The sequence below is a fragment of the Burkholderia sp. Tr-20390 genome (genome assembly GCF_017104595.1).
GTDB lineage: Bacteria > Pseudomonadota > Gammaproteobacteria > Burkholderiales > Burkholderiaceae > Burkholderia.
Genome location: NZ_JAAGPC010000016.1, coordinates 1 through 87,185, shown reverse-complemented (window position 1 = coordinate 87,185; position 87,185 = coordinate 1). Strand labels below are relative to the sequence as shown.

Here is an 87,185-nt window from a genome sequence, read left to right as displayed (position 1 = left end):
CCGCAACGGCGGGCTCCTCGGCGCGGCGCTCGGCGGTGGCGGCGGCGCGGCGTTGGGGGGCAACCTCGGCCGCAACGCGCGGGAGCGCGACGACGCCCGGGATCGCGACAACATGCGCAGGATGCGTCGCAACAAGCATCGCTACGACGACGCGTACTACGACTAAAGCGCTTACCGAACCGTTCATTGACGCCTGGCGAACGCGCATGCGATGAATTGAAATGCGCGTTCCGCCTGTCACGTCAAACGGTGCAATTTCGCTGTCGGCGCGCCCGCCGAGTTCGCGCAGACCGCATCATCATTCATGTCGTGTCTTGCACGGGGGAGATGAGCATTGTGCAAGGGAACCGTCTGGTCGACGTGGCCGCACTTCGCGGTAACGGTGGGCTGTGCGGGATCTGTACTATTGCCAGATACGCATGTCCTGAAGCTTTAAGGCCGGTATCGCGCTCAATTGTCTCTACGGCGAGTGCGGTTAGTAATCGCACATTGCGGGCACCATGTTCCCGCACTGATATTGATCGGCCGAGACTCCCAGACGTGGCCGCGATGGCATTGCCAAGTCAATTTGGTCCGCCGCCCCTGATACTCCGTCGACAAACACAGTCCACCACGAGCGGTTGCAAGCGCTCGCATGTCATCTATTGTCTGACGCAATTTGAGGCCCGCACATTGCCGACACCAGTGTCCGAGCCAAATTCGGCTCGCTATCGCCATCCATTCATGGCCCACCGCGCAACGAAAAGGGTATTTTTCGGCTGAACCTACATAGGCATCTGCCAAACAAACGCCTCCCTTTTCCCGGGCGGCCGCCTGCAGACGTGCCAAGCCATTGGGATCAACCTGCCTGGAGGAGGTTAATTTTGCGCAACGACCACACCAGGTTCCCCGGAAGATATCGTTTGCCCTCGCCTCCCAACGATGCCCCTTTGCGCACTCGAATCGATATAGACGACTCTCGATCGTATAGTGAGCCGAAAGACATTTCCCGTCTCTCTCTTGTGCTTTCGCGTGAAGCCGGGCCAAACCATCCGCACAGCAGCTTCTCCGCGTCGCGTCACCATGCGCGCAGCTCGGACACCAACGCCCCTCACTGATCTTCCTTCCCTCCACGCTCCACTCGTGCCCCGCTGCGCAACGAATTTGGTAACGCGCGAATAATCCAATGAATGGGCCATTCAGAAGCGTCCCTCCTCGCTCTGCCAATTTCGCCAACCATCTATCACGAATATCTTCCTGCTGACAGGATATGCAGACCGGTGTACCGCCATTTCGATAGAGCAGGGTCAATGCCACGCGCTCGAAAACGTGCCCACGAGCGCAAGCGAACGGATGACGTGAATTGACACCCAGCCACTCGCTCGCCAAACATTGCCAACCATATTGGGCAACGCACTGTCGCAACCTCTCAAGCATGCTCCCTCACTCCGCCGTCACATTCCCGCCAAAATCGAAATCGACAATTCTCCATCGCTTCGCAATACTGATGATTATCAAGAATCCAATTCAGACATCAAAAAAAAGCGCCCGAAGGCGCTTTTTCGGAACTGACTAGCCAGCCGTCACGCTTAGAAGCGGTGACGCAGGCCAACCGTTGCGGCGGTTTGGCTGACCTTCGAGCTCGGGAACGCGTTGATGTCGCCGTTGTAGATCGATGCGCCCAAACCGGCACCCTTCGTACCACGCTGGTACACCGCCTGAGCGTAGACGTCCGTACGCTTCGACAGGAAGTAATCAGCTTGCACGCCGAACTGATTCCAGTGCGTGCTGTTGCCGTTCTGCTTCGCGTTCGTGTACGTATAGGCAGCGCCCAGGCCGAGAGCCGGCGTCAGGTTGTACTTCGCGTTGACTTCGTAGTTGTCCGCGCGCAGCGTGGCCAGGCCGTTCGTCTGGTTGTCGAGACGCGATTGCGTCCATGCCGCGCCGACTTGAGCCGGACCGAATGCATAGGCCGCGGCAATACCATACGTACGCGTGCGGCCCTGAATGCCGAACGCGTTGCCGCTCGTGTCGACGGACGGGTTCACCGCGCCCGACGTGGACAGGCCAGCGTTGTTCGCTTGCGAGTACGCCGCACCCAGCTTCAGGCCTTCAAACTGGTACGACACGCCAGCGCTGTATGCACGGTTGTTCGCAAAGTTCGTGCTGTTCGAGAACGAGTACGTGCCGCCGAATTGCAGGCCGGCATAGTTCACGCTCGTGTACTTGATCGTGTTGTTCAGCGCGACGTCGCCGTTCGTGCTCAGGCGGTCATTGTTCAGCGGGTGCGCGAAGTACGTGCCGCCCCACGAGCCCGTTGCCGTCAGCGGTGCCAGGTAGTCTTGCGTCGCGTCGTATTGCTTACCCAGCGTGACCGTGCCGTACTGGCTCGACAGGCCGACGAATGCCTGGCGGTTGAACATGCCGCCGTTGCCGTTCGCGAACTTGCCGTTACCGATATTGAAGCCGCTTTCCAACGTGAAGATCGCCTTCAGGCCACCACCGAGATCTTCCGAGCCACGCAGGCCGAAACGGCTCTGGTCAATGCCCGAACCCATCGAGAAGCGCGACTTGCCTTGGCCCGATGCGGTCTGGACGTTGCTTTGGTAGGTGATGCCTGCGTCCAGCACGCCGTACAGCGTCACGCTGCTTTGCGCATGAGCGACGGTAGCGAACGATGCCGCAGCTGCTGCAACGATCAGGGTCTTGTTCATTCGTGGTGCTCCCTTCTAAAAGAGGCAGGTCTCGCGACCTTGTTCATAAACGGTCTGCAACCGCCCGGGGACCTTGTTCTGTCGGTCATGCCCGGATAGATGCCCGTTTGGGAGTCGCGAGTGTAAGAGCGGTGAAAGCAACGAGCCCCACGAAGAAATAGAAATTGTGTATTTCTTTTTTCACAACAGCAAACTCATACAAATACGCAAGCCGATGTTTATTAAATGATTTTTTCGTGCCGCCGCGAATATTCACACGGTATCTTTGCCGCGATTTTTCTTATACGAAGGCCTTGACAGTAGCCAAAAAACTACGCCACACTATCTCAACAATTCTCGGGGGCACCGGGTCGCTTGTTCGCGCCCGGCTTGATCGGCTTCATCCCGACGCACTCACTCGGGAACGGTTGATTCATGCCTCGAGGGTCTGACGGCCTCAGTGGGATGAGGAGCGCGAGCGAGTGCCGAAAAACTCGACCCCACATGTGGGCTCTCAGAAAAGGGGTCTTTGGCCCCCTAGACAGTTCAAGGACTTGGACATCTTTTCTGAGAAGACTGCCTGTCCTTCGTCTCAGAAAAGATGTCCGTGGCCCCGGATATTCTCGGAAAAGTTGTCTTTGAGAATGTTGCCCGCCCCCGTCGGCGTATCCCGACAGGACTGGGCGTCGAATCGACGGCGCAAATAGGTTGCACATTCGCGACCGAACCGCGCCCAGACTGCACGGTTCAACACACTATCCCGCACATACCACTCAGGATGCCACTGCACACCGAAGATCGGTGCCCTGATATGCGACACCGCCTCGATGGTGCCGTCGTCGGCATATGCATCGACACTCAATCCGTTCGCCAGGGCGGCAATGCCCTGCCCATGCAACGAGTTCACATGAGCGCGCCGACAATCCGGCGACATTGTCCGAATCGCCTCGTCAAGCCAGCCGCCGCTCACCAACTCGACCGCATGAACGTCCCGATAGCGCTCCTCGAAAGCCAGAGTGCGATTCGCCCGGTGATCCCGTCTCCCTGGCTCATCGTGAAGTGTCGCGCAAAGGGTGCCGCCCAACGCGACATTGATCTCTTGCATGCCGCGGCATATCCCGAACACCGGGCGCCCCGATGCCATGGCCTCCCGGACGACACGAATCGCCATCCTGTCACGTGTCCTGTCGAGCGATCCGACGTGTGGTTGCGTGCCACCGTAAAACGCAACGTCGACGTTGCTCGCGCCGCCCGGCAGCATGATTCCGTCGAGACGATCGAGCAGCGTGTCGAGACTTCGATCGGATGCAATATCGTCCGTCGAACCGATCAGGAGCGGCAGTACCCCGCCAAACTCCGTCGCAGCCTGCAGATATCGGTCGAACACCGCCTGATGGGAAAGGCACCCCCAACCCGGTATCTCGATATCCTCCGCCGAGCACAGCACGCCGACGACGGGTTTCATTTCCTGGAGTTGTCGCATCGCGGCCGAGTTATTGCGGAAAGGACTGGATGTTTTCTTCCCAGTTCTTCCCGTCAAACGGAACCACATCGAAAGCGTTGGCCCCTGCAAGATCCAGACAGCGCAGATTGACGCTGTAATCGCGGGGATGAGAACGCGGACGATAGAATGGCTTCACGCCGCAAACTCGGCAGAACGTGTGCTCCGCAATCCCGGTATTGAAGCGGTATCGCGTCAATTTCTCGCCACCCTCGAGCAACTCAAAATCGTCGTGCTCGACCGGAACGTGTAGGAAGCCCGATGCAAAACAGATCGAGCAATTGCAATCGATCACCTTGCGCGACGCTGTCGATCGAATGCGAAAGCGTATCGCACCACAGTGGCAATTTCCGTAGATATATTGTGTTGCTTCCGTCATTGATCGCCCCTCGTTTCAGAAAATACACACGGCCTTTCATCGGTGCCCTGCACGCAGCGCAACATCCAGATCCTGTCGAATCATGTCGGGATCTTCGAGCCCGATGCTCAACCGGATACCGATACGCCTGGCATTGTCTCGAGACACCGTGGTCGGACAAGCGACGGACTCGTAACCGCCCCAGCCCCAGCCTCGCCCGATCAGCGAGAGACCGTCGATGGCATTTCTGACCGCCCCCTCGCCGCCATCCTTGAGTACGCATGCAAACACACCGCCCGCACCCGAATACTGTGTTCGCCATGCGGCGTGACCGCTATCGCCGACCAGCGGCGGGTAGTGAACGCTTTCGATCAGCGGATGATCCCGCAACCACGACGCTACATCGCACGCGGACTGAAAATGCCGATCCATCCGGACTGCCAGCGTCCGCAATCCTCGTAAAGCCAAATTCGCGTCGTCCGCACCGACGGCTTGCCCCGTCAAACGGCTTACGCTCTTCACGCGCTCGTACATGTCGAAGCTCGCAAACACCGCTGTGCCGACCATCGAATCGGCGTGCCCGCCGATGTACTTCGACATGCTGTGAATGACGATGCTCGCACCTTGATCGAGCGGATTGAAGAAATACGGCGTGCCCCAGGTGTTGTCGACAACGACCGGAACGGGTCCGGCAATCTCGACGAGGTCTCGTAACACGCACATATCGAAATGCGACGACCCCGGCAGGTCGAGGTAAACCACACACGTCCGTTCATCGAGTTTCGCCGCCAGTTCAGCCGGATCGGCCAGCGAGAATTCGTCGATCGATACACCCTGTCGATGCAGCACCTCGTCGCAGAATTTACGTGCCGCCGGATACGACGAACGCGAGATCAATACCCGCCCCTCGGGAGCCGCCAGCGTCTGCAACACCGTCGCGATAGTGGCCAGTCCCGAACACATCACGAGCGCGGCAACGCCATGTTCGATTTCCGTCATCGCGTCGCACAACGCATCCGTTGTCGGTGTCCCCCAGCGCCCGTAGTGATAAGGGGCCGCACCAGGTGCCATTTCGTCGAATGATTCAAAAAGGACTGTCGACCCTCGATATACGGGCGGATTGACGAAGCCGAAATGTGCGGCAGGCGCGCGGCTCACTGTGGTCAGGGCAGTGCCCGTCGCGCCCTTCCCCGTGACAGGCTCGCGATTCATTTATGCCATCTCCAGAATGCAAGTAGACCCATCAGGGAGATGCCCATGAACGCGATCCACCCCAGGGTATGCACGGTCCAGCTTGCCGCGGCGCTGCCGATGAAGTTGCCGAGCATCCCGCCGATCGCCCACGAGATCGCCGATGCGCCAAAATAGCTGCCGGCGTTGCCATCGGTCGTCAGATCGGCGAGCGCGATATTCGATGCAGGAAGAATCAGGCTTTCACCAAACGTGAAGACGACCGCGACGGCAATCAGAATGACCAGCGACGCACCAGCGCTCCAGCCGTGATCGAACAGCAGTGTGGCAATCGCGAAGCAGCAACACATCGCGGCGTGCCCGATGGTCATCATGGATCGCCAGGTCGTGCGCTGAAACCAGCCCATGCCAAACGAAGCTGTAGCAATGCCAACCAGCGCATTCGTTATGTAGAATGGCCTGACGCCGTTATAGCCGCTCGAGCCGTTCGAAAACGTCAGCGGGATGAAGACGTAGATCTGCGTATACACCGTCCAGAACGGAACGAGCGCCCAGCACAGTCGGCGGAACCGTCTGTCTCCAAACGCGATCATCAAACCACGCAGCGGATGTACCGCAGCTGCGTTGCTCGCTCTTCGTCCTGAGATCCAGGGCGCCACGAGCGCAAGCACGGCGAAAATCATGCCGCTTACCAGAAACGGTAACGTCCGGTCCGTGTTCGGCACGACGATCAGCACCGCCGGACCGATCAGCGCGCCGAGATTGAGCGCCAGGTTATTCAGCGCGAACACCTTTGGACGTACCGCGGCATCGAGCGAACCGAAGATCGAATACGCGGTCGTTTCGTAAAGCGCAGCGCCGAGCCCGGACAAGAATGCCCACATCAGCAGTCCGGCAAACGACGGCGTAAGCGCCAGTCCGACAAATCCCGCGGCGCGGCAGATCAGACCAAGTGTGGCCAGCACGCGGCTGCTGAAGCGATCCGTCGACGCACCCAGCACCAGCGGCAACAACCGGCTCGCCAGCAAATTCACCGTCAGTACGCTGGCAACGCTGCCCGCGTCCAGATGACGCTCCAGGTCAAGGAACGCAGCGAGCAGCGGAAGCGACCCGAACACAGACAAATTCACGAGGAACTGAAAACTCAGCAGGATCCGCGTCGAAACCGGCACACCGTCGGCCATGCCGCTGAACCATGCCGAGGGCCGTGTGAACTTGATTGCATCCATCGTTTCACCCCGGCACAGCGACTGATTCTTGAGCCATCTCGAATTCGCGCTGGAACGTGCGCTCGAGCGCAAGCGCACCTGACAAATTGCGCGCATATACCATGTATTCGATCGTGCCTGTACCCGCCATATCTTCCGTAAGGACGACGACACCGGCTTCGTCGCGCTGCTGCGTCAGTCGATGCGAGACAGTCAGCGCAGCACGCAGGTCGCGAGCGGGCACCCTGTTGCGCGTCACGACGGCGTGCGTGGACAGATAGTCCGGCCCCACCAGTTCGCACAGGATCGCGTCAAGATGGCTGCAACCGCCGATACGCCCGTTGATCTCGGTAAAGACGACTTCGCCGTCGTCGGTCACGATGGCGTCGAAATTTGCGCGCCCGACGAATCCGAGGCGCTGGGAGATCGACGCAAGCACGTCGCCTTGCGCCAGAAATGTGTCGATCACGCCCGGAGACAACTGGCTGGGGATTTGAAATCCGGTCCACATGATCATGCCATTGCCCCGCTTGTCGCCCGAAGCGTCCATCCGCAGGTCGCCATAGCTCACAAGCCGAATCGCGTCCGCACCAATCTCATATTCCGCATACAGGACATCCGAACCTTCGTGGAACCGTTCGACGACCACCTGGCAGTTGCCCGCCGTGTCGGTCTGTCTCGACCACAAGTCACGGGCGAATACGGTATCGACGTCCGACAGGTGCGTCAGCGCATACACCTTGCGGACACCGGGATAACTGGTGCGACGCTCGAGTGTGACTGCGATGTTTCCGTCACCGCCGGCATTGACATCCTGCTTGACAATCACGCTCGCATACTTCGCAAGCATGTCACGCAGCGTCAGGTAGAACTCACCGAACGACCGGCAGACTCGCCCGTCCGCACATCCGACCCGACCCGACGCGAGCGCTCGAAATACGGCCTTTCGGTTCAAAAGTTCAGCACCGGCCTGTTCCATGAAGTGCGATCCATTCGACACGGGCTGCGCGATGTCGAGCTGATCGCAAAGCAACCCGACCGATGACGTATGAAAGTACGGGTAAACCGTCCACCCTGCGCCACCGACGCGAAGGCCACGCAATGCAGCGAGCGTCGCTTCATCGAGCAGGCGGTCGGAAGTCAATACCACCGGATCGGAGATATCGGAAGACGGTGACACGATCTGCGTAGTGGAAAGACTACGCCTCATCACAGCCGATACGTACTCGATCATGGGGACCGATACCGGCGACGGCAGAATCGCCACGTCGTCGCTTGCCATCTGCCATACGAGGCGCCTTGCCGCAATCGCTGACACCTGACGAAGCGGAAGCGATGCACGCTTCGTATCCCCGATCATTGCCTCGTTATCGACGTTGCCTACAATGAGTTTAGCCATGAGTTGCCCCGTGCTCCCGACGTTGGATAAGATCCCGGCAAACGCGCCAGTGCCATTTCAGATAAGACGATTCACGATGAATGCCAACATTCGGGTGCGCCCCGATCCGGGCGAGCAGTGGTGCCGGAGCGCCCGGATAGCGATGATGCTCGGTATGAAAATTCGCGTTCCACATGAAAAACCGGACGATGCCGTTAGTCGTCATCGTTCTCGACGCCAGGTAACGCGGCTGCACCGGTTCACAGCCGTAATGCTCCGGTAGTCCGAAGAACATCAACCAGAAGTAGGCAAAAAACACCGGACCGATATAGGCCGTAACCAATGCCGACGGCCAGGCACAGGTTGCCGCCGCGATGGCGAGCAACCATGCTGCAATGAACCGCGCTTCGTTGCGCGCTCGCACTTTCCGTCGCACTGTTGCGAGATAGGACGGTGCGCCTCCGGCGATCAGATGTACGTTCAGTCGCAGATTCGAAACGAGAAAACCAACACCGGTCATCGCACCAGCATAGGCACGCAACGTGTCGAATCGGGAGGCCGACTCGGTGTCCTCTTCCGTCGCCAAACACCGGTGATGCTTCAGATGCTTGTCGGTATAGGCCGTGAAGTTTACGAACAGGACATTCGCAGCCAGATTGCCGATGATCGCGTTGACGGATTTCGCACTCACCAGGCTTCGATGCAGACATTCGTGGGCGAGATTCAGGAACCCGCTCAACACAAAACCTTCGGTAAGCATCAGGACGATCCGGCCCATTGCGCTTCCGGATCGGCACGCCAACCATGCCACCAAACTAACGACCGCGATCGCGCCAACGACCTTCGCAATCGCAGCTGCATCGCGGAGCCCGCCTCGCCGCGCGCGATATGCGTCGATCTCGAGCAACACCGGATCCGGACCGTATTCGGCGCTCATGTTCATTCAGCCAGCGAAACAAGCGCCGCACACCACGACACGTTGTCGGAAACGGCCTGCGCAACCCGTACGGCGAATTCAGGAATTTCGTCATCGCTGACAAGGAGCTGAATCATTCGTCTCGTCATTTCGACGTGGTACGCCTCGGCAGGATCATCACCGCCAACGTGACATTGAAAATAAACGAGTCCTTGTCGGTCGACACCATAACAACGACTCGTCGACGCCCAAAGTGCGTCGATCATCGCATTCGCGTGCAGTTCGAACGCCACCATGTTCGCGCACCGCTCGAGCGCCGTCTTCGCACCCAGTCCGGCAAGTAGTTTCGTCAGATAAGGCCCCGTCGGTACGCTGAAATTCGGAACCGCGACGCGTCCTGTCAGTCTCTCGATGTCATTTTTCAGGAGGCTCGAGTGAAACCATTTGCCGGTATCGAGAATGCCCTGCAGTCCCTGTTTGCCGTATCGTTCGATGACGTATGCGCCACCCGTCTCGTCCCAACAGAGAAAATTTCCCACCACGCTCGTGATTTCGACGTCTCGCGCCACCGGTCGATTCGATTGAATGGCATCCAGAACGGCGTGAACTTGCGCACCCGCCTGCAGATACGGAAACGCCTGCGACATCGCCAGGTAGTGCGGAAAGATTTTTTCCAGTGCAGCGCACGACGACACGTGCCGGAACGGATGATCATCGAGTCCGTCGCGCAGACTGACCATCAGCGAATCGATTTCCCCATCGACGACCGGGTTCAGAATTTCGTCACAAACATCAGCCATGCGTTCACCTCATCTACCATCGCGATTGTGATGGGCCGGCACAAAACGCCTGTGCCGGCCGCCGAGTATGGCGATCAGAAGTCGATCTGGTCGCTTGCGTCGGTACCACTTTGCCGATTTTCGATGCGGTCTCACACTACAAAAGCTTGTAGTCCCCGTGCCGACGTGGCGTGATTTGACGCATCGGCGCGCGCACGGTCCCGGTCCACTTCGCGTCTCGTGTCACCAACGCGTTACAGCAATCCGAATCTGGATGCCATCAGAACGGCTTGCCGGCGTGTCGGCACGTCGAACTTCTTCATGATGTTGCGGATGTGATGAAGCACGCCATGCTCGGTCAACGCGACAATGCGCGAGATATCCCAACTGGACTTTCCTTCGGCGACCCATTTCAGGATTTCGAGTTCACGCGCGCTGAGGCACGGTGCATCGGATTGCAGCGCCTCCAGCCTGCGGCACGTGTCGAGCGTCAGATTCGCGACAAGTGCGCCCCACGACGGAATGGCGAAGGGCAAATCGCCGTTGTCAGACGCCCGCGCCTGTCGAACGAAGCTCACGCACGCCACATCGCCATGCCTGTTGTGAGCCGGAAACGACACTCCGTCGCTTAACCCGTACATGCGACTTCCGTCTCGAAGTTCGCGCTGTTCGGTTGTCGCGAAGATCCGGTCGCACCAGATCAGCGGTGTCAACGACGACATCGCATGCTGCGCGACCGGGTCGATCATCAGGTAAGCCCGCTCCCGATAACGGGACAACCACGCCTCCGGGTAGTTCGACAGTGTGCGGCCGCTCTTCAGTGTCCCGCCCGTCATTCGATAGTCCTGGTAACAGACATGGTCAAATCCCGCCAGGCGTCCGATGTCGACCAGCATCCGGCCCAGTTCGTCCATGCAAGTGCAACCGCCGATCTTGAACACCATCTCAAGCATCCGCTCACCGCACCGACACGATGCGGACTCACGACATCCTTCGGCCCATAGAATGACGCGTTCTCTGGCTTCTCTCATAATTTTTAGAATTACTGACCAATTTATGTTTGAAAATCGATTCGATGAATTCTCAAGGCGCCCTCAATCCGCCTGCGATAGCAGGAAACGGCCCCGTCGTCGAATCAGAACACCCGCGTCGCTGACGGGACGCGCGCATGCTGCTTGACGTACGCGAGCGCATCGTTGATCGTCAGAACGTGCTGCTCCCCGTCCCTCATTCGTAACGACACCTCTCCGGCCAGCGCCTCCTTGCGTCCTGCAATTGCGACGATCGGCGCGGCAAGTTCCCTTGCATCGAAGATCTTGCGCGGCAGGCGCTCGGCGCGGAAATCCCTCAGCACCCGACAGCCGATGTCTTCGAAAGCGAACGCCGCGTTGTCGGCAAATTCGCGGTCATCTTTCCCAATGTTCGCAACGACGATCTGGTCCGGTGCCAGCCAGGTCGGCAACCATCCCTCGTAGTGTTCGAGAAGAATACCGATGAACCGTTCAAGGCTTCCCAGGATCGCGTGGTGCAACATGACGGGCGTTGCCTTCGCACCGTCCTCTGCGACATATGACGCACCGAGCCGTTCCGGCAATACGAAATCGAGCTGGATCGTTCCGCACTGCCACTTTCGTCCTTGGCGGTCGAGCAGATGAAATTCGAGCTTGGGACCATAGAATGCCCCTTCTCCCGCCTGGATCGCGAAATCGAGACCTGCCGCGCGCGCAGCGGATGCCAGCATCGCTTCCGAGCGATCCCAGACCGCATCGTCACCCGCACGGACCGCCGGCCTCGTCGACAAAGCCACATCGAATTCGCCAAATCCGAAGTCTGCGTAGATCGTCTTCAGCAACACACAGAATCGTGCGACTTCAACCTCGACCTGATCCTGCATGCAAAGCACGTGAGCGTCGTCCTGCGTGAACGCACGGGCACGCATAAGGCCATGCAACGCCCCGGACGGTTCGGCCCGGTGGACCGCCCCAAATTCGGAATATCGGATTGGAAGATCGCGATACGACCGACTGCCTTTTTTGAAAACCTGCACATGGCACGGACAACTCATCGGTTTGAGACAGTACGGATTGTTGTCACTCTCGAGTGAAAACATGTTTCGCCCGAATTTCTCCCAATGACCGCTCTGTTCCCAAAGATCGCGCGAGACGATCTGAGGCGTCCGCACTTCGGAAAAGCCCGCCTGACGCATCCGGACTCGGATATATTCCTCGACAACCCGATAAAGAACCATGCCGCGCGGATGCCAGAAGACAGCGCCCGGGCTTTCATCCTGCTGATGAAACAGATCGAGTTTGTTGCCGAGCACTCGGTGATCGAAATCGTCCATCATGTTCTCCGTTGACTTGATACCGGTCGACGGAGCACAAAAAAGCCCCGTCCGTTTCCGGCGGGGCTTAGGGATGGTTTGAGGCACTGACTTACGACGTGCAACCTCCCCCCGGCCCGCCGTTGGCGGTCGTGGTAGTGGTCGCGGTAGTCGTAACGAAAAGTGCGTTCATGGGGCTAATCTAGTCAACCTGCCAACGTCTGTCAACAAACATTCGAGTCCAAATTCAGCGCCAAAATTTTATGATCCGTTAAAAATCCTCAAACGGAAAATAAATGAAATTCACAGAAAGCATAATGAAATACTCTTTAAAGTAAACAAATAATGGTTTTATTCATGGAATGGAAGTTGCGGGCAATCAGAAAAGGCGATCACTAGCAGGCCGTTCCCGAAATCAAGGAAAAGCAAGCCGATGCGAGGCGAGGACGGTTATAACGAATCGTTGCACACTCTGGTGGGCAACGTGCAAGCCGGGGCAAATGGCCAAGCCGAACGCGACGTTGCCGCGGAGATGTTGCGGGACGTCGCGCGACCAGATCGCCGCATCACAAACATGTGGGCTCGCAGAAAAGGGGGCTTTTGGCCCCTATACAGATCAAGGACTTGGACATCTTTTTTGAGAACACCGCATGCTTCTTGTCTCAGAAAAGATGTCCTTGGCCACGAAAATTCTCAGAAAAGTCGTCTTTGAGAATGTCACAACCCCGCCTAGGTCCCTCGACGAGATCTAGCCACAAGCAGTGCCACAGACAGGCGTACACTCCCAGGACAAGTGTGGGCCGGGTTGCAAGCAACACAAATAGCCATGGCTCACATCGCCACGATTGGTATGACAATTGGAAGTGCGTGCCTCAGAAAGGCTGCACAGAGCCTCTAGGTCTACTTCGCCAGGTCATCACGTCAATCGACAAAGCCATCCCCGGCGATTCGATCAAGTTCTCGCTAAAGCAAGATCACGACAACCTTCGACTCGGAGCGGCCGTAGAAGCCAATCTTGGCGATGCGCTCAAGTGCCACATCGACCTGCACGGGGAGGGTTAGCCGAACGAGCCGAGTAGCTTCGGCAGATGGCTTGCGCCTTGAACTAAGCATCGATCTCCCCATTGGCTTGTGGAGACACGCCCCAGACGTGAAACGGCGATTGAGAGTCGTCAATGCGGCGACATCGATCTGACACCATCGACTAAACATTGCGTCGTGGGCCGTCACTGCCAAATATTCTCCGATCATTTTCTGCCTATCCATACGGGTTACATGCCCAACGCATGAAAGGTAGCCAATTATTCAAAGACAACATATTGAGACCGCGGACATCTTTTCTGAGAGACAACAACAAGCCCGCAAGCCCGCAACCCCATCCAACCCCATCACTCCCCGTACCGGCATTCGTCAAACCAACTGTACCGGTACTGTACAGAAAACCGTCGCTAAACTGACCTCCATCCCAGTCCAGAACCGAATGGAGAATCCGCGATGGAATTCCTCACCCTCAGCGCGTTGCCCGCCGGCATGCTGTTCGCGCTCGTCACGTCGATCACGCCCGGCCCGAACAACACGATGCTGCTCGCCTCCGGCGTCAATTTCGGTTTCCGCCGCACCATGCCGCACCTGTTCGGCATCAGCATCGGCGTCGCGATCCTGATGCTCTGCGTCGGCTTCGGCCTCGGCGAAGCGTTCAAGCGCATGCCGCTGCTGTACACGATCCTCGAAGCCGCGAGCGTCGCGTACCTGCTGTACCTCGCGTGGCGCATCGGCACGTCGGGTGAAGTGAAGGCGCACGGCGGCAAGCCGCGCCCGATGACGTTCATCGAAGCCGCCGCGTTCCAGTGGATCAACCCGAAGGCCTGGATGATGGTGCTGACCGCAGCGACGACGGTCCGCCTGTCCGCCGACTACGGGATGAACGCCGCCTGGATGGCCGTCGTGTTCATCCTGATCGGTTTCCCGTGCATCTGCCTGTGGGCCGCTTTCGGCCTCGGCCTGCGCCGCTTCCTGTCAAACCCCCGCGCGCTGCGCCTGTTCAACATGACGATGGCCGTGCTGCTGATCCTGTCGCTGTATCCGCTGGTCGCGCACCTGCTGGCGTAGTGAGCACTCACCGCGCGCCCGTTGAGATTCGCCCGATGCAGGCGTACCCTTTTGTTACGGGCGCGCGCAGCCGTTTCGCCGGTTGCGCCGCTGCTGCCGGGAGAGTGCCGATGAAGCCATTGCTGAGGGCGGGCGAACACATCGAGGGGATGCACTGGATCGCCGAGTATCACCCGCTCACGCACGAGATTCGCGTGCTGCGCGAGGACATCGAGATCGGTATCTACAGCGCGCCGCCGACGATGTTCGGTGAAGAGGAAGACATGGGCGCCGCGAACCTCGCCGATCATCGCGGCCGGGAGGCCGCGCTGCGCGCATATCTGCGCAACTTCGTGCGGGAACACGACACGGAAGAATAGCCGGCGGCCCGCCGGCCGCCGTATCACGGGGCCGGCGCATCGCACCGGCCCGCGCGTCGCTCAATGCCCGAGCGATTCGATCTTGCCTGCCGGCTGCGTCACGCCATGCGGCCGCGCCATCTGCTTGATCAGCAGCGCGACACATGCGAGCAAACCCGCGACGGCGATCGTCGCGAACACGCCCGCGAACGAGAAATGCCGGCGAGTCAGCTCGGCGACGAGGAACGATCCCGCAATCCCGCCGAAGCGGCCGACGCCGAGCATCCACGCGACACCCGTGCCGCGCCCTTCGGTCGGATAGAACGCGGCGGCGAGCGCCGGCATCGACGATTGCGCGGTATTCATCAGCACGCCGGCCACGAACACGACCAGCACGAGCAGCCCGACGTTGCCGGCCGCCTGCCCGATCGCGTAGACGCTCACCGCCGTCAGCGCGTAGCACACGGCAATCACACGGTTCGCGTTGAAGCGGTCCATTAGCACGCCGCACAGCACCGCGCCGACGCCGCCGAGCGGGAACAGCGCGGAGATCAGCGTCGCGCTCTTCGGCGTCAGGCCGGCATCCTTCAGCAGGATCGGCATCCAGTTGATCGACGCGTAGAAGATCACGAGCCCCATGAAGTACGCGAGCCACAGCATCACCGAGCCGACGATGTACGAGCGCGACAGCACGACGCCGAGGCCCTTGCTGCCGGTCTGCGGCGCGGCTTCGGTCAGCGCGAACGAGCCGGCGTTCAGCGCATCGCGCGAGATGCGCGCGAGCGTCGCGCGAACCTTGTCGACGGCGTGGTTGTTGGCGACCATGAAGCGCACCGATTCCGGCATCTTCAGCAGCAACAGCACGCCGAGCAGCAGCGGCGTCACGCCGCCGAGGATCAGCACGCTGCGCCAGCCGAAATGCGGAATCATCCATGCGGCGAGGAAACCGCCAAACGCGGCGCCGAGCGGGAAGCCGCAAAACATCAGGTTGATCACGGTCGCACGACGCTTGTCCGGGCAGAACTCGCCCATCATCGTGACCGCGTTCGGCATCGCCGCACCGAGCCCGACGCCGGTGATGAAACGCAGGATCGTCAGGTGTCCGATCGTCGTCGAGAAGGCGGACATCAGGCATGCGACGCCGAACAGGAATACCGAGCCGAGCAGCAGCGAGCGGCGCCCGAGCTTGTCGGACAGCGGGCCCGACACGAGCGCGCCGCACGCGAGGCCGAACAGCGCGGCGCTCAGCACCGGTGCGAGATCAGGTTTGGTGAGGTTCCATTCGCCGAGCAGCGACGGCGCGATGAAGCCGATCGCAGCCGTATCGAAGCCGTCGAGCAGCACGATCACGAAACACATGAGGAATACGAGCCATTGAAAACCGCCGAACGGCTGCTCGTTGATGAAGGTCTGGACATCGACCACGGGTGCGCGATTCATCGCTAGTCTCCTGTGTCGATCCAAGTTAGCGCTTTAGCGCTTACTTGGATCCCATGCAAAGCCAATATGTTTATAAGCGACGCGGCCTCGGAACCACGTCTCGCCTTTGTTCGCGCACCGGCCATCCGGTGCGCCGCGCGCCGATGCTCTGCCGGCGCGTTCATTCATCGCCGAAGCCTGCGAACCGTCCGCAGGCCTCGACTCAACATCGGACTACAGGTACTTAACCGGCCGCACCTAGGCGGCCCCATCCTGCTCCTTGAAGATCTTGTCCGCGAGATGGAACGCGGAGTTCGCCGCCGGCACGCCGCAATAGATCGCGGTCTGCAGCAGCACTTCCTTGATCTCGTCGCGCGTCACGCCGTTGTTGCGCGCGGCGCGCAGGTGCAGCGCCAGTTCCTCGCCGCGGTTCAGCGCCACCATCATCGCAATGGTCAGCAGGCTGCGCGTATGGCGCGGCAGGCCGTCGCGCGTCCAGATCTCGCCCCACGCATAGCGCGTGATCAGGTTCTGGAACTCGTCGGTCACCTCCGTGCGGTTCTCGAGCGAACGGTCGACGTGCGCGTCGCCGAGCACCGCGCGACGCACCTTCATCCCTGCTTCATAACGTTCCTGGTCATCCATCGCCGGTGCCTCACGCGGTCAGGAAATCGAGCAGCGCGCGGTTGAAGCCGTCGGTGCACTCGATGTTCGAAATATGCGCGGCGTCGAATTCGACGTGCTGCGCACCCGGAATCGCGGCGGCCAGCGCGCGGCCCTGGTCGGGCGGCGTCGACATGTCCTTCGCGCCGGTCACGACGAGCACCGGCAGCGCGATGCCCTTCACCTCTTCGCGCAGGTCGGCTGCGTTCAGCGCGTCGCAGTTCGCCGCATAGCCGTCCTTGTCGGTATGCACGAAGGTGTCGCGGATCGCATCGAACAGGCGCGGCTCGCGTTCCACGAACGCGTCGGTGAACCAGCGCGGCAGCACGGCGTCGGCGAGCGCGGCCATCCCTTCGGCACGCGCCTTCTGCGCCCGCGGCGCCCATACTTCCGGCGAACCGATCTTCGCGGCGGTGTTCGACAGCACCGCGCGAACGATGCGCGACGGGAAGCGTGCGGCGAGCGCTGCACCCGTCAGCCCGCCCATCGAGATCCCGCAGAAATGCGCGCGGGCGATGCCGACGTGGTCGAGCAGGCCGATCACGTCGCCGGCGAGCTGCTCGATCGTGTACGAACCGGCCGGCGCGTCGGAATGGCCGTGGCCGCGCGTGTCGTAGCGCAGGATGTTGAAGCGCTGCGTGAGCGGGCGGATCTGCGGCGCCCACATCTGCAGGTCGGCGCCGAGCGAGTTCGAGAAGACGAGCCACGGCGCGTCGTCGCGCGCCGCACGGTCGATCCGGTAATGCAGTTTCACGCCGTTGACAGTGGCGAAAGGCATCAATGTTCTCCTGGTGATTGCGCGCCCGCGTGCAGCGCGAGCACGGCGTCGACGTAGGCCTGCGCCTCGCCGACGTAATGAGCGGGATCGAGCAGCCGCGCGAGCGCGTCGCGCGACAGGTGGGCCGACACGGTCGCATCGGCGGCGAGCACGTCGAACAGCGTCGCGCCCGTGCGCACGGCTTCCTTCGACGCATGTTCGACGACGTGATGCGCGTCGAGCCGGCCGATCTTGTCGCCGAGCGCGAGCATCACCGCTTCGCCGAGAATCAGCCCGCGCGTCAGGTCGAGGTTCGCGGCCAGGCGTTCGGTGTTCACGTCGAGGCCCGCGACGATCTGCGCGATCTGCGCCAGCGCGCCGCCGGTCAAGCGCGCGAGATCGGGCAACGCATCCCATTCGGCCTGCCAGCCGCCGAGCGCGCGCTCGTGCTCCTGCACCATCCCCGCGAACACGGTCGCGACGAGGTTCGGCGCACGCACGGCAGCCGTCAGCACCGCTGCGCAGCCGACCGGGTTGCGCTTGTGCGGCATCGTCGACGAACCGCCCTTGCCGGCGGCGGCCGGCTCGCCGAGCTCGCCGACTTCGGTCTGCATCTGCAGCGATACGTCGCGCGCGATCTTGCCAAGCGTGCCCGTCAGCATCCCGAAGCAGGACGCGGCTTCCGCGATGCGGTCGCGCTGCGTGTGCCACGGCACGGCCGGCGCCGCGAGCTTCAGGTCCGCCGCCAACGCGGCCGTGACACCGGCCGCGTGCTCGCGCAGGCTCGCGAGCGTGCCGGCCGCGCCGCCGAACTGCAGCACGAGCGCACGCTCGCGCAATTCGGCGAAGCGTGCGCGATGGCGCAGTAGCGCATCGAGCCATTGCGCGAATTTCAGGCCGAGCGTGATCGGCAGCGCCTGCTGCAGCCACGTGCGGCCGATCATCGGCGTCGCGCGATGCGTGCGCGCGAGCGCCGCGAGCGATGCGCATGCGTCGTCGAGCATCGGTTCGAGCACGTCGAGCGTGTCGCGCAACTGCAGCACGGTGGCGGTATCGATGATGTCCTGGCTCGTCGCACCCCAGTGCACGAACTTCGCGGCCTCGGGATCGTCGGCCTTCACCTGCGCGGTGAGCTGCTTGACGAGCGGAATCGCGAGATTGCCGCCGAGCGCCGCACCGTGCGCGAGCGCGTCGGCGTCGAGCCGGCTCGCATCGCATGCGCGTTCGATCGGCGCAACCGCGGCGGCGGGAATCACCTGCTGCGCAGCGAGCGCACGCGCGAGCGCGGCCTCGACGTCGAGCATCCGCTGGATCGTCGCGCGGGGCGACCAGATCCGGTTGAGCGACTCGGTGCCGCAGATGAGGGAGGTCAGGCGGGCGCTGTCTTCGAGCATGGCATCAGATAGGGGAAACGGCGTGCGCCTATTGTCCACCCAAGCGTGCCGGCCTGCGCGCAAGCGCACGCGCCGGCACGCTCGGGGTTCAGGCGGCGGCCTTTTGCGTTGCGTCGATCAGCGGCACGCCGGTCAGCTTCTGCAGTTCGTCGAACGACAGGTCGGTGAAGATCTCGCTCACCGCGAGGCCGTCTGCCGTCACGTCGAGCACGGCGAGATCCGTATAGATGCGGCTCACGCACTGCACGCCGGTGACCGGATACGAGCACTGCGCGACGATCTTGCTCTCGCCCTGCTTCGTCAGGTGCTCCATCATCACGAACACCTGCTTTGCGCCGATCGCGAGGTCCATCGCGCCGCCGACCGCCGGAATCGCGTCGGGCGCGCCCGTGTGCCAGTTCGCGAGGTCGCCGTTCGCCGACACCTGGAACGCGCCGAGCACGCAGTAGTCGAGGTGGCCGCCGCGCATCATCGCGAACGAATCCGCGTGGTGGAAATACGCACCGCCGGTGAGCAGCGTCACGTGCTGCTTGCCGGCATTGATCAGTTCGTCGTCTTCCTCGCCGGCCGCGGGCGCGGGGCCCATGCCGAGCAGCCCGTTCTCGCTGTGCAGGAAGATTTCCTTGCTCGGGTCGAGGTGGTTCGCCACCAGCGTCGGCACGCCGATGCCGAGGTTCACGTACGCGCCTTCGGGGATGTCCTGGGCGACGCGCTTGGCCATTTCATCGCGGGTCAGTCGTTTCATGTCGGTTTCCTGTCGACCGGAGTTGGCGCTTCAGCGCTTACTCCGGTCCCATACAAAGTTCAAGGCGGTCAGGCGGCTTGCGATGCGTGTTCGGCGGCCAGCTCGGCCGCGTGCGCGGCCTGCGGCACCTCGACGATGCGCTGGACGAAAATGCCCGGCGTCACGATGTGTTCCGGGTTCAGCGCGCCGAGCGGCACGACTTCCGACACCTGCACGATCGCCACCTTCGCGGCGCTGGCCATGATCGGCCCGAAGTTGCGCGCGGTCTTGCGATAGACGAGATTGCCCCAGCGGTCGCCCTTGTACGCCTTCACGAGCGCGAAATCGGCGTGGATCGGCGTCTCGAACACATACGGCTTGCCGTCGATCACGCGCGTTTCCTTGCCTTCCGCGAGCTTGGTGCCGTAGCCGGTCGGCGTGAAGAAGCCGCCGATGCCGGCGCCCGCCGCGCGGATGCGCTCCGCGAGGTTGCCCTGCGGCACGAGCTCCAGCTCGATCTCGCCGGCGCGGTACAGCCCGTCGAATATCTGCGAGTCGCTCTGGCGCGGGAACGAACAGATGATCTTGCGCACCTGCTTCGCCTTCAGCAGCGCCGCGAGGCCCGTCTCGCCGTTACCCGCGTTGTTGTTGACGATCGTCAGGTCGCGCGCGCCCTGTTCGATCAGCGCGTCGATCAGCTCGGACGGCATGCCTGCCGTGCCGAAGCCGCCGATCATGATTGTCGCGCCGTCGTGGATGTCGGCCACCGCCGACTGAAGCGATTCGAAAATCTTGTTGACCATGTCTCTTCCTGATACGAACCCGCGGCTCGATGCGCGGCCTGTCGAGGGGACACGCGCGTGCCGCGTGCCGCGCCGGGGCCGATGTCGATCCCGGTTTTGTTCGCTATTCGAACCTAGATTCGATTAGCGAACGATGGGCCGATCATAGAGTCGCGCACAGCGCGTTGTCAAGGCGGGTTGCCTCGGGGGGCGCTGCGTCGTCGAACGGCAAGCCGACGTAGTTTTCGGCGAGCGCCTGCGCGGCAGCCCGCGAGCGCGTCACGTATTTCAGCTCGGCAAACTTCAGGCGATTGACGAACGGCGAGTCGTCCGGCGACGAATGCAGCATGTTCGTCATGAAGTACGAGAAGTGCTCGGCGCGCCACACGCGCTCGAGGCAAGTTGCGGAATACGTGTCGAGCAGTGTCGCGTCGCCGTTGCGGTAGCGCGCGCCGAGCGCGCGGGACAGCGCGCGGACGTCGGCCACCGCCAGGTTCATCCCCTTCGCGCCGGTCGGCGGCACGATGTGCGCGGCGTCACCGGCGAGGAACAGGCGCCCGTGCTGCATCGTCTCGGACACGAAGCTGCGCATCGGCGTCACGCTCTTCTGCGTGATCCGGCCCTCGGTCGGCGTCCAGCCCGTGTCGTTCGAGAAGCGCGTGTGCAATTCGTCCCAGATCCGCGTGTCCGACCATTCGGTGAGATCTTCGTCGGGCTTGCACTGCAGGTACAGGCGCGTGACCGTCGGCGACCGCATCGAGAACAGCGCGAAACCATTGTCGTGATGCGCGTAGACGAGCTCGTCGAGCGACGGCGCCGCGTCGGCGAGGATGCCGAGCCACGCGAACGGATAGACGCGCTCGAACGTGTTCAGCCGCTCGGCCGGAATCGTCTGGCGCGCGATGCCGTGGAAGCCGTCGCAGCCGGCGATATAGTCGCAGTCGATGCGGTCTTCGCGGCCGTCGGCGTGCTTGAACGTGACGAACGGGTACTCGCCCTCGACGTCGTGCAGCGCGACGTCGCTTACCTCGAAGTGCATCGCGTGGCCATGCTCGACGCCGGCCGCGATCAGGTCACGCACCACTTCGTGCTGGCTATAGACGGTGATCGCGCGCCCGCCGGTGAGCTCGGAGAGGTCGATGCGATGGCGCTGCCCCGAGAACAGCAGTTCGATGCCGTGGTGTTCGAGCCCTTCGCGGCGCATCCGGTCGCCGAGGCCGGCTTCGTTCAGCGTGTCGACCGTGCCCTGCTCCAGCACGCCGGCACGGATGCGGTTCTCGCAGTATTCGCGCGAACGCGCTTCGACGAGGATGGAATCGACGCCTTGCAGGCGCAGCAGATGGGACAGCAGAAGGCCGGACGGGCCGGCGCCGATGATCGCGACTTGGGTGCGCATTGTTCGTCTCCTGAACATTAATTCGAATCGTTGAACACATTTGAGCGCTTTCCCGACTATGCGGCAACGCGATTCAGGAGATATGTTGTATACGTTTTGACGATACTGTTCCGGCGATGGACGCGCTCGATCTGAACCTCATTCCCTACCTCGTCGCGCTCGACGACACGCGCAACGTGAGCCGCGCGGGCGACCTGCTCGGCGTCAGCCAGCCGCGCGTGAGCACGGCGCTCGGCCGCCTGCGCGAGTACTTCGGCGATCCGCTGTTCGTGCGCACGTCGCGCGGGATGGAGCCGACGCCGCGCGCGCTCGCGCTGCTGCCGGCCGCCCGCGACGCGCTCGCGCAGATCGAGCGCGGCCTCGTCGCGCCGCACGACTTCGACCCGGCCGCGAGCACACATACGTTCTCGATCGCGCTGTCGGATGTCGGCGAGATCGTGTTCCTGCCGAAGCTGCTGCAGGCGTTCGCGACGCGCGCGCCGCACGCGAACCTGCGCTCGGTCTCGCTCGCGCACGACGAAGTCGGGCGTGGGCTCGAAGCCGGTTCGATCGATCTCGCGGTGGGCTACTTCCCGGATCTCGACGGCAACAACTTCTTCCAGCAGCGCCTGTTCACGCACCGGTTCGTGTGCCTGATGCGGCGCGGCCATCCGTTCGAGCAGGCGCCGCCGTTCACGGTCGAGCAGTTCCTCACGTGCGGGCACGCGGTGGTGCGAGCCGAAGGCCGCAGCCAGGAAGTGCTCGAGAAATATCTCGCGAAGCAGCGCATGCAGCGCCGCGCGGTGCTCGAGACGCCGCACTTCATGAGCCTGCCGTTCATCCTGAGCCGCACCGACCTGATCGCGACGGTGCCGCATGCGATCGGCTATGCGTACGCGGCCGAGCATGCGTTCATCGTGCCGGTCGAGCCGCCGCTGGCGCTGCCGCGCTTCGACCTGAAGCAGCACTGGCATCGCAAGTATCACAACGATCCGCGCACCGCGTGGCTGCGCGGCGTCGTCGCGTCGCTGTTCAACGACGAGCAGGACGAATGGCCGAAGTGAGTGCTCGGGCCCCAGGCCGCACACGCGCCCCGCGAAAGCATGAAACAATGCCCGGATCCCGCGCCGCCCCGGCGGCGGCATTCGATGGAGCAAATAGATGGCTAAAAAGAAGTCCGCGCGGCCAGAGCCGGCCGCATCCCGACCGAGCCGCGAAGAAGCGGAAGACGCGGTTCGCGTGCTGTTGCGCTGGGCCGGCGACGATCCCGCGCGCGAAGGCCTGATCGACACGCCCGCACGCGTCGTGCGCGCCTATGAGCAATTCTTCGCCGGCTATGCGGTGGAGCCGCGCGACATCCTCGCGCGCACGTTCAGCGAAGTCGACGGCTACGACGAAATGATCGTGCTGAAGGACATCCGCTTCGAGAGCTACTGCGAGCACCACATGGTGCCGATCATCGGCCGCGCGCACGTCGCGTATCTGCCGAACCACCGCGTGGTCGGCATCTCGAAGCTCGCGCGCCTCGTCGACGCGTTCGCGAAGCGCCTGCAGATCCAGGAAAAGATGACCGTGCAGATCGCCGACACGCTGTTCGACGTGCTGCAGCCGAAGGGCGTCGGCGTGATCCTCGAGGCCGCGCACCAGTGCATCTCGACGCGCGGCGTGCACAAGCCGGGCGTCGAGATGGTCACGTCGCGCATGCTCGGCTCATTCCGCACCGATCCGTCGACGCGGCGCGAATTCCTGTCGATCGTCGCGAATCCTTCTTCCGTGAATCTGACGAATACGTAATGGAGCAGACGAAGCAAGCGGCGCACGCGCCCGTCGTGCTCGTGACCGGCGCCGCGCGCCGGGCCGGGCGCGCGTTCGCCGAGTATTTCGCCGCGCACGGCTATCGCACCGCGGTGCATTACGACCGTTCGGCCGATGCCGCGCAGGCGGCGGCCCGTGCGATCGCCGAGCGCGGACACGATTCGGTCGCGCTGCAGGCCGACCTGTCGGATGCCGCGCAGATCACCGCGCTGATCGACCAGGTGTATGCACGCTTCGGGCGCCTCGACGTGCTCGTCAACAACGCGTCGGTGTTCTGGCAGGACCATTTCCCGAGCTTCGACCTCGCGGCATTCGACCAGGCGTGGGCCGTCAACTGCCGCGCGCCGATCCTGCTCACGCGCGCGTTCTACGAACGGGCCCGCGCGGCCGGCGCGCAGGGTGTCGTCGTGAATGTGGTCGACCAGAAGATCAAGGAAAACTTTCACCGCGACCATTTCAGCTATACGGTCGCGAAGGCCGCGCTCGGTAACCTCACGCAGATGCTCGCGCTGTCGTCCGCGCCGGTGCTGCGCGTGAATGCGGTGTTCCCCGGGCTGATGCTGCCGAGCGACGACCAGACGCAGGCCGACTTCGAGCACGCGAGCCGCGCATCGACGCCGCTCGCGCGTATCGCGGGCCCCGACGACGTCGCGAGCGCGATCCTGATGCTGACGGGCAACGCGTACAACGGCGTGGATTTCGTCGTCGATGCGGGGCAGAACCTGATCCGCGTCGACCAGGACGTGCTGTACAAGCACCGCGCGCCCGACCGCAAGCACTGACCGGTGCGCGCGTCGACGGCCGGCAGCCGTCGGCCGCGCGCCGCGTTACGGCTTGTCGGCGCTCCCGCCTTCTCGAACCTTGCCCTGCGCGACGCTCGTGCCGGGCGGCACGCTGTGCGTGAGCCACACGTTGCCGCCGATCACCGAGCCCCGCCCGATCGTCACACGGCCGAGAATCGTCGCACCCGCGTAGATCACCACGTCGTCCTCGACGATCGGGTGCCGCGCATTGCCCTTGACCAGCGCGCCTTCGCCATCGGCGGGGAAGCTCTTCGCGCCGAGCGTGACGGCCTGGTACACGCGCACGCGCTCGCCGATGATCGCCGTCTCGCCGATCACGACGCCCGTGCCGTGGTCGATGAAGAAGCTCGGGCCGATCTGCGCGCCCGGGTGGATGTCGATGCCGGTCGCCGAGTGGGCAATTTCATTGATGAATCGCGCCAGCAGCGGCACGCCCAGCTGGTGCAGCGCATGCGCGAGCCGGTGATGCATCATCGCCAGCACGCCGGGGTAGCACAGCAGGATCTCGGTGATGTGCTGCGCGGCCGGATCGCCCGCATAGGCCGCCTGGATATCGCTGACGAGCAGCGCGCGGACCGCCGGCAACTGCCGGCCGAATTCGCGCGCAATTTCGAACGCGCGTTCGTCGAGCTCCGCGAACGGCGTATCGGCATGCTCGGGCAGGAACGGCAGCGCACGGCGGATCTGTTCGGACAGAATGCGCAGCGTGCTTTCGAGCGTGTGGCCGACGTAGAAGTCGACGCTTTCGTCGGTCAGATCCGGTGCGCCGTAGTGCGTCGGAAACATCGACGCGCGCAGGCCGGTCACAATCTTGCAGATTGCATCGCGCGACGGCAGTTCGCGAATGCCGCGCGGATGGCGCGTGCGATGGAGTTCCTCGCGCGACTCGCGCAAGCCGGCAACGATTTCTTCAAGGCCCCACTGACGGGCGGGTGATGTCGACATATGCCAATGCAGGCGGCCGCGCTCGATCGCACGGCCGCTAATAAAGTGACGGGTTCCGCAAGATTACCGCGTTTTCCGTCCGGGAGCGGCACGCCGGGGATCGGCCGGACGGCCGATGGCACTGGGTCGCGACGGCGTCAGATCGTGATGCTGCTCGCGTCGATCCATCGCACGGCCCAGTCGCGCGCGTGCGCGATCGCGTCGCCTTCGTCATTGAACTGGAGCTCGATCGGGAAAAATCGGTTCGCAACGAGTTCCCCGTCGCTCGATCGGGAGATCACGACGTAGGGTTTGAACGAACCGTCACTGGCGCGCGCGGGCGCGCAGTTCAACAGATAACCGCGGTGCGTGAAGGCAGTAGTCGCTTGCATGAATCCGCCACCTCTAGTCCCTTGCTTTGTTGTTCACTACCCGTCTTTAAGGGTGCTGCGGCCCCCCGGCGCGGGCAGAGGCGGCGCGACTGAATCCCCTGTCGCCGCTTCGCAGGAAAAGAATCATACTCTGTAGAAAACGGGTCTTCTAGCTGAAATAAATCATGACAAATCAGTGCGCGTCGCGCGACCGCGGCGATCGCCCGCGCGCCTTTTCCCGTCACGCCCGGAACGGGATTTGCTTCGATCCGGAACGCTTCGCCGCGAGGAGAGCCGCGATGGAATCATCCGGTCAAACCAATCGCTCGCGTCCGCGCAGCATCGAGCTCGACAACGACGACACGCACGACAGCACGGTCGACACCGACGGCAAGAACCGCGAGGCGGCGCGCCTTGCCGGCGGCGGGCCGATCTCGCCCGACGAAATCACGCGCAGCAACGCGTCGCTGGTCAATGCGATGCCGGAAGCCGGCGACGGCTTCGCCGGTTTCGACAGCCGCCCCGGCGGCAATCATCCGGCGTTCGCGCTGCGTGCCGGCTACATGGTGATCGAGAAGGGCTTCGACGCGCCGCCGCCCCTGAGCGACGCGCTGTTCGGCCCCGTCCACCGGATGTACGGCAGCACGTACTGGCCCGGCCACCAGCGTCGGCCGGAGCGCGTCTTCGAGCTGACGCCCGTGCCGAGATAGCCGGCGCGGCGTTTGAATCGATCGTTCGTTTGCGAACCGGTATCGGCCAACTAGCCGACGGCTGGGATCGGCGTACGCCACTGCCGTGCGCCGATCGTGCACCGGACATCGCGCGATGCACGATGCTCGAACGAATGATTCCGCGCAGCAGCGCGGGCGGCGTCATGCACACCGTGAATTGCACCGACGCACATGCGTTGATCGAGGTCATGTCGAAACGGCGCAGTTGCGATTGAATGGCGATGCGGGCGATGCATCCGCGTGATCGTCGTGCCGTGTCGATGCGATCGGCGTGCGCGGCAAGGCGTGTGCGTGCGCCACACGTGACACCGACGCGCGCGCATGTCTTCCCGCCGACCATGCAGACAACACGTGCCACCACGTCGCACGACACGTGTCGCGTGTCACAGCATACGTAGGTGCCTGGCCGTGCGCCGCGGAAACGGAAGCGGCGCCGCCGCGCGGCACGACCGGCACCTCACTGCAAAGTCCCTGCCGTTGGTTTACTCTGCCTCGCAGCATTGCGCATTGCCCAGCCCGATCGGCCATCCGGCCGACTTCGTTTCAACCCGCCACTCGGAGACACTATGTACAAGCGTATTCTGGTTGCCGTCGACGGCAGCGACACGTCCCGCCATGCGTTCGATGCCGCGCTGGCGCTCGCGAAATCGCACGGCGCCGAGCTGCAACCGTTCTACGTCGTCGAGAACGCCGCGATCTACTACAACGTGCCCGGCTACGATCCGTCCGTGCTGCGCGATCAGCTCGTCGCGCAGGGCAACGCACTCGCGAAGGATTTCACCGCGCTGATGCAGGCAGCGGGCGTAAAGGGCGAGACGAAGCTGGGCGAAGCGACGTCGCTCAACGACGTGTCGTCGCTGATCCTCGAGGGCGCGAAAGCGTTCGATGCCGATCTCATCGTACTCGGCACGCACGGCCGCCGCGGGTTCCGCCGTCTCGTGCTCGGCAGCATCGCCGAGCAGTGCGTGCGCCACGCGACGCTGCCCGTGCTGCTGATTCCGGCGGCCGCCAACGTCGACGAAACAGTTGCGTGAGCAGCGTTCGGCATGCGCGGGCAGTCGCGACGTTTTGTCACCCGACAGCGGCAAGTTGCGGTGGGACAATGATTCCGTCGATTCAACGCCGGAGTAAACGATCATGCTGACGCCCGTCGCCACACGTCCCGCCGCCACGCCCCATGCTGGTAGCTGGGCTCCTCGCCAGGCCGCGCACTGCTCGTCGTGCGCCATGCGGCACCTGTGCATGCCGCAGGGCCTGGCGCCCGAAGCGCTCAGTCGCCTCGAGTCAGTCATCTGCGCGGCGCGCCCCGTCAAGCGCGGCGAAGCGCTGTTCCGCGAAGGCGACGCATTCGACAACCTGTACGCCGTGCGCTCGGGCTCGTTGAAAACCGTCGCGACGCGCCACGACGGCCGCGAGCAGGTCACCGGCCTGCATCTCGCCGGCGAAGCGCTCGGCCTCGACGGCATCTGCGACGACACGCATCCGCGCACCGCGGTCGCGCTGGAAGACAGCTCGGTCTGCGTGATTCCGTACAGCGCGCTCAAGACGCTGTGCTCGGAAGCCGGTTCGATGCAGTTGCGCATGCACAAGCTGATGAGCGAACAGATCGTGCGCGAAACGTCGCAAACGATGCTGCTCGGTTCGCTGAATGCCGAAGAACGCGTCGCCGCTTTCCTGCTCGACGTCTCGTCGCGCTACCTGAAGCGCGGGTACTCGCCGTCGGAATTCAACCTGCGGATGACGCGCGAAGACATCGGCAGCTACCTCGGCATGACGCTCGAAACGGTCAGTCGCACGCTGTCGAAATTCCAGAAGCGCGGCCTGATCGAAATGCAGGGCCGCCACGTCCAGATCGTCGATTTCGACGGTTTGCATCACGTCTGATGTGATGCCGCACGGCGCGCACCTCTCGCGCCGCCTGCGTCACGCGATCGGTCAATCGAGAAACAGCGCGGCGCGCGCCTTCAGCGCCGCGCTGAAATCGTCGAGCCAGCCGATCGACAAACGCCAGCTCTGCCAGTAAAGGTCGATGTCGATCGTTCGCCCGCGCGACATGTCGACCAGTTCACCCGCCGCCAGTTGGCGGTCGACCATCCGGTCCGGACACATCCCCCATCCCAATCCCGTTTCGCACGCACGCAGGTAGCCCGCGACGTGCGGTATCCAGTGCTGCGGCGGATCGAGATCCGCGCGCGTCACGCGCCGGATGAAACGCGCCTGCAGCCCGTCCTTCGGATTGAACATCACGCACGGCGCGCGGCGCAGCGCATCGCGCGTGATGCCCGCGTCGAAGTAGCGCTCGTAAAACGCCGGCGAGCACACCGCACGGTAGCGGATGCGCCCGAGCCGCTCCGACCGGCACCCCTGGATCGGCTCCGCCTGCGCGGTCACCGCGCCCTGCACGCTGCCGTCGCGAATGCGCGACGCGGTGTAATCCTGGTCGTCGATCACGAGGTCGAGCAACGTTTCGCGCTCCGTGCAGAACGGCCCGACCGCGTCAATGAACCACGTCGCGACGCTGTCGTCGTTGACGGCCACGCGCAACGTCGGCCACGTGCTCGCGATCTGGCCCGGCAATGCGGGCATCCGGCCGCCCAGCTCGGCCTCGAGCAGTTGCACGCGCTCGGTATGCCGGCACAGCAGCGCACCCGACGTCGTCGCGACGCATGGCTGCCCGCGCTTGACGAGCACGCTGCCGACCCGCTCCTCCAGCAGTTTCACGCGCTGCGACACGGCCGACGCCGTGACGTTCAGCTCCTTGGCCGCCCGCTCGAACGAGCCGTGCCGGATCACGGCCGCGAGGGCATCGAGCAACGCGTAGTCGAGCATTAGATTTCCTTAATCAGCATTAGGTGATTTAGCTTCTCTTATTTTCAGGCTGACCGCAGACTAGCGCTACCCGATTCATTCGTCTACTGCTTCCACAGCTGTCACCCATCATGAACTGGCTCGCTTTTTCCCACGGCGCCGCGCTCTGCGGCTCACTTATCGTCACCATCGGCGCGCAGAACGCATTCGTGCTGCGGCAGGGCATCATGCGCTCGCACGTCGGCAAGATCGTGCTGCTGTGCGCGCTGTCCGACATGATCCTGATCGGCGCGGGCGTCGGCGGCGCGTCGGCGCTCGTCGAACGCTATCCGACCTTCGTCCACGCGGTGCTGTACGTCGGCCTCGCGTATCTCGCGTGGTTCGGCATCAATGCGCTGCGCCGCGCGTTCAAGCCCGGCCACGAAACGCTCGACGTGCGCGGCGACGCGGTCGCGCCGCCGCCGCAGAGCGGCCTCGCGATCGTGCTGATGACGCTCGCGTTCACGTGGCTCAACCCGCACGTGTATCTCGACACGTTCCTGCTGATCGGCACGGCCGGCGCACGCGAGCCGGAAGGCGCGCGGCTCGCGTTCGCGATCGGCGCGATGGCGGTCAGCGTCGTGTGGTTCCTCGGGCTCGGCTACGGTGCGCGGCTGCTGGCGCCGTGGTTCCGCAAGGCCATGGCGTGGCGCGTGCTGGATGGCGCAATCGGCAGCATGGTGCTGTTTCTCGCGGCGGTGCAGTTGCGGTAAGGAGGGAAGGGTCGCGGCAGATCCGATCCGCCGCGACGTCGGGTTGTCCGCTCGCTGTTGCGAGCGGTGTCGCGTGCGGCGTCAGGCGGTCGACGTCGCATCGGGCAGCGTATTGCCACCGGCCGTCGCGGGCTGGTTGCTGGCCAGCTGAGGCTCGTTGGCCGCCGTCGGCTCCTGCTGCTTGGCCGGATCGGTCCTGGCCAATTGCGCAGCGGCATGCTCGGCCTTGTCGCCGGCGTAGCGCCAGTACAGAAACCTGTTGCCACGCTTACCCATGAAGTACTGTCGGTTGACCGTCCAGCGGCTCATCTCGGCAGGGCCAACGTATCCGTCTTCCATCTGCTTCTTGAAACCGGCAATCGAGTCGTGCACGTAGTGATCGAAGAACTTGTCGAAGATCGCGCGCGCTGCCGGATCGATCCCCCCCAGCCAGTTGCCCGTGACCCGAACAGCCGCATCGATGGCTTTTTCCTGCTCCGAAACAGATACGGTCAGATATCCACCGTTCGCATGACGCAGGCAATCCGTATCGTAATCCCACTCGCGATCGGTAATGGCCATATGATCGTCCACGCCACCCGGCGGTTTCAGACGTCCGTCCTTCAACCGTCGGCTTCTGCTGGCCCGCCACTGGTAATAGCGGTTCATGTGCCAGATGATCTGCGCCTCGAGCCTGTCGCTGTTCGGTGCCACGCCCGCGCTTTTGACACCTCCCTGGCCCATATAGACATTCCAAGCAGCCTCAAGGTCCTTGGAAATGTCGAACAGCTGCCCGGCGTCCGCCATCACCTCCTGCGGTGACCGGAACGGGACGCCGGCTTTCCAGGCCTCGATATAGAGATTGTTCAGCGCGACGTTGGCCAGCTCGTTGGTTCGACCTTCCTGGTAATTGCGCTCGTAACCGCCGCCTACGTCCGAGTGCATGCCCGGGTAGTACACTTCGCAGCAGTTCGCCGGAATCTTCTGATCTTCCCGCACCGAGTCACTGGGGAATTTTTCCCGGACCTCCTGCGAAGCCACGTAGTGAACGCACTGTCGGACATAGCCTGGTATGCGGATATCGTTCGCCCACTCAGCGTGACCTCCCTTGTCGATGTAGGCCAGGTAACCGCCGGCGTACGGTCCGAACGGTCCGAGCAAAGGCATGACGAGGATGGGTGCCGCACTCTCGAGGCGGCTGCCGCCAAAGCCCGTCGACGACACCGTATCAAGAATTCCAAGGAAGTAGACAACCAATTCGGGGCGATTCCCCTTCATGTTCTTCTTGTTCCACCAGAGCCGCCCGCCGATATTCTCGGCGAGTTGTTCGGTCAGCATGCGAACGAAGGCGCGTGCTTCCGTCGCGCCGCGAGAGAAGCCGAATACCGCCAGGTTGATCTGACTCACCGCCGGCATGTGGTTGGTCACGTGCTTGTCGAGCTCGTCGAGCATCCATCGGATGCGCAACTCGCCTTTTCTCGCGGCAGCCATACCGAGCGCATTGTCGAGACCTTTTCCGCTATCCCCCACTTTGCTGCACGGCGTGCCGACACCTTCGACATAACGCGCGACAGTCCGGGGAAACGCGTTGTCTTTGGCGTGCGCAAACTGCCAGAGCTTCGCGATATTGCTGTATTTGGTCAGTCTGACGTCCTTCAATCCACGGCCGTCCAGGTCGAAGTTGTTGCCCGTTCCGTCGAAGAAGGCCGTGAACCACACGGGTTTCGGGCACTCCTTGCATTGCTCGATCAGCAGCGGATCGAGAATCTCGCGCTGGGCACTTCGGATAGCATCCTCGGCCGGCGTGAGATCCGAGATGCGTCTGATGATGGGGGGATTGCTCATGGCGGTTTCGCTCCTGTTCCGGCAATGCGTCCGACATCAATTCCATTGGGTCGGCTTCTTGCGCCCATAGAACGGATTGGAAATTTCCTTCAGGCAGGCACGGCCGGCCAGCTTGCGCTGCTCGTCGCGCATTGAAAGCGACACCTTCGGATCCGGGCCATCGACCTGGAAATTCATGTCGCCTTCCACATGGCCATCGGGGAAGAAGTGCAACACGATACCGCCGCTTTTGCCCTTGACGGGAGGACGCGTGATCGTGATCTCGCCTTCACACCATGCCATCCCGGGTCGGGTTTCGCGATGCGTATATTCGTCGTAATCCGGAGACGACGCTTCCAGTGCGCGCTTGTCGACTACCCGCTCCCACCACACCTTGAACTTGCGGGGGGTTGTCCAGCGAAGATCCCATGCGAGGCTCGGTCTTTGCCCGCCGCCGCCTGTCCAGCGTGTCGCGTTCCGCGGCGTGGCACTCGCCCCATCTGCGCTTGCCGCATCGTCGAGGCTGTTCTTGTCGGGCGGCAGGAGGTAGACGCCGTAAATATCGTAGTCCGTATAGTTGAACGACCCCGCCGTAATGACGTCGTAGTTCGGGTCATTCCACTTGTTCGCGTCGCCGGGTGCCAGGCTTTCCTTTTCGGCATCGCCCGTGGTCTTGCTGCATGCGGCCGTGGAAAAAACCATCACGGACAGCACGGTGATCCAGCAGCGGTTCATGTTGAACATCCTTCTTTCCCAATCGATTTCATTCCGGGGCCGATTACGTCCATCCAACCAACCCGATAAAAGCAACGCACCGCGCCTGCGCCGCTAACCCGCCGCTTCCCGCATCTGCTGCCAGCCCTCGGCCGGAACAAGCCCCAGCGCCCGCGGAAAATCCTGTCCTTGCGCCACCGCGTCGAACACGGCAGCCATCGCCGGATGCTCGTCAAAGCGCGGGCCGTACCGTAGCGCCAGTTCGCAGTAGATCAGCAGCGACACCGCGCTTTCCGCGCCATGCGCCCGGCACCGCGCAAGCTGATCGCGCACGAAACCGTAGTGCTGCGCAGCCGGCAACGCCGCCAGCAGCGCGGGCTTCTCGGCGCGCAGCCGCTCGATCATCGTGTACGGATAACAGGCAGCCAGCAAGTCGTCCTCCCGTGCCTGGGACAACTGCAGCGGAAACTCGGCAGCCTGCCTGACGTTGGCAGGAGCGGCGATTTCCGCCGTCCGGATCTGCAGTTCGGTATCCAGATGAATCCAGTGCCGCACGCCTTGCGCCAGATGCGCGCGATGCGCCGCGGGCAGAATCTCGAGCCAGAACGGGAGCACGCGCGGATCGAAGAAGCGCATCAGCATCGCGCTCTCCATCTGCTCGAGCTGAACATCCACCATCGGTGCGAGATGCGCAGCCAGTTGCGCGAGCGTCAGTGGCGAAACCAGCACGCTCGCCGCCTGCCACGGAATGTGACGCGGATCGGTCTCGCCCACCGCATCGGCCCTGTCATCGGCGGGCTGCCATTCGAACAGCAGCGGCCCGACGATCCTCGCTTCGTCGTCGGCATTGTCGAGCAGCGATGCCCCGACAAACGCCGGCCACGACGCCTTTTCTTCATCCGGCGATGCATTCAGCAATGCACCGTCGACCAGGACGTAAGCTCGCAGCCCGTCCTGCGAGGACAATGCGGCCTGAAGCACCTCGACCGCCTGCGCGGCCTTCAACTCGTTCGTCATGCGTTGCCCTGCCTCAAGCCTTGGCCGCGAATGGCGACGCCATCGACGCCGCATTGACCATGCACGGTGCGCATGCCGTTCCCGGGAACGCCTGTGCGGGCACCGGCAGGCTGTCCGGCCCGATGAACGTATGCGACGCGGCATGCGCCGTCCATTCGCCCTTGGTCCCATGGACGATGCCGCTGCCGTTCCAGCGCGTATAGCTGGTCCCGCCATTGATCAGGACTTCTTCCTTTGCGGTGATGGTGATGCGGTTCGCATCCACCTTCACGTCCAGCTTGGCCAGCACGTTGATGCTGTCCTTCAGCGCCTGGATGTCGATGTCCGCGGCGGCGGCCACGAGCCGGATGCCTTTCTCGAATGCGGCGACGCGTACTGCCTCCTGCGCACTGACCAGCATGCTCTTGCCCGCGGCGACGCTCGTATGGGCGCCGCTCGTCAGCGCGACGTGCTGGTCGCTCGCGACATGGGTCGACCCCGTCGTCGTGGCCAGGATGCCGGCCGGGCTGGCAAGCGCCAGGAACGGCTGCGCGAACTCCGGAAACTCGCCCTGCTGCGGATTCCCGCCGCTACCTCTGAGGCCGTCGTTCTGCGTCCTGAGCGCCTGGTGGACGGCATCCTGGTCGCCGGACGCCTGCGCCTTCACGTCATGCGCGGCACCCGACAGCGATTCGTGCAGATCGTGTGCCTTCTCGAGGCGCGCGGCAGTCTCGTCGAGGTCGGTCGCATGGGCCCGCGCGTCGTAACGCGCCTCGCTGGTCACCAGCAGGCCCTTGGCGGCCCGCACCGCGCCATGCGCGTCGGTCCGCAATTCGAAACCACGCGCGCGCTGATCGGTGCGCCCCTGCGTCTTGTCGATGCGGACGTTGTGCCCCAGCGTCAGTTCGCTCGCGTCGGTATCGCTGCGCAGCTTGAGCTGGAGCTGTTGCGGCGTGTCGTCGAGCAGCACGTGATTCGAACGTCCGCCCGCAGCATTGCCGCTGTCGCCCGACAACTCGCGGCTGCGCAGCCCCGTCAGCACCTGCTGGTCTGGAAGCGCCCACGGCGGCATCCGTTCCGCGTTGTATGTAGTGCCCGCCACGATCGGCCGGTCGGGATTGCCGTCGAGGCACATCACGATCACCTCGCTGCCCACGCGGGGATGCGCGATCATGCCCTTCTCGCCGCCGGCCCAGCCGGCAGCCACGCGAATCCGTGCGCTGGTCTGCGCCGCACGATCCCAGTGGTACACGATGCAGACCCGACCGTACTCGTCGACGTCGACGCTGCCGGCGCCCTTCGCGCCCGCGATGGTCGCGGTTTGCGGTGCCAGCACGCGCACGGGTTCGCTGTTGAAGCCGCGGCCCGGGCGCCACGGCGTGTGCCGCAGGCCTGCGACGAAGCGGTTGCGATACTCCGGCTTGCCGTCGGCCTGCAGGTAATTGTTCGCCGCTTCGTGCCGGGCTTCGAGAATCAGGTAGCGGTGATCCTCCGGGCTGCCCGACGCCACACTGAAGTGATCGGACAGCTGGAACCAGCGCCCGGGCAGGATGCCGTGATGATTGCCGGCCCCGTCGAAACGCGATGCCGCCGCCTCGATCTCTTCCATGCGCACACGCGCCAGCGCATCGCCGGAGCGCGCGTCCTTCACGAAACCATAGTGCCCGACGTATTCGTGGTGCTCGACCTGCGGCGCGACACCCGGCGGGTGAAGCGTCGGAATCTGCGCATGGGCGGCATGCGGCGCCTTGAAGTCGAACGCCGTCGCGCTGTAACTGCCCGCGGACAGCGACCGTACCGCTGACCATTGCGAAATGGCGTCCGCGGCCATCGGGCCGTCATGCGTCTGGAAGCGGATCTCCGGCGAGCGGCCGTCGATCGCCGGACACTGCACCGTGCTGTCGTCACCGACGATCAACTTCAGCCCCTTCTCGTCGTGCTCCCACCAGTACAGGTAGCCGACGGCTTCCAGATGACGAACGATGTAGTTCCAGTCGCTTTCCCCGAGGCCGCCACCCTGAACGTTCATCGTACGAGCCGGATCGTCGCCGCGCACGCGCCATTCCCAGGACGGCGCGAGCCCCTGGTAATCGGCGAGTAGCGCGCCGATCTGCTGCTGAAGCGACTGCCCGAGGAACAGGCGGTTGTTCACGCGCGTCCGCAGGAAGTGGCTCCACGGGCGCAGCACGGCACGATATTGCGCGACCGAATCGTCGTTGCGGACGAGCGAAAACTCCGTGCAATAGCCGGTGAAATGACGCAGGCCGCCATCGGGGCGCACCATCGACACCGCGAGCAGCTTGCCCAGCATGTCGGCAAGCGTGACGCCCGCCTCGCCGGACAACAGCGTCAGTTCGAACGTGAAGTCGATCCCGAGCCCCTCATGCGCGACGAGCCGTTCGACGACCAGCCGCGCCGGACGATGCCTGCCGTACGAGTCGGTGACCGAGGGTGCGTCGTCGTGAGGGAAAGACAGCGTGAGCAGGCGCTTGTCTTGCAGGAAAAACGGAGTTCGAATGAATGCCGCAAGGTCAGCCATGACCGCCTCAGGATGTTTTTTCGTTCGTATGGCAGCGGCCTGCTGCCTCCCATAATTTTGGGATGAAAGGATATCGTAGACACCGACCGGCGACAACGCCGACCCACCCGGCAATTTATTCTCATCACACCATAAAATCGGTAATAAATACAATATCTTGCCGCATACCGGGCGGCGCTCGAACGGATGATGCATCCACGATGACGTCGCTTGATCCGGCATCCCGACACACGGCCTTGGGACACGCCGTTTTGCGCACGGTGGGCGGAACCTCATGCTGCGCTCGGCCGTCTCAACGCGACCGGCTTCATCTCCCGCGGTCCAATCCCCTCACCTCGCAGCACCCGGAGAGAAACATGGCACTACGCACCCTCGGCACGTCCAACATCCAGGTTTCGCCGCTCGCGTTCGGCGGCAACGTCTTCGGCTGGACCGTCGACGAGAACACGTCGTTTGCGCTGCTCGACGCGCTCGCCGACACCGGCATCAACTTCATCGACACGGCCGACGTCTATTCGGCCTGGGTCCCCGGCAACCACGGCGGCGAATCGGAAACGATCATCGGCAAGTGGCTGAAGCGCTCCGGCAAGCGCGAGCAGGTCGTGATCGCGACCAAGGTCGGCCTGCTGGGCGCGCGCGCGGGGTTGTCGAAAGACAACATCCTGAAGGCGGTAGACGACTCGCTGCGTCGCCTGCAGACCGACTACATCGACCTGTATTTCTCGCATCGCGACCTCGCCGATACGGCCCCGCTCGAAGAAACGCTCGGCGCCTATCAAACGCTGATCGACGCGGGCAAGGTGCGGATCATCGGCGCATCGAACTACAGCGGCGCACGGCTGCGCGAAGCCGCCGACGTCAGCCAGCGCGACGGCCTGCCCGCGTACCAGGTCATCCAGCCCGAGTACAACCTGCTCGACCGCGCCGATTACGAACGCGATCTCGAACCGGTCGTGCGCGACCTGAAGCTCGGTGTCGTCAACTACTACGCGCTCGCGAGCGGGTTCCTGTCGGGGAAGTACCGCAGCGAGGCCGACCTGAAGAAGAGCGTGCGCGGCGATCGCGTCGCCGGGTATCTCAATGATCGCGGGCTGCGTATTCTTGCGGCACTCGACGCGGTAGCGGCAAAGCACGGCACACAGCCGGCCGCCATCGCGCTCGCCTGGCAGATCGCGCGGCCGACGATCACCGCGCCGATCGCCAGCGCGACGTCGCTGGCGCAGCTGGCATCGCTCGGCGAAGCGATCCGCGTTCAGCTCGATCAGGACGACATTCGCCGGATCGACGAAGCCAGCGCGGCCTGAAGTCAGCTGTAGCAGGCCGGTCGATCGGATCGCGCAGTCCGCGCGGTTCCGCGACCGGCCGGTGTCATGTGCGCGCGCTTGTCACGGCATTCGCGGGGGCGGGTCATTCGTGAGTGGCGGGTGAATACAACGGCGCGGGTCCGGGCGGCCCGCCGCACAATCTGCGATGCGTCGGTGATGCCGCGCATCGTGTCCGGCAACACGAACGCGCCGACGATCATGATGGCGGAGCGCTGCGCCGAATTCATGCTCGCGGAGTAACGCAACGCGGCGCGCGGACGTTTGCGTTCACGACAATAAAAAGACGGCGCGCGAGACACGCGCCGCCGCTTCATCTGCATCACCTGCTGCAATCACCCCCCGTCCGTCCGCGCCGCCTCGCGCAGCGCCATCGGCGACGCGCCATAGCGCTCACGAATCGCACGGCTGAAATGAGCCTGGCTCGAAAAGCCCCAGCGGAACGCGATTTCGCCGACACTCGTCTTGCGCAGCCGCGCATCGGTCAGCTCGCGATACGCATGCGACAGCCGCTCCGACCAGATGTGCTGCGTGATCGACTCGCCTTCGGCCGCGAAGAGCCGGCTCAGATGCCTCAGCGACAGTCCAACCGCGTCGGCGACGGCCTGCGGCCCGAGTTCCGGATCGCCGAGATGCGTCGCGATGTACTGCTTCGCGGTCAGCAGATACGACAGGGACGCACGTGACGCACCCGCACCGTTCACATCCGCATCGATGAGTTCCGCGACCAGCGTACGCGTGTGTTCGGCGAACTGCGCGGCGTCACGCTCGACCGGATCCCTCATGAAGCGCTCGACGCTCGCGCGCAACGTCGCGCCGAGCATCGCGCCCGCGCCCGGTTTCGGCGCGATCCGCAGCGGCAGCGCCGCCAGTTCCGCATCGAGCCGGTCGTCGAACGTCGTGATCGGGATATCGATCAGCAGCTGCCGCATCGGCGTCAGGAATCCGAACAGATAGGGCACGCGCGTGTCGTAGACGACGACATCGCCGGCGTCCGCGAGCAGGCAACGGTCCCGCTGGATGAAATACGCGCGCCCGCTCAGGATCTGGCACGCAAACAGCGACTCCTTCGGCAACTGGCGCACCAGCGCGGGGCTGCGCTCGATCACGTGATCCTGGCCGCTGATGTCCGCGATGCCGAGGCCCGGCAGCGCGATATCGGTCTTCTCGACCTCGAGCCCGGCCGGCGACAGCGACGAACAGCGCAGCCCGACCAGCGTCGCCGCATTGAACGCATCCCAGTACGCCATCCTGTCGCGCGCCGGCACGTCGGCCGTCGAGCCTCGCGTGCGGGAAAAAACGGTCGAATTCGTCACGTCGCCTCCTGCGGGCGCCTGTCGTGCGGAGCGGCACGGATTGGGGGATGGTTCGCCTGGATTCTGGTGCGATGCAATGTCCGGCGCGGTCAAGCAATTCGTCCAGCCCAGTCAAGAGCGGCGCGCACCGGCTGGCTAAAGTCGAGCCCACGACAACTGATACCCAAGGAGACAAACCGTGGTCGACAAAGCCGTAGCCGAATTCTGGCAAAACATCCCGCCGATTGCCAATCCGTTCAAGCCCGATGCACTGCCCGAAGCGTACATCGCGAACGCGGCCACCGACGACGAGCGCTATTACGTTCCGTTCACCGAAACGGTTTCGTCGCGGCCGCTGTGGATCTCGCCGTCGCAGAACAAATGGTGCGACATCCTGATGGCGAAGGAAGCCGGGCTCGTGAACCGGCACTATCACCCGCACGAGGTGTTCGCTTACACGCTGTCGGGAAAGTGGGGTTATCTGGAGCACGAATGGACCGCGACGCGCGGCGATTTCGTGTACGAAACGCCGGGCGAAGGCCACACGCTCGTCGCGTTCGATCACCCGGAGCCGATGCGCGCGTTCTTCATCGTGAAGGGGCCGCTGATCTGGCTCGACGAAGCAGGCAATCCAGACGGCTACTTCGACGTGCATTCGTACATCGCGATGTGCAAAGCGCACTACGAGAAGGTCGGCCTCGGCGCGCAAGCGATCGAGAAGCTGTTCCGCTGACGCGCGGCGAGGCTCACCATGACATCCCCTTCCGTCTCCCGATCCGCGTGGACGTATGAGAACCGGTTGCTGCTAATCCTGTTCATGACGTTCGGCTTCGTGTTCTTCGACCGCCTCGCGCTGTCGTTCCTGTTCCCTTTCATGTCGGCCGAGCTGCACCTGACGAACACGCAGCTCGGCATGGTGTCGTCCGCGCTCGCGCTCACGTGGGCATTGTCCGGCGCCGCGACGGGCGCGTGGTCCGACGCGCGCGGCACGCGCAAGCCGCTGCTGATCGCGGCCGTGCTCGGCTTTTCCGTGTGCTCGGCGCTGTCGGGGCTCGTCGGCGGCTTCGCGAGCCTGATCGCGTTCCGCGCGCTGATGGGCATCGCCGAAGGCCCCGTGCTGCCGCTGTCGCAATCGCTGATGGTCGAAAGCTCGACGCCGAGCCGCCGCGGGCTGAACATGGGCCTGCTGCAAGGCTCCGCCGCCGGCCTGCTCGGCGCGATGATCGGCCCGCCGGTGGTCATCGGAATCGCGACCACGTACGGCTGGCGCGAGGCGTTCTACGTGTCGTGTATTCCCGGCTTCCTGATCGCACTCTGCATCTGGCGCTGGGTGCGCGAAGCGCCGCCCGGCGGCGTGCGGCACGCGCAGGCCGAACCCGGCGGCGCACCGGCCGCGAGCGGCGCGGCAGTCAACCGATGGGCGCTGCTGAAGGAGCGCAACATCCTGCTCTGCGTGCTGATCAGCGGCTTCTTTCTCACGTGGTTCGTCGTGATCATCTCGTTCGCGCCGGTGTTCCTCGTGGAAAGTCGCCATCTGTCGCCGTCCGACATGGGCGTCGTGATGACCTGCCTCGGCGCCGCGTGGGTGTTCTGGGGCTTCGCGGTGCCGGCGATCTCCGACCGGATCGGCCGCAAGCCGACGATGATCGTGTTCGCGCTGATCGCGGCCGTATGCCCGGTCGTGATGATCCATGCCGGCTCGCTGTGGGCGCTCGGCGCGCTCGTGTTCGCCACGTACACGGGCCTCGGCTGCTTTACGCTGTTCATGGCGACGATCCCGGCCGAAACGGTGCCGCCGCGCGCGATCGCCAGCGCGCTTGGCCTGATCATGGGCGCGGGTGAGTTGATCGGCGGCTTCGTTGCACCGACCGTCGCCGGCTTCGCGGCGGACAAATACGGCCTGCAGTTCGCGATGTGGACGTCGGCTGCCGGCGCGATCCTCGCGTGCGTGCTGTCGTTTGGCCTCGTCGAGACCGCGCCCGCCGTGCTGCGCAAGCGCGCACTCGCCGGCTCGGCCGCGAACCATCTCGATCCACAAAACCTCGGAGGCCACTGACATGCGGGCACTTCAATGGCATGGCCCGCGCGACGTCCGTCTCGTGGAAATCGACACGCCGCGCGTCGGCCCCGGTGACGTGCGCATCGCGGTCGCGTACTGCGGGATCTGCGGCAGCGACCTGCACGAATATGCGGACGGCCCGCACGCGATTCCGGTCGACACGCCGCATCCGCTGTCGCGCCGCACCGCGCCGCTGACGCTCGGCCACGAGTTCTGCGGCACCGTCGTCGAAGTCGGCGACGGCGTGACGGCGCTGCGCGCGGGCGATCGCGTCGCGGTCGAGCCCGAGTATCGCTGCAGCCAGTGCGCGTATTGCCGCGCGGGGTCGTACAACCTGTGCGTGTCGATGGGCTTCGCCGGGTTGATGGGCGACGGCGGCATGGCCGACTTCGCGGTCGTGCCGGCGTACATGCTGCATCGCCTGCCTGACGGCGTGAGTCTCGAGCAGGCCGCGGTGATGGAGCCGGCGGCCGTCGCGCTGCACGCGTTGCGGCGTGGCGAACTGCGGCTCGGCGAAACCTGTGCGGTGTTCGGCCTCGGCCCGATCGGCCTGCTGCTGATCATGCTCGCGAAACTGCAGGGGGCGACCACGATCGTCGCCGTCGACGTCTCGCCCGAACGGCTCGCGGCGGCCGCGCGCTTCGGCGCGACGCATACGTTCGACGCACGCGCACTCGATGCATCCGCGCTGCAGGACGCGATCCACGCGGCCACGGGCGGGCTCGGCGTCGATGCGAGTTTCGAAGCGGCCGGGCTGCCGGCCGCGTTCGAATCGGCGATGCAGGCACTGCGCAAGGGTGGCCGTGTCGTGATGGTCGGCCTGATGCCGCATGCCGGCTTCGACGCGTTCCGCGCGGTCAACGACGAGCTGACCTTCACGGCGAGCGTCGGCTACCGGCATGCGTACGAAGACCTGCTGCGCATCGTCGCGTCGGGCGCGCTCGATCTCACGTCGATCGTCACGCGCACCGTGTCGCTCGAAGACGCCGTCGCCGACGGCTTCGACGCGCTGCTCGCCGACCGCGCGCAAATCAAGATCCTCGTTTCACCCGCGCAACGGCCCGACCGTCGCGCGCACACCATCGGGAGCGTCGAGCATGAGTCGTCAGTGGTCGTTTGAGGGGCAGTCCGTCGTCGTGACGGGCGGCACGTCGGGCATCGGTGCGCGCACGGCGATGCGGTTCGCGGAAGCCGGCGCGTCGGTTGTCGCGCTCGGGCTCAATGCGGCTGGCCCGCATGCGCCCGTGCATGCGGGCGTTCGCTGCGTGGAACTCGACGTGACCGACAGCGATGCGCTGACGCGCACGATCGCGGCGCTGCCGCGGCTCGACGTGCTCGTCAACGGCGTCGGCATCAGCCGGCACGCGGACGAATACCGGATGGACCAGTTCGAGCTCGTGCTGAACGTGAACCTGACGTCGGTGATGCGTGCCTCCGACGCCGCGCGGCCGGCGCTGTCGGCACACGGTGGCAGCATCGTCAACGTCGCGTCGATGTACACGTACTTCGGCAGCAAGGACCGGCCCGCGTACAGCGCAAGCAAGGGCGGCATCGCGCAGCTCACGCGCTCGCTCGCGCAGGCGTGGGCCGATCGCGGCATTCGCGTGAATGCGGTCGCGCCCGGCTGGATCGATACGCCGCTCAGCAGCGGCCTGATGGCCGACATGCAGGCGTCGCGGCGCATCCTCGAACGCACGCCGCTCGGGCGCTGGGGCACGGCCGACGAAGTCGCGGACGTGATCCTGTTCCTGTGCTCGCCCAGCGCGTCGTTCGTGACCGGCGCTGTCGTGCCGGTCGATGGCGGGTATTCGACGGTCTAGCACGCGGCTGAGCGGGCATCGGCACGCCCGCGATTGCTGCCGATGCCCGTCACACATCGATTTCCTTCGGTTGTCACTGAGCCGGGATCATCCGGTTCAGCTTTGTTCACATCAATCAGTAGTCCAATCAAAAATATCCGACTCGATCGGAAACATGTGAGGAGCACATTGGAGATGACGAAAAAGACCCTTCTGGCGCTCGCGGCATGCACCATTCCCGCCGTGTCGTTCGCGCAGAGCAGCGTGACGATGTTCGGGCTGATGGATGCCGGCATCAGCTACGTCAGCAATCAAGGCGGCCACGGCGCCGCGAAGTTCGACGACAACATCTTCTTCCCGAACCTGCTCGGTTTCGAAGGCAAGGAGGATCTCGGCGCGGGCACGCGCGCGATCTTCCGGCTCGTCAACCAGTATTCGCTCGGCAACGGCTCGATCATCGGCGGCGGGCTGTTCGCGCGCACCGCCTATGTCGGGCTGCAGAACGACCGGTACGGCACGCTGACGCTCGGCAACCAGTACGAGTTCATGGTCGATTCGCTGGCCGCGAGCGGCAACGAGATCGCGCAGGATCTCGTCGGCCTGTACGGCTTTCGCAACGGGCCGTTCGACAAGCTCGCGTTGCCGAACAACCCGACCGGCGCCTTCGACTGGGATCGCGTCGCGGGCAGCAATCGCGTCGCGAATTCGGTCAAGTACACGAGCCCGTCGCTGTCGGGACTGACCTTCGGCGCGCTGTACGGCTTCGGGAACGTCGCGGGGTCGGTCGGCGCGAACAACACGGTCAGCGTCGGGGCGAGCTACGACAACGGCCCGTTCGGCGCGGGCGCCGCCTATACGAACCAGAAGTACGGCGCGACGAACGGGCTGCCGCCGACCAGCGTGCGCAACTGGGGCGCGGGCGTGCACTACACGCTCGGCACGGTCACCGGGAAAGCGCTCTTCACGACGGTACGCAACGCGCAGAACGGCGCGGGCGCATGGTCGGCGGAAGCCGGTGCCGCATGGCGGCCGTCGCCGGCATGGGTGATCGGCGCGAGCTATACGTACATGAAGGGCAACGACACGCTCGACAACGCGCATGCGCACCAGTTCCTGGCTGCCGTCCAGTACTGGCTGTCGAAACGCACGATGGTGTACGTGGCGGGCGTGCATCAGCGCGCGAACCACGGCAGCAACGCGCAGATCAATGGCGTGATGGATGCGAACGGCGCGTCGAGCGGCGCGCTGCAGTCGATCGCGCGGGTCGGGTTCAGCACGCGGTTCTGACGGAAGGGGGAGCGGCTCCCCATGGTTCCGGTCGAGCGTGCATCGACCGGAACCATCGGCTCAAAACTTGTGCCGTATGCCGATCGACGCGGAAATCTGCTGGCGCGAACTCGATGGCGAGTTGTAATAGATCTGCGCGTACTGCGCGTCCCCTGCGGCCTTCTGGAAGATGCCGACCAGAAAGAGATCGGTGCGCTTCGACAGGAACCAGTCGATGCCGGCATCCACCTGGTGCCATTTCGGCGACTTGCCGGTCGGTTGATAGCGACCGGTCGTGTAGATGTAGCCCATGCCGATCAGGACGGTCGGCGACAGGAAGTCGGTCACCGTCAATTCGTAGTTGGTGAGCCTGAGCCGCGACTGGTCGACATAGTCGAACAGCACGTGAGTAAGCATCAGCGAGACCTTCGCGGGGCCGACCGCATAGGATCCGCCGATACCGGCCATCTGCTGCTTGTCGACGCCCGCGCCCGTCGCACTCGTCGCGAACGGCGACGTGAATCCGTAGTCGCCCGACACGGCCCCTGACGGGTTCGCCGCGTCGTTCGGCCGGTTGACCGCGTGATAGGCGATGCCGGCACTCAACGGCCCGTTCGCATAGGTCAATCCGGCATTGAAGTCACGGTTGACGGAAAAGCCGCCCGCCATGTTCGACAGCGCATACGCCGACAGCAACCGGAAACCCGCCACCTCGGGGCTCTTGTACTGGACCGTATTGTTCACGCGGAACGTCGGGAAAATGTTGTCGTTGTCGCCGATCGGCGGCCCATAGGTCGCAAACTGCACGGCCGCCTCGTAAGGGGCGAGCGTCTGCGCCATGGTGTCGATCTGGCGGCCGAACGTGAGCTGGCCGAGCCGCTCGTTGGCAAGGCCAACGAATGCTTGCCGCCCGAAGAGGCGCCCGCCCTGGCCCAGCGTGCCGGTCGACAGGTTGAAGCCGTTCTCCAGCGTGAAGATCGCCCGGTTGCCGCCCCCCAGATCCTCCTTGCCCGTGATCCCCCATCGCGGCGCCTGCTGGACCCCGCTGGCCAGTTGCCACTGCCGGTGCCCGCCGGCATTGCTCGTGTACATGACGCCTTCCGACAGCAGTCCGTACATCGTTACGCTGCTTTGAGAATGCACCGCTCCAGCGAGCACCAGAAACAGGCAAGGCCATGCCAGACGCATTTTCATTCGATTCCCCGCGCAAGAAGGTTGACGTCGCACATCGTTAGGATTCCGTCGAAACCTTATAATTTATAAATTTTCATGTCCATATAAAATATGGAATTCTTGCAAAACCCGTGGTTTTCCCTATAAATTGGGCGTCTGCATATACTTTTGGGACGCGTCCGGGCGCACCCGGCGACGTCAGGGACAGGACATGGTGCAAAGACCGCAAACACTGCAACGCGCGGGGGCCGACGCCCCGAAGGCGACGCTTTCGGAACAGGCCTACGAATACCTGCAGAACGACCTGCTGTCCGGTGCCTTTCCGCCGGGAGAAAAGCTCAAGCCGCAGACGCTTCAGGAACGCTATGGCGTCGGCATCAGCCCCATTCGCGAAGCGCTGATGCTGCTCAGTTGCGACGGGCTCGTGACGAACGAGGGCCAGCGCGGCTTCAGGGTTGCCGAAGCCTCACGGGACGATCTGCTCGACATCCTCGAGGCGCGCAAGAAAATCGAAGGCGAACTGCTTGTCGACGCGATCAAGCATGGCGACGAGGAATGGGGTGCGCAGATCACCGCAGCCTTCTACAAGCTGGTCCATACGCCGCTGCCCGCACCCGACGACATCCAGGCGGCAAATCGCTGGGAACTCGCCCATCGACGCTTCCACGCATCCCTGATCAGCGCCGCCCGCTCAGCGTGGCTGCGTCGCATCGACGAACAACTCGTGCGGCATTCCGAGCGCTACCGCCGCATGCGCTTCACCGCACCGCTTCCAAAGGAAGCGCTCGCTCGCGACATCGTCAGGGAACACCAGGAGTTGATGGAGGCCGTACTGGATCGCGACGCACCGCGCGCGCGCAAGCTCCTGCTCGCGCACATCGACGAAACCGCACAGGTTGTCGCGCAACTGCTGCCCTGATCCGGCATAGCGCGATCGCGACGAGCGCTCGTCTCGAGCGCCTGTCAGGCTGCCGAGTGGGGCGTCGGGTCGAGCTTGCGGCCCGGCACACCGGGAAACGGCAGGATCGCGGCAAGCACGGCCGCTGCCGCGATGCTGCCGGCCATGAAGAACAGCGCATTGGAGAAGTCGGGCGAGTGCCCACGAATCCAGCCGATCGCATAAGGCCCGATGAAGCCCGACAGGCCGCTGATGGTGTTGACCAGCGCCAGCCCGCCGGCTGCGGCCCGACCGGTCAGGAACGACGACGGGATCGACCAGAAGACGCTTAGCGAAGCGCCGATTCCGACCATCGCAACGCAGACGAACGCCAGTTCCAGTGCAGCCGAGTGAACGAGTGCGCTTGCCAGCAAGCCGAGGCTGCCGACCGCCAGCGGAATCGCCAGATGCCAGCGGCGCTCACGAGTCCTGTCCGAATGCCGGCCATTGAGCACCATCGCAATCGCGCCGAGCAGGAACGGCAACGCGCTCAGCATGCCAACCTGGATCGTCGACATCGCCGCCATCTGCTTGACGATCTGGGGCAACCACAGCGTGATGCCGAAGAAGCCCGTTCCGACCAGCAGATAAAGCATCCCCAGCAGCCAGACGATCGGTTCCCGCATCGCCACGCCCAGCTTCTCGGTTCCCAGCGATGCCGCGGCGTCACGATCGCGCTGCATCGTGTCGACGAGCCATGCGCGCTCCGGCGCCGACAGCCACTTGGCATGCTCCGGTTCGTCCGACAGGAAAAAGTACGCGCACACGCCGAGCACAACGGCCGGCACCGCCTCGAGGATGAAGATCCACTGCCACCCGGCCAGGCCGGCGACGTCGCCCATCGACAGGATCGCGGCCGATAGCGGCGCGCCAACCACGACAGCGATCATGTTGGCCGACATCACCTGCCCGATCGCGCGGGCCCGCTGCTCCGCCGGAAACCAGCGGGTCAGGTAATAGAGCACGCCCGGCAGGAAGCCGGCCTCCGCCACGCCGAGCAGGAAGCGGATCGCCACGAAGCTCGTCGCGTTGAAGACGAACGCCTGCAACGCGGAAACGATGCCCCAGGTCACGATGATGCGTGCCAGCCACAGGCGGGCGCCGAAGCGCTGCAGCGCCAGATTGCTCGGAATCTCGAACAGGATGTAGCCGATGAAGAAGATGCCCGCGCCAAAGCCGTAGAGCTCAGGCGTGAAATGAAACGTCTTCGTCATGTCGAGCGCCGCGAAGCTCACGTTGACCCGATCGAGGAAATTCACGAGCCACAGCACGAACAGCAACGGCACGATCTTGAGTGTCACCTTGCGCATGGTGCCTACGGCAACCGCCTGAACCATCGTCGTCTCCTGACTTGTTTGTCATCCCCGCGGATCGCCTGCCCGCGAAGGCGGATGCTCTGCTGCCGCGTTCCGCGACGGCGGTCATCCGATGTGGCGCATTGTTGGTCGGCCAATAACCACCGTCAACATAAATTTTGGTCTTTTTATAAATTATTGGCTGTTCTATGATGTCCGGCATGCTAACCAACCGGTGCGCGGCGGCCCGCCGTCACCGGCACGATAACCATGAGGAGACCCATTGATCCCGTCGCCTTTTCAACTGGATGCGCAGATGCCGCTGCCAACGGCCGAAGCGGAAAACTATGCCCGTACCGCACTGTCCTGGGCGCAGGACGTCCCCGCCGGCATCGCTTGCGAACGGAATGTCAGCTACGGACCGAGCCGCCTCCACCGCTACGACGTTTTCCACGCGAGTCACGCCGACAAACCGCCGGTCGTCATCTTCTGGCACGGCGGCGGCTGGACGAACGGCTACAAGGAGTGGGGGCACTTCATGGCGGAGCATGTCGTTCGCCTCGGCGCAACGCTCGTCCTGCCCGACTACCGCCTCGCGCCCGAAAGCCGGATGCCCGCCGCGTTCGACGACTGCGCACTGCTCCTGCGCGCGCTGGCCGCATCGCCGGGCTTCGCGGGCAACCTGAAGCAGGTCTACGTCGCGGGGCATTCGGCCGGCGGTCATCTGGCCGCGTTGACGGCGTTGCGCCTGGGCGGGCGCGACGACGCGATCGATGGCGGCGTGACGATACGAGGATGCGCACCGATCAGCGGAATCATGGATCTGGCACATCCGTCCCCGCCGGCAGGCAGCCTGGAAGCACGGGTGTACGACATGGTGCTCGGCGATGCGGACGACGATGGCCTCTTCAGCCCCGTCTGCTGGACCGCCGGTAATACGGTGCCGTTCGCACTGAGCTACGGGGAGCACGATTCGGAACGCGTGATCCGGTCGAATCGTCGGCTGGCGAGCCTGCTGGCCTGCCAGTCGGCCCCGGTCGTGTGCCGCGAAGCGCGCGACTTGAACCACTTTGAAACACATCTCGCGCTGCGAGATCCGGATTGCGACTGGTACGCGATGCTCGACGGCCTGATGCGGGGGAACGTGCAATGAAGGAAGTCATCGATACCGGCCTGCCATCGCTCGGCCAGCCGTTCTCATGGGCGGTACGCGCGGGCAATCTGGTGTTCACTGCGCATGGCCCCGTCCGGTCCGACGGCAGCGTCGACACGGGACCGATCGAGGATCAGGCACGACTGACCTTTTCCAATCTGGCGCAAACGATGGCCGCCGCTGGCGGCTCGCTCGACGACGTCACACAGGTGCAGATCCAGATGACCGATGTCGACAGCATGCCGATCATCGACAACGTCTACCGGGAATATTTCCGCGCCCCCTATCCCAACCGATCGAGCGTGGTCGTCAAGGCGCTCGTCGTGCCGGGCATGGGCATCGAGATCGTGGTCAATGCCGTGCTGCCGGGTTGAAGCGATCCGGGCACGATGTGCGCGTCGTCACGGTATGAAGCGGCCGATCGTGCGAATCGGTTCGCCACGCGATTCCGGCCCACGGCCAATCCAGTCGGCGATCCTGTAGCTGCCGCTGCAACCGGATCGCCCGACGACCCGGGCGCAGCGCCAGCAAGTCACGCATCCTGCCGGTGCGCAGACGACTAACCCGACGAATCCAAACCACCCCCATCCTGCATCGCCGCATCCCGACACTGCGACGGCGTGACACCGAAGCGCCGGCGAAACAGGCGCGCGAAATACGCCGGATCGGAAAACCCCGACTGCAGCGCGAGGCGCGTAATGCTCGCCCCGTCGGCGCCGGTCTGCGACAGCACTTCGTGGCACTTCTCGAGCCGCAGGCGCTGGATCATCGCCTGCGGCCGCTCGCCGATTGATTCGAACGCCTGGTAGAGCGTGCGACGGCACACCTTCAATGCCTCCGCGATACGATCAGGCGACAGTTCGCCGTCGTCCAGATGCCGATGGATGTATTGCTGCGCATCGCGCAGCAACGTCTCGCGGATCTTGCGCCGTGAAGCGGGCGCCGTGCCGTCCGTAAAATCGATGGTCTCGGCGAGCAACGTCGCCACCAGTTCCAGCACGCCGAAGCGGCTGCGCGGATTCATGCGCCGCCCCTCGGCGATCATCGCCTGCAGGCTGGCGAGCGCCACGGCCGCGCCGCCCGTCGTCGGCATCGCACGGCCGATCGCGTGCCGGGCCAACGCCGGCAGCGCGTCATGATCGGCCACTTCGCACAGCATCGTGACGAATTCGCCGTGTGTGTCGCTTTGAATCCAGTACGGGCTGCTCGCCTCGTACAGCGTGAAATGCCCGGGCGGCACGATCACTTCGCTGGCACCCTGCTCGAGTCTCGCCACGCCGCTCAGTTGCCAGATCACCTTGACGTAGCGGTGCTTCAGCGTCTTGCAGGCGTCGCGCCCGATGGAGGCGCTATGCGCGCTGGCCGCAATGCGCGCCACGCGGCAGCGCGCATGGTCGAACACGTCGACGCTTGCGTCGAATTCGCCGGACGAACCGGCGTTGAGCTCCAGCGGAAAGAACCGATGCCGGATCTGCTCCGACCAGCACGACACGCCGCCCTCCCGCGGCGGCGGATGCGCGTCCGAATCGATCATGACGTTCACCTCCAGAAATATCCGGGTTTCAAGTACGTCCATTGCCTCGCCGCCTGCGTGCGCATGCAGCGGGCGCGACGATCGACTCGCCCGGCTTCCGGCCATGCGCGGCGACACGCGCCCGGCCAGCATCGATGAGAGGGGATCGGCTCGTAGCGTACGGCGCGTCGATGCAAAAGAACATTCGCACAACTCCCATGCGCGGCCGGAACGCTACCTGACGCAGTAAAGATTTCACCTAGATGCACCGCACTCCTGATGGCTCTGCACGCAAACACATGCGATCGAGAATCTGGCGCGGCACCCTGCTGACGGGCGGAAACCGGCCTCCGGCCGGGCTTCACGTACGTGGCCGATGCCGTCCCGCACGCCGCCCGAAGACAAACGGCGGCCGCTCGCACGCCGCAGGAGGAGACAAACGATGAAACGACTTTCCATTTCCGTGACGCTGTCCACGCTCATGGTCGCGCACGGCGCTCACGCAACCGAAGGCGGCGGCTCCGTCTACCCGACCGGGGCGGAAGGCTACCTGTGCTGCGCACTGCCGCCGCCGGGACTCTATGCACTGATCTACGCGGAGCGCTACCACGCCGGTGAACTGCGCGACAACGACGGCCGCAACGTCGCGCCGCCGGACTTCAGCCTCACCGCCTACGCGGTGACGCCGCGGATCGTGTGGGTGACGCCCTATACGTTTGCCGGCGCGTCACTGGCCATGCATGCGCTGCTTCCGCTCGTCACGCTCGACGTACACGCGGGCGGGCAATCGCAACGGCGCACCGGCGTCGGCGACATGACGTTCGGGCCGGCGCTCGGCTGGCACGTCACGCCGACGCTCCACACGCTGCTCGCCGTCGATGTCTTCGCGCCGACGGGCGGGTACGACAAAAGCGACCTGGCCAACGTCAGCCGGAATTACTGGGCGATCCAGCCGATCGCCGGCGTGTCGTACGGCGGCCGCACCGGGCCGGTGTTCGATGCCAAGCTCATGTGGACCTTCAACCAGCGCAACCGCGCGACGGACTACCGGTCCGGCCAGGAATTCATCGTCGACTATTCAGCGGGCTGGGGTTTCGGCAACGGCCTGACGATCGGCGCGGGCGGCTATGTCTACCGGCAGATGACGGACGATTCCCAGGCCGGGCAAACCCTCGCCGGCCGTCGCGGCCGTTCGTTCGCGATCGGCCCGTCGATCAAGTACGACAGCGGGAAAGGCTGGTTCGTGAACGCCAAATACCAGATGGAAAGCGATGTGCGAAACCGCCCGGAAGGCGCGGCGTTCTGGCTCAAGGCCGTGTTTCCGCTCTGATGCGAACGGATCCGCGTCGGCGTTGCCCGACGCGAAGTCAGCGCAGGTCAGCCCTGCGCCGCCTCTTTCACCGACCGAGCAGCAGATCAGCGCCGCGTTCGCCGATCATGATTGCCGGCGCGTTGGTGTTGCCGCTCGGCACCTGCGGGCAGATCGAGCAATCGATCACGCGCAGATTGGCGAAGCCGTGCACGCGCAGCGTCTTCTGGTCGACCACCGACGTCCGCGGGTCCGTACCCATCCTGCAGGTGCCGGCCGGGTGATAGACGGTCTTGACGTCCTGCCGCACGAATCGCTCGATCGCCGGCAGATCGTCCGGATCGATCCGGGCAGGCGCGACGATTTCCTTCACGTGCGCCTGCAGCGCCTTCGCCGACAGGATCCTGAGCCCGGCCTGAACGGCCCGGATCTGGCCGTCGAGGTCGGCCGGGTCGCTGAGGAAGTTCGCATCGATCCTCGGAAGATCCGACGGATCCTTGCTGCGCAACGCCACCTGCCCGCGCGATTTCGGTTGCAGATGGCCGACCTTGACCGACATGCCGTGCTCGCTCGCGGGCGGCTTCTCTCCCGGCGTATTGTCGAAGTTGTCGAGCAGCGGCAGGAAATGGAACTGTACGTCCGGCCGCCCGGTGCCCAGCGTGTCGATGAATGCGCCGCCTTCGAGGATGTTACTGGTCAGCAGCCCGCTCCTGAAGCACTTCCATTGCAGGAAATGGCGCATCGCCCGGAGCCCGGTGTTCTCGCCGTAGAGGCTCGCCGGTGTGCGAATCGACGCCTGCACCGACATGTGCAGATGATCGTGGAAATTCCGGCCGACCGGCAATGCGGCAACCGTATCGATCCCGAGCGCGGCAAGATGCTCCGCCGGCCCGATGCCGGACAGCATCAGCACCTTCGGACTCCCGATCGCCCCCGCGCTCACGACGACCTCGTTGCGCACGCGTACTGACACGGGCGCATGGCCGCCTTCGCTGAATTCGACCGCGACCGCACGCCCCGCATCGGTCCGGATCCGGTGCACGAGCGCGCCGGTCACCACCTTCAGCTTCGCGTCGTCGCGCACCGACGCCAGATAGGTCTGTGCCGTGCTTGCGCGTTCGCCGTTGCGCGTCGTCGTCTGGTAATAGCCGATGCCCTGCTGCACTTCGCCGTTGAAATCGTTGACGTAGCGCAGCCCCATCTCCTGCCCGGCCCGGATGAACGCAGCCGTCAACGGATGGCGATAACGGTTCTCGCTGACGGGCAGCGGACCCGTCTGGCCGTGATACGCAGGCCCCAGGCTTTCGTTCGCTTCCGCCTTCATGAAATACGGCAGCACGTCGTCGTAGCGCCAGTCCGTGCATCCCCACTGCGTCGCCCAGTCGTCGTAGTCGTCGCGCTGCCCGCGGATGTAGATCATCCCGTTGACCGAACTGCCGCCGCCCAGCACCTTGCCCTGCGCGATGATCATGCTGCGACCGTTCGCGTTCGGCTGCGGTTCGGTCATGTACGGCCACGATTTCTTCTGGAACACCTGCATCACGCCGCCCGGAATCCGGTGAAACGGATTGTCGTCGCGCGTGCCGGCTTCCAGCAGCAGCACCGAACCGGCGTTCTGCTGGATCAGCCGCGCGGCCACGACGCAACCGGCGGAACCCGCGCCGATGACGACGTAATCGAAGGTCAGGTCTTGAGTAGTCATGTGTCTGTCGAATGGGATAGGCGGGCGAGCAATGCTCGCGATCTTGTTGTTGTGTCTCCGAGCCGGCACGTGCGCGGCTACATCGCGATCGTGACGACCTTCTCCTCCAGGTACGCATCGAGCCCGCTCTGCGACAGGTCGCGCCCGACGCCGCTCTCCTTGAAGCCGCCCCACGGCAGCCGTGCGTCGAGCGGGCTCCACGCGTTCACCGCGACCGCGCCGACCCGCAGACGGGCGGCAGTACGGTGCGCGGTCGCGAGATCGCGGGTCCACAGCGTGGCGGACAACGCGTAGACGGTGTCGTTCGCCAGCGCGACGGCCTCGTCTTCCGTATCGAACGGCATGATCGTGCCGACCGGCCCGAACACTTCGTCGCGCGCGATGCGCATCGCCGGATCGACATTCGCGAACACCGTCGGCCGCACGAAGAAGCCTTGCGACGGCACCGGCTCGTCGCCCGCGACCATTGTCGCGCCGTCGCGCAGCGCCGCTGCGATATGCGTCTTCACGCGGTCGGCATGGCGGGCGCTGATCAGCGCGCCCATCTGCGTCGCCGGGTCGAACGGCGTGCCGACCCTGACCGACCGCGCCGCATGCGCTAGCGCGCCGACGACGTCGTCGTAGTGACGGCGCTGCACCAGCACGCGCGTGCCGGCCGCGCACGTCTGCCCCTGGTTGACGAACAGCCCCATCGCGACGCCGGCGATCGCCTGCTCGAGCTTCGCGTCGTCGAAGATGATCTGCGGCGCCTTGCCGCCGAGTTCCAGCGTCAGCCGCTTGAACTGTGCGCCGGCTTCGCGCGCGATCGTGCGGCCGACCTCGGTGCTGCCGGTGAAGCTGATCTTGTCGACGCCCGGGTGATTGACCAGCGCGGCCCCGACCGACGCACCGATGCCGTGCACGAGATTCACGACACCTGGCGGAAAACCAGCCTGCGCCGCCAGGTCCACCAGCACCCCGACCGCGAGCGGCGCGTCCTCCGACGGCTTGATCACGACCGTGCAGCCGGCCGCGAGCGCGGGCGCCAGCTTCCAGCACGCGATCATCAGCGGCGCATTCCACGGCACGATCAGGCCGGCGACGCCGACTGCTTCGCGCACCGTGTAGTTGACGGTCGGGCGCCCCATGAAGCCGCCGGTCGGAATCTGGCGGCCTTCGAGCTTGTCCGCCCATCCGGCGAAGTAGCGCAGTGTGTCGATCGACATCGGCAGGTCCATCATGCGCACTTCCATCGCGGGGCGCCCCTGTTCACGCGCCAGCAACTCGACGAAGCGTTCCGCGTCATGCTCGAGCAGGTCGGCCAGCCGGTTCAGCAGCTTCGCCCGCGCCGCGCCGGGCAAGCGGCGCCAGGATCCGCCGTCGAATTCCGCGCGGGCCGCGCGCACGGCCCGGTCGACGTCGGCGCCGGTGCCGGCCGCCACGCGCGCAAGCAGGTGCCCGGTGCACGGTTCGAATTTCTCGAACCACTGGCCCTGCGCGGCGTCACACGCGTCGCCCGCGATCCGGTGTTGAAGGGTGTACTCGGCTGTCATGGGGTTGTCTCCAGATTGTCGAAAGCCGATCCGGCGCTGAAAGCCGTATCGGCCTATCTGGCCCACTGTAGGACGCGGGTGGCAGCACCGCTGGGACATCCGTGCATCGAGTGCAGGATTCAGATGCACAAGCGCGTGGCGTGTTCGTCGACGCCGTTCGCATGCGCGCCGGCTCCGTGATCGGCTTGCGCGGCCAGCGCCTCGCCGACTCGCGCATGGTTGGCGCACCGCACAGCCGGCGGCATCGACGCGTACGCCGCGTCGCGAATCAACGCATGGCGGAACGAATAGAACACGCGATCGCGCCGATGTTGCGCATACATGATCCGCTCTTCGAGCAGCAGCTGCAGGTGCGCGTCGAGCGTGACGCGATCATGCGGCGATGCCGCGGCCAGCAGTTGCGCATCCACCTCGAGCCCGATCGTCGCGGCGAGCTGCGCGGTGCCGCGCGCATCGTCGATCCGGTCGAACGCGCGACCGAGCATTCCGCCGAGACTGAGCGGAAGCGGGCACGGGTCCATCGTCCGCAGCGCCGTGAGCGAGCCGTCCGCGCCGCACATCGTCAGCTCGCGCGCAACGGCCTCGATGAACAACGGAATGCCCGCCGTACGATGGATGAGCGGGTCGAGCCAGGCCGGATCGAGCGCGCCCTGGCCCAGGTGCGCCGACATCAGGCGCCGCGCGTCGTCGCGCGGCAGGCGGCGCAGCACCAGGCGCTCGGTCACGCCGCGCCAGCGCGCGAGCCTGACGGGTCGCGACGTGAGCACGATGCAAAGCGCCGCCGCGCGCGGCGAGCGCTGCAGGTACGCCAGAAAATCCTCGGTCGAGCGGTCGATCCACTGGACATCCTCGACGACGAGCAACACCGGCGCGCCATTGCCGAGCGACACGATCAATTGCTCGAGCACATCGAACAGCGCGTCCTGTTCGCGCGCGCCCGGCCACCTCGCCGCCTTCGCATCGCAGGGCAGCCCCAGCCAGGTCGCAAGCGCGACACGGGCCGCCGCACGATCGCATTCGAGCGCCGCGAGCATCGCGTCGATCGCCGCGTGCGTGATGTCGGCCGGACTGTCGGCGTCGAGTTGCCAATGCGCGCCGATGAACCGCAGGATCGGAAACAGCGCATGATTCTCCCGCTCCGGCTGGCATCCGCAATGCGCGAACGCGTGGCCCTGTGCCCGCACGGTCTCGCACAGCCCGTGTACGAGGCGCGACTTGCCGATTCCTGCATCGCCGACGACGAGCCGCGGCGGCACACCGTGCATTGCGCGATGATGACGTGCAAGCGTCTCCTGCCACGCACGCAGCAGTGCATCGAGTTCGCGCGTACGGCCGATCATCGGTGCCCGCATGCCGCCGTCGAGCGAATCGAACGGTGTATCGGCCCGACGCTCGCCGAGCAGTTCGTGCACCGGCTGCGGCGCGAGGCCCGCCCGCGCCAGCCGCAACCCGGTCGGCCGGAAGTCGGCATGCCGTTCGAGCGCGAGCCGCGCATCGTCGCTGATCAGGATCTGCCCGGGCCCAGCCAGCCTCAACAACCGCGACGCGGCGGCCGGCGTCGACCCGCCCGCCCACTGCGCCGCATGCGCGAGAACCTGCCCGACGTGAATCGCAGCGGCCACTTCGACATGCCAGCCTTCGCCGCCGGCGGCATCGCGGGAGTCGGCCGGCACCGGCAACCGCGCGCGCCCGGCCACCCGCACCATGTCGAGTGCCGCACGTGCCGCGCGGCGCGCGGGCCGATCGATATCGCCTTGCAGGCCGAAATGGAACAGCAGCGTGTCGCCGAGCCGCTCGTCGACCTGCGCGCCATAGCCGACGGCGATATCCGCGCACTTCGTCAGCCACTGCGCCTCGTAGCGGTCGAGCAGGGCGCCGTGATCGGTTCCCGCATGGCGTTGCCGGCCGTCTCCGGCGATCGTCACGCAACAGCACAGCGTGGTGACCTGCCGGTATTCGCCCGCCGGTGCGACCGCGTCGCTGCGCGGCGCGAACGGATGCGGCCGTGTGCGGCGGCTTGCGCGGCCGGCATCGAACGGGCCGACGAGCGCGGCGAAATTGAGCGTGCGAAACTGCGCCACGAGTTCGTCGGCCGAGGCGGCACGCTGCGCCGGATGCTTGCCCAACGCGTGCCGCAGCACCGAGCCGAGCGGATGCGACGCGATCGACGGGGGAAGCGCGACATCCACCGGGCTGAGTTGCTGATAAAGAATGTCGGCCACGCTTGCGCCCTGCATCACGACTTCGCCCGTCAGGCATTCGATCACGATCAGACCCCACGCATACAGGTCGCTTCCGGGCGTCGGCGGTTCGTTGCGCAATTGCTCGGGCGCGCAATATGACGGCGAGCCGATCACCTCGGCCGCGAGCGTCGCCGCCTGGGGCGCGATATCGGTCGCGCCGGGCAACAGCGCGCCGATCCCGAAATCGAGGAGCTTCGCGTGCGGCCCGTCTTCGGCCATCGCGAGCGCGATGTTTTGCGGCGTCAGATCCCGGTGCACGATGCCGCGGCGATGTGCAGCCGCGAGCGCATCGAGCACCTCCGTCATCAGCCGGCCGGTGTCGACGGCCGACAGCGGCCCCCGCATTGCAAGCCAGTCGTGCAGGGTCTGGCCCTGCACGCGTTCGAATACGGCGAACAGCCGCCCGTCGGGTGCATCCCCCTTGTCCAGCAGCGCCACGATGTTCGGGTGCCGCAGCGTCTCGCACAGGCTCGTCTCGCGCCGGAAGCGCATGCGCTGGCGGGCGCGCTCGGCTTCGGTCCGCGCGACATCGTCCCGCATCAGCTTGATCGCGACGTCTTGCCCCGTCTCGCCGCAGGTCGCATGAAACACCACGCCACTGCCGCCTTCGCCGAGCAACGCACCGAGCCGGTAATGCCGCTTGCCTGCCAACGTCGCGAAAGGCGCGGCGGGCCGCTGCGATTCTCGCGCGTGAGGCACGACACGTGCGCGTGTCGCGGTCGGCAACCCGGATGGTCGTTCCGCGTTCACGAGCAATGGACGACCGGGTCCGGCGCCGGACGATGCATGCCGATGCGCGGCTCGCCGCCCGGCACCGACTGGCAATCGAGGCGCTCGCCGCGCATGACGCGGAACGGGAAATCGCCGAAGCGGACGCTGCCGCGCCGCCGCTCGACCAGCTGACTCGCGTCCAGCCCCGGCAGCGCCGCGAACTGGCTCCGGGCGCGATGAATCTGCACGTTGAGATGGGACGTATCGATACCGAGCATGCGCGCCAGCCGGTCGAGTTCGATCCAGCCTTGCGTGGCGGCGTCGTAGCCGGCCTGCATGTCGGCCGAACGTGCGCGGGCGAGCGTGACGAGGCTGTAGTGATGCGCGCGCTCGCCGAGGTCGACCACGCCGCCGCGAACATGCAGCAGCGCACGCGCATGCTCTTCGTCCCGGCTGACGAAGAATTCGAGCAATCGGGCCGGCACGGCCGGATCGGCCGGCGCGCGCAGCGTCATCGTCGAGCCATGGCGCACGAGCGCCACGCGCCACGTGACGTCGCCCGTCGACACTTCATCGCCGTCATGGAGCGCGCGTGGCGGCAACGTGTCGTCGCACAGCCAATCGCCGGCCGGCGACCGGACGATCGTGACCGGCTGCGCGGCGTGGGCAACCAGGATCTGGCGCGGCGTGAGCACGATCGGGTGCACGGCGCCCCGTACCGGCCATAGCGTATCGGCCGGATCGTCGAGCGACGCGACGCGCCAGGGCGCGACACCCGCCCTGCCGAACCGGATCACGTCGCCGCGCTGCAGCACCGCGTGCTCGCCGTCGCGCAACGGCACGCCCGATACCGACGTGCCGTTGCTGCTGTGATCGTGGAGCTCCCATCGCCCGCCGACCCAGCGGATATGGGCGTGGACCCGGGACACCGACGCGTCGCGGATGACCGTATCGCAGCGCGCGGCGTCGCGGCCGAACACGTGATACGCGCGGAGCAGGCACGCTTGCCCGGAAGAATCGTTCTTGAGTATCGCCATGGCTGCCCCGTATCGGATTCGCCCGGATCGCTCGAGTGACGCGTCGACGCCCGGGATAGCGATTGATTCAGTGATCGCGAACGGTGTCGACCGTTCGCCGCCTCGTTACCAGTTTCTTCGTCAGCTTCCTTCCGAATCGTTGCTCATCCGGCGTGTGTTATTTCGACTGATTGAATTATCGGCTTTTTTGTTGTTTTAAAATCGAGCAACTTGATGAAAATCCTGCCAAATAAAATCATTGGTCGCAATCGAAATGCTCAACTCCTGCCTTGATATTGCAATGCTTTACATTCTCGACGAAGATTCGACTCAAATATAAAGGGTCGAAATTCTTCATAACCTCGCAAGCCAATACAGATCGGCCTCAACAAGGCACACCACATTGAATTACGGGGCTGTTTTAAATACCTTTGCCAGCGCGGAAATTTTGTTTGATTAAAAGAAAATTAATTAAAAAATTTCGACGATTTGAATAATTTAACCCGGCATTTTGGCGGATCGAATTACATGATTTGCTTTGGAAGTTCCGGTGCGTCACGGCCAATGTCTCGCGGTGTCGTCGGCAAGCGGACACGTGCCGGCGCGCCGCTGCGTCACGATCCATTCCTTGCAACGTCCAGGGAATCCGGCAAGCCACCGACCGATCGATCGTCGTGACCGGCTTGTCGACGAGCTCGATGGAACGCATCGACGGCAGTCTCCGTGTGCTGGCTTGAGGTTCACGGTCCAATGGCTGGCCGGCGTCTGCCATAAATGTGCTCATAGTGTGCAAATAGTGAGCAGCTATGGGATCTGACATCACCGGCAATGCGGCAGCGCCCAGCAATTTCGCGCAATTCATGGCGTCTTTGCGTGAACCAGACAGCCCCGATCCGATCATCTCGGCCAGACGTTTCGCGGCCGCACTGCATATCGATATGCAGACGCTCGCGCGGCTCGCCCATGTACATCGCAGCACGATAGGTCGCCTGTCAGGATCTGAGAGTGTGCAGAAGTTCCTTCGGGACGCACTTCGGATCATCCGTGCCGCAACCGACGTCTCCGGTGACGTGCCGAGCTCTCTCTTCTGGTATCGCAATGAGCCGTTGCCAACCTTTGACTACAAGACTGCCGAACAGCTTATTTCGGAGGGACGTACAGACGACTTGCTCCGCTATATCACATCGCTTGAGGCAGGCGCCGCCGGATAAGGCAGTGGGCGCCTGTTGTGAGTCTGCAAAATCGCGGCTGCCCTTATGCTTCAGCCGGTCTAGGGCAGGCGACAAGAAACAGGGGGCGGGGCTTACTGGCTTGGACGTTGTTCCGCAGTAAGTTTCCTGCCCCAACTCTTCAAACGCCCGCGCGCAGAGCGGGCGTTTTCCTTTTCGTTCTCGTTGACATTAGAGCCGCTCGAGACTGTGCGCTTCGGACACACTTGAACATCATGAACAGAGTAGTCACGCACTCCTAGGTCGATTAGTCGGCGCCTGAATTGCGCAACTCCCAGCGATGATTGACGACGCCGCATCGCCGAGAGCTGTTTCGTTCATATATATCCTGGCGGTTTGAATCGAAGATCGTAGACGATGACGCTGCATGTGGCGCATGCCCGCAATGGGCGACGCGTGCCCCCGCCGATCCGACGCACGCCCTGACCTATCGGACGGCCTTACTCACGCGTCCATCCATTCTGATAAAGCTGTCCGGCCAGCACGCCGAGGCGCGACGCGAGAACGTAGTTCTCGCCGTCCTCGATCAGCGCCGAACGCACGTCGCGGAACAGCTTTTCGATCGGGAATTCGCGCGTGGTGCCGTTCCCGCCGAACAGTTGGAACGCCTCGTGCGTGATCTTCATCGCTTCCTCAGTCACGCTCACCTTCGCCTGCGCGGTCGCATAGGGATGACTCTGCGGCGACATCCGCGAGAACGCGAGGCTGCGGCGCGCGATCGCGCGCGCCATCTCGAGGCGGCGCAGCATCTCACCGATGCGCAGGTGCGTCATCTGGTGATCCATCAGCAGCGCGCCGCCCTGCTTGCGCTCGTGGCAATACGCGAGGGCCAGTTCGAACGCGGCCCGCGCCGCGCCGACGAACACCTGGCACATGTGCGTGCCCGCATACGACCACGTCGACGCGAGGTTGCCGAGATAGTCGTCCTTCAGCGCGACCGCGAAGCGCTTCGGCACCTTCACGTTGTCGAAATAGATCTCGCCCTGCGGCAGCGAGCGCTGGCCGATCTTGTCGAGCGGCTTGCCGCGCGACACGCCGGGCAGATCGAGCGGCAGGATCATCGCGATGCCGTTCGTGAACGCGCTACGCTCGCCTTCGCCGTAGAAGCCGTCGCCGTAATCGGCCGCCATGTACGCGAGCGCGACCTGCGCGACCGAGCCGTTCGAGATCCATGCCGAGCTTTGCCCGTTGATCACGATCTCGTCCGTACCGACCTTCGCGGTCACGTTGCCGACCGGCTGTCGGCCGCTCCCGGCGAGTTCCTGCCGATACAGGATCGCCGCGTCCGAGCCGCGATCGGGCTGCGTGTTCATCCAGCAGCCGACCTTGCCCGCGCACATCTCGATCAGTTCGGCGTTGCCGACCGTATGCGCCATCATGAGCGGCATCGTTGCCGCGCCGATGGATACGGCGAGCCCCGAATCGCCCCAGCCGAGCTCCTCGCCGATCAGCGACTCGATGCGCACGGCCGTCTCCGGCGGAAACTGCGCGATCAGTTGAGGATCGAGCCCGAGCTTCGCGCTCTCGACGATCGCGGCCCAGTACGGCGAGCCCGGCGCGATCACGTCCTCCGCCGTCATCCGGTCGAGCTCGCGGCCGATCGGCCGCAGCACGTCGCGCGCAAAACGATGAACCGTGTGCTGGATAGCGCTTTCCTCTTCGCTCAGCGGCGTCTCGAAGCCGGTCAAGCCGACCACGGGCAGCGCCGCGGACTTGTTCAGACGAATCATCTCCGTTCTCCTCCTGGACTCGAATCATGTCGGCCCGGCAGCGGTCGTGCCCGGCCACCCCATATCTAGTAATACATACCAAACATAGGTCATAGTGACAAACATTGGAAGCAAAAAAAAGACAGGGTATTCCCCTGTCTGTGTTCGTGTGGCCGCTGCAGTGGATCGCGCCGCTATTTACCCGCGGGCACTGTCAGCGTGCCGTAGGCGATCGCGCGCGATGTCGCGACGAAATACGCGTCGAGCGCTTGCGTCTGCCGCCCGGTGCCGTACTGCATCGCGAGCCCGTCGGCCAGCGCGATCAGCATCGTCGCCGCATGCCGGCTGTCGGCCGCGCTGAACGCTGGATTGACGGCGCGCAGCAGTTGCGCGAGATCGCGCGTCAGCGTCGCGTACCACTCGTCGTAGAGTTTGAAACACTCGGCATCCGTGGCCGCAAACGACAGCAAATGCCGGAACAGTGCGTTGTACTTGGCATCCTTCGCATCGGAGACCGAGCGCTGCATGATCTCTTCGAACACGTCGCGCGGCGACGCATCGCTGCTGATCGCGCGCTTCATGTCGTCGATATACGCTTGGATGACCGGCTCGATGACGGCTCGCAACACGGCGATCCGGGTCGGGAAGTAGTACTGCAGATTGCTGACGCTAATGCCCGCAGCCGCGGCAACCGCGCGCTGCGAGAATTCGAGCGGACCACCTTCCAGCAGCAGCTTGCGTGCAACGCGAATGATCGTATTGCGCGTGCGCAGGCCTTGCGCCCGCAAGCCATCGGTATTGCTCGCTGCGGCGGTGGCAGTCGAAATGCGCCGCTTTCGGGTGCTGCGCTGCTCGTTGGACACTGTCATCGTGTTCGTCGTGAAAATGGCGTTTCGGCTTCGTCGAATGGACGCTCCTTGCCTTACGGAGCGCCAACGACTATACCCGATGCGCGCTTCATTTTCCATCGAGCCGCCCTTCCGTCGGGCGGGCCAGCCGGAGGCACGTTCGCGCGTCGCGACGATCGCGGGGACCGCTACATCGGCCGCACCTTGCGGTTCACGCGTTCGTCGAGCAGGTTCGCAACGCCGAGCATCGCGGTCATCGCACACCATCGCAGCGGCTCGGGCGGCACCGACGGCGTCTTGTGCGTCAACGTGTCGAGCAACGGCGATCGTCCATCGTGAATGCGCTCGGCCAGCACATGCCCGATCAGCGATTGCGTGCCGACACCATGCCCCGAACACCCTGCCGTGTAGAAAACGTTGCCGTGCGCACCGGCCGCGCCGACCACCGGCAATGCGTCGCCCGCGAACGAGATGTAGCCGCTCCAGCATGCGCGCGCCGGCACGTTACCGAGTTGTGGAAAACGCGCGTGCAGTGTCTTCAGCAGCGCGCGATACGCGTCGTCATCCGGTACGTTCGGTGTCTGCGAGCCGTACACGTAGTGCAGCCGCTTGGTCGTCAGCAGCAGCGTGTTGCGCGCGGTCAGGCGATGGCTCTCCATCGTCAGGTGCGACGTGACGATGCCCTCGCGGTTCGGCCAGCCGAGCGCCGCGAGCTGCGCATCGGACAACGGCTCGGTTTCGAGCGCCGACACGCGCAGCGGCATCACCTTGTCGCCGAGCAAGCCGAGTTGCGGCGTGTACGCATTGGTCGCGAGCACCAGCACCGGCGCACTCGCACTGCCGCGTGCCGTGCGCACGCGTACTGTCTCGCCCGCGTCGAAGTCGAGTAGCGCGGTGCTCTCGTAAAGTTTCACGCCGGCCGCGAGCGCCGCGCGCCGCAGGCCCGTTACGTACTTGCCCGGATCGAGCGTGCCGCCGCCCGGCACGTAAGCGCCGAACAGAAACGCCGGCGGAATCCCGCGTTCGCGCATCGCCGCGCCATCGAGAAACTGCGCGGGCGAGCCGAGCTCGATGCCGGTAGCCATGCTCTCGCGCAGGCGCTTCTCCTGCGACGGATGCACGCCCGCGCGAATGATGCCCGACGCGCGGTAGTCGCAGTCGATCGCGTATTCGGTAAGCTTGCGTTCGACGTACGCGACGCCTTCGTCGTAGAAACCGACGATCCGCTTCGCCTGTTCGTGGCCGACCCGCTTGAGAAACAGCTCGTATTCCAGCCCCTGGCCGCCGGCGAGATAACCGGCATTGCGCCCGCTCGCGCCGAAGCCCGCGAACTCGCGTTCGAGCACGACGACGCTCGCGCCGCGCGCGGCCAGTTCCAGCGCGGTGGAGAGGCCGGCAAAGCCCGCTCCGACGATGATCACGTCCGCGCGGACATCACCTTCGAGCGGCGGCTGTGCATGCTCTGGCGCTTCGATCCATCCACCGACAGGACGATACTTCTGCAACGCGGCGTCGGCGCGAATTTCGTCGCCCCAGCGCGCCAGCGGCCCGGCCGCCTCGGCGCCCGCCGCCTGCATCGCCGCTGCCGCGCCGACTCCGCCCGACGCCTGTCGCGTCGTCTGCCCTGCCTGCGCTACTTGCCCGTGCGCGATTGCGCCGTGTGCGTCGCCCATGTCCGCCTCCGTCAGTCCCTGCTGAGAATGTGAATCGCCAGCGCGGCCTCTTCGACGCCCTGCAAGCCGCCGCCGTTCTCCTGGATCGCATGACGCGCGCCGACCACCTGCCGCGCGCCCGCTTCGCCGCGCAATTGCGTGACCAACTCGTACAGTTGCCCGATGCCGGTCGCGCCGAGCGGATGGCCCTTCGATTCCAGACCGCCCGACGTGTTGATCGGGATGCGCCCGCCGAGCGTGAATTCGCCGCGCTCGGCGGCCGGACCGCCTTCGCCGAGCGGCACGAAGCCCAGGTTCTCGGCCTGGATGATTTCGCCCATCGCCGACGCGTCGTGCACTTCGGCCACGTCCATATCCTCCGGCCCCACGCCGGCCTGCTCGTATGCCTGTAATGCGGCGAGCCGGCCGATGTGCTTGTGCGGCTCATCGATGCGCCGCCGCGTGAAGCTGCGGATCACGCTCGCGGCGATCCGGACGCAGCGGCTGCGGTCGGCACCGATGCGGTCCAGCCCTTCGTCCGTGCAGAGGATCGCGGCCGCCGCACCGTCCGACAGCGGCGCGCACATCGGCAGCGTGATCGGGTACGTGATCGGTGCGGCCGCCAGCACTTCGTCGATCGTGAACGGCTGGCGGAATTGCGAATACGGGTTGTGCACCGAATGCCCGTGGTTCTTCGCCGACACGGCGGCAATCTGCCGCTGCGTCGTGCCGTACGTATGCATGTGGTGCCGGCACATCGCCGCGTAGATCTTCATGAAGCGGCTGTACGGGCGCTCGGACTCCGAGCCGGGCGGCGGCTCGATCCCTTCGCCGAGCCGCGCGAGCGTCGCGAAATTCTCGTCGACGCGCGACACGTCCCAGCCGGCCTCGAACAGTGCGAACGATTTCGCCTTGTCCGCGACGTTCATCTTTTCCGCGCCGAGCGCGAGCGCGACGTCGCACGCGCCCGACTGCAACTGCCGCACAGCGAGGTGCACGGCCGTACTGCCGGACGCGCACGCATTCTCGACGTTGAACACCGGAATGCCTTCGAGGCCGATCTTGCTGAACACGACCTGGCCGGGAATCGACAACTGCCCCTGCAGCGGGCCGTTGGTGATGCCCGCGTAGAACGCGGCGCGGATCGCATCCGCGTGGCAGCCGGCGTCCCGCAATGCACGCTGCAGCGCCTCTCTCGCCAGATCGTCGAGGCTGCGGTCGAGATGCCGGCCGAACACGGTCATCGCGATGCCGGCGATGTAGATGTTGCTCATCGTATGGAATCCGTATGAAGCAGGCTCATATCCTGCGTTGCTGACCTTGCCAGTACTGTTCGCGCAGGTCCTTCTTCAGCACCTTGCCCGCCGTGCTGCGCGGCAGCGCGGCGACGAAATCCACGCTCTTGGGCGCCTTCACCGAGCCGAGCTTCTCCTTGCACAGCGCGACGAGTTCTTCCGCGCTCACCTGCTGGCCGGCATTGAGCTCGACGACAGCCTTCACGGCTTCGCCCCATTTGTCGTCGGGCACGCCGATCACCGCGCAGTCCTGCACGGCAGGGTGCGCCCAGATCACCTGCTCGACCTCGCTCGGATAGACGTTGAAGCCGCCGCTGATGATCATGTCCTTCTTGCGGTCGGTGATGTGCAGATAGCCGTCGCGATCGAGATGACCGATGTCGCCGGTGTGCAGCCAGCCGTCGACGATCATCTCGGCCGTCTTGTCCGGCGCGCGGTAGTAGCCCTTCATCACGAGATCGCCGCGCACGCAGATCTCGCCGGTTTCACCCTGTTCCAGCAGTTCGCCGCACTCGCCGACGATCTCGACGCGCACCAGCGGATTCGGGCGGCCGACCGACGCGAGCCGCGTGTCGGATGCCAGCTTGCCGTCGACGAAATGCTCGGCGGGCGTCAAGTACGAGATCGACGCGGGCGCCTCGGTCTGCCCGTAGCCGCCCGTCATCACCGGGCCGAACACGTCGATCGCGCGCTTGAGCTTCTCGACCGACATCGGCGCGGCACCGTACAGGAAGTAGCGCAGCGACGAAAAATCGACCTGCTCGATGCCGGGGATGTCGAGCAGCCGGTAGATCACGGTCGGCGGCAGGAAGAACTCGGTCACGCGATGCTTGACGATCGCGCCGAGCAACAGCGCGGGATCGGGTTTCGGCAGCACGACCACCGTGCCGCCGCGCGCGGTGCACGGCAGCGACATCATGCCGGCCGTGTGCGTCATCGGCGCCGCAGCAAGATTCACCGGACGCGCATCGCCGTACGTCATGGCGATCATGAATTGCGCGAAGTACGTCTGCAGCGAACGGTGCGTGTTCATCACGCCCTTCGGCGCGCCCGTCGTGCCGCCCGTGGCCGACAGCGCGACGACGTCGTCCATCGCGTAATCGACGACCGGCGGCGTCGCCGGCTGGCGCTCGCTCCACGAGGCCAGCGACGGCGCCCACGGCAGGTCGGCGTCGAGGCACACCCACAGCCGGACCTTCGGCAGGCTCGGCCGCAGCGCATCGATCGCGGCCGCGAACGCCTGATGGAAAAACAGCACTTCGCAGTCGAACGCATCGAGCACGTACTGGTTCTCGGCCGGCGCGTTGCGGCCGTTCACCGGGATGTACGCGAGCCCGGCGCGCCACATCCCGAGTGCGCAACTCCAGCCGATCACGTCGTTGTCGGCCCACACCGCCGCCTTCGCCTCCTTCGCGAACCCGGCGGCAAGCAAGCCGTTGGCGATGCGGCACGACAGCTCGCCGATCTCCTGGAACGTGTAGTTGCGATCGTCCTGGATGTAGGCGACGCCGTCGGGATTGAGGCGCCACCCGCGGTCGTAGAAATCGATAATGGCCATGTCACAAGTTCCGTTGGGTCTGTACCGGTGCGGCGGCGGCCGTCACAGTTGCGTGACCGTCGCGCGCGCAAGCCCGCGCTGTTCGAGGAAACCGAGCAGGTAGCGATGGCCGAATGCTTTCGAGCCCGATGCGAAGCCCGTGCGCGCGATGTCGCCGTCGAGCAGCTTGAGCACGCCGGCCGCATGAATCGCGCCCGTCGAGATGTACGGCGTGACGCCGTGCACGGTCGCGCGCACCGACGCGAGCTGGCCGCGGCCGATCGCGAAGTCGACGCTGCGCTGGATCGTCGTGCGCTCGCGCGGCGGCATCGTCGGCGTGGTCGACGCGACGACCTGCTTCAGCACTTCGTCCTGCTGCTCGCGCGGCAGGTGCTTGTATTCGGCTTCCCACTTCTGCCCGAACTGGTGCACCAGCTTCATCACGTTGTTGTCGTAGAAACCCACGCACGAGATGCAGCTGCGCACACGCGCATCGTGCTCGAAATAGACGGGCAGCGACGTGCCGCCCCACGGCAGGCAGAAGACCGGCTGCATCAGCTCCGGCGTCGCGACGGTGAACGATGCGTCCGCTGCGTGCGGCACGAGCGCCTTCTCCCACAGGTAGCAGGACTCGTGGCGCGCGCCGTCGAAGATCGTCGCGGTCGAGCCGATACTCACGCCGGCCGCGCCGCGCGGGCCGCGCGTCAGCGTGGCGGTCTCAAGCGCATCGATGCCCGGCGTTTCGAGCGCGAGCTCGGCGGCGATCTCGGCGTACGTGTACATGTACGCGTTCGACGACGACACCAGCAGGCCGGCCTGGCGGTACTGCTCGCCGAACTGGTCGCGCACGGCGCGGATATACGACTGTTCGCCGGTCGTATCGAGGTGGTGACAGCCGGCCTTCAGCGCGGCCTCGACGCCGACGAGCCCGAAGCTCGAGAACGGCCCGACCGTGTTGCACACCACCTTTGCCCCGCTGAACGCCTTCACGAGCGCATCGACGTCGTGCTCCGCTTCGATGATTTCGTATTGCGCGGATTCGAGGCGCACGACGCGCTGCGCCATCATTTCCTTCGCGCGGCCCGCATTGCGCGCGACCGCCGTGAACGGGATGTTCTGGTCGATCAGCCAGTCCATGATCAACATGCCGGTGTAACCGCTTGCGCCATAAACGACGACGGGATGCTTAGCCATGCTTGTCTCCTGAAACGTGAATTGTCGAGAACCGGTGCGGTTCAAAGTCGGGTACTGCTGCTTCGTATCCGGCGCGTTCTTTTATAGAACACATTACCAATCTTAGGTCACTATGACAAAGTAAAGCGTAAAGAAAAAGGCAGGGTATTCCCGGCCCTGACATGTTTCGCGCATCATCTGGCCGCCCCGTCCGGCGACAGGCCGGCCAGATAGTGCGCAACGGCGCGCGTGTCGTCGCCCGACAACGTCGCGGCCAATCCGTTCATCGCACCGGTCGGATCGTGCCGCTCGCCCGAGCGGAACGCCGTCAGTTGCGTCTCCAGGTAAAGCTGCCCCTGGCCCGCGAGGCGCGGGGCCGGATCCTTGCCCGTCAACGCCGCGCCGTGACACGCGCGGCAGCTTCGCGCCTCCACGAGCGCCATTCCCCGCCTGTCGAGCGCCGCGTCGGCCGGCACGGGCTCGTTACGCGCCGGCGCCTGTCGCGCGAAGTAGGTCGCCAGCGCGGCGATCTTCGCGTCGTCGAGTTCGCGAGAAAGCGGCCCCATGTACGCGTTGCGGCGCTGGTCCGCGGCGAACGCGCGCAGTTGCGCGGCGATATACGTGGCCGGCTGGCCGGATAGCGACGGATACCACGCGTTCTGCGACTGTCCGTGCACGCCGTGGCAGAAGAAGCACGTCTCCTGAGGCTGCGGCCACGCGCCGCCGCTGCCCTTGTCGGCTTCGCCGATCGCGGCCATCGCCTTCTGGTAATGCATGCCGTCGACCAGGTCCGGTCCGTACAGCACGCCTGCCGCCACGCCGCCCGCCAACGCCAGCGCCGCACCGATCATCCAGATTCGTTTCATTCAGGCCTCCCCGCCGCGGCCGGCCAGTTTGCCGAGCGCCTGCAGCGCCGCACGATGCCCGGAGCGCACCGCGCCATCCATCGCACCAGGCCACAGGTCGGCCGTCTCGGTGCCCGACCAGATCAGCCGGCCAGCTTCCGGGCGCAGGAACTTGCCCCATTTCGTCCAGAACCCGGGCGGAAGCGGGTGGATGCACTGTAGCGTCCACGGATCGACACGGCCCCAGTCGTAGTCGTGGAACTGCGTCGGATGCAGCGCCTTGTCGCCGAGTGCACGCGCAAAGATGGCCGACAGCGTCCGTTCGGCCGCCTTCGGCTCCGCCGGCAGCGCGCCCGGTGCGACGAACGCGGCGAGCACGCCGATCGAGCCGTCCGGTGGCGAGTTGTCGTACGCCATGAACACCGGGCCGCCGACTTCGAAGATCTGTCCGTTGTAGCCGTCATCGCGCCAGAACGGCCGGTCGTACACGTGCACCGTCTTGCGCATCGGCGCATTCGCCGGCCAGTTCCGCTGCAACTGCGCGCGCCCGTCCGGCAGCGGCGGATCGAACGCGATCTGCTGGCACAGCGCCGGATTGAGCGCGACGATCACGCGCCGCGCGCGCAGCACGCCGCGATCGGTCTGCACGTCGACCACGTCGCGATCCCAGCCCGAGATCTTGCGCACCGGGCAGGACAGCTGCACCTTCGCGCCGAGTTCGCTCGCCATCCGTAGGCTCAACACCTGCGAGCCGCCGACGAAGCGCGTTTCCTGTGCGCCGCCCTTGGTCGATTCGAGCTTCGCGTAGTCGCAATCGGCGCTGTTGATCATCGACAGGTAGTGCAGCAACCCGAGCTGCGCCGGTGCGCCGCCGAGCGACAGCTTTGCCGCGAGGCCGAGGAAGTAGCCGTCCTCGTAGGTCACGCCCTGCTTGAGCAGCCAGTCGCCGTAGGTGAGCTTGTCGAGCTCCGCCGCGTGCTGCGCGGTCCACGGTTCGCGCGACGGCACGCCGCGGGCGAGTGCACCGAGCTTCGCGCCGAGTGTGTCGTCGCCGCCCGAGCCGCCGTGGAAATCCTGGGCAACGCGCGCGTCGCCGGCCAGCACGACGGTCTTCCCCGCGTAATACGTCGGGAACGTATCGACGCCGAGTTCGCGGGCGAGATCAGCGATCGCCGTCTGCCCAGGCCCCATCCACTGGCCGCCAGCTTCGGACACCACACCATGGCCGAGATCGTGGTTGTAGGTCCGCCCGCCGACGCGATCGCGCGCCTCGACCACGACGAACGATTCGCATCCGGCGCGATTCAGGTCACGCGCGGCGGTCAGCCCCGCGAGCCCGGCGCCGATGACGACGACATCGATCACGCCGCGATCGGCGGATGCCGACGCCGCGCCTTCGGCGAACGACACCTCGCCGGCCGCCAGCGACGCGGCACCCGCCGCCGCGACGCGCAATATCCGCCGCCGGGCCTGCATGTCCGGCTTGTCCTTGCTCTTCATTTTGCGTACTCCGTTCTTCCTTGCCTTGTTGCTGATTCAACTCATGGCGCAGCCAGCACGCCGTCTTGCGAAAACAGCACCGGCTTGCCGCGCGTATCGATCAGCGCTGCGGTGAGCGTCGCGCGATCTGCGCGCTGTGCGACGTCGAACGGGCCGCCTGCCACGCGTTGCGCGAACGTCAGCCCGTCGAGGCCGACGCCGACCAGCCCGCCGCCGGTGGCGACGAGATCCGTGATCGAACTGCGCGTGCCGATGTTCAGCGCGGCCCACGTCGTGCCGCCGTCGCGGCTTTCGAACAGACTGCCGAGCAGCCCGCCGACCACGATCCGGCCGTCGGGCATCGCGACGCCCGACCACAACGTGCCCTTGCCGCCCGTCGGCAGATAGGTCCAGTTCGCACCGCCGTCGGCCGACTTGAGCACCATCCCCTGTTCGGACACGATGTAAAGCGCCTGCGCGGCGTCGGCGAACGCGCGATAGAGATTGCGGTCGGCCTTGCCGCCGCCCGGTGGCTTCGGCAGCGTCGTGCGCGTCCACGTCTTGCCGCCGTCGTGCGTCTGCAGCATCAGCGACCACAGGCCGACGGCAATACCGTCCCGCGCGTTCGTGAACAGCACCGAGAACAGCGGCTGGTCGACGGACGTATCGAGCCGCTGCGTGACCCAGGTGTCGCCGCCGTCGTCGGTCGCGAGAATCGCGCCCCACTGGCCGACGGCCCAGCCGTGTTTCGCGTCCGCGAACGACACGGCCGACAGCGTCGCCGCTACCGGCACGCGCCGCGCCTGCCGCCAGGTCTTGCCGTCGTCGGACAGCAACACGATGCCGTGTTCGCCGACCGCGACGATCCGCGAGCCCGCTCGGGTCGCGTCCATCAGCATCATGTGTGCCGGTGCGGCCCACGCGTGCGCAGGCTTCGCGGCCCAGGCCGCGATCGTTCCGTCCGGGGATTGCGCGAAGGCCGTCGCGGCAGCGCAGAGCGCGATACAGGCAGCTAGCGTCTTGATCATGGGAGTCTCCGTGGGAGCGGACATCAGTGGGTGAACAAGGCCGACCAGCCGGAATTCGCTACGCCGAGCGCAACGACCGGTGGCTTGTCCGCAACTTGCGCGGCCGCGGCCTGCCGTTCGGCGCTGTCGTCGGTCGACGACGGAGCGACGCCCCGTGCATCAAACGTCGCGTGGCGCACGGCGACGCGTGTTGAATCGGTCGCGAACGCATGCGTCGGCGCGTGCGCAGGCCGGACAGTGACCGCTTCATGGATTCGTTCGAAGGCAGCCGCCGAAAGGCAAAGCGCACCGCAAACAGCTAGGGTCTTGACCATGACCGGATCTCCGTCAGGATGTTGGTCAGCTTCAGTGGCTGAACAGGCCCGGTGCGCGAGCCGGCTTACGGCGCGGGAACCAGCGCTCGAGCAGCGACGCGAGCGCGGGCAGCGCGGTCATCGCCATCACGAGGTTCACGACGAACATGAACGCGAGCAGCTTGCCCATGTCGGCCTGGAACTTGAGCGCCGAGAAGCTCCACGTCGCGACGCCGATCGCCAGCGTGATGGCCGTGAAGATGGTCGCCACACCCACTTCGAGCATCGCGTGCTGCACGGCCTTCACGATGTCCTGCCCGCCCGCCAGATGCACCTGCAGCCGGTTGTAGATGTAGAACGCGTAATCGACGCCGATGCCCACCGCCAGCACCATCACCGGCAACGTCGCGACCGTCAGCCCGATTTGCAGCTCCTTCATGAACCAGTAGCCGATGAAGGTGGCGACCGATAGCGGCACGCAGCACGCGAGCATCGCGCGCCAGTCGCGGTATGCGAGAAACACGAGGATCAGGATCGCCGCATACACGTAGAGCATCATCGGCAGCTCGCTCTTCTCGACTTCGTCATTGGTCGCGGCGAGCACGCCCGCGTTGCCTGCGGCGAGCCGCACCGTGATGCCCGGGAACGGATGCGACGCGCGGTATTGCTTCACGTCGTCGATGATGCGGTTGATCGTCGTCGCCTTGTGGTCGGTCAGGAACAGGTGCACGGCCGTCATCCCGCAGTCGCGGCTCATGAAGCCCTTCAAGCGCGACACGTCGACCGATACCGCGCCGTAGTTCTCGGCGGCGATCGGCACGACGTTCATCTTCGGGAAGTCCTCGTTGTAGCCCTGGTTGTACGCGCGCAGCATCGCCGAATACGACTGCACCGACACGACGCCCGGCTCGGTCTTCATCGCCGCCGAAAAGTCGTCCTCATACAGGCCGACCGCCGGGTTGTCGCACGCCTTGCCGGTCGATTCGATCGCCACCGTCAGCCAGTCCAGGCCCATGTCGTAGTTGCCGGCAATCGACGTCGCGTCGCGGTTGAAGCGCGCGTCCGCGCGCAGCTCCGGCGCGCCCGGCTGCAGCGTGCCGATCACGCGATCGCGGCTTTGCCACGCGGCGAGCGCGAAGATCGCCACCGTCAGCGCGACGGTGACGCCCGCGTACTTCGGCTCCGCCACGCGGGCGAGCACGCGCAGCGGCTTCGCACGCTGCTGCGCGCGCTTCAGCGAGTTGTCCGCGTAGGTTTTCGTGAAGTTGAAGCACGATGCCGCGACCGGCAGCAGGATCAGGTTCGTCACGATCTTGTACGCGACGCCGAGCGACGCGGTGATCGCCAGCTCGCGCACCATCGGGATCGGGATCAGCAACAACGTGATGAACGACACGAACGCGGTAATCAGCGCGAGCACGCCAGGGATCAGCAGGCCGCTGAAGCTGTGGCGCGCCGCATCGAACGAACTCTGCCCGTGCGCGATCTCGCGGACAATGAAGTTCACCTGCTGCACGCCATGCGACACGCCGATCGCGAACACGAGGAACGGCACGAGCACCGCGAGCGGATCGAGCCCGAAGCCGAGCAGCTTCAAGGTGCCGAACTGCCACACGAGCGACGTGAGCGAGCACGCGACCAGCAGCGCCGTGAAGCGCACTGAATGGCAGTACCAGTACACCGCGAGCGTAGTCAGCAGCAGCGCGACCGCGCAGAAGCCGAGCACGGCCGTCGCGCCGTCGGCGATATCGCCGATCTGTTTCGCGAAGCCGATGATCTGGATCTCGTAGCCGACATCCTCGAACGGCTTGCGGATCTTCTCTTCGAGCAGGTGATTGAACGCCACGTAGTCGAGCACCTTGCCGGCGCTGTCGCGCTCGTTCAGCTCGGCCGTGATCATCGCGCTGTCCTCGCCGTGCGACACGAGCGTGCCGACGTAGCCGCCAAGCGTCGTCGCACGGCGAATGCTCTGCACGCGCTCCGGCGTCAACTGGTCGGGCGTGACCGTGCCCGGAATGATCGGCTCCGCGCGAAACCCTTCGTCGGTCACTTCGTTGACGAACGCGTTCGGCGTCCACAACGAGCGCACGCCGATCCGGTCGACGTTCGGGAGGTACGTGACGGCCTGCGTGACGTCGTACAGCCGCGTCAACCCCTGTTTCGACCAGATCGAGCCGTGCTTGGCGCGCACGACCACCGTGATCCGGTTCGCGCCGAGCAGGTCGTTCCGGTATTGCTGGAACGTGCGGATGTACTCGTGCCCGATCGGCATCTGCTTTTCGAAACCGGCATCCATGCGCAGTTGCACGGCGAACACGGCCATCGCAACGGTGAACAACGCGATCGCCGCGAGCACGATCGCGCGGTGACCGAAGAAAAGCCTTTCCAGGCGACTGACCAGACGATTGAGCACGACGTTACCCCTTCATGTATTCCGGTGGCGTACGCCACCTGCCACCTGCCACCCGACGCCGTCAGAAATTCCGCGTGACGAACAAGCCGACGAAATTGCGGTCCGCATAAGGCTGGCCCACCGTGTTGTGGCCGCCCCAGAACGCGGTGAAATTGATGCCAGCCTGCCAGTTCGGCGGGTTCTGGTTGAACAGCACGTAGACATTCACCGACTTCGCACCCTGCATGTAATTCGCGGTGAAGGTCGGCGTGTAGCCGTACAGGCCGGTGCTGAATGTGACGCCCGGCGTGACCTGCCAGCCGGGAATCAGCGAGCCGTCATAGGTCCAGTTGAAGTCGATCGTCGCGCCCACCGAGCTCGACGTACCCTGGCCCATTCCGATCGGATAGCCGGCCGCCGACCCGTTGTTCAGCCACGGCAGGTAGCCGGCCTGCGGTACCTGCGTGACGGTCTGCCCGCCGACCGTGCGCGTGACGCCGCTCGAGCTCAGCCCCGGGTAATAGATCCACGTCAGTTCCCAAGTCAGCGCGGCCGAATCAGCGCCGATCAGTTTCAGGAACGGGTACTCGCTGCGCGTGAGCGCGAGCAGCCCGTTGATGTCGTACTGGAACTTCTTCTTGTCGACCCATTGCGGGCAGTCCACACCGGCCACGCCGTTCGTGTTCAGGTCGAGCGGGCCGCCCGCGCCGTAGCAGCTCGACAGCGCGACCGCATCGCGCGGCCGGTACGACAACTCGGTGCCGATCGCCCACGGGCCGACGCCGAAGTTCGCGCTGACGCCGAACAACTGGCGCCGGCCGAGATACGACCATTGCTCGGTGCCGTTCGCGAGCGACGCGAGCACCGGCGACTTGTCGGTGTAGTTCAGGTAGTAGAACGCGAAGTTCGCGTCGAAGGAGCGCGGCGCGTAGTTGAACTTCACGCCGAACTGCGGCCGGTATTTCGCCGGCAGGTTCGTCGTGCTTGGCAAACCGATGTCGTTGAACGGCGGCCCGGCGTAGGTACCGTTCACGAGTCCGTTCTTGATCGCGTTGAGCGTGTCCTGGTTGCCCGCCGCGCCCGATCCGCCGATCGCGTTCGCGATCGTGCCGGCGCTCGGTCCGGTCACGTTCAGGTTGTTCGTGTTGATCGTGAACGGCTCGGCACCACGGCCGAAACCGTTCGTCACCGACCAGTACGAGCCGACCGGCGGGTAGCGGTTGCCGTTCCACTGGAACTGGTAGTAGGCCTCGGTGCTGAACCCGTGCGACAGGTCGGCAGCGAGGCTCACCATCGGCGCCGGCAGCAGCGCCTGCTTGAGCTGCGAGCCGGGGATCAGCAGCTTCTGCGTGTCGATGGAGTTCGTCGCGTTGATGCCGCTCTGCGCGAACATGCTCTCGCCCCAGTTGATGACCTGGTTGCCGAGCCGCACGTGCGCGTTGCGCCCGCCGACCGTGAAATCCTTCTGCGCCCACAGGTCGAGCAGTTGCGCGTTGTAGACGACCTGCGCGGCCGCCGTGCTCGACAACGGCGTGCGGTTCGTATTGCCGGCGAGGAAGTCGTACATGCCGGTGCCGCGCACCATAAACTTCAGCCCTTCGCTCGGCATCTTCAGCAGCAGCTCGCTGGTCGCGCTGATGTAGGTGCTGAACGGCTGGCCCTTTCGGTAGTTCAAGTCACCGTTGTCCGCGTAACCCCACTGGTTGGTGTTCGCGGCCGCGCCGCAGCCGAATGCGTTCGGGTCGCCGGTGAGCGAGCAGCTCGGGTTTTTGGTGCGAATACCGGCGCCGGCCGTCAGGTTCGTCACCCACGAGCCTTGCAGGTTTCCGCCTCCCATCGTGAAATCGTACGCATAGGCGCTCGACGTCGCAGCCCCCGCGATCGCCATCGATACCGTAGCATTCCTCAACAATCTTGCCGATTCCATGATCCACCTCCGCCCCTGTTCGATGCCGGCGCACGATCGTTGCGCGCCGGTCCTTGTATCCGTCAGCCTGTCACCGTCAACGTTCGCTGACCGAGCGCAGCGATTCCGCCGTGTAGAAATCCTGCTTGAAGCGCGGATCGTCGGCCTGACCGAACCAGCGAATGTCCTTGCCCTGGCCGATCGACGACGCATCGAACACATAGCGGCCATTGATCATGTCGTACTGCGCGAGCGGTTCGTTGTCGCAGGTGCCGCCGAGCTCCCACACCGGAATCGGGTAGCTTTCCCGCACCTTCCACAATTTGCCCTGCGCGTCGTAGTCCTCGCCGACGAGCGCGAGCCAGCTGTCTTCGTCGAGATAGAACACCTTCTTCGACGCGACGTGTCGCGCGCTCGGCTTCAGCGTCGCCTCGACGACCCATACGCGATGCGTTTCGTAGCGACGGTTCGCAGCGCCGAGGCCGTCGGGCGTCGCGACGTCGTGCAGCTTGCTCTTGAACCGGTACATGCCGAACGCGTTGTACGGGACGAGCATTTCCTTCTTGCCGACCAGCTTCCAGTTGAACCGGTCGAGCGAGCCATTGATCATGTTGGCCTCGTCGATCAGGTACTGGTTCTCGAAGCCGATCAACGGCGCGTCGTGCGTATAGGCCGGCATGCGTCGCACGCGGCGCTGGCCCGGGAAGTAGTAGTAGGTTTCCGAGTCCTTGTTGAAGTACTGCCGCTGGACGAAGGCCTGCCCGGCCAGCGCGGCCGGTGAGTTCATCTGGAAGTAGACGGCGGCGCTCAACTGGTCAACGTCCTGCGGCGATGTCTTGCCGAGCTTGGCCGACGGGAAGTAGAACGTCTGCGGACCGACCGCGTCGATCCATTCGCTGCCGCCGGGGCGCGGCGAAATGCTCGTGGCGACCTGCGCCCATTCGACGCCTTCGCCGCGATAGCGCATCTCGTAGTTCAGGATCGCTTCGATGCCGCTTTTCGGTTGCGGAAACGGCACGCCCGGCAACGCGGCCGCGGCGAGGTTTTCGCCGCTCGCATCCAGCTTCGCGGCCGTGAGGTTCGCCTTCGAGTTCTGCTCGGCGGCATCCGGCAACTGGCATTCACGGTGGGACGGGTAGACGTCCATCCGGTAGCCCTTCTTCTGCTTGATCAACGCGACCTGGCCGGGCGACAGCTTGTCCGCATACTTGTCGACGTTCGCCGCGTCGATCGAGTAGAGCGGCTTCTCGTTGCGGTGCTTCCAGAAATCGCCGCGTACCTTGCCCCACTCCCAGCCGGCGTCGGGCGACTGCTTGCCGGCATAGGCCGGCACCGCGCCGTCCTTGCTCGCCGAGCGGTCGGCGCCGGCCGGCGTCAGGTCGTCCGCCGCGACGGCGGTGCCGATCGCGACACATGCAGCGGCCGCGATCGCGGACGTGGTCCAGAAACGATGCTTCTTCATCATGGTTCTCCTTCCTGCTCCGCCTTCGCTCGTCCATCCCGGACGAAACGCGTTTGTTTCGATCGTCATCGTCATCCGACGATGGCGTCGCTCCCTGATCGAGGCTGGCCGGGGTACCGTCCAGCTGCCTGCCGCCTGATTGCTATCCCGCATATTTCGTCAGGACTACGATTCGAATGGAACGCAGATCCGACGAAAAACCCCTGTGCCTTCCGTCAACCCTTGCCGGACCCTGCCACCGCCACCGCGCGAATCTCAACGCACAGCCCCGGCAGCGCCAGTTGCGTGACGCCGACCGCCGTCCACGACGGGTAGCGGTCGGGGAAATAGACGTCCTTGACCGCCGCGAAGCCTTCGGTCTCGCGCTGCAGATCCGTATGGAAAGTCGTCAGCTCGACGACGTCGGCGAGGCTCGCGCCGGCTTCCTCGAGGATCGCCTTCAGGCACTCGAACGCGATCCGCGCCTGCGCCTGCACGCCGTCGGCCGGCTGCATCTGCGCGTCGAGGCCGACCTGGCCCGACACCCAGATCGTGTCGCCGACGCGCGTGGCCGGCGAGAAGTGGTACGCGTCGTACCACGGCTGGAACGCGGCCGGCACGATCGACTGCCGCTTTGGAGTTGCTGTCATGATGAGTTCTCCCGGTTCAGACGAGTTGACGGAAACACGGCGCGCGGAACGGATCGCCGGCCTTCAGCGCGGCGAGTTCTTCGACGAACAGCACGCCGGCCGGCGTGAATCCCGACCGACTTTCGTCAGGCAGCGGGCTGAACACCGCGTCGTCGCCGAAAAAGCGCAGCACGAGCGTGTGGCGATCGGGGAAATCCGCGTCGACCGCGCCGCCGCCATGCAGCACGCCCGGATGAAGCAGCAACACGTCGCCCGGCTTCGTTTCCCACGACAGGATGTCGTATGCATCCGGCGCCGCGCGACGCTCGGCCTCGATGTTCGGCAGGCGCGGCCACACGTCGCCGCCATGCAGCGGGTCGGTCGGATCGTCGGCGTTCTGGAACGTCGTGCCGTCATGCCGCACACCGTGATGCGAGCCGCGCACGATCTCCAGCGCATTGCGCTTCGGCACGTGCTCGAAGCTGATCCACGCATTGCCGAAGTGCATGCCATGCCATGGCAGGTACGACGTATCTTGGTGCCACGGCGAGCGTGCGCTCTTGCCGCCGGCCTTCATGAACAGTTCCTCGGCGAAGTACCACACGTGTTTCGAGCCCCACAGGTCAGCGAATAGCTGCCCGAATGGCAGCGTACCGACCAGCGCGTCGAGCCGCTCCTTCGCATACGGGTTCGCGTTGTCGTTGTGCGACTTGTATTCGGTGCCGTCGAGCAGCGTCGTCGCCATCGGGCCCGGATTCTCCATTCCCCAGTCGAACACCGCGCGGCATTGCGCGAGTTGTTCGTCGTTGAGCACCCCTTCGATGAGCACGGCTCCGTCCTCGAAGAACGCTTTTCGCTTCATTGCATCCATCGTCTATCTCCCGATTCGTTCAGCCACAACCGGCGGTTCGTCTTCATTGCCGGCCCTTCAGTAGAACATGATGACTATGTTAGGTCATCATGACAAAAATAATCAAAAGAAAAAGACGGGGTATTCCCTGTTTCGTCTACATGATCGAACGTGTGTCGCCGCCCGCCGCCGGCCCGTCATGACAATCGGCTTTCGGCCTTCATACAAGCGCGCGACAACGCGCGGCCGCCGCGTCTTCGCGCCTTCATCCGCGTACGCGATCGACCACCGTGTGTGTGATGAAACCGACCCGTACCGCATCGGCCAGCGTGTCGGCGGTACTGCGTGCTTCGGCAGCACCGTGCGACTGCATGCCGTCGCACAGCGCGATCAGGCCGAGCGCCAGCACCGGCGTGGGCAACGGCAGCGACATGCGGGCCCGCGCCGCATACGCGTCGATGGACGCAGCCACGAGCGCGTTCCGGTCGCGCAGCAACGCGCCGAACCGCGCACGGAACTGCGGATCGCGCGCTGCCTGCAGCTGCGCGTCGAGCCACATCGGGTGCGATGCAGGCTGCGTCGTACCCCTTCGCCAGTACGCAAGCATCGTGCGCCGCGCATCCTCGTCCGGCTCATGCGAACCGACGATCCGCTGCAACGCCTCGACAGCCTCGTCCTGATCGCGTCGCAATCGCTCGAACAGCACGTCGGCCTTGCCGCGGAAGTTCGAGTAGAACGCGCCACGCGTATGTCCCGCTGCCACTGCAATGTCTTCGACACTCGCGGCCGCGTATCCTTTCTCCGCGAAGATCGCGCGCGCGGCGTCGAGCAGGCGTTCGCGCGCCGCCTCGCGCCGCTCGGCGCAGGTCAGGCGAAGCCGGTCCATCCGCGCCCTCCGCGATCGCCGCGGCCAGCCCGGCAACCCGTTCGAGCCGCCTCATTTTCATCTGTACAGCGACTCATTTCGGATACGAAAACACAGCGGCATCGGCCTGACTGCGCCCCTTCTCCCGCTCCAGTGCGCAATACGCGTAATAGAGCGCGACGGTCAGGTACGACCAGGTCAGCAGCGCCAGTACATAGAAATTGAACACGACGTTGGTTTCCTCGCCGGGGATCTTGTAGAAATCGTAGATGCACGCAATCGCCTGCGAAGCGACGAGCGCGATCGTCGTCGTCAGCGCATGGAACGCGTGACCAGCGCGCGCGAGCCGCCACACGAACCCCGCGAGATAGATCGACATCAGCGTCCACATCACAACGTAGAAGTACGGCAACGCGTGCTGCAACACGCCGGCCACGAGCGCGATCGTCCCGAGCGTCGCGAGCACGAACAACGTCACGTCCTGCCGCATCGACGGCCGGTAGCCGTGCGTGACGGCCATCAGGCCGGCGACCGCGATCACCGGCATCCCGAACCCGCGCGAGAACGCGTCGAGAAAGTGCGAGATGAAGTACGACACCGGCGATTCGGTCGCGAAAAAGATCACCGCGTTGGACGCGGAGATCGTCACGATCCACCACTCGAGGCCGATCAGGAAGTTACGCTTGCGCACGAACTTGAAGCCGTAGACGCCGGTCGTCGCCGCAAGCGTTGCGCTGGAAAGACAAAGGACAAGTGATCTGTGATCCATGGTTCGAACTCCCGAGGTCGATTGCTGCCGTTGATTCACTGCCGGGCGGGGCCGAGGCTCGCGAGATAGGTCGCCACCGCCGCCCGATCGTCCGCCGACATCGCCTGCGCGACGCGCTGCATCGTGCCGGTCGCCTCGCTGCGCGAGCCCTTCGCGAACGCATCGAGCTGCGCGAGCAGATAGTCGTAGCCCTGCCCGGCCAGACGCGGGAATTGCGCCTGCCCCGTCAGCCGCGCGCCGTGGCAGGCCGCGCATGCACCGCCCGTCACCAGCTGCTCGCCTTTCGTGCGCAGTCCTGCGTCCGGCTTGAAATAGCGGTTGTCCAGCGGCGTCTGCTTCGCGTAATAGCCGGCCAGGCGGGTGATCTCGGCTTCGCTCATGGTCATCGCGAGCGGGCCCATCGTCGGGTTCGCGCGTTGCCCGCCCGCAAACGCACGGAGCTGAGCGGCCACGTATTGCGCCGGCTGGCCGGCAAGGCTCGGATACGCCTGGTTGAGCGACGTGCCCTTCACGCCGTGGCAGCTCATGCACGCGTCGGTCACGCGCGGCCACGGACCGCCGTCGGCATCATCGGCTTGTGCGGCCGTATCGATATGGCGCTGCAGGCGATAGAAGCCGAGCAGCGTCGGGCCGTAGAGCGCCAGCAACGCACCGATCGCCACCACCGCCGTGAGCAGTAAAAGCCGTTTCTTCATCTTCGTGATCCTAAGCATGACGCAGCGCATTGAGCGCCTGAAGCGCGCTTTGGTGACCGGAGCGCACGGCGCCGTCCATGTAGCCGGCCCAGATGTTCGCGGTCTCGGTGCCCGACCAGATCAGGTTGCCGCACGGCGCGCGCAGCGCGTCGCCGTGCGCGGTCCAGAAACCGGGCGGGATCGCCGACACGCACGTGATCGTCCAAGGGTCGGCGAGCCCCCAGTCGCGATCGTGGTACGACACCGGCGCGCGCGCTTCGTCGCCCCATGCCTGCGCATAAAGATCCATGTGCATCTGCTTCGCGGCCTGCGGATCTGACGGCACCAGTGCATTCCGGACGAACGCATTGATCACGCCGATCTCGCCCCCCGGCGGCGAATTGTCGTAAGCCCAGAACACCGGCCCATCGGTCTGGAAGATATGGCCGTTCAAGCCCTTGTCGCGCCAGAACGGGCGGCGGTAGACCATCGCCGTCTTGCGCGCCGGCGAATGGGCCGGCCATGCGCGCTGCAGCGCATGGCGCTTTTCAGGCAGCGGCGGGTCGAACTGCACCTGGTGGCACAGCGCGGGGTGAAGCGCCATCACGACCTTTTTCGCGCGCACCGTGCCGCGATCGGTCTGCAACGTGACGATGTCGCGATCCCAGCCGACGATCCGCCGGACCGGCGACGACAGCCGCACCTTGTCGCCCAGTTGCTGCGCCATCCGGATGCTGAGAAGCTGCGAGCCGCCGACGAAGCGGGTTTCCTGCGCGCTACGTTTGATCGAGTCGAGCTGCGCGTAGTCGCAATCGGCGGAGTTGATCATCGACAGGAAGTGCAGCAGCCCCATCTTCGCTGGCGCGACGCCGCCCGACAGCGAGATCGACGCGTTCCAGCCCATCCGGTCTTCCGCCTTGATGCCCTGCGTCGCAAGCCAGTCACCGACCGACAGCCGGTCGAGTTCGCCGGCCTTCGGCGACGTCCACGGCGCACCGGTAGGCACGTCGCGCGACAATCTACTCAATTTCGCCGCGACGGCCTCGTCGGTGCCGAATGTACCCTCCAGATCGATCTCGGCGCGACCGTCGCCGCCGAGAATCACCGTCCTGCCCGCGTAGTAGCTCGGAAACGTGCCGACTTCCAGCTCACGGGCGAGATCGGCGACCGCCGTCTGGCCCGGACCGATCCACTGGCCGCCGACTTCGGTCACATAGCCGCCACCCACGTCGTAGTTCAGCGTGCGGCCGCCCACGCGGTCGCGCGCCTCGAGCACGACGAAGGATTCGCAGCCCGCGTCGCGCAGGTCGCGCGCGGCCGTCAGGCCGGCCAGCCCGGCGCCGACAATCGCGACATCGAGTACGTCGCCGTCGTGGGCGGCGGCAGGCGGCGCATCGGCCTTCGCCCGCGCGGCACCGAGTGCGAGACCGCCCGCCGCGACCGACGCGCCCGCGACCTTGAGCCACTGCCTGCGCTGCAGGTCGGCCGACCCGCTGGTGGATGACTTCCTGGACATAATCTGCGAATGACGCCTGCAATGAGCACGAACCGCGGCCGCATGCGGCCATCGTTCGCACAGAATCTGATGACGGGAGCGATCTCGTTCCGCCTCACCCGCCCCCAAACGGGGACGCGTGAAGCCGGTTCGCATTCCTGCCTGTACACGCGCCGTACTGCCTTGTACCGATAAGGATTTTCCGGCGCCCCGAATTAGTACATGTTGCAAAAGTTAGGTCATGATACATAAATCAAGATTAAAAAAAAAAGACAGGGTATTCCCCTGTCATACAGTGCCTTGCTACGCATTTGAAAGGCGATGGAAAGCAACAATATTGCCGCTTCGACGCACAAGATGCCAATTCATGCGTGGGGCACCGTGCACGATTGAGAAGCTGTTGCCTAACGGCACCCGGCTATGGAAACGACACGAGTTTCAAGAAGAAGCCTGCTCACGATCAACCCGAGCTATAGATCGCGCCCCTCAATAACTTGATTCAAATATTGCGAAAAGGGTCACCTTTTCTGCAAACCTAAAGGAAGCGGCCAGCTCCCTCCTCACCCCCGCCATCCAGCCCCAATAAATCCCCTTGACGACCTATCTTTCGATATATATCTTTAGATATGTTTTACGACATATAGGACTCGATCATGCGACACAACCCTTCCCGCGGCCATGCCCGATGCGACGGTCATGGTGCGCATGCCCGCCCTGACGGGTTCGCCGGTCTCTGGTACGCGATCGGCCGCCATCGTCGCGGCCACGATCCGTTCGGCGGTGGCGGCCCGTTCGGTGGCCGTGGCGGGCGCGGCGGCTTTGGCGATTTCGGCGACGACGGCATGCCGCGCGGCCGCCAGTTCAGCTCCGACGATCTGCAGCTGCTGTTGCTCGCGCTGGTCGCCGAGCAACCGAGCCACGGCTACGAGCTGATCAAGGCGCTCGACACGCGTTCGAACGGTTTCTACAGCCCGAGCCCCGGCATGGTGTATCCGGCGCTCACGTATCTCGAAGAAGTCGGCTTCGTCGCGTCGCAAGCGGAAGGCAACCGCAAGCGCTATGCGCTGACCGACGCCGGCCGCGTGCATCTCGACGCGCAGCGCGAACGCGTCGACACGCTGTTCGCGCGTCTCACGCACCTCGCCCGCAAGATGGAGTTCATGCGCCGCGCGTTCGCCGGGGAATCGGCGGGCAACGAAGCGCAGGACGAGTCGCAGGCCGGCTGGCTGCCGGAGTTCGTCGAGGCGCGCCTCGCACTCAAGCGGGCGCTGCTGCACAAGAGCGCCGCCGACGCCGACGAACAGCGCCGCATCGCCGCCATCATGCGCCGCGCGACGGCTGAAATCGAAGGCGGCAGCGGTGCGTAATCCGCGCCGCCCCTTCAAACCCTAAGGAGAACGGATTGATGCAGAACACATCCGACCGCACCGTGACCCGCGTGCGCCACACCCTCAAGTTCCGCTTGCTGCAGGTCCTGCGCGTGCACACCGTCACGCCGCACCTGCTGCGCGTCACGCTCGGCGGCCCCGATCTCGCGGATTTCGAATCCGCGTCGTTCGACGATCACGTGAAGGTATTTTTCCCGCCGCCCGGTGCTGAACGGCCCGTGCTGCCGACGCTCGGTGCCAACGGTCCCGAGTTTCCGGAAGGCGAACCGAAGCCGGTCGCGCGCGACTTCACGCCGCGCCGTTTCGACCGCGCCGCCGGCGAGCTCGATCTGGAATTCGTGCTGAACCACCCGGGCCCCGCGTCGCAGTGGGCCGCCCAGGCACGTGTCGGCCAATGGCTCGGCATCGGCGGCCCGCGCGGTTCGTTCGTCGTCCCGACCGGTTTCGACTGGCACCTGCTGATCGGCGACGATACGGCGCTGCCGGCGATCGCGCGGCGTCTCGAGGAATTGCCGGCCGGCGCGCGTGTAGCCGTCGTGATGGAAGTCGCGGATCGCACCGCGCAGATCGCGTTCGACACGCGCGCCGACGTGCATGAAATCTGGCGCTTCCGCGCCGAAGCCGACGCGGCGGATGGCGACGTGCTGCTGAATGCCGTGCGCGACCTGCCGCTGCCGCCGTCCGGCGACGGCTATGTGTGGGCGGCGGGCGAAGCGCTGTCGATGCGCGCGGTACGCCAGCACCTGACCGGCGAGCGCGGCGTCGACAAGTCGCGCATCCGTGCGGCGGCCTACTGGAAGCGCGGCGCGGCGGCCGTGCACGAAACGCTGGAAGACTGATGGATGCGGGTGCCCGGCAAACGGGTACCGCTTGAGGTTGGCCGGCCGATGACACAATCGTGGCGTCGGCGCACCAGCGGGCTTGGCACCGCTATCGCGACTGGTATATATCTGTGGGTGCGACGCCGCTGTCGGGCGACAGCCGCCGCAGCCCGCCCAGGAGCGCCCGGTCATGACAAAAGAAAGCCACGCTTCGCCGTTCCTTCGCAACCTGAAGATCGCCGGCTATTGCGGCCTTGCCGCGGTGGTACTCGCGCTGTTCGTCGCGATGTGCGCGATCCTGAAGGAAAGCGCACTCGACCGCGACGCCGCGCAACACCCTGCCGATACCGCGGAACTGCACGATGCAGGCGCTGGCCCGTCCGCATCGGCCGAATCGGCCAAGACACCCGGCTGACGGCGTCCGGCCCTTTCTCCTGCCGCTTACGGCGCGTGCCGGCGGCCCATCACGGCGGCATGCACCGAATCGCCGAGCCGTTCGAGCAGCGCGGTCACGCGTTGCCCGTACAGGTGCGCGGCCAGCGCGCCAGCCGTGCCGACCAGCACGCCGCCTGCCATGTCGAACGGCCAGTGCACGCCCGCATAGATACGTCCCCATGCAATCGCCGCGGCCATCGCGACCATCACGAACCCGGTGAACCGGGTCGTGCCGCCGAGCATCAACCCGACCGCCATGCTCCACGCGAACGTCATGTGATCGCTCGGAAACGAGCTGTCCGGCGCGTGCGGAATCAGTTGTGTGCCGACGCCCGCCATGAACGGGCGCGGCGAGAACCAGAAATGTCCGATGACCTGCGCGAGCGCGAGCGCCACGCACACGCCGACGCCTGCTTCGATCGCCTGGCGCCGCGTCGGGCGCGCGCCGAAGATCCAGGTCAGCAGCAGCATCGCGGGCAACGCATAGACGAGCCAGTCGGCGGCGAAGATGGCGAGGCGGGCCACGCCCGGCTGCGGCGCAACCCCGGCGTTGATGGCGGAAAAGAGGGTGAGATTGAGGGTCTGCATGAATCCGGTTGCGTGGGGCGTAAAAAATCGGCCGGTTGCCCGGCCTGCTACGAACGATGCTAAGGCGCACCCGCTTAAGTGATGCTTAATAAGACGACCGCGCGACGAAGCCCGCCGCCGCGAACGCGCTTAGAGCCTGCACTGCAACACAAGTTCACACATTTGTCATATTCCCGCGCGACCGTCTCCCGAAAAGGCTCACCCGGCATCCCGTAAAGACTCACCTTTTTCACATCGTGGCGTCATCGACGCGTGCAAACATCGGGACGCCGGGTGCCATCCAGACCGTTTGCGTCATTCATCTCAATATTTACGCTGCAAATGCTTCGAAATCGGCAACAATTAATTCCATATGCGGCATCGCACAACGGCAACGCACAGGCATAGGATTACGAGCTTACGAGCACTCATCCACGAAGCGATCAACAACAAGGAGTCCGCATGAAACCCAGCGATGTCCGATCGAAAGCGTTTGCGATGCCGTTGACCAGCCCCGCCTTCCCGATGGGCCCTTACCGTTTCGTCGATCGTGAGTTCCTGATCATCACGTATCGCACCGATCCGGACCGTCTCCGCGAAATCGTCCCCGAGCCGCTGCAGGTCACCGAGCCGCTCGTGCATTACGAATTCATCCGCATGGCCGATTCGACCGGCTTCGGCGACTACACCGAAAGCGGTCAGGTGATTCCCGTCGAATACAACGGCCAGCCGGGCGGCTATACGCTCGCGATGTATCTCGACGATCACCCGCCGATCGCCGGCGGCCGCGAGTTGTGGGGCTTCCCGAAGAAGCTCGCGTCGCCCACGCTGCACGTGAACACCGACCACCTCCTCGGCACGCTCGACTACGGCAAGGTGCGCGTCGCCACCGGCACGATGGGCTACAAGCACAAGGAGCTCGACATCGACGAGCAGACCAGGCGTCTCGCCGGCCCCAATTTCCTGCTGAAGATCATCCCGCACGTCGACGGCACCGCGCGCGTCTGCGAACTGGTGCGCTACTACATGCAGGACATCAAGATGAAGGGCGCGTGGACGGGCCCCGCATCGCTCGAGCTGGCGCCGCATGCGCTCGCGCCCGTGGCCGACCTGCCCGTGCTCGAAATCGTCGAAGCCCGCCACATCGTCGCAGATTTGACACTGGGCCTTGGCGAAGTCGTCTACGATTACCTGGCTCAGTAACACGTCCGCAGTCCTTTCTCCCTGTCAATCCTTTCACCACGGGAATTCGAACATGAGCAACCTGAATGGCAAGACCGCAGTCGTCACGGGCGCCGCGAGCGGCATCGGCAAGGAAATCGCACTCGAGCTCGCGAAAGCGGGCGCGGCCGTCGCGATCGCCGACCTGAACCAGGACGGCGCGAACGCGGTCGCCG

Annotated in this window: 77 protein-coding genes and 3 pseudogenes; 27 read left to right on the top strand and 53 right to left on the bottom strand. The window is 64.8% G+C overall.

Going from position 1 to position 87,185, the window contains the following annotated elements:
- Window positions 1–1,568: 1,568 nt before the first annotated feature.
- The 10 genes from G3N98_RS07640 to thrS all read right to left on the bottom strand — a co-directional run bounded on the left by G3N98_RS07640 (window position 1,569) and on the right by thrS (window position 12,347).
- Entirely contained in the window at window positions 1,569–2,693 is a 1,125-nt protein-coding gene (locus tag G3N98_RS07640; RefSeq protein WP_206147801.1) for a porin, read from the bottom strand.
- A 571-nt stretch (window positions 2,694–3,264) separates the two neighbouring features.
- Entirely contained in the window at window positions 3,265–4,137 is an 873-nt protein-coding gene (locus tag G3N98_RS07635) for a gamma-glutamyl-gamma-aminobutyrate hydrolase family protein (RefSeq protein ID WP_167357955.1), read from the bottom strand.
- A gap of 28 nt (window positions 4,138–4,165) precedes the next feature.
- Entirely contained in the window at window positions 4,166–4,552 is a 387-nt protein-coding gene (locus G3N98_RS07630; protein ID WP_089428663.1) for a GFA family protein, read from the bottom strand.
- 36 nt (window positions 4,553–4,588) lie between these two features.
- Window positions 4,589–5,743, bottom strand: coding sequence for a PLP-dependent aspartate aminotransferase family protein (locus G3N98_RS07625; protein ID WP_089428664.1), 1,155 nt, complete (start codon window positions 5,741–5,743; stop codon window positions 4,589–4,591).
- Window positions 5,740–6,951, bottom strand: coding sequence for an MFS transporter (locus tag G3N98_RS07620; RefSeq protein WP_206147800.1), 1,212 nt, complete (start codon window positions 6,949–6,951; stop codon window positions 5,740–5,742). Before G3N98_RS07620 ends, G3N98_RS07625 begins: the two co-directional genes overlap by 4 nt.
- A gap of 4 nt (window positions 6,952–6,955) precedes the next feature.
- Window positions 6,956–8,329 (bottom strand): peptide ligase PGM1-related protein, encoded by a 1,374-nt coding sequence (locus G3N98_RS07615; protein ID WP_059791123.1) that lies wholly within the window; start codon window positions 8,327–8,329, stop codon window positions 6,956–6,958.
- A complete protein-coding gene (locus G3N98_RS07610) occupies window positions 8,322–9,245 on the bottom strand; it encodes a fatty acid desaturase (RefSeq protein WP_206147799.1) in 924 nt (307 codons plus the stop codon). The genes G3N98_RS07615 and G3N98_RS07610 overlap by 8 nt, the downstream gene beginning before the upstream one ends.
- Before the next feature lie 2 nt (window positions 9,246–9,247).
- A complete protein-coding gene (locus G3N98_RS07605) occupies window positions 9,248–10,024 on the bottom strand; it encodes a hypothetical protein (protein ID WP_059791120.1) in 777 nt (258 codons plus the stop codon).
- 233 nt (window positions 10,025–10,257) lie between these two features.
- On the bottom strand, window positions 10,258–10,947 hold the full coding sequence (locus G3N98_RS07600; RefSeq protein ID WP_174976017.1) for a LuxR family transcriptional regulator: 690 nt from the start codon (window positions 10,945–10,947) through the stop codon (window positions 10,258–10,260).
- A gap of 191 nt (window positions 10,948–11,138) precedes the next feature.
- On the bottom strand, window positions 11,139–12,347 hold the full coding sequence (gene thrS / locus G3N98_RS07595; protein WP_081053821.1) for a threonine--tRNA ligase: 1,209 nt from the start codon (window positions 12,345–12,347) through the stop codon (window positions 11,139–11,141).
- 436 nt (window positions 12,348–12,783) lie between these two features.
- Here thrS and G3N98_RS39705 point away from each other — a divergent pair.
- The 3 genes and pseudogenes from G3N98_RS39705 to G3N98_RS07585 all read left to right on the top strand — a co-directional run.
- Window positions 12,784–12,897 (top strand): annotated as a pseudogene (locus G3N98_RS39705) (IS5/IS1182 family transposase); the annotation flags it as partial.
- A gap of 923 nt (window positions 12,898–13,820) precedes the next feature.
- Complete coding sequence (locus G3N98_RS07590; RefSeq protein WP_206147798.1) at window positions 13,821–14,435, top strand: LysE family translocator; 615 nt, start codon at window positions 13,821–13,823, stop codon at window positions 14,433–14,435.
- Window positions 14,436–14,545: 110 nt separating this feature from the next.
- A complete protein-coding gene (locus tag G3N98_RS07585; protein WP_046548863.1) occupies window positions 14,546–14,794 on the top strand; it encodes a hypothetical protein in 249 nt (82 codons plus the stop codon).
- Between the two features lie 60 nt (window positions 14,795–14,854).
- Here the strand turns inward: G3N98_RS07585 and G3N98_RS07580 are convergent, their stop codons facing one another.
- The 7 genes from G3N98_RS07580 to pobA form a co-directional block, all read right to left on the bottom strand.
- The gene (locus G3N98_RS07580) at window positions 14,855–16,213 is read right to left on the bottom strand and encodes an MFS transporter (protein ID WP_089428669.1); all 1,359 of its coding nucleotides are present in this window, start codon (window positions 16,211–16,213) and stop codon (window positions 14,855–14,857) included.
- Between the two features lie 237 nt (window positions 16,214–16,450).
- On the bottom strand, window positions 16,451–16,837 hold the full coding sequence (gene pcaC / locus G3N98_RS07575; RefSeq protein ID WP_046548861.1) for a 4-carboxymuconolactone decarboxylase: 387 nt from the start codon (window positions 16,835–16,837) through the stop codon (window positions 16,451–16,453).
- A 10-nt stretch (window positions 16,838–16,847) separates the two neighbouring features.
- Window positions 16,848–17,633 (bottom strand): 3-oxoadipate enol-lactonase, encoded by a 786-nt coding sequence (pcaD, locus tag G3N98_RS07570; protein ID WP_206147797.1) that lies wholly within the window; start codon window positions 17,631–17,633, stop codon window positions 16,848–16,850.
- The gene (locus G3N98_RS07565) at window positions 17,633–19,006 is read right to left on the bottom strand and encodes a 3-carboxy-cis,cis-muconate cycloisomerase (RefSeq protein WP_206147796.1); all 1,374 of its coding nucleotides are present in this window, start codon (window positions 19,004–19,006) and stop codon (window positions 17,633–17,635) included. The genes pcaD and G3N98_RS07565 overlap by 1 nt, the downstream gene beginning before the upstream one ends.
- 88 nt (window positions 19,007–19,094) lie before the next feature.
- Window positions 19,095–19,751, bottom strand: coding sequence for a CoA transferase subunit B (locus tag G3N98_RS07560; protein ID WP_089457255.1), 657 nt, complete (start codon window positions 19,749–19,751; stop codon window positions 19,095–19,097).
- 68 nt (window positions 19,752–19,819) lie between these two features.
- Window positions 19,820–20,533: a 3-oxoacid CoA-transferase subunit A gene (locus tag G3N98_RS07555; RefSeq protein ID WP_011356717.1), complete on the bottom strand. Its 714-nt coding sequence runs from the start codon at window positions 20,531–20,533 to the stop codon at window positions 19,820–19,822.
- A gap of 142 nt (window positions 20,534–20,675) precedes the next feature.
- Complete coding sequence (pobA, locus tag G3N98_RS07550) at window positions 20,676–21,908, bottom strand: 4-hydroxybenzoate 3-monooxygenase (protein ID WP_206147795.1); 1,233 nt, start codon at window positions 21,906–21,908, stop codon at window positions 20,676–20,678.
- 116 nt (window positions 21,909–22,024) lie between these two features.
- Here pobA and G3N98_RS07545 point away from each other — a divergent pair, with 116 nt between their 5' ends.
- The 3 genes from G3N98_RS07545 to G3N98_RS07535 all read left to right on the top strand — a co-directional run bounded on the left by G3N98_RS07545 (window position 22,025) and on the right by G3N98_RS07535 (window position 24,484).
- The gene (locus tag G3N98_RS07545) at window positions 22,025–22,951 is read left to right on the top strand and encodes a LysR family transcriptional regulator (protein WP_069250399.1); all 927 of its coding nucleotides are present in this window, start codon (window positions 22,025–22,027) and stop codon (window positions 22,949–22,951) included.
- A gap of 97 nt (window positions 22,952–23,048) precedes the next feature.
- Window positions 23,049–23,681, top strand: a complete 633-nt coding sequence (folE, locus tag G3N98_RS07540) for a GTP cyclohydrolase I FolE (RefSeq protein WP_089428673.1) — start codon at window positions 23,049–23,051, stop codon at window positions 23,679–23,681.
- Window positions 23,681–24,484: an SDR family oxidoreductase gene (locus tag G3N98_RS07535; protein WP_175240267.1), complete on the top strand. Its 804-nt coding sequence runs from the start codon at window positions 23,681–23,683 to the stop codon at window positions 24,482–24,484. Before folE ends, G3N98_RS07535 begins: the two co-directional genes overlap by 1 nt.
- Before the next feature lie 45 nt (window positions 24,485–24,529).
- Here the strand turns inward: G3N98_RS07535 and epsC are convergent, their stop codons facing one another.
- Together epsC and G3N98_RS07525 are read right to left on the bottom strand one after the other, a co-directional pair.
- A complete protein-coding gene (gene epsC / locus G3N98_RS07530; RefSeq protein ID WP_046548857.1) occupies window positions 24,530–25,450 on the bottom strand; it encodes a serine O-acetyltransferase EpsC in 921 nt (306 codons plus the stop codon).
- Window positions 25,451–25,587: 137 nt separating this feature from the next.
- Window positions 25,588–25,821, bottom strand: coding sequence for a hypothetical protein (locus tag G3N98_RS07525; protein WP_011356723.1), 234 nt, complete (start codon window positions 25,819–25,821; stop codon window positions 25,588–25,590).
- 278 nt (window positions 25,822–26,099) lie between these two features.
- Between G3N98_RS07525 and G3N98_RS07520 the strand changes: the two genes are divergently transcribed.
- From G3N98_RS07520 to fnr, 3 genes are all read left to right on the top strand, one after another.
- Window positions 26,100–26,510: a DUF3005 domain-containing protein gene (locus G3N98_RS07520; protein ID WP_089428675.1), complete on the top strand. Its 411-nt coding sequence runs from the start codon at window positions 26,100–26,102 to the stop codon at window positions 26,508–26,510.
- A gap of 587 nt (window positions 26,511–27,097) precedes the next feature.
- On the top strand, window positions 27,098–27,565 hold the full coding sequence (locus G3N98_RS07515) for a universal stress protein (RefSeq protein ID WP_089473828.1): 468 nt from the start codon (window positions 27,098–27,100) through the stop codon (window positions 27,563–27,565).
- 103 nt (window positions 27,566–27,668) lie between these two features.
- On the top strand, window positions 27,669–28,415 hold the full coding sequence (gene fnr, locus G3N98_RS07510; RefSeq protein ID WP_085038217.1) for a fumarate/nitrate reduction transcriptional regulator Fnr: 747 nt from the start codon (window positions 27,669–27,671) through the stop codon (window positions 28,413–28,415).
- Between the two features lie 51 nt (window positions 28,416–28,466).
- Here fnr and G3N98_RS07505 read toward each other — a convergent pair whose 3' ends face one another.
- Window positions 28,467–29,360: a LysR family transcriptional regulator ArgP gene (locus G3N98_RS07505; protein ID WP_174976023.1), complete on the bottom strand. Its 894-nt coding sequence runs from the start codon at window positions 29,358–29,360 to the stop codon at window positions 28,467–28,469.
- A gap of 110 nt (window positions 29,361–29,470) precedes the next feature.
- On the opposite strand from G3N98_RS07505, the gene G3N98_RS07500 reads away from it, so the two are divergent.
- Entirely contained in the window at window positions 29,471–30,091 is a 621-nt protein-coding gene (locus G3N98_RS07500; protein WP_089473826.1) for a LysE/ArgO family amino acid transporter, read from the top strand.
- An 81-nt stretch (window positions 30,092–30,172) separates the two neighbouring features.
- Here the strand turns inward: G3N98_RS07500 and G3N98_RS07495 are convergent, their stop codons facing one another.
- From G3N98_RS07495 to G3N98_RS07480, 4 genes are all read right to left on the bottom strand, one after another.
- On the bottom strand, window positions 30,173–31,915 hold the full coding sequence (locus G3N98_RS07495; RefSeq protein ID WP_206147794.1) for a DUF2235 domain-containing protein: 1,743 nt from the start codon (window positions 31,913–31,915) through the stop codon (window positions 30,173–30,175).
- Between the two features lie 36 nt (window positions 31,916–31,951).
- Window positions 31,952–32,638: a DUF3304 domain-containing protein gene (locus G3N98_RS07490; protein ID WP_241025798.1), complete on the bottom strand. Its 687-nt coding sequence runs from the start codon at window positions 32,636–32,638 to the stop codon at window positions 31,952–31,954.
- Between the two features lie 84 nt (window positions 32,639–32,722).
- On the bottom strand, window positions 32,723–33,625 hold the full coding sequence (locus G3N98_RS07485) for a DUF4123 domain-containing protein (RefSeq protein ID WP_206147793.1): 903 nt from the start codon (window positions 33,623–33,625) through the stop codon (window positions 32,723–32,725).
- 13 nt (window positions 33,626–33,638) lie between these two features.
- The gene (locus G3N98_RS07480) at window positions 33,639–36,143 is read right to left on the bottom strand and encodes a type VI secretion system Vgr family protein (protein ID WP_206147792.1); all 2,505 of its coding nucleotides are present in this window, start codon (window positions 36,141–36,143) and stop codon (window positions 33,639–33,641) included.
- Window positions 36,144–36,499: 356 nt separating this feature from the next.
- Between G3N98_RS07480 and G3N98_RS07475 the strand changes: the two genes are divergently transcribed.
- Both G3N98_RS07475 and G3N98_RS07470 read left to right on the top strand, forming a co-directional pair.
- Window positions 36,500–37,447: an aldo/keto reductase gene (locus G3N98_RS07475; protein ID WP_206147791.1), complete on the top strand. Its 948-nt coding sequence runs from the start codon at window positions 36,500–36,502 to the stop codon at window positions 37,445–37,447.
- Window positions 37,448–37,606: 159 nt separating this feature from the next.
- Window positions 37,607–37,708 (top strand): annotated as a pseudogene (locus G3N98_RS07470) (GMC oxidoreductase); the annotation flags it as partial.
- A gap of 92 nt (window positions 37,709–37,800) precedes the next feature.
- On the opposite strand, the gene G3N98_RS07465 reads toward G3N98_RS07470, so the two are convergent.
- Complete coding sequence (locus G3N98_RS07465; RefSeq protein ID WP_206147790.1) at window positions 37,801–38,781, bottom strand: helix-turn-helix domain-containing protein; 981 nt, start codon at window positions 38,779–38,781, stop codon at window positions 37,801–37,803.
- A gap of 178 nt (window positions 38,782–38,959) precedes the next feature.
- Between G3N98_RS07465 and G3N98_RS07460 the strand changes: the two genes are divergently transcribed.
- From G3N98_RS07460 to G3N98_RS07440, 5 genes are all read left to right on the top strand, one after another.
- Entirely contained in the window at window positions 38,960–39,493 is a 534-nt protein-coding gene (locus tag G3N98_RS07460) for a 2,4'-dihydroxyacetophenone dioxygenase family protein (RefSeq protein ID WP_043186175.1), read from the top strand.
- Window positions 39,494–39,511: 18 nt separating this feature from the next.
- A complete protein-coding gene (locus G3N98_RS07455) occupies window positions 39,512–40,816 on the top strand; it encodes an MFS transporter (protein WP_206147789.1) in 1,305 nt (434 codons plus the stop codon).
- Window position 40,817: 1 nt separating this feature from the next.
- Window positions 40,818–41,939 carry a 2,3-butanediol dehydrogenase gene (locus G3N98_RS07450; RefSeq protein WP_206147788.1) on the top strand — a complete coding sequence of 374 codons (1,122 nt, stop codon included), beginning with the start codon at window positions 40,818–40,820 and terminating at the stop codon, window positions 41,937–41,939.
- Window positions 41,917–42,639, top strand: a complete 723-nt coding sequence (locus G3N98_RS07445; protein WP_206147787.1) for an SDR family oxidoreductase — start codon at window positions 41,917–41,919, stop codon at window positions 42,637–42,639. The genes G3N98_RS07450 and G3N98_RS07445 overlap by 23 nt, the downstream gene beginning before the upstream one ends.
- A 174-nt stretch (window positions 42,640–42,813) precedes the next feature.
- Window positions 42,814–43,905 carry a porin gene (locus tag G3N98_RS07440; protein ID WP_206147786.1) on the top strand — a complete coding sequence of 364 codons (1,092 nt, stop codon included), beginning with the start codon at window positions 42,814–42,816 and terminating at the stop codon, window positions 43,903–43,905.
- Between the two features lie 60 nt (window positions 43,906–43,965).
- On the opposite strand, the gene G3N98_RS07435 is transcribed toward G3N98_RS07440, so the two are convergent.
- Window positions 43,966–45,072, bottom strand: coding sequence for a porin (locus tag G3N98_RS07435; protein WP_346779077.1), 1,107 nt, complete (start codon window positions 45,070–45,072; stop codon window positions 43,966–43,968).
- Window positions 45,073–45,205: 133 nt separating this feature from the next.
- On the opposite strand from G3N98_RS07435, the gene G3N98_RS07430 reads away from it, so the two are divergent.
- Complete coding sequence (locus G3N98_RS07430; RefSeq protein WP_241025796.1) at window positions 45,206–45,976, top strand: FCD domain-containing protein; 771 nt, start codon at window positions 45,206–45,208, stop codon at window positions 45,974–45,976.
- Between the two features lie 44 nt (window positions 45,977–46,020).
- Here the strand turns inward: G3N98_RS07430 and G3N98_RS07425 are convergent, their stop codons facing one another.
- The gene (locus tag G3N98_RS07425; RefSeq protein WP_206147784.1) at window positions 46,021–47,331 is read right to left on the bottom strand and encodes an MFS transporter; all 1,311 of its coding nucleotides are present in this window, start codon (window positions 47,329–47,331) and stop codon (window positions 46,021–46,023) included.
- 274 nt (window positions 47,332–47,605) lie between these two features.
- On the opposite strand from G3N98_RS07425, the gene G3N98_RS07420 reads away from it, so the two are divergent.
- Window positions 47,606–48,442 (top strand): alpha/beta fold hydrolase, encoded by an 837-nt coding sequence (locus G3N98_RS07420; protein ID WP_206147783.1) that lies wholly within the window; start codon window positions 47,606–47,608, stop codon window positions 48,440–48,442.
- Complete coding sequence (locus G3N98_RS07415) at window positions 48,439–48,816, top strand: RidA family protein (protein ID WP_011356743.1); 378 nt, start codon at window positions 48,439–48,441, stop codon at window positions 48,814–48,816. The genes G3N98_RS07420 and G3N98_RS07415 overlap by 4 nt, the downstream gene beginning before the upstream one ends.
- 185 nt (window positions 48,817–49,001) lie before the next feature.
- Here G3N98_RS07415 and G3N98_RS07410 read toward each other — a convergent pair whose 3' ends face one another.
- Window positions 49,002–49,976, bottom strand: a complete 975-nt coding sequence (locus tag G3N98_RS07410; RefSeq protein WP_241025795.1) for a helix-turn-helix domain-containing protein — start codon at window positions 49,974–49,976, stop codon at window positions 49,002–49,004.
- A gap of 421 nt (window positions 49,977–50,397) precedes the next feature.
- Between G3N98_RS07410 and G3N98_RS07405 the strand changes: the two genes are divergently transcribed.
- Window positions 50,398–51,285: a transporter gene (locus G3N98_RS07405; protein ID WP_206147781.1), complete on the top strand. Its 888-nt coding sequence runs from the start codon at window positions 50,398–50,400 to the stop codon at window positions 51,283–51,285.
- 67 nt (window positions 51,286–51,352) lie between these two features.
- Here the strand turns inward: G3N98_RS07405 and G3N98_RS07400 are convergent, their stop codons facing one another.
- The 5 genes and pseudogenes from G3N98_RS07400 to G3N98_RS07380 all read right to left on the bottom strand — a co-directional run bounded on the left by G3N98_RS07400 (window position 51,353) and on the right by G3N98_RS07380 (window position 59,177).
- Window positions 51,353–52,966, bottom strand: coding sequence for a GMC family oxidoreductase N-terminal domain-containing protein (locus tag G3N98_RS07400; protein WP_206147780.1), 1,614 nt, complete (start codon window positions 52,964–52,966; stop codon window positions 51,353–51,355).
- A 77-nt stretch (window positions 52,967–53,043) separates the two neighbouring features.
- On the bottom strand, window positions 53,044–54,498 hold the full coding sequence (locus tag G3N98_RS07395; RefSeq protein WP_206147779.1) for an aldehyde dehydrogenase family protein: 1,455 nt from the start codon (window positions 54,496–54,498) through the stop codon (window positions 53,044–53,046).
- A gap of 149 nt (window positions 54,499–54,647) precedes the next feature.
- Window positions 54,648–57,467: pseudogene (locus G3N98_RS07390) on the bottom strand (TOMM system kinase/cyclase fusion protein); the annotation flags it as partial.
- Window positions 57,468–57,487: 20 nt separating this feature from the next.
- Window positions 57,488–58,489, bottom strand: a complete 1,002-nt coding sequence (locus G3N98_RS07385) for an FHA domain-containing protein (protein ID WP_206147778.1) — start codon at window positions 58,487–58,489, stop codon at window positions 57,488–57,490.
- A gap of 400 nt (window positions 58,490–58,889) precedes the next feature.
- A complete protein-coding gene (locus G3N98_RS07380; RefSeq protein WP_206147777.1) occupies window positions 58,890–59,177 on the bottom strand; it encodes a hypothetical protein in 288 nt (95 codons plus the stop codon).
- 97 nt (window positions 59,178–59,274) lie between these two features.
- Here G3N98_RS07380 and G3N98_RS07375 point away from each other — a divergent pair, with 97 nt between their 5' ends.
- Entirely contained in the window at window positions 59,275–59,679 is a 405-nt protein-coding gene (locus G3N98_RS07375) for a DUF2384 domain-containing protein (RefSeq protein ID WP_206147776.1), read from the top strand.
- Between the two features lie 458 nt (window positions 59,680–60,137).
- On the opposite strand, the gene G3N98_RS07370 is transcribed toward G3N98_RS07375, so the two are convergent.
- The 19 genes from G3N98_RS07370 to G3N98_RS07280 all read right to left on the bottom strand — a co-directional run bounded on the left by G3N98_RS07370 (window position 60,138) and on the right by G3N98_RS07280 (window position 82,598).
- Window positions 60,138–61,427 carry an acyl-CoA dehydrogenase family protein gene (locus G3N98_RS07370; RefSeq protein ID WP_206147775.1) on the bottom strand — a complete coding sequence of 430 codons (1,290 nt, stop codon included), beginning with the start codon at window positions 61,425–61,427 and terminating at the stop codon, window positions 60,138–60,140.
- A 173-nt stretch (window positions 61,428–61,600) separates the two neighbouring features.
- Window positions 61,601–62,374, bottom strand: a complete 774-nt coding sequence (locus G3N98_RS07365; RefSeq protein WP_206147802.1) for a TetR/AcrR family transcriptional regulator — start codon at window positions 62,372–62,374, stop codon at window positions 61,601–61,603.
- Window positions 62,375–62,442: 68 nt separating this feature from the next.
- Window positions 62,443–63,927, bottom strand: coding sequence for an FAD-dependent oxidoreductase (locus tag G3N98_RS07360; protein WP_206147774.1), 1,485 nt, complete (start codon window positions 63,925–63,927; stop codon window positions 62,443–62,445).
- A gap of 11 nt (window positions 63,928–63,938) precedes the next feature.
- Window positions 63,939–65,180: a thiolase family protein gene (locus tag G3N98_RS07355; RefSeq protein WP_206147773.1), complete on the bottom strand. Its 1,242-nt coding sequence runs from the start codon at window positions 65,178–65,180 to the stop codon at window positions 63,939–63,941.
- Window positions 65,181–65,205: 25 nt separating this feature from the next.
- Window positions 65,206–66,759 carry an AMP-binding protein gene (locus G3N98_RS07350; RefSeq protein WP_206147772.1) on the bottom strand — a complete coding sequence of 518 codons (1,554 nt, stop codon included), beginning with the start codon at window positions 66,757–66,759 and terminating at the stop codon, window positions 65,206–65,208.
- Window positions 66,760–66,801: 42 nt separating this feature from the next.
- Window positions 66,802–67,932: a DUF5938 domain-containing protein gene (locus tag G3N98_RS07345; RefSeq protein WP_206147771.1), complete on the bottom strand. Its 1,131-nt coding sequence runs from the start codon at window positions 67,930–67,932 to the stop codon at window positions 66,802–66,804.
- Window positions 67,933–68,105: 173 nt separating this feature from the next.
- On the bottom strand, window positions 68,106–68,777 hold the full coding sequence (locus G3N98_RS07340) for a c-type cytochrome (protein ID WP_206147770.1): 672 nt from the start codon (window positions 68,775–68,777) through the stop codon (window positions 68,106–68,108).
- Entirely contained in the window at window positions 68,778–70,256 is a 1,479-nt protein-coding gene (locus G3N98_RS07335; protein ID WP_206147769.1) for an FAD-dependent oxidoreductase, read from the bottom strand.
- 41 nt (window positions 70,257–70,297) lie between these two features.
- Window positions 70,298–71,263, bottom strand: coding sequence for a YCF48-related protein (locus G3N98_RS07330; protein ID WP_206147768.1), 966 nt, complete (start codon window positions 71,261–71,263; stop codon window positions 70,298–70,300).
- 23 nt (window positions 71,264–71,286) lie between these two features.
- Complete coding sequence (locus G3N98_RS07325) at window positions 71,287–71,577, bottom strand: hypothetical protein (RefSeq protein WP_206147767.1); 291 nt, start codon at window positions 71,575–71,577, stop codon at window positions 71,287–71,289.
- A 31-nt stretch (window positions 71,578–71,608) separates the two neighbouring features.
- Window positions 71,609–73,969 (bottom strand): efflux RND transporter permease subunit, encoded by a 2,361-nt coding sequence (locus G3N98_RS07320; protein WP_206147766.1) that lies wholly within the window; start codon window positions 73,967–73,969, stop codon window positions 71,609–71,611.
- Window positions 73,970–74,030: 61 nt separating this feature from the next.
- On the bottom strand, window positions 74,031–75,875 hold the full coding sequence (locus G3N98_RS07315) for a DUF1302 domain-containing protein (protein ID WP_206147765.1): 1,845 nt from the start codon (window positions 75,873–75,875) through the stop codon (window positions 74,031–74,033).
- Window positions 75,876–75,951: 76 nt separating this feature from the next.
- Complete coding sequence (locus G3N98_RS07310; RefSeq protein ID WP_206147764.1) at window positions 75,952–77,319, bottom strand: DUF1329 domain-containing protein; 1,368 nt, start codon at window positions 77,317–77,319, stop codon at window positions 75,952–75,954.
- Between the two features lie 212 nt (window positions 77,320–77,531).
- Complete coding sequence (locus G3N98_RS07305) at window positions 77,532–77,945, bottom strand: RidA family protein (RefSeq protein ID WP_006480052.1); 414 nt, start codon at window positions 77,943–77,945, stop codon at window positions 77,532–77,534.
- Between the two features lie 16 nt (window positions 77,946–77,961).
- The gene (locus G3N98_RS07300; RefSeq protein WP_206147763.1) at window positions 77,962–78,795 is read right to left on the bottom strand and encodes a phytanoyl-CoA dioxygenase family protein; all 834 of its coding nucleotides are present in this window, start codon (window positions 78,793–78,795) and stop codon (window positions 77,962–77,964) included.
- Window positions 78,796–79,039: 244 nt separating this feature from the next.
- Window positions 79,040–79,660: a TetR/AcrR family transcriptional regulator gene (locus G3N98_RS07295; RefSeq protein ID WP_206147762.1), complete on the bottom strand. Its 621-nt coding sequence runs from the start codon at window positions 79,658–79,660 to the stop codon at window positions 79,040–79,042.
- A 73-nt stretch (window positions 79,661–79,733) separates the two neighbouring features.
- A complete protein-coding gene (locus G3N98_RS07290) occupies window positions 79,734–80,408 on the bottom strand; it encodes a hypothetical protein (RefSeq protein WP_206147761.1) in 675 nt (224 codons plus the stop codon).
- A 35-nt stretch (window positions 80,409–80,443) separates the two neighbouring features.
- Window positions 80,444–81,103 (bottom strand): c-type cytochrome, encoded by a 660-nt coding sequence (locus G3N98_RS07285; protein ID WP_206147760.1) that lies wholly within the window; start codon window positions 81,101–81,103, stop codon window positions 80,444–80,446.
- Between the two features lie 10 nt (window positions 81,104–81,113).
- Window positions 81,114–82,598: an FAD-dependent oxidoreductase gene (locus G3N98_RS07280; RefSeq protein ID WP_206147759.1), complete on the bottom strand. Its 1,485-nt coding sequence runs from the start codon at window positions 82,596–82,598 to the stop codon at window positions 81,114–81,116.
- A 632-nt stretch (window positions 82,599–83,230) separates the two neighbouring features.
- On the opposite strand from G3N98_RS07280, the gene G3N98_RS07275 reads away from it, so the two are divergent.
- The 3 genes from G3N98_RS07275 to G3N98_RS07265 all read left to right on the top strand — a co-directional run bounded on the left by G3N98_RS07275 (window position 83,231) and on the right by G3N98_RS07265 (window position 85,201).
- The gene (locus G3N98_RS07275; protein ID WP_206147758.1) at window positions 83,231–83,944 is read left to right on the top strand and encodes a PadR family transcriptional regulator; all 714 of its coding nucleotides are present in this window, start codon (window positions 83,231–83,233) and stop codon (window positions 83,942–83,944) included.
- 38 nt (window positions 83,945–83,982) lie between these two features.
- Window positions 83,983–84,804 carry a siderophore-interacting protein gene (locus tag G3N98_RS07270; RefSeq protein WP_089428704.1) on the top strand — a complete coding sequence of 274 codons (822 nt, stop codon included), beginning with the start codon at window positions 83,983–83,985 and terminating at the stop codon, window positions 84,802–84,804.
- 172 nt (window positions 84,805–84,976) lie between these two features.
- Entirely contained in the window at window positions 84,977–85,201 is a 225-nt protein-coding gene (locus G3N98_RS07265) for a hypothetical protein (RefSeq protein WP_206147757.1), read from the top strand.
- Window positions 85,202–85,227: 26 nt separating this feature from the next.
- Here G3N98_RS07265 and G3N98_RS07260 read toward each other — a convergent pair whose 3' ends face one another.
- Window positions 85,228–85,809, bottom strand: a complete 582-nt coding sequence (locus G3N98_RS07260) for an undecaprenyl-diphosphatase (protein WP_206147756.1) — start codon at window positions 85,807–85,809, stop codon at window positions 85,228–85,230.
- Between the two features lie 441 nt (window positions 85,810–86,250).
- On the opposite strand from G3N98_RS07260, the gene G3N98_RS07255 reads away from it, so the two are divergent.
- Both G3N98_RS07255 and G3N98_RS07250 read left to right on the top strand, forming a co-directional pair.
- A complete protein-coding gene (locus tag G3N98_RS07255) occupies window positions 86,251–86,991 on the top strand; it encodes an acetoacetate decarboxylase (RefSeq protein ID WP_039344575.1) in 741 nt (246 codons plus the stop codon).
- A gap of 52 nt (window positions 86,992–87,043) precedes the next feature.
- A partial coding sequence (locus G3N98_RS07250; RefSeq protein ID WP_131932263.1) for an SDR family NAD(P)-dependent oxidoreductase occupies window positions 87,044–87,185 on the top strand: 142 nt, incomplete at its 3' end.

Bases quoted from the DNA above. Each gene is read 5' to 3' on its own strand.
- G3N98_RS07515 (WP_089473828.1), top strand. From the start codon at position 27,098: ATGTACAAGCGTATTCTGGTTGCCGTCGACGGCAGCGACACGTCCCGC.
- G3N98_RS07630 (WP_089428663.1), bottom strand. From the start codon at position 4,552: ATGACGGAAGCAACACAATATATCTACGGAAATTGCCACTGTGGTGCG.
- G3N98_RS07270 (WP_089428704.1), top strand. From the start codon at position 83,983: ATGCAGAACACATCCGACCGCACCGTGACCCGCGTGCGCCACACCCTC.
- G3N98_RS07605 (WP_059791120.1), bottom strand. From the start codon at position 10,024: ATGGCTGATGTTTGTGACGAAATTCTGAACCCGGTCGTCGATGGGGAA.
- G3N98_RS07285 (WP_206147760.1), bottom strand. From the start codon at position 81,103: ATGAAGAAACGGCTTTTACTGCTCACGGCGGTGGTGGCGATCGGTGCG.
- G3N98_RS07365 (WP_206147802.1), bottom strand. From the start codon at position 62,374: ATGGAAAATGAAGCGCGCATCGGGTATAGTCGTTGGCGCTCCGTAAGG.
- G3N98_RS07525 (WP_011356723.1), bottom strand. From the start codon at position 25,821: ATGCAAGCGACTACTGCCTTCACGCACCGCGGTTATCTGTTGAACTGC.
- G3N98_RS07370 (WP_206147775.1), bottom strand. From the start codon at position 61,427: ATGATTCGTCTGAACAAGTCCGCGGCGCTGCCCGTGGTCGGCTTGACC.
- G3N98_RS07440 (WP_206147786.1), top strand. From the start codon at position 42,814: ATGACGAAAAAGACCCTTCTGGCGCTCGCGGCATGCACCATTCCCGCC.
- G3N98_RS07350 (WP_206147772.1), bottom strand. From the start codon at position 66,759: ATGGCCATTATCGATTTCTACGACCGCGGGTGGCGCCTCAATCCCGAC.
- G3N98_RS07625 (WP_089428664.1), bottom strand. From the start codon at position 5,743: ATGAATCGCGAGCCTGTCACGGGGAAGGGCGCGACGGGCACTGCCCTG.
- G3N98_RS07565 (WP_206147796.1), bottom strand. From the start codon at position 19,006: ATGCTCGAAGACAGCGCCCGCCTGACCTCCCTCATCTGCGGCACCGAG.
- G3N98_RS07545 (WP_069250399.1), top strand. From the start codon at position 22,025: ATGGACGCGCTCGATCTGAACCTCATTCCCTACCTCGTCGCGCTCGAC.
- G3N98_RS07310 (WP_206147764.1), bottom strand. From the start codon at position 77,319: ATGATGAAGAAGCATCGTTTCTGGACCACGTCCGCGATCGCGGCCGCT.
- epsC (WP_046548857.1), bottom strand. From the start codon at position 25,450: ATGTCGACATCACCCGCCCGTCAGTGGGGCCTTGAAGAAATCGTTGCC.
- G3N98_RS07400 (WP_206147780.1), bottom strand. From the start codon at position 52,966: ATGACTACTCAAGACCTGACCTTCGATTACGTCGTCATCGGCGCGGGT.
- G3N98_RS07435 (WP_346779077.1), bottom strand. From the start codon at position 45,072: ATGCGTCTGGCATGGCCTTGCCTGTTTCTGGTGCTCGCTGGAGCGGTG.
- G3N98_RS07415 (WP_011356743.1), top strand. From the start codon at position 48,439: ATGAAGGAAGTCATCGATACCGGCCTGCCATCGCTCGGCCAGCCGTTC.
- G3N98_RS07555 (WP_011356717.1), bottom strand. From the start codon at position 20,533: ATGGTCAACAAGATTTTCGAATCGCTTCAGTCGGCGGTGGCCGACATC.
- G3N98_RS07275 (WP_206147758.1), top strand. From the start codon at position 83,231: ATGCGACACAACCCTTCCCGCGGCCATGCCCGATGCGACGGTCATGGT.
- G3N98_RS07305 (WP_006480052.1), bottom strand. From the start codon at position 77,945: ATGACAGCAACTCCAAAGCGGCAGTCGATCGTGCCGGCCGCGTTCCAG.
- pcaC (WP_046548861.1), bottom strand. From the start codon at position 16,837: ATGGATGACCAGGAACGTTATGAAGCAGGGATGAAGGTGCGTCGCGCG.
- G3N98_RS07480 (WP_206147792.1), bottom strand. From the start codon at position 36,143: ATGGCTGACCTTGCGGCATTCATTCGAACTCCGTTTTTCCTGCAAGAC.
- G3N98_RS07585 (WP_046548863.1), top strand. From the start codon at position 14,546: ATGAAGCCATTGCTGAGGGCGGGCGAACACATCGAGGGGATGCACTGG.
- G3N98_RS07410 (WP_241025795.1), bottom strand. From the start codon at position 49,976: ATGATCGATTCGGACGCGCATCCGCCGCCGCGGGAGGGCGGCGTGTCG.
- G3N98_RS07535 (WP_175240267.1), top strand. From the start codon at position 23,681: ATGGAGCAGACGAAGCAAGCGGCGCACGCGCCCGTCGTGCTCGTGACC.
- G3N98_RS07495 (WP_206147794.1), bottom strand. From the start codon at position 31,915: ATGAGCAATCCCCCCATCATCAGACGCATCTCGGATCTCACGCCGGCC.
- G3N98_RS07560 (WP_089457255.1), bottom strand. From the start codon at position 19,751: ATGAAACGACTGACCCGCGATGAAATGGCCAAGCGCGTCGCCCAGGAC.
- G3N98_RS07395 (WP_206147779.1), bottom strand. From the start codon at position 54,498: ATGACAGCCGAGTACACCCTTCAACACCGGATCGCGGGCGACGCGTGT.
- G3N98_RS07580 (WP_089428669.1), bottom strand. From the start codon at position 16,213: ATGAATCGCGCACCCGTGGTCGATGTCCAGACCTTCATCAACGAGCAG.
- G3N98_RS07520 (WP_089428675.1), top strand. From the start codon at position 26,100: ATGGAATCATCCGGTCAAACCAATCGCTCGCGTCCGCGCAGCATCGAG.
- G3N98_RS07640 (WP_206147801.1), bottom strand. From the start codon at position 2,693: ATGAACAAGACCCTGATCGTTGCAGCAGCTGCGGCATCGTTCGCTACC.
- G3N98_RS07610 (WP_206147799.1), bottom strand. From the start codon at position 9,245: ATGAGCGCCGAATACGGTCCGGATCCGGTGTTGCTCGAGATCGACGCA.
- G3N98_RS07475 (WP_206147791.1), top strand. From the start codon at position 36,500: ATGGCACTACGCACCCTCGGCACGTCCAACATCCAGGTTTCGCCGCTC.
- G3N98_RS07425 (WP_206147784.1), bottom strand. From the start codon at position 47,331: ATGGTTCAGGCGGTTGCCGTAGGCACCATGCGCAAGGTGACACTCAAG.
- G3N98_RS07325 (WP_206147767.1), bottom strand. From the start codon at position 71,577: ATGGTCAAGACCCTAGCTGTTTGCGGTGCGCTTTGCCTTTCGGCGGCT.
- G3N98_RS07295 (WP_206147762.1), bottom strand. From the start codon at position 79,660: ATGGACCGGCTTCGCCTGACCTGCGCCGAGCGGCGCGAGGCGGCGCGC.
- folE (WP_089428673.1), top strand. From the start codon at position 23,049: ATGGCTAAAAAGAAGTCCGCGCGGCCAGAGCCGGCCGCATCCCGACCG.
- G3N98_RS07315 (WP_206147765.1), bottom strand. From the start codon at position 75,875: ATGGAATCGGCAAGATTGTTGAGGAATGCTACGGTATCGATGGCGATC.
- G3N98_RS07280 (WP_206147759.1), bottom strand. From the start codon at position 82,598: ATGTCCAGGAAGTCATCCACCAGCGGGTCGGCCGACCTGCAGCGCAGG.
- G3N98_RS07265 (WP_206147757.1), top strand. From the start codon at position 84,977: ATGACAAAAGAAAGCCACGCTTCGCCGTTCCTTCGCAACCTGAAGATC.
- G3N98_RS07340 (WP_206147770.1), bottom strand. From the start codon at position 68,777: ATGAAACGAATCTGGATGATCGGTGCGGCGCTGGCGTTGGCGGGCGGC.
- G3N98_RS07445 (WP_206147787.1), top strand. From the start codon at position 41,917: ATGAGTCGTCAGTGGTCGTTTGAGGGGCAGTCCGTCGTCGTGACGGGC.
- G3N98_RS07635 (WP_167357955.1), bottom strand. From the start codon at position 4,137: ATGAAACCCGTCGTCGGCGTGCTGTGCTCGGCGGAGGATATCGAGATA.
- G3N98_RS07330 (WP_206147768.1), bottom strand. From the start codon at position 71,263: ATGATCAAGACGCTAGCTGCCTGTATCGCGCTCTGCGCTGCCGCGACG.
- G3N98_RS07290 (WP_206147761.1), bottom strand. From the start codon at position 80,408: ATGGATCACAGATCACTTGTCCTTTGTCTTTCCAGCGCAACGCTTGCG.
- pobA (WP_206147795.1), bottom strand. From the start codon at position 21,908: ATGCGCACCCAAGTCGCGATCATCGGCGCCGGCCCGTCCGGCCTTCTG.
- pcaD (WP_206147797.1), bottom strand. From the start codon at position 17,633: ATGCCTTTCGCCACTGTCAACGGCGTGAAACTGCATTACCGGATCGAC.
- G3N98_RS07590 (WP_206147798.1), top strand. From the start codon at position 13,821: ATGGAATTCCTCACCCTCAGCGCGTTGCCCGCCGGCATGCTGTTCGCG.
- G3N98_RS07455 (WP_206147789.1), top strand. From the start codon at position 39,512: ATGACATCCCCTTCCGTCTCCCGATCCGCGTGGACGTATGAGAACCGG.
- G3N98_RS07360 (WP_206147774.1), bottom strand. From the start codon at position 63,927: ATGGGCGACGCACACGGCGCAATCGCGCACGGGCAAGTAGCGCAGGCA.
- G3N98_RS07450 (WP_206147788.1), top strand. From the start codon at position 40,818: ATGCGGGCACTTCAATGGCATGGCCCGCGCGACGTCCGTCTCGTGGAA.
- G3N98_RS07405 (WP_206147781.1), top strand. From the start codon at position 50,398: ATGAAACGACTTTCCATTTCCGTGACGCTGTCCACGCTCATGGTCGCG.
- G3N98_RS07335 (WP_206147769.1), bottom strand. From the start codon at position 70,256: ATGAAGAGCAAGGACAAGCCGGACATGCAGGCCCGGCGGCGGATATTG.
- G3N98_RS07260 (WP_206147756.1), bottom strand. From the start codon at position 85,809: ATGCAGACCCTCAATCTCACCCTCTTTTCCGCCATCAACGCCGGGGTT.
- G3N98_RS07600 (WP_174976017.1), bottom strand. From the start codon at position 10,947: ATGGTGTTCAAGATCGGCGGTTGCACTTGCATGGACGAACTGGGCCGG.
- G3N98_RS07620 (WP_206147800.1), bottom strand. From the start codon at position 6,951: ATGGATGCAATCAAGTTCACACGGCCCTCGGCATGGTTCAGCGGCATG.
- G3N98_RS07490 (WP_241025798.1), bottom strand. From the start codon at position 32,638: ATGTTCAACATGAACCGCTGCTGGATCACCGTGCTGTCCGTGATGGTT.
- G3N98_RS07485 (WP_206147793.1), bottom strand. From the start codon at position 33,625: ATGACGAACGAGTTGAAGGCCGCGCAGGCGGTCGAGGTGCTTCAGGCC.
- G3N98_RS07385 (WP_206147778.1), bottom strand. From the start codon at position 58,489: ATGGCGATACTCAAGAACGATTCTTCCGGGCAAGCGTGCCTGCTCCGC.
- G3N98_RS07615 (WP_059791123.1), bottom strand. From the start codon at position 8,329: ATGGCTAAACTCATTGTAGGCAACGTCGATAACGAGGCAATGATCGGG.
- G3N98_RS07355 (WP_206147773.1), bottom strand. From the start codon at position 65,180: ATGAGCAACATCTACATCGCCGGCATCGCGATGACCGTGTTCGGCCGG.
- G3N98_RS07255 (WP_039344575.1), top strand. From the start codon at position 86,251: ATGAAACCCAGCGATGTCCGATCGAAAGCGTTTGCGATGCCGTTGACC.
- G3N98_RS07420 (WP_206147783.1), top strand. From the start codon at position 47,606: ATGCCGCTGCCAACGGCCGAAGCGGAAAACTATGCCCGTACCGCACTG.
- G3N98_RS07380 (WP_206147777.1), bottom strand. From the start codon at position 59,177: ATGCGTTCCATCGAGCTCGTCGACAAGCCGGTCACGACGATCGATCGG.
- G3N98_RS07505 (WP_174976023.1), bottom strand. From the start codon at position 29,360: ATGCTCGACTACGCGTTGCTCGATGCCCTCGCGGCCGTGATCCGGCAC.
- thrS (WP_081053821.1), bottom strand. From the start codon at position 12,347: ATGGACGATTTCGATCACCGAGTGCTCGGCAACAAACTCGATCTGTTT.
- G3N98_RS07300 (WP_206147763.1), bottom strand. From the start codon at position 78,795: ATGGATGCAATGAAGCGAAAAGCGTTCTTCGAGGACGGAGCCGTGCTC.
- G3N98_RS07345 (WP_206147771.1), bottom strand. From the start codon at position 67,932: ATGGCTAAGCATCCCGTCGTCGTTTATGGCGCAAGCGGTTACACCGGC.
- G3N98_RS07375 (WP_206147776.1), top strand. From the start codon at position 59,275: ATGGGATCTGACATCACCGGCAATGCGGCAGCGCCCAGCAATTTCGCG.
- G3N98_RS07500 (WP_089473826.1), top strand. From the start codon at position 29,471: ATGAACTGGCTCGCTTTTTCCCACGGCGCCGCGCTCTGCGGCTCACTT.
- fnr (WP_085038217.1), top strand. From the start codon at position 27,669: ATGCTGACGCCCGTCGCCACACGTCCCGCCGCCACGCCCCATGCTGGT.